The sequence below is a fragment of the Pseudomonas savastanoi genome (assembly GCF_020917325.1).
Taxonomy (GTDB): domain Bacteria; phylum Pseudomonadota; class Gammaproteobacteria; order Pseudomonadales; family Pseudomonadaceae; genus Aquipseudomonas; species Aquipseudomonas amygdali.
The window spans coordinates 748,494-863,836 of sequence record NZ_CP076652.1 but is presented as its reverse complement, the minus strand read 5'-3'; the positions used below and the strand labels follow the sequence as shown (position 1 = coordinate 863,836).

General features: G+C 59.2%; 87 protein-coding genes, 6 tRNA genes and 3 rRNA genes (2 of these 96 cut by a window edge). 41 read left to right on the top strand and 55 right to left on the bottom strand.

The window, feature by feature from the left end; all coding sequences use genetic code 11:
- Positions 1 to 313, bottom strand: the start of a protein-coding gene (locus KP808_RS03755; RefSeq protein ID WP_058400330.1) for a peptidase domain-containing ABC transporter. The gene continues 1,826 nt to the left of window position 1, outside the view; only the first 313 of its 2,139 coding nucleotides appear in the window; the start codon lies at positions 311 to 313; the stop codon falls past the left edge of the window.
- Entirely contained in the window at positions 310 to 1,566 is a 1,257-nt protein-coding gene (locus tag KP808_RS03750) for an HlyD family secretion protein (RefSeq protein ID WP_058408725.1), read from the bottom strand. Before KP808_RS03750 ends, KP808_RS03755 begins: the two co-directional genes overlap by 4 nt.
- A 249-nt stretch (positions 1,567 to 1,815) precedes the next feature.
- Between KP808_RS03750 and KP808_RS03745 the strand changes: the two genes are divergently transcribed.
- A complete protein-coding gene (locus tag KP808_RS03745) occupies positions 1,816 to 2,040 on the top strand; it encodes a hypothetical protein (RefSeq protein ID WP_005782644.1) in 225 nt (74 codons plus the stop codon).
- Between the two features lie 60 nt (positions 2,041 to 2,100).
- Here the strand turns inward: KP808_RS03745 and KP808_RS03740 are convergent, their stop codons facing one another.
- The gene (locus KP808_RS03740; RefSeq protein WP_219170924.1) at positions 2,101 to 2,601 is read right to left on the bottom strand and encodes a hypothetical protein; all 501 of its coding nucleotides are present in this window, start codon (positions 2,599 to 2,601) and stop codon (positions 2,101 to 2,103) included.
- A gap of 335 nt (positions 2,602 to 2,936) precedes the next feature.
- Here KP808_RS03740 and KP808_RS25900 point away from each other — a divergent pair, with 335 nt between their 5' ends.
- Positions 2,937 to 5,924: an autotransporter domain-containing protein gene (locus KP808_RS25900; protein WP_268257618.1), complete on the top strand. Its 2,988-nt coding sequence runs from the start codon at positions 2,937 to 2,939 to the stop codon at positions 5,922 to 5,924.
- Between the two features lie 160 nt (positions 5,925 to 6,084).
- On the opposite strand, the gene KP808_RS03725 is transcribed toward KP808_RS25900, so the two are convergent.
- The 5 genes from KP808_RS03725 to KP808_RS03705 form a co-directional block, all read right to left on the bottom strand.
- On the bottom strand, positions 6,085 to 7,707 hold the full coding sequence (locus KP808_RS03725) for an FGGY-family carbohydrate kinase (protein WP_230017468.1): 1,623 nt from the start codon (positions 7,705 to 7,707) through the stop codon (positions 6,085 to 6,087).
- 4 nt (positions 7,708 to 7,711) lie between these two features.
- Positions 7,712 to 8,440 (bottom strand): SDR family oxidoreductase, encoded by a 729-nt coding sequence (locus KP808_RS03720; protein ID WP_058400326.1) that lies wholly within the window; start codon positions 8,438 to 8,440, stop codon positions 7,712 to 7,714.
- Positions 8,441 to 8,476: 36 nt separating this feature from the next.
- On the bottom strand, positions 8,477 to 9,724 hold the full coding sequence (locus KP808_RS03715) for a sugar ABC transporter permease (protein WP_058400325.1): 1,248 nt from the start codon (positions 9,722 to 9,724) through the stop codon (positions 8,477 to 8,479).
- Positions 9,721 to 10,542 (bottom strand): ATP-binding cassette domain-containing protein, encoded by an 822-nt coding sequence (locus KP808_RS03710; protein WP_230017467.1) that lies wholly within the window; start codon positions 10,540 to 10,542, stop codon positions 9,721 to 9,723. Before KP808_RS03710 ends, KP808_RS03715 begins: the two co-directional genes overlap by 4 nt.
- A gap of 112 nt (positions 10,543 to 10,654) precedes the next feature.
- A complete protein-coding gene (locus KP808_RS03705; RefSeq protein WP_230017466.1) occupies positions 10,655 to 11,707 on the bottom strand; it encodes an ABC transporter substrate-binding protein in 1,053 nt (350 codons plus the stop codon).
- A gap of 347 nt (positions 11,708 to 12,054) precedes the next feature.
- Between KP808_RS03705 and KP808_RS03700 the strand changes: the two genes are divergently transcribed.
- Positions 12,055 to 13,116 (top strand): LacI family DNA-binding transcriptional regulator, encoded by a 1,062-nt coding sequence (locus KP808_RS03700; protein ID WP_058400323.1) that lies wholly within the window; start codon positions 12,055 to 12,057, stop codon positions 13,114 to 13,116.
- Positions 13,117 to 13,363: 247 nt separating this feature from the next.
- Here KP808_RS03700 and KP808_RS03690 read toward each other — a convergent pair whose 3' ends face one another.
- Complete coding sequence (locus tag KP808_RS03690; protein WP_122259806.1) at positions 13,364 to 13,522, bottom strand: hypothetical protein; 159 nt, start codon at positions 13,520 to 13,522, stop codon at positions 13,364 to 13,366.
- Between the two features lie 343 nt (positions 13,523 to 13,865).
- Between KP808_RS03690 and KP808_RS03685 the strand changes: the two genes are divergently transcribed.
- Positions 13,866 to 15,950 carry a calcium-binding protein gene (locus tag KP808_RS03685; protein ID WP_230017465.1) on the top strand — a complete coding sequence of 695 codons (2,085 nt, stop codon included), beginning with the start codon at positions 13,866 to 13,868 and terminating at the stop codon, positions 15,948 to 15,950.
- Between the two features lie 243 nt (positions 15,951 to 16,193).
- Here the strand turns inward: KP808_RS03685 and KP808_RS03680 are convergent.
- From KP808_RS03680 to rluD, 7 genes are all read right to left on the bottom strand, one after another.
- A tRNA-Pro gene (locus KP808_RS03680) sits at positions 16,194 to 16,270 on the bottom strand.
- 97 nt (positions 16,271 to 16,367) lie between these two features.
- A tRNA-Lys gene (locus tag KP808_RS03675) sits at positions 16,368 to 16,443 on the bottom strand.
- A gap of 5 nt (positions 16,444 to 16,448) precedes the next feature.
- A tRNA-Pro gene (locus tag KP808_RS03670) sits at positions 16,449 to 16,525 on the bottom strand.
- Positions 16,526 to 16,554: 29 nt separating this feature from the next.
- Positions 16,555 to 16,630: transfer RNA gene (locus KP808_RS03665), tRNA-Asn, on the bottom strand.
- 295 nt (positions 16,631 to 16,925) lie between these two features.
- A complete protein-coding gene (gene clpB / locus KP808_RS03660) occupies positions 16,926 to 19,490 on the bottom strand; it encodes an ATP-dependent chaperone ClpB (RefSeq protein WP_004663469.1) in 2,565 nt (854 codons plus the stop codon).
- Between the two features lie 170 nt (positions 19,491 to 19,660).
- On the bottom strand, positions 19,661 to 20,389 hold the full coding sequence (gene pgeF / locus KP808_RS03655; RefSeq protein WP_230017464.1) for a peptidoglycan editing factor PgeF: 729 nt from the start codon (positions 20,387 to 20,389) through the stop codon (positions 19,661 to 19,663).
- A complete protein-coding gene (gene rluD / locus KP808_RS03650) occupies positions 20,386 to 21,348 on the bottom strand; it encodes a 23S rRNA pseudouridine(1911/1915/1917) synthase RluD (protein ID WP_230017463.1) in 963 nt (320 codons plus the stop codon). Before rluD ends, pgeF begins: the two co-directional genes overlap by 4 nt.
- A 149-nt stretch (positions 21,349 to 21,497) precedes the next feature.
- Between rluD and KP808_RS03645 the strand changes: the two genes are divergently transcribed.
- The 7 genes from KP808_RS03645 to KP808_RS03615 all read left to right on the top strand — a co-directional run bounded on the left by KP808_RS03645 (position 21,498) and on the right by KP808_RS03615 (position 31,046).
- Positions 21,498 to 22,520, top strand: coding sequence for an outer membrane protein assembly factor BamD (locus KP808_RS03645; RefSeq protein ID WP_005733851.1), 1,023 nt, complete (start codon positions 21,498 to 21,500; stop codon positions 22,518 to 22,520).
- Positions 22,521 to 22,649: 129 nt separating this feature from the next.
- Positions 22,650 to 22,889 (top strand): PP0621 family protein, encoded by a 240-nt coding sequence (locus tag KP808_RS03640; protein WP_002551997.1) that lies wholly within the window; start codon positions 22,650 to 22,652, stop codon positions 22,887 to 22,889.
- On the top strand, positions 22,879 to 24,471 hold the full coding sequence (locus tag KP808_RS03635) for a two-component system sensor histidine kinase NtrB (RefSeq protein WP_230017462.1): 1,593 nt from the start codon (positions 22,879 to 22,881) through the stop codon (positions 24,469 to 24,471). Before KP808_RS03640 ends, KP808_RS03635 begins: the two co-directional genes overlap by 11 nt.
- Before the next feature lie 2 nt (positions 24,472 to 24,473).
- Positions 24,474 to 25,811 (top strand): sigma-54-dependent transcriptional regulator, encoded by a 1,338-nt coding sequence (locus KP808_RS03630; protein WP_230017461.1) that lies wholly within the window; start codon positions 24,474 to 24,476, stop codon positions 25,809 to 25,811.
- A gap of 340 nt (positions 25,812 to 26,151) precedes the next feature.
- A complete protein-coding gene (locus KP808_RS03625) occupies positions 26,152 to 26,769 on the top strand; it encodes a TetR/AcrR family transcriptional regulator (RefSeq protein ID WP_058408762.1) in 618 nt (205 codons plus the stop codon).
- An 81-nt stretch (positions 26,770 to 26,850) separates the two neighbouring features.
- Entirely contained in the window at positions 26,851 to 27,960 is a 1,110-nt protein-coding gene (locus KP808_RS03620) for an efflux RND transporter periplasmic adaptor subunit (RefSeq protein WP_058408735.1), read from the top strand.
- Positions 27,957 to 31,046, top strand: a complete 3,090-nt coding sequence (locus tag KP808_RS03615; protein ID WP_230017460.1) for an efflux RND transporter permease subunit — start codon at positions 27,957 to 27,959, stop codon at positions 31,044 to 31,046. Before KP808_RS03620 ends, KP808_RS03615 begins: the two co-directional genes overlap by 4 nt.
- Positions 31,047 to 31,048: 2 nt before the next feature.
- On the opposite strand, the gene thiO is transcribed toward KP808_RS03615, so the two are convergent.
- The 7 genes from thiO to KP808_RS03580 are packed head-to-tail and all read right to left on the bottom strand — an operon-like array spanning position 31,049 to position 37,984.
- Positions 31,049 to 32,161 (bottom strand): glycine oxidase ThiO, encoded by a 1,113-nt coding sequence (gene thiO / locus KP808_RS03610; protein WP_230017459.1) that lies wholly within the window; start codon positions 32,159 to 32,161, stop codon positions 31,049 to 31,051.
- A 27-nt stretch (positions 32,162 to 32,188) separates the two neighbouring features.
- A complete protein-coding gene (locus KP808_RS03605; protein ID WP_230017458.1) occupies positions 32,189 to 32,590 on the bottom strand; it encodes a type IV pilin protein in 402 nt (133 codons plus the stop codon).
- Between the two features lie 11 nt (positions 32,591 to 32,601).
- On the bottom strand, positions 32,602 to 35,799 hold the full coding sequence (locus KP808_RS03600) for a pilus assembly protein (RefSeq protein WP_230017457.1): 3,198 nt from the start codon (positions 35,797 to 35,799) through the stop codon (positions 32,602 to 32,604).
- Positions 35,786 to 36,280, bottom strand: coding sequence for a pilus assembly PilX family protein (locus tag KP808_RS03595; RefSeq protein WP_054994861.1), 495 nt, complete (start codon positions 36,278 to 36,280; stop codon positions 35,786 to 35,788). The genes KP808_RS03600 and KP808_RS03595 overlap by 14 nt, the downstream gene beginning before the upstream one ends.
- 11 nt (positions 36,281 to 36,291) lie before the next feature.
- Positions 36,292 to 36,999: a PilW family protein gene (locus tag KP808_RS03590; protein ID WP_230017456.1), complete on the bottom strand. Its 708-nt coding sequence runs from the start codon at positions 36,997 to 36,999 to the stop codon at positions 36,292 to 36,294.
- On the bottom strand, positions 36,996 to 37,511 hold the full coding sequence (gene pilV, locus KP808_RS03585; RefSeq protein WP_230017455.1) for a type IV pilus modification protein PilV: 516 nt from the start codon (positions 37,509 to 37,511) through the stop codon (positions 36,996 to 36,998). The genes KP808_RS03590 and pilV overlap by 4 nt, the downstream gene beginning before the upstream one ends.
- Positions 37,511 to 37,984, bottom strand: a complete 474-nt coding sequence (locus tag KP808_RS03580; protein WP_230017454.1) for a GspH/FimT family pseudopilin — start codon at positions 37,982 to 37,984, stop codon at positions 37,511 to 37,513. Before KP808_RS03580 ends, pilV begins: the two co-directional genes overlap by 1 nt.
- A gap of 131 nt (positions 37,985 to 38,115) precedes the next feature.
- On the opposite strand from KP808_RS03580, the gene KP808_RS03575 reads away from it, so the two are divergent.
- Positions 38,116 to 38,616 carry a GspH/FimT family pseudopilin gene (locus KP808_RS03575; protein ID WP_230017453.1) on the top strand — a complete coding sequence of 167 codons (501 nt, stop codon included), beginning with the start codon at positions 38,116 to 38,118 and terminating at the stop codon, positions 38,614 to 38,616.
- A gap of 6 nt (positions 38,617 to 38,622) precedes the next feature.
- On the opposite strand, the gene ispH is transcribed toward KP808_RS03575, so the two are convergent.
- From ispH to murJ, 6 genes are all read right to left on the bottom strand, one after another.
- Complete coding sequence (gene ispH, locus KP808_RS03570) at positions 38,623 to 39,570, bottom strand: 4-hydroxy-3-methylbut-2-enyl diphosphate reductase (RefSeq protein WP_122281637.1); 948 nt, start codon at positions 39,568 to 39,570, stop codon at positions 38,623 to 38,625.
- A gap of 57 nt (positions 39,571 to 39,627) precedes the next feature.
- A complete protein-coding gene (locus tag KP808_RS03565; protein WP_122259795.1) occupies positions 39,628 to 40,104 on the bottom strand; it encodes an FKBP-type peptidyl-prolyl cis-trans isomerase in 477 nt (158 codons plus the stop codon).
- Positions 40,097 to 40,603: a signal peptidase II gene (gene lspA / locus KP808_RS03560; protein ID WP_004667306.1), complete on the bottom strand. Its 507-nt coding sequence runs from the start codon at positions 40,601 to 40,603 to the stop codon at positions 40,097 to 40,099. Before lspA ends, KP808_RS03565 begins: the two co-directional genes overlap by 8 nt.
- Positions 40,596 to 43,427, bottom strand: coding sequence for an isoleucine--tRNA ligase (gene ileS / locus KP808_RS03555; RefSeq protein WP_230017452.1), 2,832 nt, complete (start codon positions 43,425 to 43,427; stop codon positions 40,596 to 40,598). Before ileS ends, lspA begins: the two co-directional genes overlap by 8 nt.
- 20 nt (positions 43,428 to 43,447) lie before the next feature.
- Positions 43,448 to 44,374: a bifunctional riboflavin kinase/FAD synthetase gene (ribF, locus tag KP808_RS03550; protein ID WP_230017451.1), complete on the bottom strand. Its 927-nt coding sequence runs from the start codon at positions 44,372 to 44,374 to the stop codon at positions 43,448 to 43,450.
- Positions 44,375 to 44,496: 122 nt separating this feature from the next.
- On the bottom strand, positions 44,497 to 46,035 hold the full coding sequence (gene murJ, locus KP808_RS03545; protein ID WP_219170911.1) for a murein biosynthesis integral membrane protein MurJ: 1,539 nt from the start codon (positions 46,033 to 46,035) through the stop codon (positions 44,497 to 44,499).
- A 250-nt stretch (positions 46,036 to 46,285) separates the two neighbouring features.
- Here murJ and rpsT point away from each other — a divergent pair, with 250 nt between their 5' ends.
- The gene (gene rpsT, locus KP808_RS03540; RefSeq protein ID WP_003344603.1) at positions 46,286 to 46,564 is read left to right on the top strand and encodes a 30S ribosomal protein S20; all 279 of its coding nucleotides are present in this window, start codon (positions 46,286 to 46,288) and stop codon (positions 46,562 to 46,564) included.
- A 203-nt stretch (positions 46,565 to 46,767) separates the two neighbouring features.
- Here the strand turns inward: rpsT and KP808_RS03535 are convergent, their stop codons facing one another.
- From KP808_RS03535 to rplU, 5 genes are all read right to left on the bottom strand, one after another.
- Positions 46,768 to 47,238 carry a CreA family protein gene (locus KP808_RS03535; protein ID WP_058408746.1) on the bottom strand — a complete coding sequence of 157 codons (471 nt, stop codon included), beginning with the start codon at positions 47,236 to 47,238 and terminating at the stop codon, positions 46,768 to 46,770.
- Positions 47,239 to 47,265: 27 nt separating this feature from the next.
- Entirely contained in the window at positions 47,266 to 48,384 is a 1,119-nt protein-coding gene (proB, locus tag KP808_RS03530) for a glutamate 5-kinase (RefSeq protein WP_230017450.1), read from the bottom strand.
- An 89-nt stretch (positions 48,385 to 48,473) separates the two neighbouring features.
- Positions 48,474 to 49,697, bottom strand: coding sequence for an Obg family GTPase CgtA (gene cgtA, locus KP808_RS03525; protein ID WP_002551973.1), 1,224 nt, complete (start codon positions 49,695 to 49,697; stop codon positions 48,474 to 48,476).
- Positions 49,698 to 49,913: 216 nt separating this feature from the next.
- Complete coding sequence (gene rpmA, locus KP808_RS03520; RefSeq protein ID WP_002551972.1) at positions 49,914 to 50,189, bottom strand: 50S ribosomal protein L27; 276 nt, start codon at positions 50,187 to 50,189, stop codon at positions 49,914 to 49,916.
- A 32-nt stretch (positions 50,190 to 50,221) separates the two neighbouring features.
- Positions 50,222 to 50,533 (bottom strand): 50S ribosomal protein L21, encoded by a 312-nt coding sequence (gene rplU, locus KP808_RS03515; RefSeq protein WP_002551971.1) that lies wholly within the window; start codon positions 50,531 to 50,533, stop codon positions 50,222 to 50,224.
- A gap of 239 nt (positions 50,534 to 50,772) precedes the next feature.
- Here rplU and KP808_RS03510 point away from each other — a divergent pair, with 239 nt between their 5' ends.
- Positions 50,773 to 51,741 carry a polyprenyl synthetase family protein gene (locus KP808_RS03510; RefSeq protein WP_058400303.1) on the top strand — a complete coding sequence of 323 codons (969 nt, stop codon included), beginning with the start codon at positions 50,773 to 50,775 and terminating at the stop codon, positions 51,739 to 51,741.
- An 81-nt stretch (positions 51,742 to 51,822) separates the two neighbouring features.
- Here the strand turns inward: KP808_RS03510 and KP808_RS03505 are convergent, their stop codons facing one another.
- The 5 genes from KP808_RS03505 to selD form a co-directional block, all read right to left on the bottom strand.
- Positions 51,823 to 52,719 carry a LysR family transcriptional regulator gene (locus KP808_RS03505; protein WP_058408748.1) on the bottom strand — a complete coding sequence of 299 codons (897 nt, stop codon included), beginning with the start codon at positions 52,717 to 52,719 and terminating at the stop codon, positions 51,823 to 51,825.
- 58 nt (positions 52,720 to 52,777) lie between these two features.
- Entirely contained in the window at positions 52,778 to 53,365 is a 588-nt protein-coding gene (locus tag KP808_RS03500) for an NAD(P)H-dependent oxidoreductase (protein ID WP_230017449.1), read from the bottom strand.
- Positions 53,366 to 53,563: 198 nt separating this feature from the next.
- Positions 53,564 to 54,328, bottom strand: coding sequence for a sulfite exporter TauE/SafE family protein (locus tag KP808_RS03495; RefSeq protein ID WP_230017448.1), 765 nt, complete (start codon positions 54,326 to 54,328; stop codon positions 53,564 to 53,566).
- A 33-nt stretch (positions 54,329 to 54,361) separates the two neighbouring features.
- On the bottom strand, positions 54,362 to 55,462 hold the full coding sequence (gene mnmH / locus KP808_RS03490; protein WP_230017447.1) for a tRNA 2-selenouridine(34) synthase MnmH: 1,101 nt from the start codon (positions 55,460 to 55,462) through the stop codon (positions 54,362 to 54,364).
- Positions 55,462 to 56,496, bottom strand: a complete 1,035-nt coding sequence (gene selD / locus KP808_RS03485) for a selenide, water dikinase SelD (RefSeq protein ID WP_230017446.1) — start codon at positions 56,494 to 56,496, stop codon at positions 55,462 to 55,464. Before selD ends, mnmH begins: the two co-directional genes overlap by 1 nt.
- Positions 56,497 to 56,731: 235 nt before the next feature.
- Between selD and KP808_RS03480 the strand changes: the two genes are divergently transcribed.
- Genes KP808_RS03480 through phnE form a run of 4 tightly spaced genes read left to right on the top strand, consistent with a single transcriptional unit; the run spans position 56,732 to position 59,962 of the window.
- The gene (locus tag KP808_RS03480) at positions 56,732 to 57,583 is read left to right on the top strand and encodes a putative selenate ABC transporter substrate-binding protein (RefSeq protein WP_058408752.1); all 852 of its coding nucleotides are present in this window, start codon (positions 56,732 to 56,734) and stop codon (positions 57,581 to 57,583) included.
- The gene (locus tag KP808_RS03475) at positions 57,580 to 58,377 is read left to right on the top strand and encodes a phosphonate ABC transporter ATP-binding protein (RefSeq protein WP_219170906.1); all 798 of its coding nucleotides are present in this window, start codon (positions 57,580 to 57,582) and stop codon (positions 58,375 to 58,377) included. Before KP808_RS03480 ends, KP808_RS03475 begins: the two co-directional genes overlap by 4 nt.
- A complete protein-coding gene (locus KP808_RS03470; RefSeq protein WP_230017445.1) occupies positions 58,371 to 59,198 on the top strand; it encodes a PhnE/PtxC family ABC transporter permease in 828 nt (275 codons plus the stop codon). The genes KP808_RS03475 and KP808_RS03470 overlap by 7 nt, the downstream gene beginning before the upstream one ends.
- Positions 59,195 to 59,962, top strand: a complete 768-nt coding sequence (gene phnE, locus KP808_RS03465) for a phosphonate ABC transporter, permease protein PhnE (RefSeq protein ID WP_058408755.1) — start codon at positions 59,195 to 59,197, stop codon at positions 59,960 to 59,962. Before KP808_RS03470 ends, phnE begins: the two co-directional genes overlap by 4 nt.
- A 67-nt stretch (positions 59,963 to 60,029) precedes the next feature.
- On the opposite strand, the gene ggt is transcribed toward phnE, so the two are convergent.
- From ggt to KP808_RS03450, 3 genes are all read right to left on the bottom strand, one after another.
- Positions 60,030 to 61,757: a gamma-glutamyltransferase gene (gene ggt / locus KP808_RS03460; protein WP_230017444.1), complete on the bottom strand. Its 1,728-nt coding sequence runs from the start codon at positions 61,755 to 61,757 to the stop codon at positions 60,030 to 60,032.
- 205 nt (positions 61,758 to 61,962) lie between these two features.
- Entirely contained in the window at positions 61,963 to 62,850 is an 888-nt protein-coding gene (gene mmsB, locus KP808_RS03455; RefSeq protein WP_219170902.1) for a 3-hydroxyisobutyrate dehydrogenase, read from the bottom strand.
- A 33-nt stretch (positions 62,851 to 62,883) separates the two neighbouring features.
- Positions 62,884 to 64,410: a CoA-acylating methylmalonate-semialdehyde dehydrogenase gene (locus tag KP808_RS03450; protein WP_230017443.1), complete on the bottom strand. Its 1,527-nt coding sequence runs from the start codon at positions 64,408 to 64,410 to the stop codon at positions 62,884 to 62,886.
- 158 nt (positions 64,411 to 64,568) lie between these two features.
- Here KP808_RS03450 and KP808_RS03445 point away from each other — a divergent pair, with 158 nt between their 5' ends.
- The 6 genes from KP808_RS03445 (at position 64,569) to KP808_RS03420 (ending at position 74,584) form a co-directional block, all read left to right on the top strand.
- Positions 64,569 to 65,516, top strand: coding sequence for a LysR family transcriptional regulator (locus tag KP808_RS03445; RefSeq protein ID WP_230017442.1), 948 nt, complete (start codon positions 64,569 to 64,571; stop codon positions 65,514 to 65,516).
- Positions 65,517 to 65,789: 273 nt separating this feature from the next.
- On the top strand, positions 65,790 to 67,877 hold the full coding sequence (locus tag KP808_RS03440; RefSeq protein ID WP_230017441.1) for a type VI secretion system Vgr family protein: 2,088 nt from the start codon (positions 65,790 to 65,792) through the stop codon (positions 67,875 to 67,877).
- Complete coding sequence (locus tag KP808_RS03435; RefSeq protein ID WP_058401376.1) at positions 67,874 to 68,431, top strand: DUF4123 domain-containing protein; 558 nt, start codon at positions 67,874 to 67,876, stop codon at positions 68,429 to 68,431. Before KP808_RS03440 ends, KP808_RS03435 begins: the two co-directional genes overlap by 4 nt.
- The gene (locus KP808_RS03430) at positions 68,428 to 72,213 is read left to right on the top strand and encodes a toxin VasX (protein ID WP_230017440.1); all 3,786 of its coding nucleotides are present in this window, start codon (positions 68,428 to 68,430) and stop codon (positions 72,211 to 72,213) included. The genes KP808_RS03435 and KP808_RS03430 overlap by 4 nt, the downstream gene beginning before the upstream one ends.
- Positions 72,214 to 72,376: 163 nt before the next feature.
- A complete protein-coding gene (locus KP808_RS03425; protein ID WP_230018794.1) occupies positions 72,377 to 73,258 on the top strand; it encodes a hypothetical protein in 882 nt (293 codons plus the stop codon).
- 414 nt (positions 73,259 to 73,672) lie between these two features.
- Positions 73,673 to 74,584 (top strand): hypothetical protein, encoded by a 912-nt coding sequence (locus KP808_RS03420; RefSeq protein ID WP_193601032.1) that lies wholly within the window; start codon positions 73,673 to 73,675, stop codon positions 74,582 to 74,584.
- A 343-nt stretch (positions 74,585 to 74,927) separates the two neighbouring features.
- Here the strand turns inward: KP808_RS03420 and recD are convergent, their stop codons facing one another.
- From recD to KP808_RS03370, 10 genes are all read right to left on the bottom strand, one after another.
- Complete coding sequence (gene recD / locus KP808_RS03415) at positions 74,928 to 77,021, bottom strand: exodeoxyribonuclease V subunit alpha (protein ID WP_230017439.1); 2,094 nt, start codon at positions 77,019 to 77,021, stop codon at positions 74,928 to 74,930.
- Positions 77,018 to 80,710 (bottom strand): exodeoxyribonuclease V subunit beta, encoded by a 3,693-nt coding sequence (gene recB / locus KP808_RS03410; RefSeq protein ID WP_230017438.1) that lies wholly within the window; start codon positions 80,708 to 80,710, stop codon positions 77,018 to 77,020. Before recB ends, recD begins: the two co-directional genes overlap by 4 nt.
- The gene (gene recC, locus KP808_RS03405) at positions 80,707 to 84,183 is read right to left on the bottom strand and encodes an exodeoxyribonuclease V subunit gamma (RefSeq protein ID WP_230017437.1); all 3,477 of its coding nucleotides are present in this window, start codon (positions 84,181 to 84,183) and stop codon (positions 80,707 to 80,709) included. Before recC ends, recB begins: the two co-directional genes overlap by 4 nt.
- A 194-nt stretch (positions 84,184 to 84,377) precedes the next feature.
- A 5S ribosomal RNA gene (rrf, locus tag KP808_RS03400) occupies positions 84,378 to 84,493 on the bottom strand.
- A gap of 148 nt (positions 84,494 to 84,641) precedes the next feature.
- Positions 84,642 to 87,534 (bottom strand): 23S ribosomal RNA (locus KP808_RS03395).
- A 240-nt stretch (positions 87,535 to 87,774) separates the two neighbouring features.
- Positions 87,775 to 87,850: transfer RNA gene (locus KP808_RS03390), tRNA-Ala, on the bottom strand.
- A gap of 55 nt (positions 87,851 to 87,905) precedes the next feature.
- Positions 87,906 to 87,982, bottom strand: a tRNA-Ile gene (locus KP808_RS03385).
- Positions 87,983 to 88,065: 83 nt separating this feature from the next.
- A 16S ribosomal RNA gene (locus KP808_RS03380) occupies positions 88,066 to 89,604 on the bottom strand.
- The 16S, 23S and 5S rRNA genes sit together here with 2 tRNA genes alongside, the layout of an rRNA operon.
- A gap of 591 nt (positions 89,605 to 90,195) precedes the next feature.
- The gene (locus KP808_RS03375; protein WP_230017436.1) at positions 90,196 to 91,689 is read right to left on the bottom strand and encodes a CoA-acylating methylmalonate-semialdehyde dehydrogenase; all 1,494 of its coding nucleotides are present in this window, start codon (positions 91,687 to 91,689) and stop codon (positions 90,196 to 90,198) included.
- 104 nt (positions 91,690 to 91,793) lie between these two features.
- Complete coding sequence (locus tag KP808_RS03370; RefSeq protein WP_057402433.1) at positions 91,794 to 93,140, bottom strand: aspartate aminotransferase family protein; 1,347 nt, start codon at positions 93,138 to 93,140, stop codon at positions 91,794 to 91,796.
- 111 nt (positions 93,141 to 93,251) lie between these two features.
- Between KP808_RS03370 and KP808_RS03365 the strand changes: the two genes are divergently transcribed.
- The 9 genes from KP808_RS03365 (at position 93,252) to KP808_RS03325 (ending at position 103,665) form a co-directional block, all read left to right on the top strand.
- Positions 93,252 to 94,172, top strand: coding sequence for a LysR family transcriptional regulator (locus tag KP808_RS03365; RefSeq protein ID WP_122258563.1), 921 nt, complete (start codon positions 93,252 to 93,254; stop codon positions 94,170 to 94,172).
- A gap of 186 nt (positions 94,173 to 94,358) precedes the next feature.
- Positions 94,359 to 95,756 (top strand): uracil-xanthine permease family protein, encoded by a 1,398-nt coding sequence (locus KP808_RS03360; protein WP_122258564.1) that lies wholly within the window; start codon positions 94,359 to 94,361, stop codon positions 95,754 to 95,756.
- A 95-nt stretch (positions 95,757 to 95,851) separates the two neighbouring features.
- Positions 95,852 to 96,514 carry a TetR/AcrR family transcriptional regulator gene (locus KP808_RS03355; RefSeq protein ID WP_058400845.1) on the top strand — a complete coding sequence of 221 codons (663 nt, stop codon included), beginning with the start codon at positions 95,852 to 95,854 and terminating at the stop codon, positions 96,512 to 96,514.
- 32 nt (positions 96,515 to 96,546) lie between these two features.
- Entirely contained in the window at positions 96,547 to 97,140 is a 594-nt protein-coding gene (locus KP808_RS03350; RefSeq protein ID WP_230017435.1) for an IMPACT family protein, read from the top strand.
- Between the two features lie 522 nt (positions 97,141 to 97,662).
- A complete protein-coding gene (locus KP808_RS03345) occupies positions 97,663 to 99,216 on the top strand; it encodes an ABC transporter ATP-binding protein (protein WP_230017434.1) in 1,554 nt (517 codons plus the stop codon).
- An 11-nt stretch (positions 99,217 to 99,227) separates the two neighbouring features.
- On the top strand, positions 99,228 to 100,328 hold the full coding sequence (locus KP808_RS03340; RefSeq protein WP_230017433.1) for an ABC transporter permease: 1,101 nt from the start codon (positions 99,228 to 99,230) through the stop codon (positions 100,326 to 100,328).
- The gene (locus KP808_RS03335; RefSeq protein WP_230018792.1) at positions 100,328 to 101,254 is read left to right on the top strand and encodes an ABC transporter permease; all 927 of its coding nucleotides are present in this window, start codon (positions 100,328 to 100,330) and stop codon (positions 101,252 to 101,254) included. Before KP808_RS03340 ends, KP808_RS03335 begins: the two co-directional genes overlap by 1 nt.
- A 242-nt stretch (positions 101,255 to 101,496) precedes the next feature.
- Positions 101,497 to 102,186, top strand: a complete 690-nt coding sequence (locus KP808_RS03330) for an SDR family oxidoreductase (RefSeq protein ID WP_054076616.1) — start codon at positions 101,497 to 101,499, stop codon at positions 102,184 to 102,186.
- Positions 102,187 to 102,309: 123 nt separating this feature from the next.
- Positions 102,310 to 103,665 carry an 8-oxoguanine deaminase gene (locus KP808_RS03325; RefSeq protein ID WP_230017432.1) on the top strand — a complete coding sequence of 452 codons (1,356 nt, stop codon included), beginning with the start codon at positions 102,310 to 102,312 and terminating at the stop codon, positions 103,663 to 103,665.
- Positions 103,666 to 103,761: 96 nt separating this feature from the next.
- On the opposite strand, the gene KP808_RS03320 is transcribed toward KP808_RS03325, so the two are convergent.
- Positions 103,762 to 104,859: a calcium:proton antiporter gene (locus KP808_RS03320; protein WP_057402426.1), complete on the bottom strand. Its 1,098-nt coding sequence runs from the start codon at positions 104,857 to 104,859 to the stop codon at positions 103,762 to 103,764.
- 251 nt (positions 104,860 to 105,110) lie between these two features.
- Here KP808_RS03320 and KP808_RS03315 point away from each other — a divergent pair, with 251 nt between their 5' ends.
- The 7 genes from KP808_RS03315 (at position 105,111) to KP808_RS03285 (ending at position 112,101) form a co-directional block, all read left to right on the top strand.
- Positions 105,111 to 106,031, top strand: coding sequence for a Fe(3+) dicitrate ABC transporter substrate-binding protein FecB (locus KP808_RS03315; RefSeq protein WP_230017431.1), 921 nt, complete (start codon positions 105,111 to 105,113; stop codon positions 106,029 to 106,031).
- Positions 106,032 to 107,021: an iron-dicitrate ABC transporter permease FecC gene (fecC, locus tag KP808_RS03310; protein WP_044309511.1), complete on the top strand. Its 990-nt coding sequence runs from the start codon at positions 106,032 to 106,034 to the stop codon at positions 107,019 to 107,021. It begins immediately after the preceding gene.
- Positions 107,018 to 107,986 (top strand): FecCD family ABC transporter permease, encoded by a 969-nt coding sequence (locus KP808_RS03305; RefSeq protein ID WP_230017430.1) that lies wholly within the window; start codon positions 107,018 to 107,020, stop codon positions 107,984 to 107,986. The genes fecC and KP808_RS03305 overlap by 4 nt, the downstream gene beginning before the upstream one ends.
- A 4-nt stretch (positions 107,987 to 107,990) precedes the next feature.
- Entirely contained in the window at positions 107,991 to 108,782 is a 792-nt protein-coding gene (gene fecE, locus KP808_RS03300; RefSeq protein WP_058407828.1) for a Fe(3+) dicitrate ABC transporter ATP-binding protein FecE, read from the top strand.
- Between the two features lie 151 nt (positions 108,783 to 108,933).
- Complete coding sequence (locus KP808_RS03295) at positions 108,934 to 110,028, top strand: BMP family ABC transporter substrate-binding protein (RefSeq protein ID WP_002555522.1); 1,095 nt, start codon at positions 108,934 to 108,936, stop codon at positions 110,026 to 110,028.
- Between the two features lie 75 nt (positions 110,029 to 110,103).
- Positions 110,104 to 111,069: a 2-oxoglutarate and iron-dependent oxygenase domain-containing protein gene (locus KP808_RS03290; RefSeq protein ID WP_122258570.1), complete on the top strand. Its 966-nt coding sequence runs from the start codon at positions 110,104 to 110,106 to the stop codon at positions 111,067 to 111,069.
- Between the two features lie 78 nt (positions 111,070 to 111,147).
- Positions 111,148 to 112,101 (top strand): adenosine deaminase, encoded by a 954-nt coding sequence (locus KP808_RS03285; RefSeq protein ID WP_058400856.1) that lies wholly within the window; start codon positions 111,148 to 111,150, stop codon positions 112,099 to 112,101.
- A gap of 382 nt (positions 112,102 to 112,483) precedes the next feature.
- Here the strand turns inward: KP808_RS03285 and KP808_RS03280 are convergent, their stop codons facing one another.
- Positions 112,484 to 113,176: an ArsR/SmtB family transcription factor gene (locus KP808_RS03280; protein WP_011169654.1), complete on the bottom strand. Its 693-nt coding sequence runs from the start codon at positions 113,174 to 113,176 to the stop codon at positions 112,484 to 112,486.
- A 436-nt stretch (positions 113,177 to 113,612) separates the two neighbouring features.
- Positions 113,613 to 114,536, bottom strand: a complete 924-nt coding sequence (locus KP808_RS03275; RefSeq protein ID WP_002555526.1) for a LysR family transcriptional regulator — start codon at positions 114,534 to 114,536, stop codon at positions 113,613 to 113,615.
- A gap of 112 nt (positions 114,537 to 114,648) precedes the next feature.
- Here KP808_RS03275 and KP808_RS03270 point away from each other — a divergent pair, with 112 nt between their 5' ends.
- A protein-coding gene (locus KP808_RS03270) for a zinc-binding alcohol dehydrogenase family protein (protein ID WP_058407830.1) crosses the window boundary here: on the top strand, positions 114,649 to 115,343 show its 5' portion. The gene runs 319 nt beyond the window's last position; 695 of the gene's 1,014 nt are visible here — the first part of the coding sequence; it begins with the start codon at positions 114,649 to 114,651; its stop codon lies beyond the right edge, outside the window.

Genomic DNA, 115,343 nt, shown 5'->3' with positions numbered 1-115,343 from the left:
CCTTGAGCACTACGAAATGGTTGAAGTTCCAGTGCAGCACGCAGGGCAACTGCAACTGACCGAGCGCATTCAGCTCGACCCGCAACGCACGGCTGCCCAACCCGAGCCGCGCCGCCATGTGGGTCAGTTGCTTGAGGTTGACCCCTTTCATTGAGGGCGAGAGGCGTTGCCGCAACGACAAGAGGTCACTGTGCTGGCCGTGATAACTGGCGATCATGGCCATGCACGCCAGGCCACATTCAGTGGCTTCGGCCTGGAGCACCACCGGCAGCTTTCTCCCGACACCAAAAGCGAAGGTATTTCTCAGGTTCAAAGCCGCTTTCCTATTCCGCGCAAGGGCTCCAGCATCCACTCATAGAGCGGCAGCCTTTCCTGCATGATGTCGGCGTCCAGTTGCATGCCGGAACGCAAGCGCTCGTGCATGCCCTGGCCGTCGATGGTTTGAGACGCCAGGGCAACCGTGACCCGGTAGAAAGGCCCCTGTTCACGCATCGGCTCGGAAACGTTGCCCAGGGTCATGACTTCATCGGCCGGCAACGCGGTACGCGAGATCGATGACACCCTGCCCGGTTGCAGTCCAAAGCGTTGATAGGGATAGGCCTGATAACGCAACATCACCGTGTCACCAGCGCGCACGAACCCCACAGAGCGGCTGGGCAGATACAGTTCAGCGTGGAGTTTTGCGTCGGCAGGAACAATGCTCAGTAACGGTCGCGTACTGTCGACTCGTGATCCATTGGAGACCGCGATCGCCGTGGCCTCACCCAGCGTCGGTGCGGTGATGAAAATCTCTCGTTTGGTTTCACTTTCGATCAAGCGGTCCTGATTCTCGGCCAGCCTGCGTCGCAGATCGGCAAGCTGCTTGCTCTGGTTGAACGGCAGCTCGACCAGTTCCGCCCGCAGCCTGGTGCTTTCGGCACGAACCGTCAGCAGCGAGCGATTAAGCTCTTCGCCCCGCAAGCGCATGTCCAGAACTGCATCCTGCTTTTCCTGAAGCTGGTCACGGGACACGTAGTCCTGGCGTTGCAGGTTGGCGTAGCGCTCGGCAAGGCCCTTGGTCAAAGCCAGCCGCTGACGCGTCAGGTCGATCTGCGCGAGTATTTTCTGCTGCTCGGTTTCAAGCGCCGCGACCTGACGTTTCTTGCCCTCCAGCTCCTGAAGATGCAGAGCGAGCGTCTCGTCGATTTCCTGAGCGAGGCTTTCCTGACGACGTTTGATCGACAGGCTGATCGCCCGTTGCGCGCCACCCGCCTCACCGCTTTGTGTGTCGCTGGACAAGGCCATCAGCACGGCGCCGTCTGCAACGTGTTGCCCCTCGACGATGTCGAGCCGGGTGATCACGCCAGCTTGTGGTGAGTAGATCCTGATCAGGCCGGTTTCAGGCAGCAGTACGCCGCTTGCGGCTGTACGTTTGGTGTAGGTGGCGAAGGTCAGGAACAGGCCCATGCTGATGCAAAACAGCAACGCCACCGCAGCGGCCAGCCTCATCGACAATGGACTGACCAGCAAAACCGTCCCCAACGTACTGCGCTTTTGCGCATCAAGCGCCTCAGGTCGAAAGAGCATGAATGACCATCGCTTCAATCATCAGAAATGCTCCATAAAACAGACACCGCAAACGGACCACGCATTACAGTCCTGACGACAATTAACCTCAATAGCACACATGAACTAATAGCCAAAAGACACACTAGCAAGTAGCTCATTTGTGCTATTGAGGTGTTTGTAAGCGGTGACTTTAATGGTGTTGTCTTCCGTCGTTCAACGGTACGGAAGCCCTGATCTATCAATAACCCTTTTAGAGGAAACAACGCCATGACTCAAGCAGTGAACCCACAACAGGCACATGATGCACTTCCTGCCGGACCAGCACTTCGAGTGCTGAACGAGACCGAGTTGAGCCAGGTCGGCGGCGGTATTGAATTCAGTGCATTTGGTTACACCTTCGCAGGCGGAGAGTCGTTTGCACCAGGTTTCAACTATGCGTCTATCACCAACTCGCGGGGTATTCCGGTTTATTACACAACCTGGCAGAACTGACAGCGTTATCAATACGCCTTACAGAACCCGGACACTGTCCGGGTTTTGTGCTGATGGCGTTTATTTCTGAAGTGTGAATTCGGCTTTGTCAAAAGACAGCCAGCAAGCATCATTGTCGGTCCATTTTGATTCACTGGTGCCCAACACACCTTTCACAAGAACCCTGTCGCCCTTCTTGAAGCTGCTTATTTTTTTCTTGTTGACCAACAGGTCATCGCGGGTGAGGCCCTGGCCCGTGCATTTGGGATTGGACGGATCGCTGAAGATGACCGCAATCTGATTCTGACCTACTGCCGTCCCTGTTTTGGTAATGCGTTGTACGACGCCAGGAATGATCAGTGTTCGGGCGTCCCATTTCTCTTTCGCGGTGACCTCATTGGTCTGCCAATCGCGCCATATTTCTGTCAAGGTTGTTTCTCTGGCCTCGGCCAGCCCTCTGAAATCCCCGCTCAGTACATCACCCGTTTGATCAAGGACGCCATTGGTCATTGACATGGCCTGATCAAGACCCGCACACCCAGACAATGCCAGAATCAACGGAAACAAGACTACACTTTTCATTCACACACTCCACTAACTGGCACACCAGACACCTAACGCTGCCACTCATTATTTAAATAATTAACGTCGAATAACTTCGCACGCAACCGTAGTCACGGCGCAACAGAACATCAATAGTACAGATGCACTAAGTCATCACTGGCCAACTGATTAAACCGGACATTACTGTGTGCCACTAGTACATACGCGTACGTGCCGCTAGTACATGCGTGCTATTTCCATTCAACCTTCGCCTCTCAATACTCCCGTTGTTGGCACCCCGCCGAACGGAAACGCCTAAGCCCTCAGGGCTGGCAGCCACCCCTTGTGGTCTTTATGGAGTATCTGGAGTCGCTATGAACCCCTTATTCAAACTATCCCCGCTTGCTTTTGCGGTTACTCTTGCACTGCTTCCAGATGCTCAGGCAGCGGATTACGTTCTTACCAATGGTCAGGAAACCTTTAACAGCGACCGCGTCATTGATGGCTCGATCGAGGTGCGGTCAACTGACGGCAACTCTTCCAGCCTCACCATCAACAGTGGCGCAACCGTGACCAGCGAAGGCGGCAACATTGTTGGCCAAGCCAGCAGTACCGGCGTCAACCCTGCCCAGGCCAGCGTCATAGTCGAAGGGGCCGGTTCGCGCTGGGTAGTACCGCGTACCTCATTTGTACTGGGTAACACGATCGTTGTCGGTGGGGTCGGTCAAGGCGACCTGAACGTGCGCAACGGGGGTCAGGTGTCGGTGCGGGATCTGGATCTGGGTGATGTCAACGGCGCTCGCTCCAACGCATTTTCAAACGCGCAGTTGCTGGTGAGTGGCCAGAACTCCCTGGTCGACGCGGTCAATATCGAAGCCGGTGGGGTGTTTGTCTACAGGTCGAGCATAACGGCCAATGATGGCGGCAAGATCAACAGCCAGCAGGTAGACATCGACTCCGTCGTCAATCTTTCCGGCGCCGGAACCCGCTGGGACAACAGTGGCGCGTTCAGAAACAGAAACAACCTTACTCTCGATAACGGCGCAGTACTGACCACCGACTCGCTCTTACTGGGTTCGGCCATCATCGGCCGCAGCAATCAGGTGAGTATTTCCGGACAAGGCACCCGCCTGGCAGCGCAAAGCATGACGCTCGGCACCAGTGACTCTCGCACTTACCTGACGCTGTCCGACGGTGCCGAGCTGAGTTCTACCAACGGTATTCTCATCAGCACCATCAGCAGCATCAACAACCCGACACGCGGCACGCTTGCTGTGGGCGGTCCGGTCGTGACCGACCCCAACCGTACCGATATCGATTCGACGACTGCCGGAACAGCTCAGGCGGCCGGCCGACTGGACCCGCAAACCGCCATTAATTTCGGCACCGGCAACGGGGGGCATTTGGCGTTCAACCATACCGATACTGATCTGCAGGTTGCCAACACGCTGAACGGAACGGGCCGAGTGTATGCGTTCAACGGCAATACCACCTTGAGCGGCGACCTTACCGGGCTGGCCGGCAGCGTCGTTGTGCGCGGCGGGCGACTGGTGCTGTCGGGGAACGTCGACCAGGTCAATCAGCGCGGCAATACAGCCACGACCCAAAGCCTTTCGCGGTTTAACGTAGGCAACGGCACCCTGGTGGTCAACGGTATTGCCGGGCGCACCGAGTTCGGGACGTATACCAACAGCGCACAGGTACTGGACGGCGGCGTTCTGGCCGGCGTCGGTCAGGTGGGTACTACGCAGGTAGCTTCCGGCGGTACTCTGTCGCCCGGAGAAAACGCCATAGGTGCGCTGGCCATACAAGGCGACCTCGACATGGCCGCAGGCTCACGTTACGCCGCGGACATCGCAGGCGACGGTAGAGCAGACAAGATCAACGTAAGCGGCACAGCCACCCTGCGCGGTACGCAGGTCAACGTGACTGCGCTGGATCCTGCGCAAAGCTATCAGAGCGGCAGAACTTACACCTTGCTCTCTGCTCAGGGCGGTGTGGTCGACGGTGCCGCCGCAGGCACCGCCTATGCCCAGGCGCTGACCAACTCGGCGTTCCTGAATGTCGGACTGCAGCGTACCGCCAATGATCTGAACCTCACCATCGAGCAAAAAAGCGTAGAGCCGACACCTACGCCAACCCCAACTCCAACACCGGAGCCAACTCCAACTCCTGAGCCGACACCAACACCAGAGCCTACACCTACGCCCACTCCAGAACCCGCACCAACACCAGGCATCTTTCAGACGGTCATGCTGACTCAAAACCAGTTCAATACCGCTGGCGCGCTGAGCGTACTCGAGCAAAGCGGTGAGCCGCTGCGCCTCTACAACAACCTGCTGATTCTGGATGCCGAAAGCGCTCGCAACGCAGCCGATCAACTGTCTGGCGACTACCTCGGCAGTACCTCGACAGCCCTGATCGCTAATAGCCAGGTGGTATCGGGAGTACTGGGCACTCGTATGCGTAATCTGCTGGATACGGGAACATTGCGCATGCCTGCCATGGCACTCAATCTGATGCCAAGCACACCGACCACGCAAAACGGTGCCTGGGTGCAGCCATTCGGCAACTGGACCAAGACAAGCGGCAATAACGGTGCCGGTGGTCTGCACCAAAGCACTGGCGGCCTGCTGTTCGGGGCAGATGGTAGCTTCACACCGGATTGGCGCGGTGGCGTCTACGCTGGCTACAGCCGTTCGAAGTTCGACGCCGATGACAGCGATGCTGACGGTCACAGCGACAACTATCATCTGGGCCTCTACACCGGTGGCCAGATCGATGCCCTGCGCCTCAGTGCTGACCTCGGTTACACCTGGCACAAGCTGGAGAGTGAGCGGAATGTGGCGTTTGCCGGATTCAGTGATCACTTGACCGGCAAACGCAACGCCCAGTCGCTGCAGGCAAGTGGTGAAGCGGCCTACCGCATACCGGTCGGCAGCATGGCTCTGGAGCCTTTCGCCGGTCTTTCCTACGTGCGCTACGACGCCAAAGACCTGCACGAAAAAGGCGGGCCAGCCGCACTGGACGTGTCCAGCGATAAACAGGACACCTTCTTCTCGACACTGGGTCTGCGCGCGTCGTCGAGCATCAATGTGGCGAACGTCAATACGCAGGTTTACGGCTCAGTAGGATGGCGACGCGCCTACGGTGACCTGGACCCGCGCAACGTCCAGTCTTTCGCCGGCGGGCCAAACTTCGAAGTGCAGGGCGTCGCTCAAACGCGCAACACCGCCTTGACTGAAGTGGGCGCGAAACTGCGCTTGAACAGGCAGACCGATCTGGACCTGTCCTACCAAGGGCAGTTCGGTACCGACACGCGCTTCCATTCGGTCAATGCAGGCGTGACTGTTCGCTTCTGACCGTAGTTGTAGCGCTCGGCGTTATACACAAGTCTGCTCTCGATTCTGGCCTAAGGCCGTGGGAGCAAGCTTGATCGCCAAGGGTCCAGTACAGCACCGAAAACGGGGCGTCTGGACCCTTTTTTGTTGAGCAGGCTCATCACGGACTTCAGGGTCGAACTCATTCTCGAATGAATATAGATCGCACTTCTCGTTCAGCTGCCTGAAGAACCTCGAACGCAGCGTAGCGCCTGCGATGCTGGTCTGCGAGCGCTCCCTCTACCGGTGTAAACACGCGATCCAGGCTCGCCATGCGTTCCATGACATCGAGCAGACGGAGACCCGCTTCAGCAGCAACGGCACCCAGCATGGCCGCCCCTCGCAATACCGGTTCCTCGGTGTCACTAACCGCCACCGGTACACCGGTGGCATCGGCAAGCAACTGCCGGACGAAATCGCTCTGGGCTGCACCGCCACTGGCAACGATCAGCTCGATAGGGATACCGTCACGCGCCAAGGCTTCGAGCAGTTGCCGCAGACCGTAGGCGATGCCGCAGAGGCCAGCGACGTATAAGCCGGGAAGTCCCTCTAGCTCCCGATCCAGGGTCAGCCCAGCGAGCACCGCACGGGCATCGGGATCGGCGAACGGCGAACGGTTACCGAGGAATTCGGGCACCACGTGCAGACCGTCGGCCAGGCCCAGCGCCGCGCTGCCGAGGGGCGCCACCTGGGCTTCGAGCCAGGCAAGCAGCGTCTGGCCCTGTTGCGCGGCCGTCTCGCGTGCTTCTCCCACTGCCGGATGCAGAGAGACCAGGTGATCGATGGCCGACCCCGCAGCCGACTGCCCGCCCTCGGTGAGCCAGAGCCCCGGCAGCATAGCCGAGTAATACGGGCCCCAGACGCCATCGACGTAGGCCGGCACCGGACTGGATGCCATGGAGCAGGCCGAAGTGCCGAAGATATAGGCCAGACGCTGCGTGACCGTCGTCTGCCCATCGGGGGAGGCACCGCCGAGGGAGCCGACCCCGCCAGCATGGGCGTCGATCAGCGCCGCGCCCACCGCCGTGCCCGGCAGCAGGCCAAACTCGGCTGCCGCGCTCGGGCAGAGCCCTTGGCCCAAGGGCGTACCGGGTTCGACGATGCGCGTGCCAAGCCGTACGAAACCTTCTTCTGCCAGTTCGCCAAGCCCTATGGTCTCGAAATAGGAGGGGTCCCAGCGTTGCTCGTGGGCCAGATAGGTCCACTTGCAGGTGACGGTGCAGGCCGACCTCGCCAGGTCGCCGGTGGCACGCCAGGTGAGATAGTCTGCCAGGTCGAAGAAATGCCCGGCGCGGTCGAAAGCCTGTGGCCGATGACGTTTGAGCCAGAGCAGCTTGGGCGTTTCCATCTCCGGCGACATGCGCCCCCCTACGTAGCGCAGTACCGGATGGCCAGTCGCGGTGATCTCGATCGCCTCCGCCGTGGCGCGATGATCCATCCAGACCATGACGTTGCGCTGGTCGTCGCCTGAGTCGCCGACGCCGACCGGATCGCCCGCGGCCGTTACCACCACCAGCGAGCAGGTGGCATCGAAGCCGATGCCAGCGATAGCCTCGGCCCCGACGCCAGCCTTGTCCAGCGCGCAGCGGACGCTGCTGACAATGGCCTGCCAGATCTGCTCAGCCGACTGCTCGACCCGCTGTCCGCCGCCATGCCAGATTTCAAGCGGAGCCTTGGCCGCGGCCAGCAGCCGCCCGCTGGCGTCGAACACGCCTGCCCGCGCGCTGCCAGTTCCCACATCGACACCTATGAAATGTCGGCTCATGGCATTAAAGGTCCACGCTGAAGGGCATGATGACCAGATCGCGGACCACCACGTTGTGCGGCCGGGTCAGCATGAACAGCACCGCTTCGGCGACCTCGTTGGCCTCCATCAGGGCACCCGACGCCTTGGCCTCGTCGAGCTTGGATTGCGGCCAGTCGCTGATCAACGCGGTGACCACCGGCCCGGGTGCCACCGCGCCGACGCGAATGCCATGTTTAATCAATTGCCGACGCAGGCTATGAGTAAAGGCCTGGATGGCATGCTTGGAGGCCGTGTAGATTGGCTCCCAAACCACCGGGATCAGCCCGGCGATGGAGCTGGTCAGCATGATGTCGCCGCTGCCCCGTTCGATCATGTGTGGCAGCACCGCCTGCACCGAACGGAAGGCGGCGTTGATATTCAGATTAAGCATGCGATCCCACTGATCCGGATCGCCATCCGCAACTTCGCCGCCGATGTAGGCGCCGGCGTTGGCGTGGAAGATGTCGAGCCGGCCGAAGCGCTCGAGGATCTGCGGCAGCATGGTCTTGACGCTGTCCGGATCAAGCAGGTCCACCACCACGGGAAAGGCGTTCGGGCCCAGCTCGACGCAGACCTTTTCCAGGCCTTCGCGAGAGCGGTCTATCAACGCCACCTGGGCACCGGCAGCGAGCATTTCCTTGGCGCACGCCAGGCCGATACCGGAGGCACCGCCGGTGATGGCGGCGACTTTCATGGATAGTTTCTGGTTCATGTGTTCACCTCTGTATTCGAAAGTGGGGTGTCAGCGTCACGCCCGCCCGTGGACAGCCCGCGAACGGCGCGCCAGGGCGTCGATGATGACCGCGAGCGCCAGAACGGCACCGGTGATCATGTAGCGCAGCGCCGAGGACAGATCGAGCATGGTCAGGCCGCTGGCGATAGACTGGATAACGATCACCCCAAGCAGGGCGGAGTAGGCACTGCCGCGACCGCCGAACAGGCTGGTGCCGCCAATCACCGCCGCGGCGATGGCATTGAGGTTGACGTCACCGGTCCCCGCCTGCTGACTGGCCGAGGCCAGCCGCGCCGCGGCGAGGATGCCGCCCAGCGCGGCCAGGCTGGCGCACAGCACAAAGGCCGAGGTGTAGATGCGCCGCACATTGATACCCGCGCGGCGCGCAGCTTCGCGATTGCCACCCACCGCCATCAGGCTGCGACCCCAGCGGGTCCGGGTGAAGGCATAATTCATCGCCACCACCAGCGCGACGAAGAAGGCGAAGATCCACGGCACCCCACGATCCTGGTTGAGGTAGTAGGCGACAGAACCGAGCAGGACCGTCAGGGCCAGTGATTGCAGCGCCAGCCCGACCAGCGAGGGCGACGACAGCTGCGCCTGGCGCCGCCGCGCCCGTTCCCGGTAGCCATTGACGAACCGCAACGTGCCGGTCAGACCCGCCAGCAGGTAGGCCAGAAGCGGCGGCAGGGTGTCGAGTTGGCCGAAGCTCACCAGGAAGGAGTCGTACGGCAGGTTGATGGAGCCGGCGTTACCAAGCACCTGAAGCTGCAATCCCAGCACCGTCAGCAGTCCCGCCAGAGACGCTACGAAGCTGGGCATGCCCAGGCGGGTGAACAGCAGCGAATAGAGGCTGCCGATCAGGGCACCCGCGACCAGGGCAGCAAGGATCGCCAAGCCCACCGGCCAACCCTGATTGACCCAGAGAACGCCCACCAGCGCTGACGCGAAGCCGCTGATTGAACCCACGGACAGATCGATCTCCCCCACCATCAGTACGCACACAACTCCAAGAGAAATAATGCCCACGGTAGCGGCGTCGAACAGCAGGTTGGACAGGTTGGCGCTGGAGAGAAACACCGGATTCAAAACGCCGAACGCGGTCCAGATCACCACCAGGCCGATCACTACTGGCAGCGGTCCGAGGTCTCCGGCGCGAATCCGCTCGGCCGTGGCCTTGAGGCTGGCGGCCAGGCCCACGGTCTGGTTGACGCGGCTGTCGCTCCGGTCGAGTAACGCCGCCGTTTCGTTGGTCTGGCTCATGACGGCTGCTCCTGACTGGTTTCGAGGGTGGCGGCCTGACGGCGCAGAGCGCGCCGCGAGACCGAATTGTCGTCAGCCCCGGTGATCGCGCCGATCAGCTCCTGGCTGCTCACGTCCGGGGCGAAAATACCGTTGTTGCGCCCAAGACGCAGCACGGCGATGCGATCGGCCACGGCCCGCACGTCTTCCATGTTGTGGCTGATGACCACCACCGCCAGCCCCCGGTCGCGCACCCGTTCGATGAGGTTGAGTACCTCGGCGGTCTGGGCCACGCCCAGAGCAGCGGTGGGCTCGTCGAGCAGGATGACCTTGGGTTCAAGCAGCAACGACCTTGCGATGGCCACCGTCTGCCGCTGCCCGCCGGAGAGCGCGGCGATGGGTAGCCGCACGCTGGGAATGCGCGCCGATAGTTCGCCCAGTAGCTTCCAGGTACGGACCTCCATGGTGGTCTCGTCCAGGGCCCACGGGTGCAGTTCGCGGCCAAGAAACATGTTGGCCACGACGTCGAGGTTCTCGCACAGCGCCAGGTCCTGGAACACTGTAGCGATACCCAGCGCCTGGGCCTGGGCGGGACTGGCAAGGCTCACCGCCTGCCCGCCCACCTTAAGCGAACCGGAGGTGGGCTGGTGAACGCCAGAGATGATCTTGACCAGGGTGGACTTGCCGGCGCCATTGTCACCGACCAGGGCCACCACTTCGCCGGGATACAGGTCCAGGTCGATATCGGATAGCACCGAGATCGCACCGAAGCTCTTGCAGATACCACGCAAGCTCAATACGGGCTCGCGCGGGACCGTCTGGCCGGGATGATCAGCCATGTTTGACTCCCTTGTATTGTTGTTGATGTCCAGCAGGACGTAAGAAGTCAGCGCGAGCTGAGCAAGGCGGCTGTCCGTCAATTACCGCGCTTGCCCCGCCCGCGCAATGTCATCAGGGCTTGATGCCCAGTTTCTGACAACCCGCGGCATAACGATCCGTGCACAGCTGGGCAGCGGTCTGGATCGGTTGGCCGGCCACACGTTGATCGATAATCTGCGCCTTCAAATTCTCGGCCGTGACCAGAGTCGGCACGAACAACCGCGACGGCGCGTCATACAGCGTGGTCTCAGGCTTGGGCGTCTTGCCAGCGATAAACTCGCCCGCAACATCAGCCGCCGCGCTGGCGACGATCTCGCTGGGCTTGGAGATGGTGTTGTACTGGTCGCCAGCAATGATCAGCTGTAGGCCGGCCACGGTGGCATCATTGCCGGTGATCGGCGGCACCGGACTCACCCCGGCCGCCTTGAAAGCAGCCACCGCACCGCCAGCGGTACCGTCGTTGGCAGCCACCACGCCCAGGATGCGCTTGCCAAAGCGGGTGATCTGGCCGCTGGCCCATTGCTGCGCCTTGGCGGGTGCCCACTCGGGCGTGTCGTAATCGGCGAGGATCTGATAGCCGCCTTCGGCAAGCCCGGCCATGATGCCCTTCTTGATCAGCCCCGCAGCGGCATCGGTGGGCGAGCCGCCGATCACAAGCAGGCCACCGCTCTGCGGATCGACCTTCTGCGCCTGCAGGTGCTGTACCAGCGAGGTGGCGATTGTCTTGCCAATCGCCTCGTTGTCAAAGGACACGTAGTAATCGACCGGCACCGAGGTCACCGGTCGATCGTAGGCGATGACCTTGACGCCACGGGCCTGCGCCTGACGGACCAGGGAGCCCGCCGCCTTGGAATCCACCGGATCGAGAACGATGACCTTGGCCCCCTGCGACAGCGCGGCGTTGAACTGCTGCTGCTGACGGGAGGCGTCGCCGTTGGCGTTCTGGTAAATCACTCGGCAGTCGGCACAGACCGTCTTCATCTGTCGCTGGAAGCCTGGCAGGTCGTGCTCTTCGTAACGGGTGGAACTCTGGTCGGGCATGAGGAAAGCCACCGGCGATGCCGCGGGCGGGGCCGCCTGCAGACCGGAGGCGGCCAGACTGGTGCCGACGGCAAATGCCAGCACGGTGCGGGAGAGCCGGGAGAGCTTGAAGATTCGCGCCATTTTCTTGTTATCCTTGGATAGGGCTTTGAACCGGGCTATTCGTAGACTGCGGCCCCGCCCGGTGGGTGGGGTGTGCTGCGGCTGGAGGCTCAGGATCGCTATACTCCCCTACCTGACGACACACACCCGACCGACGCCGATCACGAGATCCGACGAAAGATGGATATGGCCAGCGGCACAGCATTGCAGACCAGATTGCAATCCCATCGACGATGCTGCGTAAATTGCACAATCGATGGTGCAATAAGATTTACTCCTCGACTTCTACCACTGTCAAGTGACTTTGCGACCAATGGAAAAGCTCTGTGATGCCCCCTAGCAGCAAGAAGAAAGCGACCATCTACGATCTGTCTCAGCTTTCGGGCTCTTCCGCTTCCACCGTCAGCGCGGTGCTCAACGGCTCCTGGCGAAAACGACGGATCAAGGAGGCGACGGCGCAGCTCATCCAGTCTCTCGCTGACGAACATGGTTACAGCACCAACCTGCAGGCCCGTGGCCTGCGGCAGTCTCGTTCCGGCCTGGTCGGGCTGATGCTGCCGCTCTACGACAACCGTTTCTTTTCCGCACTGGCGCAAGGCTTCGAGGCACGCGTCCGGGCGCGTGGCCTCTGCCCGCTGGTCGTCAGCGGCTGCCGCGATCCGCAATTGGAGCTTAGTACCGTGGAGTCGCTGCTGGCCTACTCCATCGACGAGCTATTCATCGTCGGCGCTACCGATCCGGACAGCATCCACGGCGCCTGCGCGCGTGCCGGCGTGCGGCATCTCAATCTCGACCTGCCGGGTACCCTCGCCCCATCGATCACCAGTGACAACTACGCCGGCGCCTTCGAGCTGACGCAGGCAATCCTCAGCGAACTGGCGCCCATCAGCGACCTGTCATCGACGGATCTCTGCCTGTTCGGCGGCTACTCCGACTATGCCAGCCGGGAACGGATCGGCGGATTTCTGGCCGCCAAGCGAGCGCATTTCGGCGAAGCCACCAGCGACGACGTCTTCAGCGCCCCCGGCTATTCGCCAGCCATGACCCGCCAGGCCCTGACCGCTCACGTCCAATGCCATGGGCGGTTGCCGAGAGGGGTGTTCATCAACTCCACCATCAACCTGGAGGGCCTGCTCGGCGTGCTGCCGCAGCAGTCGACGGACCCTGTCGCGGACTTGGTGGTGGGCTGCTTCGACTACGACCCCTTCGCCTCTTTCCTGCCCTTCCCGGTCTACATGATGCGACAGAACGTCGAACGCATCCTTGAGCTGGCCTTTGAACTCATCGACCAACCCGAGCCAGAGGTTCGGCTGTACAAGGTCGCACCGATACTTGTACCACCACGCACGGCACTGCCCAGCTTGCTTGATGCATCCGCCCAGGACTATTGAGCTGGGCTATTTAAGCTACAGGCGCGACTGGCTAAAGCAGGCTTGAACACCTGGACATGCCTGTCAAAGGACTGCGAAAAAGCAAATAACTGCGGGGCTATCTGCTCATGGAGCCTACCGACGTCTTCAGCGAGGTGCCCTATGTTCAAAGCGGTCTCGGCTGAAAATTTATCCTTGAACAAAAAAAAGCGTCCCTGGGGACGCCTTTTCTGTTGAGCTCAATCTTCAAGTCAGGCTTATACCTGGCTCAAGCGTGCTCGTCTTGCTTGTCATCGTCGTCATGCTTGAGTGCTGGCTTCATGCCTGGCTGAGGCGCGTGTTCAGCGTTGGGCGCAATTTCTTCGCCGTGGTTCTTTTTCTCTTGCTGAACTTTTTTGTCGTGGGCGACGTTACGTGGGTCGGTCATGGGAATTCCTTGATTGGGCAGAGGATTCAAACACCCATCGACGTGATGCGTTGGCTTTGAGCGCCGGGGCAAGATTTGGAGTCAGACTGGGCGGAGGCGTTCAGTGCATTTCGCCGGCAGCACGCAACCACTCGCGCTCATCTCTGATGATCGACCCCGATCAACTAACGCTTCTAGCCGCTTGCTCAATATTGGAGCCCTGCCGCAAGTGTGCAGTTGACACGGTGTGCTGCCCGCAGAACACAAAACGTTCGCATTTATCCATCCTGCCAAGGTCAGATCCAGAGGATCCGTGCAAGCCCCTTCCCAATCCGTTCGGGTTCCATGCCTAAAGGACAATGTCATGGCGTCAATCGATAGCAAGGCCACCATCAACTACACCGTGCGAACAGGCCCGGGGACAGTGCAGGTCGACCCCTCCACGGGTGGCGATTCAAACTGGAGCATCATCCTTCAGCCTGACGGCAAAATCCTTGTCGGCGGCGAAAGCTTCCAGACTGCCATTGGCTACCCTGGCTCGCCGGGCGATGAAAGCTATGGCACGCGCGGCAGCTACACGGCGGTGCGCCTCAACAGTGACGGCAGCCTGGACAACAGCTTCGGCCAAGAGGGAATTGCCCTCGTGCCCGGCAACCTGGACCCGGAAGATTATGCTTACTACGTAATGGCGGTACAGGCCGACGGTAAAGTGCTATCGGCGCAGCCAGGGCTTGGCGGTTTGAAGGTAGAGCGCTTTAACGTGGATGGCACCCTGGATACCACATTCGGCAATGGCGGTGCCGCGGGCCTTGATGTCCCGTTCGGCACCGATGGAATGGCTATTTACGCCACAGCAGATGGCTCGGTGTACGTCAGCCTTCGCGGCACGTCCCAGGCGATCGTGTTCAAGCTGGACAGCACCGGGGCGCCGGTCGAGGATTTCGGTGTCAACGGCGCACTTGTCCTCAACCCGACCGGGTATTACGGCACCGGTAATATCGCCACCGTTGTGCAGCCCGACGGCAGCGTATTGCTCGGCAGTTGGCTGTACGTGGGCGCCGACGGCCCTCACGACCCGGGCGATCCGGTTTATGCCGTTCAGCGACTTGCAGCTGACGGCAGCCTGGATACCGCGTTTGGCGTGGACGGCGTGGTGTACTTCGATACCGCGCTGGGGCTGGATTACCGCGCTGCGATAACCGTGCAAGCCGATGGCAAGATCATCGTGGCCGGCGAGAGTAACGACAATAACGCTTTCAACGTACTGCGGCTGAATGCGGATGGCTCGTTCGACAACTCCTTTAGTGACGATGGCAAGCTGACAATCCAGGTACCCCAAGGCGCGTCGAACTATGCCCACTCGGCAATCGTTCAGCCCGATGGCAAAATCCTTATCGCCGGAGACGTGATCACCCGTCTGAACGCCGATGGCAGCCTGGACACCACCTTCGGCAGCCAGGACGGCCAATACCACGTGGACGGATCCAGCCAGGCCAATCACCTGATTGGCAACGACACGGCCGAGATTATCCGCGGCCTGGGCGGAGACGATGTGCTGCAAGGCGGGGGTGGCCGTGACGTGCTGGCAGGCGGGACGGGCGCAGATATTTTCCGCTTCACCCAGATCAGCGACAGCTATCGTACCGCTACCGAAACAGGCAGCGACCGGATTCTGGACTTCGACGCCGCTCAGGACCGTGTCGATCTGATTGCGTTGGGCTTTACCGGCATTGGCGATGGCCACAATGGTACGCTGGCCATCCAGGCCAACGCCGAGGGCACTCGCACATACCTGAAAAGCTTCGATGCCGATGCCAACGGACAGCGCTTCGAACTGGCGTTTGAAGGCAACCTGACGGGGCAGTTGAACAGCAACAACCTGGTGTTCACAGCCCCCACCGTCGAAGGAACGGCTGGCAAGGACGTAATCACGGGGAGCGCAATGTCGGAAGTCATTTATGGCCTTGCCGGCAATGACCGTATCGACGGCGGCAGAGGCTCGGATGTGATCATCGGAGGCGCGGGCGCCGACCTGCTGATCGGCGGCGACGACCCGAACCTTTCGGTCTATGGCCGTAATGGCATCAATGACGCTGACGTATTCCGCTACACGGCAGCCACTGACAGCTACCGCACGGACAGCCAGAGCTTCGTGGACCTGATTGTCCGGTTCGCAGACAACAACGACAAGATCGATGTGTCGGCGCTGGGTTACACAGGATTCGGTGACGGTACCGGCACTACGCTGAAGATGGCCTATAACACGGATCTGGACCGCACCTACCTCAAGGATGTGGAACCTGACGCTCAGGGCCATCGGTTTGAGATTGCCCTCACCGGCGACTGGACCCAGGATCTGGGCAACAACGATATGATTTTTGCGCCAACCGCGGAAGTGTCGCTGGTGGGTGTGGCTAGCGCGGCCACCCAATCAACAGACATGGTGTAAACCAGGCATAACTAATGCGGGATCGTGGGAAGCCGGGGTTCGCCTTGAGTCAGTTGTGCGTAGCCAGACAGCGTGCAAGCAGTCTTACAGGTGGGGTCATGCGTACGAAGTACTGATCGCTTGACGGGTGTTGCAGCTATAAACCCCAAACAAAAAAGGCGTCCCGAAGGACGCCTTTTTTGTTGAGCTCAAAACAACTGTTTTTGAGCTCTGATCTTCAACCCTGATACAGCTGGGCGAAAATGGTCGGGGTAAGGGGATTCGAACTCCTGACATCCTGCTCCCAAAGCAGGCGCGCTACCGGACTGCGCTATACCCCGATGATGCTAAAAAACACCTCCGAGGAGGCGTTTTCTATTTGGGTGACGCTTGTGGCATCACTCCCTAAGATCCAGCCAGATACAAACTGACCAAAAATGGTGGGTCGTGTGGGATTCGAACCTACGACCAATTGGTTAAAAGCCAACTGCTCTACCAACTGAGCTAACGACCCAAATATGGTCGGGGTAAGGGGATTCGAACTCCTGACATCCTGCTCCCAAAGCAGGCGCGCTACCGGACTGCGCTATACCCCGACTGAAACTGCATTGAACCTTGCGAAATCTGGCTCCACGACCTGGACTCGAACCAGGGACCCAGTGATTAACAGTCACTTGCTCTACCAACTGAGCTATCGCGGAACTATCGATTTCAGATTCAACTTTACAACCTGTTGCCTTGAAACCATCGTGCTGTTAACTCGTTGATTTCAATCTCATCGACCTTTGCGCTTCGTTTGTATCGTTGCGTTCACGTCTCTGAGGCGCGCTATTCTACAATTTTAAAAACACCTGTCAACCCTATAAATTGCTTTTTAAGACAATGATTTGCGATTTTTTCCCAGATCCCCTTTCAGGCCCGATTTTACTGCTGGCAGCATCCTCAGAAAAAAGGCCCTCGGCGAGAGGGCCCTCTATATAGAGCTGGCGAGCGCTATCAGGCAAACACGATCTCGTCGTCGACCACCTTGCCGGTGATGGTGGTACCGGGCATGAAGCTGCCCGAGAGGATCATCTGTGCCAGCGGGTTCTCGATCCAGCGCTGGATCGCCCGCTTCAGCGGCCGTGCTCCATAGACCGGGTCGTAACCGACGGCAATCAGCTTGTCCAGCGCCTCGGGGCTCAGGGTCAGCGCCAGCTCGCGCTCAGCCAGACGCTTGCGCAGGCGGCCCAGCTGAATATCGGTGATACCGGCGATCTGGTCACGCGCCAGCGGTTCGAAGATCACCACTTCGTCGATCCGGTTCACAAATTCCGGGCGGAAGTGCGTACCGACCGCATCCATCACCGCAGCACGTTGCGCTTCACGATCACCGACCAGTTCCTGGATCTGCGCCGAGCCCAGGTTGGAGGTCATGACGATCACGGTATTGCGGAAGTCCACCGTCCGCCCGTGGCTGTCAGTCAGGCGTCCGTCTTCAAGCACCTGCAACAGGATGTTGAACACGTCGGAATGCGCCTTCTCGACCTCGTCGAGCAGGATCAGCGAATACGGTTTGCGACGCACGGCTTCGGTCAGGTAGCCGCCCTCTTCGTAACCGACATAGCCCGGTGGTGCGCCGATCAGACGAGCCACGGAATGTTTCTCCATGAACTCGGACATATCGATACGCACCATCGCCTCTTCGGTATCGAACAGGAATTCGGCCAGCGCTTTGCAGAGTTCGGTCTTACCCACACCGGTCGGGCCAAGGAACATGAACGAACCGCTTGGACGATTCGGGTCGGAAAGCCCAGCACGCGAGCGACGTACGGCATTGGAGACCGCGACCACCGCTTCTTCCTGACCGATTACCCGGTTGTGCAGCAGGGTTTCCATGCGCAACAGCTTCTCGCGCTCGCCTTCCAGCATTTTCGACACTGGAATACCGGTCCACTTTGACACGACTTCGGCAATTTCTTCCTCGGTCACTTTGCTACGCAGCAATTGGTTCTCGGGTTTGCCGTGCTGATCGACCATTTGCAGGCTGCGTTCCAGGTCCGGAATGATCCCGTACTGCAACTCGGCCATGCGGTTCAGGTCGCCACGACGACGCGCCGCTTCCAGTTCCTGACGGGACTGCTCTATTTTCTGCTGGATCTGCGCAGAACCCGTTACTTCAGCTTTTTCCGAGGTCCAGATTTCTTCGAGATCGGCGTATTCCTTCTCAAGGCGCACCACTTCTTCCTGGAGTTTTTCCAAGCGCTTGATAGCCGCCTCGTCCTTTTCCTTCTTGAGTGCCTGAGCTTCCACTTTCAGCTGGATCAGGCGACGCTCAAGACGATCAAGCACTTCAGGCTTGGAGTCGATCTCCATACGAATGCGGCTGGCCGCTTCGTCGATCAGGTCGATGGCCTTGTCGGGCAACTGGCGGTCAGTGATATAGCGATGGCTCAGTTTGGCCGCGGCGATGATCGCACCGTCAGTAATGGCGACCTTGTGGTGCACTTCATAGCGCTCTTTCAGGCCACGCAGAATTGCGATGGTGTCTTCTTCGCTCGGTTCGTCGACCAGCACTTTCTGGAAACGACGCTCAAGCGCAGCGTCCTTCTCTATATATTGGCGGTACTCGTTGAGCGTGGTGGCACCGACACAATGCAGCTCGCCGCGAGCCAGCGCAGGCTTGAGCATATTGCCAGCGTCCATCGAGCCTTCGCCTTTGCCGGCGCCGACCATGGTGTGCAGTTCGTCGATGAACAGGATGATCTGGCCTTCCTGCTTGGACAGTTCGTTGAGCAGCGACTTCAGGCGCTCCTCGAACTCGCCACGGTACTTGGCACCGGCAATCAATGCGCCCATGTCCAGCGACAGCAAGCGTTTGCCGCGCAGGCCATCTGGCACTTCGCCGTTGATGATGCGTTGCGCCAGGCCTTCGGCGATAGCAGTTTTACCCACGCCAGGCTCACCGATCAGCACCGGGTTGTTCTTGGTACGGCGTTGCAGGACCTGAATGGTGCGACGAATCTCGTCATCGCGGCCGATCACCGGGTCGAGCTTGCCCTCTTCGGCACGCTTGGTCAGGTCAACGGTGTACTTGTCCAACGCCTGACGCGACTCTTCGACGTTAGGGTCATTCACGGCACCTTCGCCGCGCAGGTTGTTGATGGCGTTTTCCAGAGCTTTCTTGCTGACGCCCTGCCCCAGCAACAATTTGCCGAGCTTGCTGTTCTCGTCCATTGCCGCGAGCAGCACCAGCTCGCTGGAAATGAATTGATCGCCTTTCTGCTGCGCCAGACGGTCGGCCTGATTAAGCAGGCGCGCCAGATCCTGCGACATGTTGACGTCGCCAGTGGGGTTCTGGATTTTTGGCAGTCGGTCCAGCTCTGCGCTCAGCTCCTTGCGCAAGCTGTTGATGTCGAAGCCTACCTGCAACAGCAGAGGCTTGATGGAACCGCCCTGCTGCTCAAGCAGCGCCTGCATCAAGTGCGCAGGTTCGATGGCGGGATGGTCGAGGCCAACGGCCAGCGACTGGGAATCGGATAACGCTAACTGTAATTTACTGGTCAATCTGTCGATACGCATTAGTCACCTTCCTTTAATGCAGGCCGGAGCAATGAACACACCTATAAAGAAAACCTGCTGAATAGCCAGTTAGATGCGGACGATTCTGCGCGTTTCAAGCGGGCCGTGGTTGATACAGATCAGACGTCTGTTCAGGCAAGCCTAGCTGGCCCGCGCAAAAGAGCCTGTAATCAGGCGTGATCAATCCAGATCAGCGAGGCGAAGCGGCCGGTGCGAGCGCCACGGCGGTAGGAAAAGAAGCGAGAGTCGGTAAAAGTGTCCAGGCCGCCGCCATACACCGCATGAATGCCCTGCGCAGCGAGTCGCAGCCGGGCAAGACTGTAGATGTCGGCCATGAAACGATCAGGGTTCGAACTGGCGACAAATGCATCGGCTGTCTGCGGATGGCTGTGGATAAAGGCTTCACGCACCTCGGGGCCGACTTCGAAAGACGGCTGGCCGATAGCCGGACCAAGCCAGACCATGATGTCTTCGGGAGCACTCTGCAGGCTGTCGGCCGTCGCTTCCAGCACCCCGGCCGCCAGTCCACGCCAGCCGGCATGCGCTGCTGCTACCCGCGTGCCGTCACGACGACAGAACAGCGCGGGCAGACAATCGGCGGTCATGATGGTGCAGGCGACGCCAGGCGTGCTCGTCCAGCTGGCATCGGCCTCGACGACGCGGGATGGATCGGCAGGCACGACGTCTACGCCATGCACCTGCTTCAACCAGGCGGGCTCAACGTTGAGACGGGAGGTCAGGCGCAGGCGATTGCTCGCCACGGCCTGCGGGCTGTCATCGACGTGATCGCCCAGATTGAGGCTGTCGAACGGGGCCAGGCTGACCCCACCCGAGCGAGTAGTAACGCACGACTTGATCCGAGCTGGCGCAGGCCAGTCAGGTGTCAGCCAGTCATTCACCCGATGAACGCCTCGCGATCCTGCTTGAGCAGCGACAGCAACCAGACGAAATCATCCGGCAGTGGCGATTCCCAGCTCATGCGCTTGCCGGTGATCGGATGATCCAGCTCCAGGAAGCGGGCATGCAGAGCCTGCCGCGGGAACGTCTTGAGCGAGTCGACCATGGTCACGCTGGCGGCTGGCGGAATGCGGAAACGACCACCATAGGCCGGGTCGCCGACCAACGGGTAGTTGATATGCGCCATGTGCACGCGGATCTGGTGCGTACGGCCGGTTTCCAGCTTGACGCGCACATGCGTGTGCGAACGGAAGCGCTCCAGCACGCGGTAATGACTGACCGCCTGCTTGCCGCCTTCCATCACCGCCATGCGCTGGCGCTGCTGGCCGTGACGACCGATCGGTGCGTCGATCTTGCCGCCTGCGGTCACCACGCCGATCACGATGCACTCGTAGATACGGCTGACACTGCGACTCTGCAACTGGGTAACCAGTTGGGTCTGTGCCTGAATGGTCTTGGCGACCACCATCAGACCAGTGGTGTCCTTGTCCAGGCGATGCACGATGCCGGCACGCGGAACATTGATGATGTCCGGCACATGGTGCAGCAAGGCATTGAGCAGCGTGCCGTCGGCATGACCGGCAGCCGGATGCACCACCAGACCCGCAGGCTTGTTGATGACGAGGATCTGGTCGTCTTCATAGATGATGTCGAGCTCGATGTCCTGAGCAACCCATTCACCCTGGGCCTCCTGCTCGGCAATCAGCTCGAGAACAGCGCCACCATGCACGATGTCGCGGGGGCGCAATACGCCTCCGTCCACAGTCAGGCGGCCGTCCTTGATCCAGGCGGAAAGGCGCGAGCGCGAGTGCTCAGCGAATAATTGTGCGGCGACTTGATCGAGGCGTTGACCGCCCAATTCGGACGGCACCTCTGCGCGGAGTTCTATATTTTCGGACATGACCAGACTAGGTGGCGGCTAGCCTTTGGTTTCGGCAGCGCGCTTGTGGTTAAATACGGCGTCTTTTGTCCCGCTGGTATCGCGGGGCGCTCATCATAACAGGACGGCCCCGCCCAAGACAGCAGGCCGTTATAGGGACGCAAGCCGCCATGCAAGTGAAACACCTGCTGCTGATCGCCATCCTCGCATTGACTGCGGCCTGTTCGTCGAAGGAAGTCATCGACGAAAACCTCAGCGAAGTCGAGCTGTACCAGCAGGCGCAGGCCGACCTGGGAAATAACAGCTATAACAGTGCTACGGAGAAACTCAAGGCGCTGGAATCACGCTATCCGTTCGGTCGCTACGCTGATCAGGCCCAGCTCGAGTTGATCTACTCGAACTACAAGAACGGTGAACCCGAAGCAGCCAAATCCGCTGCCGAGCGTTTCATCCGCCTGCATCCACAGCACCCGAACGTCGATTACGCGTATTACATGAAGGGCCTGACCTCCTTCGATCAGGATGTCGGCCTGCTGGCGCGCTTCCTGCCGCTGGACCAGACCAAACGTGACCCGGGTGCTGCCCGCGACTCGTTCAACGAGTTCGCTCAGTTGACCAGCCGCTTCCCGAACAGCCGTTATTCGCCGGATGCCAAGCAGCGCATGATCTACCTGCGCAACCTGCTGGCCTCCTACGAAATTCACGTGGCCGACTACTACCTGACCCGTCAGGCCTATGTCGCCGCCGCCAACCGTGGCCGCTATGTCGTGGAAAACTTCCAGGAGACGCCATCGGTAGGTGACGGTCTGGCCGTGATGGTCGAGTCCTATCAGCGTCTGCACCTCGACGACCTGGCAGCCACCAGCCTTGAAGTGCTCAAGACCAACTACCCGAACCACCCGCAGTTGGCTGACGGCAAGTTCACCCCGCGTCAGGCCGAAGCTGACAACCGCTCGTGGCTGTCGAAAGCGACCCTTGGCCTGATCGACGGTAGCGCACCGCTGCCACCGGGCCAGACCCGTGCCGATCAGGACATCAAGAAGCAGTATCAAGACGCCAAGGACGCCATTCCGAAAGAGCTGTTGCCGGAAAATCAGGCAGAGCTGGACGAGCAGGCGGAAAAAGATGCCGAAGCGAAAGGCACCAAGAGCCGTTCGTGGTTCAGCTACATGACCCTGGGTCTGTTCGACTGATCTTCACGGCGTTAAGAAAGAGGCCTTCGGGCCTCTTTTTTTATGCAGCACATTTATGCAACGCAGCCACTGTGCGCCTGACTGTACCTTGGCTACACTGCGCCATCGTCAATCACTAAGCTGGTAGTCATGGTTCGCTTACTCATGTGGGCCGCGTTGATCGCGGCGGTGATCTGGTTCGTCAAGCGCCTGATCAATCCCCCCAAGCCGAAATCCCGTGCCGAGCCGCCTGAAATAGCGGCCACCCCGATGGTGCGCTGCGCACACTGCGGCGTTCATCTGCCTCAGGATCGCGCGCTGAGCCAGGCACAGCAATGGTATTGCAGCGAGGCACACCGCCTGGAAGGCCCTGCGGCACGTGACCGCTGACACGCCCTCGCTTGCCAGCCCACAGGCGCAACGGATCCTGCGGCTTTACCACCTTTATCGACTGACCATCGGCGTCGTACTGGTCCTGCTGATTTCCAGCAGCCTGGAAACCGAACTGTTGCAACTGGCCAATCCGAACCTGTTCCGTTCGGGTTGCTGGCTGTATCTAGTGTTCAATATTCTGGTCGTCGTGCTGCTGGAGCGTCCCAGCCGTCAGGCGCAGCTGTTCAGTCTGGCAATGACTGACGCAATCATGCTCTCTGCGCTGTTCTACGCGGCGGGTGGCCCTTCCAGCGGCATAGGCAATCTGTTGATTGCTTCCGTAGCAATCAGCAATGTATTGCTGCGGGGCCGTATCGGTTTGCTGATCGCCGCCGTTTCTGCCATCGGCATCATCTACCTGACGTTCTATATCAGCTTCGGTACACCGTCGGTTTCCAACGACTACGTGCAGGCCGGCTCTCTGGGTGCCCTGTGCTTCGCCGCCGCACTGCTGGTGCAAGCGCTGACAGCGCGCATGCAGGTCAGCGAAGTGCTGGCCGAACAGCGTGCAGCGGATGTCGACAGCCTTGAAGAACTCAACGCGCTGATCCTGCAACGCATGCGTACCGGCATTCTGGTACTGGATGCCAACCGTCAGGTGCTGCTGGCCAATCAAGGTGCCCTTACCCTACTGGGCCACGAGCGACTGGTCGGCCAGGTTATCGACGCTTACTCGCCGCAGTTGGTGGAACGCCTGCGTCAGTGGCTCGTCAACCCGATCATGGTGCCGCGCAGCGTCACGACTTCACCCATCGGGCCGGTGCTGCAACCGAGCTTTGCCGCACTCAATCGTGGCGATCAGCGCCAGACGCTGATCTTTCTTGAAGACCTGTCGCAGATTGCCCATCAGGCGCAGCAGCTCAAGCTCGCCGCGCTGGGACGCTTGACCGCCGGGATTGCCCACGAGATACGCAACCCGCTGGGCGCAGTCAGCCATGCCGCACAGTTACTCAACGAATCTGAAGAACTCAGTGCAGCGGACCGACGCCTGGGACAGATCATTCATGACCAGTCGGGACGTATTGATCGGGTCATCGAAAATGTTCTGCAACTGTCACGCCGGCGTGAGTCGCAACCCGAATTGCTGGACCTGAAAACCTGGCTGGAAAACTTTGTTGCCGAGCTTCGCAGTGCCGCCACTGCCGGACAGTCGGTTCATGTTGAAATCAGCCCCGGAACGCTGACAACCCGCATGGATTCCGGGCAACTGACCCAGATCATGACCAACCTGCTACAGAACGGCCTGCGCTACAGCGGCAGAAATCATTCGTCAGCGCAGGTCTGGCTGAAGCTGCATCATGACCAACAAAGCGACTTGCCGATTCTTGAAGTGCAGGACGACGGGCCGGGGGTCAGCGAGCAACATTTGGCCAAGCTGTTCGAGCCGTTTTTCACCACGGAAAGCAAAGGCACCGGTCTTGGTCTATATCTGTCACGCGAGCTGTGCGAAAGCAATCAGGCGCACCTGGAATACGTCCCGCGGCAAGGTGGCGGCAGTTGTCTGCGCATAACCTTCGCCCACCCGTTCAAAACGAGCTGAGCATGAGCCAACGGCAAAAAATCCTGATAGTCGATGACGAGCCGGATATCCGCGAACTGCTGGAGATCACTCTGGGGCGCATGAAACTCGATACCCGATGCGCCCGCAATGTTGCCGAGGCCCACGACTGGCTGGCCCGCGAGCCGTTCGACATGTGCCTGACCGACATGCGTCTGCCCGACGGCAATGGCCTTGAGCTGGTCCAGCATATCCAGCACGGCTACCCCCATTTGCCGGTGGCGATGATCACTGCCCACGGCAACCTGGACACCGCGATTAACGCGCTCAAGGCCGGGGCTTTCGATTTTGTGACCAAGCCGGTTGACCTCGGCAGGCTGCGCGAACTGGTCAATAGTGCGCTGAGCCTGCCTTGCGCCCAGCCAGCACGCAGCATCGACAGCCGCCTGCTGGGCGACTCGCTAGCGATGCGTACCTTGCGCAACCAGATCGGCAAGCTGGCCCGCAGCCAGGCGCCGATCTACATCAGCGGCGAATCGGGCAGTGGCAAGGAGCTTGTAGCGCGGCTGATCCACGAGCAGGGCCCGCGCATCGACAAACCGTTCATACCGGTGAATTGCGGGGCCATTCCTTCCGAGCTGATGGAAAGCGAATTCTTTGGCCATCGCAAAGGCAGTTTCAGCGGCGCCCACGAAGACAAGCCTGGTCTGTTTCAGGCGGCACATACCGGGACGCTGTTTCTCGACGAGGTGGCCGACCTGCCGCTGGCCATGCAGGTAAAACTGTTGCGAGCCATCCAGGAAAAGTCCATCCGCAGTGTAGGCAGCCAGCAAGAACAGATCGTGGACGTACGCATTCTGTGCGCAACGCACAAGAACCTGAACGCAGAGGTTGCGGCAGGTCGTTTCCGTCAGGATCTGTATTACCGGTTGAACGTGATCGAAGTGCGCGTACCCTCATTGCGCGAGCGGCGCGAGGACATCGATCAACTGGCAGCCAGTGTTCTCCGAAGACTTGCCGGCAATGGCACGCAACCGGTGGCGCGCCTGAATGCGCAGGCGCTGGAGACGCTGAAGAGCTACCGATTTCCCGGTAACGTGCGCGAACTGGAAAACATGCTGGAGCGCGCCTACACGCTCTGTGAAAACGATGAAATCCACGCCAGCGATCTGCGCCTGGCAGAGTCCGCCAGCCCCCAGGAACCCAACAGCCCTAGCCTGGCCGACATCGACAACCTTGAAGATTACCTGGAAAGCATCGAGCGCAAGCTGATTCTGCAGGCCCTGGAAGAAACCCGCTGGAACCGTACCGCAGCGGCAGAAAGGCTCAGCTTGTCCTTCAGATCGCTGCGTTATCGGCTGAAGAAACTGGGGCTGGATTGAGCGCTCCGTACGGCACAGCCTGACCGACTATCGTGCGACGCTTCGCGTCGGCATGCCATTTCTGGACGCTCTGCGTCCTATCCTGAATAGGCGGCGCAGCGCAGATTTGTGACGCGGAGCGTCACCCCAGGCATTCCCACGCTGGAGCGTGAGGAACGATAAGTGTCTGGGCAACGATAATCTCCACTATCGTGCGACGCTTCGCGTCGGCATGCGTTTCTGGACGCTCTGCGTCCTATCCCGGTTGGATGTCGCATGCGTTGAGAGCGTAATGGTCGTGACCAATTCCCAACAATGTCACTTATTGTCCACTTACTCCAATGTCAGTAAGCTCCGCCTCATGAGCAAAAACATCAGCAATCCCGCAGCAGGCCGTGGTCCGGTGGACCATGAGATTCGTGATCAGATCGTGATTGCGGCCACCGAACATTTCAGCCAGTACGGTTACGGCAAGACCACCGTGTCCGATCTCGCCAGGGCTATCGGTTTTTCCAAGGCGTACATCTACAAATTCTTCGAGTCCAAACAGGCCATCGGCGAGATGATCTGCGCCCACTGCCTGAGTGAAATCGAGGCCGAAGTCAGCGCTGCAATCAGCCAAACTGACAAGCCACCGGAAAAGCTGCGACGCATGTTCAAATCAGTCGTTGAGGCCAGCATTCGCCTGTTTTCGCAGGACCGCAAGCTGTACGAAATCGCCACATCGGCAGCTACCGAACGCTGGCAGGCGACGCTGGTTTACGAGGAACACCTCAAGGCCACTCTCCGGGACATTCTGCAGGAAGGCCGACAGACCGGCGACTTCGAGCGCAAGACGCCTCTTGATGAAACGGTCATGGCGATCTATCTGATCATGCGCCCCTACATCAACCCGCTGCTGCTGCAATACAGCTTCGAGCACACCGACGAAGGGCCGAGTCAGTTATCCAGCCTGGTGCTGCGCAGCCTGTCGCCTTAACAAAACAACAGTTGTGACTATTGACTAAATTGGTCACTGGAATCAAAGTGCAGACACTGATCACTGCACATTGAGATTCCCATGCTCCGGCACCGATTCGTTTTGCTTGCTCTCGCCAGTGTTTTGCCGGCTGTCCTGACCGGCTGCAACGAAAAAACGCCAGCGGACCCGCGCACAGAAGCGCCACTGGTACGTGTTGCGAGCCTCCAGGAGGCCGGCCTGGAGCCCCGTTCCTTCACCGGAACCGTGGCGGCGCGGGTGCAAAGCGACCTTGGTTTTCGGGTGTCCGGCAAGGTGCTGGAGCGGTTTGTCGATACCGGGCAGGCCGTCAAGCGCGGTCAACCGTTGATGCGTATCGACCCAGCCGACCTGAAGCTCGCTGCCAACGCCCAACGCGAAGCAGTGAATGCGGCCAGAGCCCAGGCAAAGCAGGCCGCAGACGAAGAGATACGTTACCGAAGCCTGCGCAGCAGTGGCGCCATTTCAGCGTCAAGCTACGACCAGATCAAGTCGACGGCTGATTCGGCCAAAGCTCGACTCAGTGCAGCCGAAGCGCAGGCAGAAGTTGCTCTCAATGCAACTCGCTACGCAGACCTTGTGGCGGATGCCGACGGCATTGTCATGGAAACCCTCGTTGAGCCCGGTCAGGTCGTCAGTGCAGGGCAAGCCGTGGTACGCGTGGCCCACGCCGGACCGCGTGAAGCGGTTATTCAACTTCCGGAAAACCTGCGCCCCCGTATCGGCTCTATCGCCCAGGCCACGCTGTTCGGCAATCAGGACATCAGCGCCACGACACGCTTGCGACAGCTGTCGGACGTTGCGGACCGTCAGACCCGCACCTTTGAAGCACGCTGGATACTGGAAGGCGAGATGGCAAATGCCCCGCTGGGCACCACCATCACCGTGAAAATCCCCAGTGCAGATAGCGCCGGGCAAAGCACGTTGCGGGTGCCAATCGGCGCGCTGTATGACGCAGGCAAGGGACCGGGCATCTGGGTCATTCAAGGGGAACCAGCACAGGTTTACTGGACGCCAGTAGTGGTTCAGCAGCTTGATGACGAGCAAGCCAGCATCAGTACGCAGCTCAAGCCAGGCACACGAATAGTCGCACTTGGCGCGCACCTTCTGCACGAAGGCCAGCAAGTAAGAGTGACCGCTCAAGCGGCTTTGGCACAGAGCGCGCGCCCATGAGTAATGACCGTTTCAATCTGTCAGCGCTGGCCGTCCGCGAGCGCTCGATTACCCTGTTCCTCGTTTGCCTGATTTCGCTGGCCGGGATCATTGCCTTTTTCAAACTGGGCCGGGCCGAAGACCCGGCATTTACCGTCAAGGTAATGACCGTGGTGTCCGTCTGGCCGGGAGCAACCGCCCAGGAGATGCAGGATCAGGTGGCGGAGAAGATTGAAAAGCGCCTTCAGGAGCTGCGCTGGTACGACCGCGCTGAAACCTACACCAGACCGGGCATGGCATTCACCACCCTGACTCTGCTCGACAGCACGCCGCCGTCGCAAGTGCCGGATGAGTTTTACCAGGCGCGCAAGAAAATCGGTGACGAGGCCATGACGCTTCCGTCCGGGGTTATCGGGCCGATGGTCAACGACGAGTATTCGGACGTCACCTTCGCGCTGTTCGCACTGAAGGCCAAAGGCGAGCCGCAGCGCGTACTGGCGCGTGACGCCGAATCGCTGCGCCAGCGCTTGCTGCATGTGCCGGGAGTGAAGAAGGTCAATATCGTGGGTGAGCAGCCCGAACGAGTCTACGTCGAGTTCTCTCACGAGCGACTGGCAACGCTGGGAATAAGCCCTCAGACGGTATTCGCCGCGCTGAATGACCAGAACGCGCTGACTGCCGCGGGCTCGGTCGAAACCCGAGGACCGCAGGTATTTATCAGGCTCGACGGCGCTTTCGATGAGCTGCAGAAAATCCGCGACACACCTGTTGTGGCACAGGGCCGGACATTGAAGCTGGCGGACATTGCCACAGTAAAGCGCGGTTACGAAGATCCGGCGACGTTCATGATTCGCAACGGCGGCGAGCCTGCGCTGCTGCTGGGGATCGTCATGCGCGATGGCTGGAACGGGCTGGACCTGGGAACGGCACTGGACCAGGAAGTGGGCAAGATCAACGCCGAACTGCCACTGGGCATGAGCCTGAGCAAGGTTACGGATCAGGCCGTCAATATCAGTTCGGCGGTCGATGAGTTCATGATCAAGTTCTTCGTCGCACTGCTGGTGGTCATGCTGGTCTGTTTTATCAGCATGGGCTGGCGTGTCGGTGTGGTGGTTGCTGCCGCCGTCCCGCTGACCCTGGCGGTGGTCTTCGTAATCATGGCCATGAGCGGCAAGAATTTCGACCGGATCACACTGGGCTCGCTGATCCTGGCACTCGGGCTGCTGGTAGATGATGCGATCATCGCCATCGAAATGATGGTGGTGAAGATGGAAGAAGGATACGACCGCGTCGCTGCCTCTGCCTATGCCTGGAGCCACACCGCCGCGCCGATGTTATCCGGCACGCTGGTCACCGCTGTCGGCTTCATGCCTAACGGCTTCGCGCGCTCCACGGCAGGCGAATACACCAGCAATATGTTCTGGATCGTCGGTATCGCGCTGATTGCCTCGTGGGTGGTCGCCGTGTTTTTCACCCCGTATCTGGGCGTGAAACTGTTGCCTGAGGTGAAGCAGGTCGAAGGCGGACACGCAACGCTTTACGACACGCCGCGCTACAACCGCTTCCGTCGGATTCTGGCGCGCGTCATTGCAGGCAAATGGCTGGTAGCAGGCTCGGTCATCGGGCTCTTTGTGCTGGCCGTGATTGGCATGGGACTGGTCAAGAAACAGTTCTTTCCAGTGTCCGATCGTCCTGAAGTATTGATCGAACTGCAGATGCCTTATGGCACCTCGATCTCTCAAACCAGTGCGGCCGCTGCAAAAGTGGAAAGCTGGCTGGCCGAGCAGTCGGAAGCCGGGATCGTTACCGCCTACATTGGTCAGGGTGCACCACGCTTCTACATGGCGATGGGGCCGGAATTGCCTGACCCGTCATTCGCCAAGATCGTAGTGCGCACTGACAGCCAGGAACAGCGTGAAGCGCTGAAACACCGATTGCGCCAGGCTATTTCCGAGGGGCTGGCTGCAGAGGCACAGGTAAGGGTCACGCAACTGGTCTTCGGCCCCTATTCGCCCTACCCCGTCGCCTACCGTATTGCCGGACGCGACCCGGAAACACTGCGCAGCATTGCGGCGCAGGTGCAACAGGTTCTGAACGCCAGCCCGATGATGCGCACCGTCAATACCGACTGGGGCACACGTACTCCGGCGCTGCATTTCACTTTGCAACAGGACCGTATGCAGGCCATGGGGCTGAGTTCCAGCCAGGTCGCTCAGCAACTGCAGTTTCTCCTGACAGGTCTGCCCGTCACGGCAGTGCGCGAGGATATTCGCACCGTGCAGGTCGTCGCCCGCTCGGCTGGCGAAACCCGACTTGATCCGGCGAAGATAATGGACTTCACCCTCACCGGCGTCGATGGGCAACGTGTTCCGCTGTCGCAGATTGGTACCGTTGATGTGCGCATGGAGGAACCGCTGATGCGACGACGCGACCGCACGCCGACCATCACTGTGCGGGGCGACATCGCCGACGGCCTGCAACCACCGGATGTGTCGACAGCCATAACCCGGCAATTACAGCCGATCATCGACAAGCTGCCCAGCGGTTACCGGGTCGAGCAGGCAGGTTCAATCGAGGAGTCCGGCAAGGCCATGACAGCGATGTTGCCACTGTTTCCGATCATGCTGGCAGTCACGCTGATCATCCTGATTCTTCAGGTGCGTTCGATATCCGCCATGGTCATGGTCTTCCTGACCAGTCCGCTGGGGCTAATCGGTGTGGTGCCTACGCTGATCCTCTTTCAGCAGCCATTCGGCATCAATGCGCTGGTCGGGCTGATCGCACTGTCCGGCATTCTGATGCGCAACACGCTGATTCTGATCGGCCAGATACACCACAACGAACAGGCGGGGCTCGACCCGTTTCAAGCGGTGGTCGAGGCCACCGTACAACGTGCGCGCCCCGTGATACTGACAGCGCTGGCCGCCATTCTGGCCTTTATCCCGCTCACCCATTCGGTGTTCTGGGGCACACTCGCCTACACGCTGATCGGCGGCACCTTTGCGGGTACGGTGCTGACCCTGGTGTTTTTGCCGGCCATGTACTCGATCTGGTTCAGGATCAGGCCGGATGGCAGCGGGCGACGCCTGGAGACACAGCCTGCCTGAGTTCAGTCAGTCGGAAAATGCAAACGCCCTGAAGGTGTATAGGGCGCCGGATCAATGATCGGCTTGCGGCCCAGCAGCAAGTCGGTGAGTAGCTGACACGAGGCAGGCGCCAGCACCAGGCCGTTGCGGTAATGACCGCAGTTGAGCCACAGGCCATCAAACCCGGCCAGCGGCCCGATGAACGGAATGCCCTCGGGCGAGCCGGGACGCAGGCCTGCCCATTGAGCGACAGGCTCAGCGTTGGTCAGCTCCGGAAGCAATTCGATGGCCGACGCTTTGAGGCTTTCCAGCGCGGCATGCGTGGTGGTCTTGTCGAACCCTTCATGTTCCAGGGTGCTGCCGATGAGTATGTGGCCGTCACGGCGCGGGATCGCGTAGCGCCCTTTGGCCAGCACCATGCTGGAGAGGAAGTCCGACGCACACTTGTAGAGAATCATCTGGCCTTTTACCGGCTCGACCGGCAGGTCCAGACCAAGGGTCTTGAGCAGTTCACCGCTCCACGCGCCCGCCGCCAGAATCACCCGATCCCCGGTTACATCGCCTGAAGGTGTGCTCACGCCTGAAACCCTGCTGCCCTCGCGCACAAAACCGCTGACTTCACACTGCTCGCGAATCTCGACATTGGGCATCGCCAGCAAGGCAGCCTTGAGCGATTTGACCAGCCGGGGGTTGCGCACGTTGGCCACGTCGGCCATGTAGATGGCCCGCGAATAGCCCTCCCCCAGAACCGGTACGGCATCATTCACCGCCGAGATATCGACACTGGTCAATGAGCGTTTCTCGCGCACCGCCCATTCAAGCGCGGCTTGTTCGTCGTCAAGGTCGAGCCAGTACAGGCCTGTCTTGTGAACTTCGGGGTCGATGCCGGTCTGTGCGAGCAAGCACTCGGCGAGATGCGGGTAGAAGTCCTGCGACCAGTGCGCCAACGCGGTGACTGCCGGACTGTAGCGCCACGGGTAAAGCGGCGAAACAATTCCGCCGCCCGCCCAGGAAGACTCCTGGCCAACGCCCGAACGATCCAGCAACACGACGCTGACCTGCTCGGAGGCGAGATTGAAGGCGGTCAGCAGACCTATGACGCCACCGCCTACAATGACTGTTTTTTGCTTGGACATCTTGGTCTCGGGACAAGGAAAACGGTTTTAGCGGCCCCAGCAATCTTTGGTGGTCACGCCCGAGGTAGCGCCAGTGTTGCTGCGCGCACCAGTGCTGGTGATCACGAAACTGCCGCACTTGTCACCGGCCATCAGCGTGCCTGGGGTTGGGGCTGCTGTCAGCGTGAAGTCGGTGGCGTTGAGGACCGAATTAATCGTGTAGTACGCATTGCTGGCAACCACACCCTTGTAATCGGCATAAGTTCCCTTTTGCGAATAGAAGCGCTCCAGCGCCTGGGTCTGCTCTGACAGCAGGCTGGCAATCGCCGACCGCTGGGTACGCTTCACGTACTCGGTGTAGCTGGGATACGCGATGGCCGCCAGAATACCGACAATCGCCACGACGATCATGAGTTCGATCAACGTAAAGCCCCTGGATGTCGCTCGCATGTCTAGTTTCCCTATTGGATTTGTCGCCACATGATGCGTTGGAAGACGTTGGCACTGCCGCCCTTCTCATTAAGCTTGGTGGGCTCGCCGCCGCTGGAGTCAATCACGTACTTGTTATCGTTGGCCCCATTGGTACCGGCAACGATAGAAGCCACTACCGGGATACCGGTACCGATACCGAGACCGCCAATGATCAAATCCGAAGAGTTGATATCGCCGTCATTGTTGGTATCCAGTACCTGGTAATTAAGCATGCTGCCAGTCGCGGCGTTCAGCTCGAACAAGCGCCCGGTCCCGGTGCTTTCGCAAGGGTCGGTAGAGTTGACGGCTGCCGTGGTGAAGATGATACGACCGCGAGAGGTTTGTGCCGGATAGATAATCCGCTCGCCGACATAGGGGGCCGTGGTTGCCAACGGCAGGTACCAGCCTTTCTTGGTGCCCCAATCCACATCATTGGAAGTCGTGGTGTAATACGTATTGCCACTTCCGACTACCGTCCCGTTAATGGCCTGGGGCTGCAGATTGGCCTCAACGATGTTGCCTGAACCGTTGTCGCCATCCCAGATGGCATAGAAATCCTGCAACGAGCTGGTCTGCTTGTCCGCAGTTTCGCTGAATTTCCCGGTACCGAAATACACGATCTTGCCGTTGAGTGGATGGTCCAGCAACAAGGGCTGGACGGTAATCGACTGACTGGCGCCTTGAGGTGCAGTGAACAGGGGTGAGCCATTGAAAGCGACTTTCCAGCTGGATGCTGCGGCCCCGCTCATGTCGAACTTCCACAGGCGGCCCTTGAGATCGCCCGCATAGGCTGCTTGAACGACATTCTGCGAATTGACCCGAAGTTTCACCGAAGACAACCCGTTATCCGTTTCGCTGCCAGTGACCGGAGTCGGAATTTCGGCAATGAACTGTCCGGTGTTGGCGTTGAGTACATACAGAGACGCCCTCCCGGTAAAACTGCCGTAACCGTTGCCCACAACAACGATCCCGGTGCCATCGGCCATACGTGCTACATCCGGCTTGGAGTAGGTGTATCCAAGGTTGTTGAACTTGTTGTTGGTGTCTGAAGTGTCGGGAGCCTTGACCTCCCACAATGCCCCGATGCTGTCTGCCGAACCTTCGAAAAGCTTGATCGCAAAAAAAGCCTTGCCGCCAGCGCCCAGCCCGGAATACGCCACCGTGCGCCATACACTCCCTGCGGATGCCTGCGTATCGAAGACTGCAATCTGACCATCCACCGTGAAACGGTGAACGCCGGAACCGTAGGAAGAGGATGAAATGGTCGCCAATGAACTCAGAGACGTGGACGGCATATACGCGTATTTACGCGCACCGGAGCTGGCGTCGATCACATTGAAGAAGCCATCGTTGGCGTTGGCCAGCAGACTGGAACTCATGTTGCTGGACTTGGCAGACAGGTAAGTGGTGTACGTGGTGTCTCCGAGCAGGTCAGAAGCCGTTTTCTCTGTCGGCAGCCCTGCGCCCAGTGATGAATTGACGATATCGCCCAGGAGCACGGTACGGGTACGAAGCTTGGCATTGGCCGTGCCCTTGGCCCAGGCAATAACTTCCGCGCCGGTCACTCCGGTCGGCAATGTTGCCGTGAAAGCATCACGCTGAGCCTGCGTGAAATTCAGAAAATCCAGAGTGATTTTCGTCGGCGTCGCCGCTGTGCTCCATGACTCGAACACAGGCGCCTGGGTGCTGCTGGTGATCGTGGTATCGGTGGTCCAGACAGGGGCGCTCAGCGCTCCTGTCGTAGCGTCCAGATTGTAAGCCTTGATCGTGCCATGCCAGTCCGTCGGGTCATAAAGCGTCTGGTAGAAGCGGCTGCCCGCCTGAAGGGTAGACGAGTTTGCCACGCCACCGCCGCCCGAACCGGCCTTGGCATAGATATCGCTCAATGCGAGGTTCAAGGCGTTGTTCAAACCGGCGCTGTCATTGGTCTGGAAATACTTGCCGTGCCCATGATTATTGTCAGCAGCGTCTATCAGCATCTGGTTGGCGGCTGTGAAACCAATGGTGTAGGTAGTCATGTTCTGTTGAGAGAAGCCGTCTGTGTCCCAACTTTTCTTGGTCAGGTCAGTGGCAGGTGTACTGCTCGCTCTTCGCATGTCGATGTCATAGGCGAACTTGGCGAGGTCGTCCAGATAAAGCGTATCGCCCTCACCATCACCATTAAGATTGGCCCCGTCATTGGCCGCATTCAAGTCCCAATTGGGCAGTGAGCGTGAGGTATTGAGTACATCCTCCGGATCGTTGGTCGGGAACGTCCGATCGTATGTCGGCAAGCCGTCAGTGATCACCACGCCAAAGTTTTTCTGGCACCGGTACTGTATAGGGCTGGTGTAGGTCGTCGGTGCCCCGCTATAACCGTAATACGGGGTCATGCCCCGAAAGTAGCGGGTTATCTCATAATACGTTTCGGCCAACGGCGTATTGGAGTCGCCTCGCAGTGCATTGATGGCCGCATTGAGGGCAGTGACATTATCGTTTGCATCAGCCTGGCTGACACCGCCGTTGTTGTAAGGGTTACTGGCGACAGGGGACAGGTCTGCAACAGGTCTGGAAATCTTCCCTCCACGCCCGGGATCAGCGTTGGTCGGCGGGTTGAACCCGGCCAGACCGATTCTCAGGGATTTGTTGTTGGCAACGAGGTTCAATGAAACGTTGCGCGCGACATTGATACGGTAATCGTTGGGAATGATGTTATTGACGGTGAAGTCTTTGGTAGTTGTGTTGGCGGCCCGCGTCAGGTCAACCAGATAAGAGAGGTAATCTGCAGTGTAGCGAGTGGTGCTTTCGTTGCTGGCCGGATCGGGCAACTTCAGGCAGTAACCCACGTTGTCACGCGCAACGTAGGTGTAATCGCTTCTGCACGTGTAGGGCCCGGCAGAGTCCAGAGAGAGCGTATCGTCGCCCTGAATGGAGACGCCTCTGCAGTTAAAAAGACCGCATGACCCTGGCTGCGCATAGATAATCGACGGACGATTGGTCACCGTCGGATCAAACCCGGCGGCCCAAATGATGTTGTACATGCTCCCGGAGTTATCCACCAGCAGCATGAGGTTGGGCGGCACGGCCGACGCACTTAGCAACGGTACTTGGGCTGGCGTGAACGCATACACAGGCGTAAGGGCATAAAAAGCCAAAAGCGCACCGCCGAGATACTTCAGGCTGCGACGTAGTTTCTCAGCAATTGGCATAAATACTCTCCAGCACAGTGCGCGACGTGCCTTGAATAGCGACTGATGTCACACGGTACAACGTTACCGTACCGGTGCAGGTGGGAGGACGTCTGATAGGTGTCGCCGTGGTCCCCAGATTCTGTACACCGTAAAAACCGCCACCTGCTGCTGCCAGCCAGCTCACCCCGGACGCCCCCACTCCCGCAGCGGTCAGCGTGGCTGATTCAGCGGGTGGGGCGCAGTTTGTACACTTGGCCAGCGTGTACCCGGCCACCTTGATCGAAGACTCACCCAGCCTTAGCGCAGCTTCGGACCTTTGAAAGGTCTGATTGCGCAGCGTCACGCTACCCGACATTTTCTCCTGCAACGTTGCGTTCTGCATGGAAGAAATACCCAGCAGTGTCAGCAGCAGCAGAAACACCAGACTGACCAGCAGCACCATACCGCGCTGCCTGGCAGGAAAAGTGTTTTGCAACTTGAAACACAGGGTTCTGTTCATGCCGGGCCCGTTCAAAAGCGATTACGCAGGTAAGCAACGACGTTGTATTGCTGATTCTTGACGATGCCGTTCTGGCCGTCCTGCATTGTCAGGCTGATACGCACGCTGCGTATGTCAGGCGCATTGGCCGCGGTGATAACCGAGGTGTAGGACATCGGATTACCTGCCATGCCAAAGGAAACGGAAAAGTCAGCGACGTTTTGCAACAGCGGCTGCGGCGTAGTCGAGTTCCCGGGCCTGATCGTCAGGTCGGTGCCGCTGAAGGCGTAAATCCACTGGCGAATTGGAAACGCCGTTTGCCCGGTACCAGGTGTTCTTGCGCCGGAATAAAGCTGAGTCGTTGTCTGGCAGTCGGAAATGATTGTCCAGGTCGGAGTACTGCCAGCCGTCCCCACGTCCGCAGTCACCAGCGTCAGCGTTTTGCTCGCGTTATCCCATAGAATCGGAGTGGTGAGTGCAGTGGGCCACGCGATTGCCGGAGAAACAGGCGTGACGTTTTTATAATCCAGGCAGCCGTACATCCCGGACATCCTGATTTCCTGAATCAGCTTGCTCAGTATGAAGCGCGCATCTTCCTGCATGCGTGCGGCGGCGTTCTGGCTCTGATAAGTGCCTCTTGAGGCCGAGAATATCTGGATGATGCCCAGACTGACCACCAGCCCCAGCACCAGCGCCACCATGATTTCTATCAGCCCGAAGCCTTTGGAGAACGTCCTCATGGGTTGACCCCTACACGCGAGGTCAAAACAAACACTTGCCCGGCTGCCGTTGCCGCTGTGTTGCTAATGGCGTTATCGCTAGCCCCCGTGGCACGTGCGTCACTCCAGCCGATGGTGATAGTGACAGCGGGGGCATTGCTGACGTCTATGCTGCCCGTGCCGCTCGCGCCTGCGAACGTGGTTATGTTGTTACTGAAGTCATACAGATCCTGATCCCGGGCTTTGTTCAAATTGGCAACTGGTGCCGCTGCCAGATTCGCCAAGGCATAGGTCGCCAGTACGTTGGTCGAGCCGTTGGCACTGGCATTGCCATCAACATTGGCGCGAATACGATCCATCATGTCATAGGCAATGAAGCTGGCCTGGCTTCTCAGGGTCGAACTGTCGGTGTACTTGAGGGCGTTCAGTTGGATGGCGGCGGCCCCCAGCAGGCCAATCGCCAGGATCAGTACCGAGACCAGTACCTCGATCAAGGTCATACCGGTCTGGCGATATCGGGTTTCACCAGCCATTAGCAGCCTCCACCCAAGGTGATACGACCGGTCAGACAGACCTTTATGGTTTTGCTAATGGTGCCTCGGGTGTAAGTCATGGTCACCGCCGCAGCCGGGGCAATGAGCGCGCCCAGGTTGTTGAAATCAATTGCTGTGGCATTGTTATCGGCCACCAGCGTGGCGCCGCTGCTCATGGCCGCTATTTTTCGCAGCGCAGTGGGCGTCGTCTGAGTATCGGAAACCAGATACACCTGCAATTCGTTGGTCCACGCCGTCCCGCTGGTCGGCGCTATACGCACCGCCACTCCCCGGTTTATCGCCTCAAGTCGCGCATAGTTGAGCGCCCGCTGCAAATCGCTGAGCTCGGTGTCGGCCTTGTTGCTCTGAATGGAACTGGTGAAACTCGGTATAGCGATAGCCGCAATGATGCCCACCAGGGACACAGTGACTAACAATTCGATGAGGCTGAATCCCTTGGCTATATGACGCATTGAGTGTCTCCTAGACGTTACGACTATAAGGCAGCAATGCCGCAGGAAAATCCATAGCGGGACGTACGGTTGTTTTGTGACGACGAACGCCCGCAGGGTTCTGAAACCGAGGTTTCCAGGGAGGAAAGCATATGAGGCATGCAGGGTTCACACTGATCGAATTATTGATCGTCGTTGCACTGATCGGCATTCTGGCCAACGTTGCAACACCTTCTTTCAAGCAACTGATCGAATCCAGTCGCGGGCTCGCCGCCGCTCAGGAACTGGCCAGCGGTATCCGTTCGGCAAGAGTCGCCGCTATAACGCGCAACCAGATTGTGACGATTCATGCCATTGAAGATGACTGGAGCAACGGCTGGCGGATCATACTCGACCTGGACGGCAAAGGCCCCGACGAAAACGATACGCTGCTTGTAGAGCGCGCCAATGGCGGAATGACCCGCGTGGTCGGCAACCAGAAAGTGACGGAGCGACTGAGTTTCAACGGTCTGGGCAACTTGCGCAACAGAACCAACGGCACGCTGCATGTGTGCCTCAACGACCAGCCGGTCAGCAACTATCGCGTGATTGTTGCGCCGACTGGACGGGTCAGGATAGAGGACACGAAGCGTGATGTTGCGTTGTGCGGGTAGGCAGCCTCAGAGCAGCGACTTGACGCGCAATTCCTTGGGCATGGAGAAGGTGATGTTCTCCTCGCGGCCGGCAAGCTCATCCGCACCGGTCGCGCCCCAGGCCTGCAATTGCTGGATCACGCCGCGCACCAGCACTTCGGGGGCCGAGGCGCCCGCAGTGATGCCGATACGCTCTACACCGTCGAACCAGCCTTGTTGCATGTCCTCGGCACCGTCGATGAGGTACGCCGGAGTCGCCATGCGCTCGGCCAGCTCGCGCAGGCGGTTGGAGTTGGAGCTGTTCGGGCTGCCCACTACCAACACCACGTCACACTCGTCGGCCAGTTGCTTGACCGCATCCTGACGGTTTTGCGTGGCGTAGCAGATGTCGTCCTTGCGCGGCCCGCCAATGGCCGGGAAGCGCTTGCGCAAGGCGTCGATCACCCGGCTGGTGTCATCCATCGACAAGGTGGTCTGGGTCACGAACGCCAGGGAATCGGGGTTGCGCACCTGCAGGCTGGCAACGTCCGCTTCGTCTTCGACCAGATAGATCGCGCCGCCATTGCTGGCGTCGTACTGGCCCATGGTGCCTTCGACTTCCGGGTGACCGGCGTGGCCGATCAGGATGCACTCGCGGCCGTCACGGCTGTAACGGGCAACCTCGATATGCACCTTGGTCACCAGCGGACAGGTGGCATCGAATACTTTCAGGCCACGGCCAGCTGCTTCGGTGCGCACCGCCTGGGAAACACCGTGGGCGCTGAAGATGACAATGACGTCATCCGGCACCTGGTCCAGCTCTTCGACGAAGATCGCACCGCGAGAGCGCAGGTCTTCGACGACAAATTTGTTGTGAACGACTTCATGGCGCACATAAATCGGCGGACCAAACACTTCCAGAGCGCGATTGACGATTTCGATCGCGCGGTCCACTCCGGCACAAAAGCCGCGGGGGTTGGCGAGTTTGATTTGCATGCTGTGCCTCATGGTTGGTACGGGCAGCCCGGCCTGGGCCGGGCTTGATGGCGAAGGTCAGGAAGCCAGAATCGCCTTCACTTCGAAGATTTCCACTTCAAAGCTCAGAGTCTTGCCTGCCAGCGGGTGATTGAAGTCAATGGTGACCTGATCATCATCGAATGCTTTCACCACGCCGGGCAACTCGGTATTGGCGGCGTCATTGAAGATCACCAGCAACCCTTCGGACAGTTCCATTCCCACAAACTGCGAGCGTGGCATGATCTGCACGTTTTGTGGGTTGGGCTGACCAAAGGCGTTTTCCGGCAGAATCTCGACGGTCTTTCGGTCACCCGCCTTGAAGCCGAAAATCGCCATTTCGAAACCGGGCAACAGGTTGCCGTCACCAACCTTGAACGTGGCCGGGGCCTTTTCGAAGGTGCTGTCGACGGTATCGCCGTTTTCCAGACGCAGGGCGAAGTGCAAGGTGACCTGCGTATTCTGACCGATGCGCAGCTCGCCAGACGAGTCTTGAGTCGACGACTGCTCAGTCATTGACGGTTTCTCCGGTTTTCTTGCTCTTGAACATATCCAGCGCCAGCATGATTGCGCCGACAGTGATCGCGCTGTCGGCGACGTTGAACGCCGGAAAGTACCAGCGGTTCTGCCAGTGGACCAGAATGAAGTCGATCACATGGCCCAGCACGATACGGTCGTAAAGGTTGCCCAGCGCGCCGCCGAGTACCAGCGCCAATGCAACAGCCAGCCATGTATCGTCGCGCCCCAGACGCTTGAGCCAGACGACCAGCACGGCACTGACCACAATGGCGATCAGGGCAAACAACCAGCGCTGCCATCCGGCACCGTCTGCCAGAAAACTGAAGGCAGCACCGGTGTTGTAGGCCAGGGTCCAGCTGAAGAAGTCCGGAATCACAATGATCTGTTGATACAGGCTCAAGGCGTTCTCGAAGTAATACTTGCTGGCCTGGTCAATGACCAGAACCAGCACGCTCAACCACAGCCAGGCCAGACGGCCAAACGAGGTGTCAGGCATAGTGACGCACCTCGCCTGCACCGCTGATGTTGTCTACACAACGGCCGCAGATTTCTGGATGCTCAGGGTTTACACCCACATCCTCGCGGTGGTGCCAGCAACGGGCACACTTGGCATGGCTGGACTTGAGCACCTTGAGCTTCAGACCCGCGACCTCGGTGACCACCGCATCAGCCGGAGCCGACACAAGCGGAGCAACGCTGGCCGTCGAGGTGATCAGCACGAAGCGCAGTTCGTTGCTCAGCTTCGACAGGTCGGCGACCAGCGAATCTTCAGCGTACAGGGTCACTTCGGCCTGCAGGTTGCCGCCAATCGCCTTGGCCGCGCGCAGGTTTTCCATTTCCTTGTTGACCGAGGTTTTCACCGCCATGATCCGCTCCCAGTAGGCGCGGTCCATTTCGAAGTCGGCAGGCATTTCAGTCAGGCCTTCATACCAGGTGTTGAGCATCACCGATTCGTTGCGCTCGCCCGGCAGGAACTGCCACAACTCGTCTGCAGTGAACGCCAGGATCGGCGCGATCCAGCGCACCAGCGCTTCGGAGATGTGGAACAGTGCGGTCTGGCAGGAACGACGCGCGGTGCTGTCGGCAGCCGTGGTGTACTGACGATCCTTGATGATGTCGAGGTAGAAACCACCCAGCTCCTGCACGCAGAAGTTGTGGATCTTCGAGTACACGTTCCAGAAGCGGTATTCGCCGTAATGCTCTTGCAGCTCGCGTTGCAGCAGCAGCGTGCGGTCCACGGCCCAACGGTCCAGCGCGAGCATTTCTTCAGCCGGCAGGATGTCGGTTGCCGGGTTGAAGCCCGACAGGTTGGAGAGCAGGAAGCGCGCAGTGTTGCGGATACGACGGTAAGCATCGGCGCTGCGCTGCAGGATCTGGTCGGAAACCGCCATTTCGCCCGAATAGTCAGTCGCCGATACCCACAGGCGCATGATGTCCGCACCCAGCGAGTCGTTGACCTTCTGCGGTGCCACTACGTTGTTCAGCGACTTGGACATCTTGCGGCCGTTCTCGTCGACCACAAACCCGTGGGTCAGCAGCTCGCGATATGGTGCGTGGTCGTCCAGCATGCAACCGGTCAGCAGCGACGAATGGAACCAGCCACGGTGCTGGTCGGAGCCTTCGAGATACAGATCGGCACGTGGACCGCTTTCATGGCCCATCGGATGCGAACCGCGCAATACGTGCCAGTGCGTGGTGCCCGAGTCGAACCAGACGTCCAGGGTGTCGGAGATCTTGTCGTACTTGGCAGCCTCGTCACCCAGCAGCTCGCTGGCGTCCAGCTTGAACCAGGCTTCGATACCCTCTTTCTCGACGCGCAGAGCCACTTCTTCCATCAGCTCGACGGTGCGTGGGTGCAGGTCGCCGCTTTCCTTGTGCAGGAAGAACGGAATCGGCACGCCCCAGTTGCGCTGACGCGAGATGCACCAGTCAGGACGGTTAGCGATCATCGAGTGCAGGCGCGCCTGGCCCCAGGCCGGAACGAACTCAGTGTCTTCGATGGCCTTGACCGCACGCTTGCGCAGGGTCTCGCCGCTCTCAGGCTGCTTGTCCATGCCCACGAACCACTGAGCAGTGGCGCGGTAGATCAGTGGCGACTTGTGGCGCCAGCAGTGCATGTAGCTGTGGCTGATGGTTTCGGTGTCCATCAGGCTGCCGACTTCGACCAGCTTGTCGATGATGTTCTGGTTGGCCTTGAAGATGAACTGGCCACCGAAGAACTCCAGCGATTCGACATATACGCCGTTGCTCTGCACCGGACTGATGATGTCGTCGTTGCTAAGGCCGTACTGCTTGCAGATATTGAAGTCGTCTACGCCATAGGCAGGCGAGGAGTGAACGATACCGGTGCCGGCACCCAGCTCGACATAGTCAGCCAGATAGACTGGCGACAGGCGGTCGTAGAACGGGTGGCGGAAGTTGATCAGCTCCAGCGCCTGGCCGGTGGTGGTCGCGATGACCGTGCCTTCCAGCTTGTAACGGGCCAGACAGCTTTCGACCAGTTCGGAAGCCAGCACCAGCAGTTTGTCGCCGACATCGACCAGCGCGTATTCGAATTCAGGGTGGACGTTCAGCGCCTGGTTGGCAGGGATGGTCCACGGTGTGGTGGTCCAGATCACGATGGAGGCAGGTTTGCCCAGCGAAGGCACGCCGAACGCGGCTGCCAGTTTCGCTTCATCGGCGATCGGGAACGCCACGTCGATGGTCGAGGACTTTTTGTCCTGATACTCGACTTCGGCTTCAGCCAGTGCCGAGCCGCAATCGAAACACCAGTTGACCGGCTTGAGGCCTTTGAAGACGAAACCGCCCTTGACCATCTCGGCCAGCGCGCGGATTTCCCCGGCTTCGTTGGCGAAGTTCATGGTCAGGTACGGATTGCTCCAGTCACCCAACACACCCAGGCGGATGAACTCGGATTTCTGGCCTTCGATCTGCTCGGACGCATAGGCGCGGCACAGCTCACGCGTACGGTCTGCGGAGAGGTTCTTGCCGTGAGTCACTTCAACCTTGTGCTCGATCGGCAGACCGTGGCAGTCCCAGCCCGGCACATACGGGGCATCGAAGCCCGCCAGGGTCTTGGAACGCAGGATCATGTCCTTGAGAATCTTGTTGACCGCATGACCGATGTGAATATTGCCGTTGGCGTACGGAGGACCGTCGTGCAGGACGAACTTGGGACGATCCTTGCCAATCTCGCGCAGCTTCTGGTACAGGCCAATGCTGTCCCAGCGCTGCAGAGTTTGCGGCTCGCGCTGGGGCAGGCCGGCCTTCATAGGGAAGGCGGTGTCCGGAAGATTTAGCGTGGCTTTATAGTCAGTCATTTCAGGCTCTTGTTTAGCGGTTAGCCATGCCAATGGGCACGGGCGGCGGCGACGTCCGCATTGATCGCCGTCTTGAGCGCCTCCAGTGAGGCGAAACGCTGCTCATCACGCAGCTTGTGGTGGAAAGCCACCGTCAAACGCCGGTCGTAAAGGTCGCCGGCAAAATCCAGAAGGTGCACTTCAAGGTGGGCACTGCCATCACCCGCTACTGTCGGGCGCACGCCGATGTTGGCGACCCCCGGCCAGGTTTTGCCGTCGATGTCCGTGCTGACCAGGTAAACCCCGCTCAACGGCACACGACGACGCTTGAGTTGCACATTGGCGGTGGGCGTACCCAATTGACGCGCCAGCTTCTGACCATGCAATACCCGTCCAGTGATCGGGAACGGACGACCAAGCATGCGCTCGGCCAGGGCAAAATCCGACGCAGCCAAGGCCTTGCGTACCTTGGTACTGCTGACCCGGATGCCATCTATTTCAACGGTCTGCGCCGCCTCTACAGTAAATCCATACGTCGTGCCGGCCTGTTGCAGGAAGTCGAAATCGCCGACCCGGTCAAAACCGAAGCGAAAATCGTCGCCCACTTCGAGGTGCTGAACGCCGAGGCCGTCGATCAGCACGGTTTCGACGAAACTCGCCGCACTCAGCTTGCACAGTCGCTGATTGAAGGACAGGCAAAGTACCCGGTCAACGCCTTCGGCACTCAGCAGCTCGAGCTTGTCACGCAGGCGGGCCAGACGTGCCGGAGCGGTCTCGGGTGCAAAGAACTCACGCGGCTGCGGCTCGAAAATCACCACACAGCTGGGCACACCCAATTCGACGGCACGCTCGCGCAGACGCGCCAGGATAGCCTGGTGGCCGCGGTGAACGCCGTCGAAATTGCCAATCGTGGCGACGCAGCCCCGATGTTCGGGGCGCAGGTTGTGAAGGCCTCTAACCAGCTGCATAACGCACTTCTTGCTCATAAAGTGGCCGATTATAACCACACACGGCCGTGGGCGACAGGCAACACACCAAGACCGGATGAAGGTTCTTGGCGTGCCCCCGGAAAACAACGATCAAACGGGGCCTACATAATGGCCTTGCGGGCGAAATCCCTCAGGCGAAAGCCCAGCAACAGAAGCATGGCGAAGTAAGTCACGACACCCGCCGCAACCAGCGCACCCAGACGCAGAAAACGCTCCAGCATGTGACCTTCATCCCACGCCGGCATGACGTGCATGAGCCCGAGCAGCACAGCCGACATCGCCGCAACAGCGACCACCAGTTTCAATAAAAACACCGTCCAGCCAGGTTGCGGCTGAAAGAGATCCTGTTTGCGCAACTGCCAGAACAGCAACCCGGCGTTGATACACGCCCCCACACTGATGGCCAGCGCCAGACCGGCATGCTGCAAGGGCACGATGAAGGCCAGATTGAGCAACTGGGTCACTATGAGGGTGAAGATCGCGATTTTCACCGGGGTGCGAATATTTTGTTGCGCATAAAAGCCGGGGGCCAGCACTTTGATCAGGATGATCCCCAGCAAGCCGACTGAATAGGCAACCAGAGCACGTTGGGTCATGGCCGAATCAAGCGCATCGAATCTACCATACTGGAACAACGAAACGGTCAACGGCTCGGCGAGCAACCCCAGCGCCAATGTGCAAGGCAGGACCAGCACGAAACACAGTCGCAGGCCCCAGTCGAGAATCCGCGAATATTCCTGACGATCGCGCTGCGCGTAGGTTTTCGACAGGATCGGCAGCAGGATTGTACCCAGCGCCACACCCAGCACGCCGGAGGGTAATTCCATCAGACGGTCGGCGTAGTACATCCATGACACCGAACCGGCGACAAGGAACGAGGCAAATATCGTGTTGATGATCAGAGAAATCTGACTGACAGAAACGCCAAGGATGGCAGGCAGCATCTGCTTCATTACCCGCCATACCCCGGTGTCGCGCAGATTCAGACGCGGCAGCACCAGCATGCCGATCTTTTTCAGGTGCGGCAGTTGGTAAAGCAGTTGCAGCAGCCCCCCCACCAGAACCGCCCAGCCCAGCGCCATGACCGGCGGATCGAAATACGGCGTCAGGAACAGCGCGAAGAAAATCATGCTGACGTTGAGCAACGTGGGCACGAACGCCGGCACCGAGAAGCGGTTCCAGGTGTTGAGGATCGCGCCGGCCATCGATGACAGGGAGATCAGCAATATATAAGGAAAGGTCACCCGCAGCAGGTCCGAGGTGAGCGCGAATTTCTCCGGGGTGTCGACAAAGCCGGGTGCAGTAGCCCAGATCACCCAGGGCGCAAAGATCACCCCGAGCAGCGTGACCAGGGCCAGCGCCAGGGTCAGCAACCCGGTGACGTAGGCGACAAAGGTGCGAGTCGCCTCGTCCCCTTGCTGGCTCTTGTATTCCGCCAGAATAGGCACGAACGCCTGGGAAAAAGCGCCCTCTGCGAAAATCCGGCGCAGTAGATTGGGCAGTTTGAAGGCAATAAAGAACGCATCCGTGGCCATTCCGGCTCCGAAAGTGCGCGCGATGATGGTGTCGCGAACAAAGCCCAGAACCCGGGAAACCATGGTGATAGAGCTTACGGCGGCGAGTGACTTGAGTAGATTCATTGAAAGAGTTGTGCGCCTTGGCAAAGGATGGGCGATTAAGCCAGCCATTTATGCGATACTTCGCGCCGCAAAAACGCCCGAAGCAAAGGCCGCGAGTTTACAGGTCACAGGCCGGAAATAAATCCTCCGGTCAAATGTAGCAACCACTCAGCGGAACACCTTAACTGCCCTTGACAAGACTTCAACTCATCGGCATGATTCGCGGCCTATTTTGTTTGCTATTTCACAAAGTCTTTCGAGGAGCTCGACGGTGGCCAACACACCTTCCGCCAAAAAACGTGCAAAACAGGCTGAGAAGCGTCGCAGCCACAACGCCAGCCTGCGTTCCATGGTTCGTACCTACATCAAGAATGTAGTTAAAGCCATCGACGCAAAAGACGCAGAAAAAGCGCAAGCCGCTTATGTTCTAGCTGTTCCTGTTATCGACCGTATGGCCGATAAAGGCATCATCCACAAGAACAAGGCTGCTCGCCATAAAGGTCGTCTGAACGGTCACATCAAGGCTCTGAGCCTTGCTGCTGCAGCCTAAGCGACCCGCTTGTTAAAAAACCGACCTCAGGGTCGGTTTTTTATTGCCTGCTGGAAAGTAGCCGGTCAACGGAAACCTGTGACGCAGAGCGTCACGACAGGCATTTTCCCACGCTGGAGCGTGAGGAACGATAATTCAACTATCGTGCGACGCTCCGCATCGGCATGCCGTTCTGGACGCTCTGCGTCCACCCCTGCGCCACATCAAGGCGCGGGCGCGGTTGTCCATGGCAGGATCGGGATTGCGGTCACGGCATTCTGCGGGCTGCCTTCGATGACCCGGTCGCTGTAGACCAGGTACACCAGCGCGTTGCGCTTCTTGTCGAAGAACCGCACCACCTGCATGGTCTTGAAGACCAGCGAGGTACGCTCCTTGAACACCTCGTCGCCGTCCTTGAGGGTTTCCTTGAAGCGTATAGGCCCGACCTGACGACAGGCGATAGACGCCTCGGCACGGTCCTCGGCCAATCCCAGACCACCCCTCACGCCACCGGTCTTGGCGCGTGACAGGTAGCACGTCACGCCGTCGACCTTGGGATCGTCAAACGCCTCGACCACAATGCGGTCGTTTGGCCCGACCATCTTGAACACCGTCGACACCTGACCGATCTCCTCGGCCGAGGCCAACACCGGCATCAGCAACGCAGCTGCCAATAAACCTTTCATGAAGCGCATCAAATAGTCCTTTTTTGCAGCCTCGAGTCAGACGAGGATCAGGTTGTCCCGATGAATCAGCTCGGGCTCGGCCATATAGCCCAGCTCGCGCACGATGGATTCGGAAGAGTGACCAATGATTTTCTGGGCTTCGATGGCACTGTAGTTGCTCAGCCCACGAGCGATTTCGCGACCGTCCGGGGCGACGCAGACGACCATCTCGCCACGCCGAAAGCTGCCCTGGACCAGCTTGACACCCACCGGCAGCAGGCTTTTCTGATCCTTGGCCAGCGCCGCAACAGCGCCATCGTCCAGCACCAGCGTGCCGCGAGTTTGCAGGTGCCCTGCCAACCATTGCTTGCGCGCCGCGAGCATGCCGCGCTCAGGAGACAGCAATGTACCCAAACGCTCGCCACCCTTGAGCCGCGCCAGCACACGCTCGATACGCCCACCGACAATGACAGTATGCGCACCGGAACGCGCCGCCAGTCGCGCAGCACGCAACTTGGTCTGCATACCGCCGCGCCCCAGTGCGCCGCCTGTACCACCAGCAACCGCATCCAGCGCAGGGTCATCGGCGCGCGCTTCGTAAATGAGTTGCGCATCCGGGTTGTTGCGCGGATCAGCGTCGAACATGCCGTCGCGGTCAGTCAGGATGACCAGCAGATCGGCCTCGACCAGATTGGCAACCAGCGCCGCCAGCGTATCGTTGTCGCCGAAACGGATTTCGTCAGTGACCACTGTGTCGTTTTCGTTGATGACCGGGACAACCCCAAGCTCGACCAGCGTGCGCAGGGTGCTGCGGGCATTGAGGTAGCGCTTGCGGTCTGACAGGTCATCGTGGGTCAGCAGAATTTGCGCGGTATGCCGGCCATGCTCGGCAAAGCTCGACTCCCACGCTTGCACCAAGCCCATCTGACCGATGGCCGCAGCAGCCTGAAGCTCATGCATGGCACTGGGTCGGGCCGTCCAGCCAAGACGGCTCATACCGGCAGCCACCGCCCCGGAAGACACCAGCACCAGCTCGACACCCACCTCATGCAGCGCCACCATCTGCTCCACCCAAACACCCATGGCGTTGCGATCCAGGCCCTTGCCATCCGCGGTCAGCAAGGCACTGCCAATCTTCACAACCCAGCGCTGGGCGCCCGTCACTTTGCTGCGCATCTTCTTCCAACCTTAGCCAGAGATTTTCAAATTCGGGATACAAAAACGCCGCTGACAATCGTAGCGGCGTTCAAGTTTACTTCAAGCGATCAGTCACGGACGTAAATGATTTCCGGACCATCTTCATCGTCCACGTCTTCTTCATCCCAGTCATCGTCACCGATGTCATGCACGCTCTTCACGCCGCTGCGACGCAGTGCACGCTGATCGTCCAGCGCCTGCAACTGGGCACGGGCCTCGTCTTCGATGCGCTGATCCAGCTCGGCCAGCTCTTCAGCGTAGCCAGGCTCCTCGGCGATACGCTGGCTGCGCTCTTCGAGGTAACGCATGATGTCGCGGGTCAACTGCTCGGTACCTTCTTTGGCAATCGCAGAGATCACGTAAACAGGGCCAGTCCACTCCAGGCGATCAACGATCTCCTGCTTGCGCGCTTCCTGCTCTTCTTCAAGGATCTGGTCGCACTTGTTCAGCACCAGCCAGCGATCACGCTCGGCCAGCGACGGGCTGAATTTTTCCAGCTCGTTGACGATCACTTCGGCGGCATCCGGAGCACTGCTTTCATCCAGCGGTGCCATATCGACGAGGTGCAGCAGCAGGCGGGTACGCGCCAGATGCTTGAGGAAGCGAATCCCCAGACCAGCACCATCGGATGCACCCTCGATCAGGCCTGGAATGTCAGCCACCACAAAGCTCTTCCAGCGATCAACACTGACCACGCCCAGGTTTGGCACCAGCGTGGTAAATGGATAGTCGGCGACTTTTGGCTTGGCGGCGGATACCGAACGAATGAAGGTGCTCTTGCCAGCGTTTGGCAAGCCCAGCAAACCAACGTCAGCCAGCACTTTCAGCTCAAGCTTGAGATCACGCTGATCACCTGGCTTGCCCGGCGTGGTCTGACGCGGAGCGCGGTTGGTACTGGATTTGAATCGGGTGTTACCCAGACCGTGCCAGCCGCCCTGGGCAACCATCAGGCGCTGACCGTCCTTGGTCAGGTCACCAATGATTTCCTGAGTAGTGGCGTCGATGATGGTGGTCCCGACCGGTACACGCAGCACCAGCTCTTCACCCTTGCGACCCGTGCAGTCTGCGCTGCCGCCATTGGAGCCGCGCTCAGCGTCGAAGTGACGGGTATAACGGTAGTCGACCAGCGTATTAAGGTTGACGTCGGCGACCATGAAGATCGAGCCGCCATCACCACCATCACCGCCGTTCGGACCACCGTTTTCAATGAATTTCTCGCGACGGAAGCTCATGCAACCGTTGCCGCCGTCACCGGCTTTTACTCGAATGGATACTTCATCTACAAATTTCATAACGCACGCCTCCCGCCACAGGGACGAGCAGAACCACATAAATTACATAAGACTCTTGCAAAAATGAGCGTTGCGATACCGATCAGAAACCAGCGACCCCAAGGGTCAACATCACAACAGCCCGCACAAACAGTTTTGCAAGAGACTCACCTGCCTCTCTACCTCTACAAACAAAAAAGCCCCGTCGCAAGACAGGGCTTTTAAGCAACTGCGTGATTACGCTGCGGAGACTTCAGTCTTCGGAACGATGCTCACGTAGCGGCGACCGAAGGCGCCCTTGACCTGAAACTTGATCACGCCTTCCACTTTCGCGAACAGGGTGTGATCTTTACCCATGCCAACGCCGTAGCCAGCGTGGAATTGGGTACCGCGCTGACGCACGATGATGTTGCCAGGAATGATAGCCTGGCCGCCATACATCTTCACGCCAAGGCGTTTGGCTTCTGAGTCGCGCCCGTTACGGGTACTACCACCAGCTTTTTTGTGTGCCATGAGTCAATTCTCCAAATGAGGATTAGGCTGAATTAAGCCTGAATACCTGTGATTTTGATCTCGGTGTACCACTGGCGGTGGCCCATACGCTTCATGTGGTGCTTACGACGACGGAACTTGATGATACGAACCTTATCGTGACGACCTTGCGAAACCACTTCAGCCACAACGGTAGCGCCAGCAACAACTGGAGCACCGATGTTGACGTCGTCGCCATTGCCAACCAGCAGAACGCGGTCGAAAGTGACGGATTCGCCAGTAGCGATTTCCAGTTTTTCAATTTTCAGGTATTCACCTGGGGCGACTTTGTACTGCTTGCCACCGGTAACAATTACTGCGTACATGGTATTTCTCCGAAAATCCTGCTCACCCAGCTCTTTATAAGAAGAGTATCGGCTGGCATGGCTGCATGGGGCTGGAACGGCCCGTTTGCATTGCGTAAGGCAGGTGCTGCCCAGGAAAGTTAGGGTGCGCGATTGTACGCAAGGCGTTCGTGTGTTGCAAGAGGCGGGTCGTCATACCTTGACACGCTCTACCCCGCGACCTAGCATGCGGCGCAACCTATCCGGAGCACGTGTCGCTGATGCAACCCCAAGCCTTCTATCGCGCGGTGGCGGACGACTTTAGTGCCGTTGACCTTATCATCAAAAAGCAACTGACGTCGCGCGTACCGCTGGTCTCGAAAATCGGTGATTACATTACGTCGGCAGGCGGCAAGCGTCTGCGTCCGTTGCTGGTACTGCTGTGTGGCAAGGCGCTGGGCCGCGAAGGCGATGACCTTCGCCTGCTGGCCGCCACCATCGAATTCCTCCACACCGCAACCCTGCTGCATGACGACGTCGTCGACATGTCCGGCATGCGTCGCGGTCGATCCACCGCCAACGCGCTGTGGGGCAATGCGCCCAGCGTGCTGGTCGGCGACTTCCTGTATTCGCGCTCGTTCGAAATGATGGTCGAACTGGGCTCGATGGAAGTCATGAGAATCCTGTCCAAGGCGACCCGTATCATTGCCGAAGGCGAAGTGCTGCAGTTGTCGAAGATTCGCGACGCCAGCACCACTGAAGAAACCTACATGGAAGTGATTCGCGGCAAGACAGCCATGCTGTTCGAAGCCTCGACTCACAGTGCCGCAGCCCTGTGCAACGCATCAGAGGTACAGAGCGAAGCGCTGCGCACCTTCGGCGACCACCTGGGCGTGGCTTTCCAGCTGGTCGATGACCTGCTGGACTACCGTGGCGATGCCGAAACCCTGGGCAAGAACGTCGGCGACGACCTCGCCGAAGGCAAGCCTACCCTGCCGCTGATCTACACCATGCGTGAAGGCAGCCCGGAGCAGGCCGCACTGGTTCGTCAGGCGATCCAGAAAGGTGGTCTGGAAGACCTGGAAAGCATTCGCAATGCCGTGGAAAGCGCCGGAGCGCTGGACTACACCGCACAACTGGCCCGTGACTATGCCGCCCGCGCGATTGCCTGTCTGGACGCCCTGCCGCCCAGCGAGTACCGGGATGCACTGGTCGAGCTGAGCGAGTTTGCGGTCGCCCGCACACACTGACAGCCATCGCAGCCGAAAAGCCCGTCCGGCGTGACGGGCTTTTTATTACCTGCGCACAACGCCCACCGCGCTCAAGCACCTTCAGTGTATGTAGCCAGCAAGCTTCTCCTGCATGAAATCCAGAAAACACTGAATCCTCAGCGCCAGTCGCGAATTGCGGTAGTACACGGCATGAATCGGCTGGCGATAGCCACTGTTGGCGCCTTTCAACAGACAGACCAGCCGCCCCTCGCGCAGGTCATCACGGGTCATGAAGTCGGAAAGACAGGCGATGCCCACGCCCTCCAGGACCAGATGGCGCAAGGTGTCACCGCTGGATGCCGAGATGGCAGGCTTGATGGACAGGCGATCGCCTTCAGCGTGGCGCAACGGCCATTGATTAAGAAATTCTACGTGTGTGAAACCCACCAATACGTGCTGCGCCAGTTCTTCTGCGGTTTTCGGGGTGCCGTGGCGTTGCAGGTAGGCCGGGCTGGCAACGATATTCAGCGGGCAACTGCCCAGCGAGCGGGCATGCAGGGTCGAGTCAGGCAGCGCGCCGATTCGAATGGCGATATCGGTGCTCTGCTCAAGCAGGTCGATGAACCAGTCATCGCTGTTGAGCTCCAGTTCGATGTCCGGGTAGCGCTGACGAAACTCCGCCACATGCGGCACGATGCAATGCAGCATGAACGGTGACGCGGCATTGACACGCAAACGGCCGGCGGGCGTCTGCCGGGAGGAAGAGAGCCTTTCTTCCAGGCTTTCCATCTGCTCAAGGATGTGACGCGCACGCTCCAGAAAGAACTTGCCCTCCTCGGTCAAGTCCATGCGCCGCGTGGTGCGGTTGATCAGCGTGGTTTCAAGCTTGGCTTCCAGACGCGACAGGGTACGGCTGACACCGGAGGGCGTCTGGCCCATTTTCTCTGCCGCTGCGGAAATCGAACCGCTTTCGATAACCGAGACAAACACCTGTAACTCATCGGATCGGGCTTTCATTGTTGTCCCCTGCTCAACACTCAGGGGATATTAACGCTGTTCAGTGCAAAGGTTGCGCTCACTGCGCAGCAAACACCTTGGCCAGATGAGCCTGGTAACGCTGCACATCCGCTTCGATATTGGGCATTTTCATCACGTCCACTGCCAGAAACGTCGGCAGCCCGGTCATACCCAGAAACTCGTTGGCCTTGTGAAACGGGAAGTACACCGCGTCGACACCCTTGGCCTCGAAGAAATCAGAAGCGTCATCGAAGGCTTTCTGTGGCGCATTCCAGGTCGCGGAAATCATGTATTGCTTGCCCTGCAGCAAGCCACCGCTGCCATACGTCTGCGACGCATCCGAACGGGTGCGGCCGTCATTGGCGTACAGGCTGCCGTGCCCTTCAGTGAACACTTCATCAATGTATTTTTTCACTGTCCACGGCGCACCCATCCACCAGCCAGGCATCTGCCAGACGATGGCATCAGCCCAGAGAAACTTCTGCACTTCCTCGGCCACGTTGTAACCGCCGTCGATGAAGGTTTCCTTCACATCAAAACCGGCGCGGTCCATGAACGCTACGCCTGCCTCGTGCAGGGTCGCGTTGTAGCGACCATCGGAGTGCGCGAACTGCTTGCCGCCGTTGAGGAACAATACTTTTTTCATGGCTGATCTCTCGCTACCCGACCCCGCCCGTTTTGAGGCTGAGATAGAGGTGATTAATGGATGAGCCGAGAGTAAAGAGATGCGCGCCTGTGAGTAAGACAGCGAAGGGCAAAATACTCTTGCCTCACAGTCACGAATGGCGCGATGACTATTGAGCGAAATGCGTGAGCGGATGAAGACAGGTTTACCCCATCAGGCTCAACCTTTTATCAACAGGTGCAGCCCCAAAAGGCCCATGCCGATGAAGAACACGCGCTTGAACAGCACCGCACTGACTCGCTGGCGCAGCCATTGCCCCAGCAGCATGCCCAACAGGGCCGGAATCAGCGCCAGCGTGGATGCGCCCAGTTCCGCGCCGCCCAGCGTGCCGTTCCACGACAGACCCGCCGCCAGCGCCAGCGTCGAGACGGTGAAGGACAACCCCAGCGCCTGGACCAACTGGTCGCGCTCAAGCCCCAGCGCCTGCAGATAAGGCACCACGGGAATCACGAATACCCCAGTGGCCGAAGCGATAACCCCGGTGATCAAACCGCACAGCGGGCCCAACCAGCGCTCGGCAGCGGCAGCAACCCTGAAGGTCGGCAAAAACAGCCCGCTCAGTGCGTAGAGAAACAACGCGCCACCCAACGCGCGGGTCATTGAATGACCGCCACTCATGCCCAGCCAGAACGCCCCGGCCAGAGTGCCGATGAAAATCATGCTCAGCATCGGCCATAGCCGCTTCAGCAAAGGCCGCAGATTGCCACCCGTCGCCAGTTGCCAGACATTGGTGAACGTCGACGGGATGATCAGTAGCGCCGCAGCCTGCGCCGGCAGCATGGCCAGTCCCAGCAACCCCATTGCCACCGTGGGCAAGCCCAGGCCGATGACACCCTTGACCGTTCCGGCCAGCAGAAAGGTGCCGATCACCAGAGCCGAAAGGCCCCAGCCCAGCGTTTGATAGAAATCGAGAATCGAGTGCATGGCGTCCCTTGCCAGATGGATAGAGGTCGAGGCTTAACCTTTTACTGAGCGCTCGCGCAGGTAGGCCAGCACTTGCGCTTGATCACCTGCGAATTCGATACGCGCCGCCTTGTGTTCGCGCTGGTAAGCGTACATCGGGTCGTAGTACTCGCCGAGCAGCCCTTCGATCCAGCCTCGGTGCAGATCAACCGCACCGCTACGATGCTGTTCTTCCAGCGCCGCCTGCATAAGGCCCGACAGGCGTTGGTGACGCTCGCCGCCGAGGCGTTTGTGAATGTTGTTCAGGCTTTGCAACAGGCGCTCGGCAAACAAGCCAAAGCCCTGCTCTTCGCCATTGACGGTTATGAACTCTGCACAGAGGTTGATCACGTAATCATCGAGAATCCGCTCGACGCGATTCTCGAAGCTGTCTTCCAGCCAGACCATCGGGCAGCCCTGCATTGTTTGATGCAGCTCCAGCGGCACGTTGCAACTGCCGACCAGACGGCTTTCATCTTCCACGACGAATTGTTCGATACCGGCTGCACGCTTCTTGAGCAGGTCGATGGCCAGCCGGTTCTCGAAGTCGATCTGCGCCGGTTGCCCGGTGGCACGCTTGCCGAAGCTGGAGCCGCGGTGGTTGGCGATGGCTTCCAGGTCCAGGCTGTTGCGCAGTTGCGTCAACACTTCGGTCTTGCCCGTGCCGGTCATTCCGCCGAGCACGACGATCTCGCATTCGCTCACCGCCTCGTGCAGGGTATCCAGCAGGAACGTGCGCATCGCCTTGTAACCGCCAAGAACCCGTGGGTAGTCGACCCCGGCATCCTTCAGCCAGCGCTGTACCGTCTGCGAGCGCAGCCCGCCGCGAAAGCAATACAGGTAGCCATCCGGATTGGCCTTGGCGAACTCGACCCACGCATTGACGCGTTCATCCTTGACCTGACCACAGACCAATTGATGCCCAAGCTGGATAGCGGCGTCCTGGCCGTGTTGCTTGTAGCAGGTGCCGACCTTCTGCCGCTCGATGTCATTCATCAGCGGCAGGTTGATCACACCAGGAAAAGCCCCCTTGGAAAACTCCACCGGAGCACGAGCGTCCATCATCGGCACGTCGTTGAGAAACAACGCGCGGTAGTCGCTGCTGTTGTCGGCCATCAGAACACCTCGACGGCGTGGGTCTGTCGCTCGTGCAGGGTGCCGATAGGGTTGAGCAGCAGACCCAGTTCGGCGGCCACGATCAGAAACTCGGCTTCACCTTCAGGGCTGACCGCGACCAGCAAACCGCCGCTGGTCTGCGGATCACACAGCAGGTCACGCTGGGCGTCGGTCAGTGTGCCGATCCTGTCGCCGTAACTTTCAAAATTGCGCAACGTGCCGCCCGGCACACAGCCCTCGGCAATGTAATACTCGACGCCGGGCAGGCGCGGTACAGCGGCGTAATCCAGACGAGCGGTCAAGCCTGCACCATCAGCCATTTCAACCAGATGCCCGAGCAGACCGAAGCCCGTGACATCGGTCATTGCCAGCACCCCGGCCAGCTTGCCGAAGCGACTGCCCGGCTTGTTCAAGGTGCACATCCAGTCGCGCGCCAGACCGATGTCTTCATCACGCAACTTCGACTTTTTCTCGGCAGTAGTGAGGATGCCAATGCCCAACGGCTTGGTCAGGTACAAGGTGCATCCCGCCAAGGCAGTGTCGTTGCGTTTCATGTGCTTTTTCTGCACCACACCAGTTACAGCCAGACCGAAGATCGGCTCCGGTGCATCGATGGAGTGCCCGCCAGCCAGCGGAATACCGGCAGCGTCGCAGACGGCACGACCACCGCGAATGACTTCACGCGCCACTTCTGGCGGGAGGATATTGACCGGCCAGCCGAGGATGGCGATGGCCATCAGCGGATCGCCGCCCATCGCATAGATATCACTAATGGCATTGGTCGCGGCGATACGGCCGAAGTCGAACGGGTCATCGACGATTGGCATGAAGAAGTCAGTGGTCGAGACCACGCCGCGCTCGTCATCCAGTGCATACACCGCCGCGTCATCGCGCGAGGCATTGCCGACCCAGAGCTTGGGGTCGAGGTTCTGAGCGCCGCTGCCAGCGAGGATCACGTCCAGCACCTTGGGGGAAATCTTGCAGCCACACCCTGCTCCGTGACTGTACTGGGTCAGGCGGATTGGCTCGTTCATCGCGACACTCTCGGTTACCGGGAAACAGGCTGCGGAGTCTAGGGGCTGTTCCCTTATCAGCGCAAACCGCATCGCCCACCGGTTGTGCCTCGGGGCCAAGAACCTGCTGAACTGGCCTTTCTCGCCATGCCTCTTATAATCCCCGCGCATCACCACCGAATTCTGTGAAGCGCCGCCTGCTGATGCACGCGGGCTTTGCCTTATCCTTCTTCCGCTATTGAACCGGAGAACCTCCATGCTCAAGCGTACCCTGGCGCTCGCCGCCGGCCTTGCCCTGTCCTTCTCCGCGCTGACCAGCCATGCGGCCGACACCCTTCGCGTCTCGGCCATTCCCGATGAAGCGCCCACCGAACTGCTACGCAAGTTCAAGCCGCTGGGTGCCTATCTGGAACAACGCCTGGGCATGAAAGTCGAGTTCGTTCCGGTCGCCGATTACCCGGCAGTGGTCGAGGCGCTGGCCACTGACCGGCTCGACATGGCCTGGCTGGGCGGCTTCACCTTCGTTCAGGTCAACCTCAAGACCGGTAACGCCGTGCCGCTGGTACAGCGTGAGCAGGACGCCAAGTTCACCAGCAAATTCATCACCTCCGATCCGAGTGTGAAAACCCTGGCGGACCTCAAGGGCAAGACGTTTGCCTTTGGCTCGGTGTCGTCCACTTCCGGCAGCCTGATGCCGCGTTATTTCATGCTCAAGGAAAACATCAAGCCGGAAACGTTCTTCAGCCGCGTCGCCTACTCCGGCGCGCATGACGCGACCGCTGCCTGGGTTCAAGCGGGCAAGGTCGATGCAGGCGTGCTCAACGCCAGCGTCTGGGACAAACTGGTCGCCAGCGGCAAGGTCGACACCAACAAGGTTCACGTCTTCCAGACCACACCGGCTTATTTCGACTACAACTGGACCGTGCGCGGCAGCCTCGACCCGGCGCTGGCGGCGAAGATCAAACAGGCCTTCCTTGACCTTGACCCGGCCAACCCGGAGCAGAAGGCAATCCTTGATCTTCAGGCTGCCAGCCGCTTCATCGAGACCAAACCAGAGAACTACAAAGGCATCGAAGAAGCCGCTCGCGCTGCCGACCTGCTGAAATGACCCTGCGTCTGTCCGGCATCGAACTGCGCCACAGCGACGGCACGCTGGCGTTGCGCGACCTGGACCTGAGCATTGATCGCGGCGAGCGGGTGGCGATCATCGGGCCGTCGGGTGCGGGCAAGACAACGCTGCTCAATCTGCTGGCCAGCGCGTTGCCGCCCAGTGCCGGACAACTGGAAGTGCTGGGGGCTGATCCCTGGCAGCTCTCCAGCAAACGCCGCCAGCGACTGCGCAGCCGCATTGCGCTGGTCCATCAGGCACCGCCGTTACCCGCGCGCCAGCGGGTCATCACTGCGGTGTCGGCGGGCAAGCTTGGTCAATGGGGGCTGGGTAAAAGCCTGCTGAATCTGCTGCACCCACTGGACGTTCCCGGCACCCGCGAAGTGCTGGCACGTCTGGACCTCGCAGACAAATTGTTCGAGCGCTGCCAGCAGTTGTCTGGCGGGCAGCTGCAACGCGTCGGCATTGCCCGTGCCTTGTATCAGGCACCTGAACTGCTGCTGGCCGACGAGCCGGTTTCGGCGATGGACCCGCGTCTGGCCGATCACACCCTGGCGCTACTGTGTCAGCACGCCATCGAGCACCACGTGACGCTGGTCGCCAGCCTGCATGCGGTGGAACTGGCGCTGGCGCACTTTCCGCGAATCATCGGGGTGCGCGACGGGCAAATTCACTTCGATCTCGCCGCTAATGAGGTCGACCGGCAGCATCTCGACACCCTGTATGCCAATGAACAACTGAGCCCTCAGCCCGCCCCGGATGTGGCTGAAACACTCTGGACACCGCGATGCTGAGTCGGGATCAGCGCGACCCGGCGGCAACGCCACGCCTATTGCTGACGCTGCTGGCTGTCGCACTGCTCTGGCCAGGCATTCGGCTGGCCGAACTGAACCCGTTTGTATTGCTGCAAGCCGATAACGCCAGGACGATGGGCAACTTTCTCGCCGGGTTCTGGCCTGTGGCGCACTCTGCGGAATTCCTCGGGCTGTTGCTGGAGGCGACATTGCAAACCCTGGCTATCGCCACGGCTGGCATCGCCCTTGCTCTGCTGCTGGCCGTTCCGGCAAGCCTGCTCGCCAGCAAGGCGCTGTCCCTGTCGGCCGCCTCACGCGGCGGGCGTCCCGGCTGGCTCGGCCAATGCCTGCGCTGGCCGGTGCGCGGCATATTGATCTTCCTGCGCAGCGTGCCGGAAATCGTCTGGGCGCTGCTGTTCGTGCGCGCGGTCGGCCTGGGTCCGACGGCGGGCGTGCTGGCCATCACCATCACTTACGCAGGCATGCTCGGTAAGGTGTACGCGGAGATTTTCGAATCAGTGGACCAACGCCCGGCCCACGCCCTGCTCCAGGCCGGCAGCGGACGGCTGACCGCGCTGGCTTACGGCATCCTGCCCAACGCGGCCGCCGAATTGACGTCCTACACTGTGTACCGCTGGGAGTGCGCCGTGCGCGCTTCGGTGGTCATGGGTTTCGTCGGCGCAGGCGGACTGGGTCAGCAGATCGACCTGTCGATGCGCATGTTCGCCGGTGACGAAGTGGCGAGCATGCTGCTGACCTTCCTGCTGCTGGTGCTGCTCGCCGACCAGCTCAGCCGCTTGCTGCGCAGGCAGTTCACATGAAGCGCGCAGGCAATCTGCTGCTGGTGCTGACGATGATTGCGGCAGTGATCGCATCGTTTGTGTACCTCGGCCTCGACCTGTTCACCCTGGGCAGTCACGACAACCTGACGCAGATGGGCCGTTACGCATTGCGCTTCATGAGCCCGGACCTCAGCAGTGAGCATTTGCAGGCAATCGGCCAGGGCGCTCTGGAAACGCTGGCCATGTCGGCACTTGGCACGTTGCTGGCTGCCATCGCAGGTTTGTTGCTGGCATTGCCCGCTGCCGGTCGCCTGGGCTGGCCGTTGCGCAGCGTGAGTCGTCTGCTGCTCAATGCACTGCGTGCCATTCCGGAACTGGTGTGGGCCGTATTGATGGTGCTCGCTGCAGGCCTGGGACCCAACGCGGGCACTCTGGCGCTTGCACTGCACACCACTGGCGTGCTCGGCAGACTGTTTGCCGAAGCGCTGGAAAACACCGCGCCCGAGCCCGCCGCTGCCATTCGTCTGCAAGGCGGTAGCGCCTGGCAGGCATTCGGCTATGGCACCCTGCCCAACCTGTGGCCGCAGTTGCTGGCCTACACGCTGTACCGCTGGGAAAACAACATTCGCATGGCCAGCGTGCTGGGTTTTGTCGGCGCGGGCGGGCTGGGGCAGATGCTGTACGTCAGCCTCAGCCTGTTTCAGGAAGCGCAGGCCAGTACCGTGATTCTGGCGATGCTGATTCTGGTGTTCGCCGTTGACGCGTTGAGCAGCTGGAGCAGACAGCGCTGGGTGCGTAACTGAGCAGACCTCAGAAAGCAAAACGCCACGACCCTGAAGCTCAGGGCCGCGGCGTGATCAGCAGCGTGACTCAGTAGCCCAGCGACAACCCGGTGTTGCGACGCGGGTCGTTGGCACCGTAGAAGCGGTTGTTACCGATCGGTTTGCCGCCCAGCGAAGGCGCGCCGACCAGAATCGCCGCCACATGATTGAGTGGCTGCGGACCGGCAAACTTGTGGCCCCAGCTCTCAAGAATCTTCAGTGTGTCGGGGCTGACCGCGAAGGTATCGATGTTGGTTGCCTCAGGCTGCCATTGCTGATGGAAACGCGGCGCGTCCACAGCTTCCTGAATGTTCATACCGTAGTCGATGACGTTGAGCATGGTCAGCAACGTCGCGGTAATGATGCGACTGCCGCCTGGCGTGCCGACAACCATCACGGCCTTGCCGTCCTTGGTGACGATGGTCGGGCTCATCGAAGACAGCGGCGTCTTGCCCGGGGCGATGGCGTTGGCTTCGCCCTGCACCAGACCGTACATGTTGGGTACGCCGACCTTGACGGTGAAGTCATCCATTTCGTCGTTGAGAATCACACCGGTCTTGCTGGCCATGACGCCCGCGCCGAACCAGTTGTTCAGGGTGTAGGTCACCGATACCGCATTGCCCCATTTATCGACAATCGAATAATGGGTGGTGTTGCTGCCTTCATGGGGCGCGACGCCCGGTTTTATCTTGTTTGAGTCACCGGCTTTTTGCGGCTCGATGGCCTCACGCAGCTTGGCCGCGTACTTGACGTCCAGCAGGTGCTCGACCGGATTCTTGACGAAATCCGGGTCGCCCAGATAGCTGTTGCGGTCTACGTACGCATGACGCATGGCTTCGATCTGATAATGCATACCCTGCGCCGAGCGGAAGCCCAGCTCTTTCATCGGGTAGCCTTCGAGGATGTTGAGAATCTGGCAGATGACCACACCACCGGAACTTGGAGGTGGCGCTGACACGACGTGGTAGCCACGGTAGTCGCATTCGACCGGAGCCAGCTCGCGGGTCTTGTAATGGTCAAGGTCGGCCTGGGTGATGATGCCCTTGCCAGCCTGGCTTGAATCGACCAGCGCCTTGGCGACCCAGCCTTTGTAGAAACCATCGCTGCCCTTGTCGGAGATTTCTTTAAGGGTCTTGGCCAGGTCTTTCTGCACCAGTTTCTGACCGACCTGCATCGGCTCGCCCTTGTCGAGGAAGATCGACCCGGAGTCGGCCATGTCTGCCTTGAACACATCCGTGGCGCTCGACAGCATGTCGACGTCGCCCTGGCCCAGCACAAAACCTTCCTCGGCCAGCTTGATCGCCGGGGCGATGACTTCTTCGCGTTTGCGGGTGCCATACTTGCTCAGAGCCATTTCCATGCCGGACACGGTGCCCGGCACGCCGACAGCCAGATGGCCCTTGGCACTAAGATCAGGGATGACCTTGCCGTCCTTGTCCAGGTACATATCGGCGGTGGCCGCCAACGGTGCCTTTTCACGGAAGTCGAGGAAAGTCTTGCGCCCGTCGGCCAGCTGAATGGTCATGAAACCACCGCCGCCGAGGTTGCCGGCAGCGGGATAGACCACCGCCAGCGCGTAGCCGACCGCTACGGCCGCATCGACCGCATTGCCGCCAGCCTTGAGTACATCGACACCCACGTGGGTAGCCAGGTGCTGAGCCGTCACGACCATGTCGTTTTCGGCAGCGACCGGGGCTTGTGACGCGGCGAATGTGGGGGAATACGCGACAATCAGTGCCGTCGCGATCAACGATCTGGCGAGGGGTTCGAACTTCATGGTCGATCTCTTCTTTTTCTGGGTCAGGGACGTTTGATGAGTGAAGCGCCAGCCTCCGGGCGAGGATGCGGCGCTTCTCGTCGAAGCGTACCGAGCATCCCTGCGCTGATCTGACGAGGTCCAAAGTAGCCGGTTCTGCCGCGTTTTCCTAATGTAAAAACCGGATACACAGCAACGCCCCACTGATTCCCGACACGGGTGACGCCTAGGATTTCGGGCGATACCCCTCAATGATCGCCGAGAAATCCTTGCCGCCATCACCGCGCAGGCTCATGGCCTGGTACAGCTGTTGCGCCACTGCGCCGAGGATGACCGGCTGATGCGCAGCGCGCGCGGCCTCGGTTGCAAGGCCCAGGTCCTTGAGCATCAACTCGGCGCCAAAGCCACCGCTGTAACCGCGCGACGCGGGAGCGGTTTCGACGATGCCGGGCCACGGGTTGTAGGCCTCAGAACTCCAGCAACGACCGGTCGAGGTATTGATGATGCCGGCCAGCACTTGGGTATCGATACCCAGTGCATTGCCCAGCGCCATGGACTCGGCCACGCCGATCATGGAAATCGCCAGCAGCATGTTGTTGCAGATCTTGGCAATCTGGCCGGTGCCCACGTCACCACAATGCACGATGTTGCGGCCCATCTGCTCCAGCACCGGTTTGAGCACGGCAAAGTGCTCGACAGAACCACCGACCATGAAGGTCAACGTCCCGGCCTGCGCGCCACCGGTGCCGCCCGACACCGGCGCGTCGCCCAACACCACGCCTTGCTGTGCGGCGACAGCGGCGATGTCACGGATGGTCTGCGGGTCGATGGTGCTGCAATCAACCGCCGGAACGCCGGGTGAGATGCCTTTCAGCACGCCGTCGTCGTTCAGGTACACACTACGCACATGCGCCGCAGCAGGCAGCATGGTGATGACCAGCTCGCTGCCTTCGGCGGCCTGCCGGGGTGAGTCGCTGACCTGTGCGCCCAGTCCGGCGAATTCAGCCAGTACGCTCTTGTTGAGGTCGAATACCTGCAAGCTGTGTCCGGCCTTGATCAGGTTGCGGGCCATGGGCGCGCCCATGTTGCCCAGACCGATAAATGCGATGTTCATTATTGTTCTCCTGGTCTGGCTGAGAGGCTGTGCTCAACGCAAATTGATCGTGGTATTCACGCCGTCGTTCACGCTGTCGTCATCGAACCAGCGGCTGGTAACGGTCTTGGTCTGAGTGTAGAACTGCACCACCTGTTTGCCATACGGTCCCAGGTCACCCAGTTTGGAACCTCGCGAGCCGGTGAAGCTGAAAAACGGCACCGGTACCGGAATCGGAATATTGATCCCGACCTGCCCGACATCGATCTCGCTTTGAAACTTGCGCGCCGCCGCGCCGCTCTGGGTGAACAAGCCAGTGCCGTTGCCGAACGGGTTGGCGTTGACCAGCGCGATAGCCTCATCGAGGGTATCGACCTCCAGCACAACCAGCACCGGTCCGAAAATTTCCTGGGTGTAGATCTGCATGTCGGTGGTGACACCCGAGAACAGCGTCGGCCCTATGAAATTGCCGCCCTCGTAACCCGGCACCGAAACCTCGCGACCGTCCAGTTCCAGCGTCGCGCCTTCACGCACACCGCTCTCGATGAGGTCCAGAATGCGTTGTTTGGCCCGTCGTGAAATCACCGGCCCGATGTCAGTGCCCGGCTCCTTACCGGCATTGACCTTGAGAGTCTGCGCCCGTGCCTTTAGGTCGGGCAGCCACTGTCTAGACGCGCCGACCAGCACCACCACAGAGGTCGCCATGCACCGCTGACCCGCCGCACCGAAACCCGCGCCCACCAGCGCGTTCAGCGTTTGCTCACGGTTGGCATCGGGTAGCACCACGGCATGATTCTTCGCCCCCATCATTGCCTGCACCCGCTTGCCATGCCGACCGGCCAGATCGTAGACATGCGTGCCGACAGCGGTCGAACCGACAAAGGAAACAGCCTTGATGTCCTTGTGAGTGCAGATCGCGTCCACCACGTCCTTGCCGCCATGCACCACATTCAGCACGCCGGCCGGCACTCCGGCCTCAATCGCCAATTCAACCAGCAACAGCGTCGACAGCGGGTCCTGCTCAGAAGGTTTGAGGACAAAGGTATTGCCACAGGCAATCGCCATCGGAAACATCCACAGCGGAATCATCGCCGGGAAGTTGAACGGCGTGATCCCCGCGCAGACGCCGATGGGCTGGCGCAAGGTGTAGGTGTCCACGCCACTGGCAACGTTTTCGGCAAACTCGCCCATTTGCAGCGTGCCGATCGAACACGCATGCTCGACCACCTCAAGGCCGCGAAAAATATCGCCCTCGGCATCGGCCAGGGTCTTGCCTTGCTCGGCACTCAATACCGCCGCAATGCGTTTGGAGTGTTCGCGGATCAGCGCCTGCAATTTGAGCATGATGCGCATACGCACACCGACAGGCGTTTCGCGCCAGGTGCGATAGGCCGCGTGAGCCGCAGCGACAGCAGCGTCCACTTCACTGGCAGTGGCAAATGGCACCTGAGCGAGGATTTCCTGAGTCGCAGGGTTGACGATGTCTTGCCATTCGCTGCTTTGCGAGTCAGTCCACTCGCCGTTGATCAGCAGCTTTACGCGAGCAACGGTGGTTGTGGTGTCGTTCAACGAGGCGTTCATTTCAGCGGTTCTCCCTCCAGCAAACCACGCATCCAGCGCATGTACAGATGGATCGCCGTGGTCTCCCGGCAGTCTTGTTTTTGAGTTGGTCAGGGGGCGTGCTTTGGAGTATAGATGTGCAAACTTCTAACAAGAATGCAGATAAAAGCAGGGTCAACATGCAAAAAAACATCACCTCCCTAGGGCTGTTGAACTGGGATGACCTGAAGTTTTTCCTCGAAGTGGCACGCACCCGTAAAGTCAGCAGCGCAGCCCGGCGCCTGGCCGTTGACTACACCACCGTGTCGCGACGCATCAACTCGCTGGAAACCTCGCTGGGCACACTGCTGTTCGAAAAGTCGCGCAACAACGGCTTCATCATGACCGCCGAAGGTCAGCGCCTGCTGGGCTATGCCGAGTCCATCGAAAGCACACTGCACATGGCCTGCGAACAGGTTTCCGGGTCCAGCGTCGCGTTATCCGGGCATATCCGCATGGGCTGCACCGAAGGCTTCGGCAGCTTTTTCATCACCCCGCAACTGAGCCACTTTCTCGACAGCTACCCGAGTATTTCGCTGGATATCCTGCCGCTGCCGCACTTCATCAGCCTGTCGAAACGCGAGGCAGACATCGTCATCGCCCTGGAGCGCCCGGAACACGGCCCCTATGTGTGTTGCAAACTCTGCGATTACAGCCTGCGCCTGTACGCGACCCAGACGTATCTGGACAACCACCCGGCCATCGAGCAAAAAGCCGATCTGAGCGAGCACGTCTTCATCAGCTACGTCGACGATCTGGCGTTCAGCTCCGAGCTGCTGTACCTGAGCAACCTGCTGCCCAACGCCCAGGCACAACTGCGCAGCACCAGCGTCATCGCCCAATACACCGCCGCACTACAAGGCCGCGCACTGGCGATCCTGCCGTGCTTTCTGGCCGCCCAGGACCCGCGACTGCTGCCGGTGCTGGCGGAAGAAGTGAACATCACTCGTCAATTCTGGATGTATTGCCGCGAGGATTTGAGGAAGCTCAAGCGGATTACGTTGCTGTGGGATTACATTCGGGAGGTGACGGAGTTGAATAAGGGGTTTTTGTTGGGGGAGAAGGCGGAGTTACGGTTTTCGAGATGATGCGCAAGAAGTTGCCTGGTCATGCCGTGTAACAGACGCACTGAATAGCTGAGGAGCAAGCTTCACGTACGTTTCGAGGCGCTGCGCAACATCGCGAAAAAGCGCGCAAGATGATGCGCAGATTTTGCTGCTTTTTTTGCTCCACGCACCTAAAACCCATCCTAAACTTCGCCAACCTACTGATTCATATATAAAAATATTATATGGCACCTTTCTTGTTATCTCTCACGCTATTCAGCGGGCGAATTCGTCCGTTACCGCGGAGAGTTTCGGATGTTCGCACCTGCCAGTCAGCCTCGTTTCAGCCTGAGCATCGATAGCCACAACGGCATTGATCATGGTTTTCAGGTAATCGCGTTTACCGGCCATGAGGCCATCAACAAGCCCTTCTGCTTTACGCTTGAGCTGGTCAGCGAGCGCATGTCGCTCGACCTTGAAGACCTGCTGAATCGTCCTGCATTTCTGCAGTTCGCGCCAGATACTGGCGGCATTCATGGCTTGATTGATCAGGTATCCCAAGGCGACTCCGGCACACGCCTCACGCACTACTCGATCACCCTGCGCCCGCATCTGGCCCGGCTCAGGCATCGCACCAATCAGCGTATTTTCCAGAATCGCACCGTGCGGCAGATCATTGCGCAGGTACTGAAAGAACATCACCTGCTGACCAATGACTACCGCTTCAAACTCGGCACCACATACGCCAAACGGGAATACTGCGTGCAGTACAACGAGTCGGATCTGCATTTCGTCCAGAGACTGTGTGAAGAGGAAGGTCTGCACTATCACTTCGAACACAGCCCCACAGCGCACCAACTGGTGTTTGGCGATAACCAGATGGTATTTCCTAAACTCGATTCGGTGATCTATCGCCGGGACAATGGCCTGGTGGCCGATAAGCCGGTCATAAAGCGTTTCAAGCTGCGCCTGGAAACCCGCGTCAACCGCACCACTCGACGCGATTACCACTTTGAAAAACCCCTTCTGAAGATGGAAGGTTCGGCGGATATCACTACGCAGCCTGATCTTGAGGACTATGACTACCCCGGCGGTTTCACCCACCGTGATCAGGGTCTGCAACGGGCGAATCGAGCCCTTGAACGCCACCGCCATGATTACCGGCTGGGCGAAGGTCAAAGCGATCAGCCTCGCTTGGTCAGCGGTCATTTTCTGCCATTGGATGGACACCCCAACGAGGACTGGAATGATCGGTGGTTGCTCACTGAGGTGCGTCACGAGGGTCGCCAGCCTCAGGTTCTTGAAGAGTCCGCACATAAAATTCAGAGCCCTGACAACTTTCAACAGGGCTATCGCAATACCTTTTTCGCTACTCCCTGGCAGGCCTTGTATCGCCCGCCTCTGCATCATCCCAAACCGAGAATATTCGGCAGTCAGACTGCAGTGGTTACTGGCCCGAAAGATCAGGAAATTCACTGCGACCGGCATGGCCGGGTCAAGGTGCAGTTTCATTGGGATCGTGAAGGCAGCGGCGATGACAAGAGCAGTTGCTGGCTGCGCGTGTCGTCCAGTTGGGCTGGTAATCGCTACGGTGGCATGACCATTCCGCGGGTCGGCATGGAAGTGCTGGTGACGTTTCTGGAGGGCGACCCTGACCAGCCATTGATCAGCGGTTGCCTGTACCACGCCGAACACATCCCGCCCTACGACTTGCCTGCGCATCAGACGCGCAGCGTGTTCAGAACTCTGAGCAGCCCCGGCGGCAATGGCTCCAACGAACTGCGCATCGAAGACCGGGCTGGTCAGGAGCATATCTACATCCATGCACAGCGCGATTGGGACCAAAACATCGAGCACGAGCAGAAAATAAGAGTCGGTCATGAGCGACATGACCGGGTCGAGGGCAACAGCTACAGCGAGTTCAAAGCTGAAGAGCATTGCACTGTCGATGGCAACCGGCTGACCGAAGTCAAAGCGGACGATCACCTGACGGTGGGTGGAACACAGCACATCAGGGCGGGCAATGGGTTACTGGCATACGCCGGGCAGGAAATTCACCTCAAGGCCGGTAACAACGTGGTAATTGAGGCGGGGCTGGAGATCACGGTCAAGGCCGGTGTTTCCTTTCTCAAGATCGACGCCAGCGGTGTGACCATTACCGGGCCTCAGATAAAACTCAACTCGGGGGGCAAGCCAACCTTGGGCACCGGCGCATCGCCCGCTTTGCCCGGGCTTGTGAAACAGGCAGATGACGATGGGCCGGGGCAGTTGCTGACGCAGCGCCTGGGTGAGCCAGGCCCGATAGTAGAGCTATGCCAGAAACCCAGGAACGGAACGCCCATGGACTGCCCGCTTGCCGATTGCGGCTGTCGCAGGGCGTTGCTGTCGAGAGGTCGGGCATGAACGTTTACGTGCTGCTGGAGCGCACCGACTCGCTGCTGGAACAACTCTACCAACGGCTGCCCGATCCAGCGCTCACCGTGTTATTCGACAAGACCGAGCTGGCCGTCTACCGGGAGAAAAGTCCGCTTCTTTTGAACACATCAGGCAGCAATACCCTCGTCGAGGCAATGCATGAAAAACCAGAACGCTGGCCCGGCCTGATCATCGAAAGCCCCTTTCCCGTCGACGTGTTGCTCGGCCATCTCCGGCACATTCTGTTTGTCAGGTTCGACGGACAACGCCGAGGCGTGCTGCGCTACTCACATCCTGTCACTGCCAGCTATTTCTTTACGGCAGAGCCCCCTCAATCCAGCGCCCAGTGGTTCGGCCCTATTTCCAGACTGGGCTGGTACGGCGGCACCTGGGAGGACCTTGCACAAGGCAAGCAGCGCTGGTTCGACGTTCGCAATCCACACGCACCTGATTGGCAACCGCCACAACCTCAAGTGACGTTCGGTTTAAACCAGCGGCAAGAAGACGCGTTGCGGCGCCAGAAGAAGGAGTTCTTACAATGACCACCGGCAGACTGAGCGATGGCCCTTCCTGCGAAATGGACAAACTGATCGTCCAGATAGTGGGTAAGGATCATTCGGAACAGCAGCAGGTTTTGCTGGTCGGCTCTGATGGAAATCGACTCTATCAAGCCAAATCGGAAAGACTGGTAAACGAGCTGTTCAGCAGCACACTGAAAGTCTGGGATCACATCGACGGCGGGCGTCTTGATCTGCAAATCGCGACCCTTGAAGGCGAGCCGATTCGCCTGCCGTTGCTCAGTGGCACGAAAGTCACGCCGCGACAGGCCGATGCGCAGTTCAATCAGATCGTTCCGGTGCTGCCATTCATTGCCTTGCCCGGTTCCAAGACAGTGGACGACATGGGCACACCGGTGCTGGCTCGCGCGGGTTATGTGTATGTGTTTTATCAGGAGAAGCTGTGGCGCGAGCTGGAGATCCACGTCAGCGAAACCGGCAACACGTATCACGACATCGACGTGGCCCGATATCGTCAGCAAAGCGGGTTTCTAGCAGGCGAGCGCAAGGCCACTGGCCAGGCGCTTGAGGACATCTGGCTGCCGGCACTCTGGAACAACCGGCACGTGCAGACGCTACAGTTGTGTTTCTCGGAAATACAGCTCAGCGCGGCACGCCTTGAGCGTCTGGAAAAAGACGCGGCTTCAAGAAATCAGCGCTGCAACAGCCCAGACCTGAGCGGGTCGAAAATGCGCTTCAAGGACCTGTACAAGGGCAAGCCCGATGGCAAGGCGATGCTCGATGCGTTTTCCGGCTTTGATGCCAAAAACCCTGTCGCCCAGGCACTCATCGCCCCGATCAAGGCGACCCGGCTGAATCTGCAATACAACGCGTTTCCGGTCAGCCTGGCTGCACCGCAGCGCGCCCGCCAGCCCGGTTATGAAAGGCTGCTCGATCATCCGGCGCGGTATCTGTGTGATCTGTCGGGGCAGTTTCCGGTCGAGTCCTTCAGAGAAGCCAAGGCATTTCTCGCTCATGCTGGCAGAGGTGTTGCTGTGCAGGATGTCAGGCGCCTGGAGCTGACAGCGATGGCCGACGCGCTGCTCGCCAGTTTGCCGATCGAAGCGGATGCCGAGCCCGTCGATGCGGGCGTGCTCTGGGAAGCGCAGGCCGGTGTCGTCGATGTGTTGGATAAAGCGCGGCAGCGGCAGGTCTGCGGCGTGCTGCTGGACGATGCCTGCTATCGACTGCGTCATCTGCGGCAACGTGTCGATACGTGCCAGCAACTGTTCGCGCTGTGCGCCCGACACGCCGTTCTTCACCCACACCATGCCAGCGCGTTGCTGGTGCAACAACTGGTGGTGCCGCGCAGTATTCGCGGTCAGGAAAACCCGCTGCATGCGGCGATGGCCAAGCTGCATGAGCCGGGCAGACGAGCGATCAACCAATGCACTGCCACGGTCCAGCGCGCGGTGGTCTGGCGGCACATGCTCAGTGCTCAGGACGCGCTGGTCGCCAGCCTTAAACAAAGCGCCACGGAGCAAATGCTGGCGGATCACCTGAGCCTGGAAGGTTTCGACTACGTGGCGGCGATGTATGAGTTGAGTCGGACGCTGGCGACCCTGGCGCTGCTGCCGTCCAACGTCGATCCGCTGGCACCCGGTGGCGACATGGTGGATGCGGTCACGGGGGTTGGGCTATGGGATCAGGCCGTGAGCCTTGGGCAGAAGTTTTTGAACCAGATCGCCAGCGATGACACGTCGCCCCTGCACCTCATGCTCTGGCCCGAATGCGATCTACAGACCGCTTGCGCGCCTTATGTCGTGCCGGTTACAGATGACGAGAACAAAGGCGACGGCCGTTTTCGCGCCACCGAACTGGCCCGTTTCGAGACTCAGCCAGCGCCTGACCCCATCGCCCAAGTCACACTGGACGCCACCACCCTCGCTAACTTGCTGGCGGGCGAAAGCCTGCAGAACTTCTTCCTGATCAACAACGGCAAAGCCACAACAGCGGCGCTGGTCGGGATCTTTGAAAACCTGCAAAGCGCCGCAGATGGCGCTGCGAACGCCGTCGCCAAAGCCAGCCAGACTCTTGCGTCAGCCAAAGGTAATGCAAACAGCGCCAATGCCAACGTCCGGGCGGCAAACGACCGACTGGCCCAGATGCAAGAACGCCTCGGCACCAGCGCCGACAAGATCAATGTCAATCGCCAAGGCCGGGGCGTTCAACAACTGCGCAGCATGATGCCCGAGCATTTCGGTGCGGCCTTCCTGATCCGCCGTAATCAGGTCACGCCGCAACACTACGTATTCGGCCTGGAAGACCTGCCCGGCAGAGAGTCGCTGCCAAAAACACGTTACGGCGAATACCTGAGACCCGACGGAACGCCATTTGGCGACATCGCCCAACCGCATCCCTCTTTTACCCGCCTGCCCAAGGGCGACCATCTGGTGCTGGTGATCCCCCGCGGCCACAAGACCGCGCAGGTGGTCGGCGACATGAACCGAATGCTTAAAAAAGCTCGTGAGGCGGCTGGTGCGGTGGGTGACGCGGAACGGGGTCATATTCGGGCGAAGAGCGGGCTGAGTGAGGCCATTGAGGGGCTGGATGCGGAGAAGAACAAGGCGGCTTATCGGGTGCTGGGGTCGACACCGTTTTGTCTGGCGGTGCTGATGTTGGAGGTTTGGAATGTGAGTTCGGAGGTGTCTGCTTGGGAGCAGACGGTTAGGGAGAAAGGAACATCAAGAACGGGTATCGCTATCTTGGGTGCCGGTCTAGATCTCGTGATAGCACTAGAAGCACTAGCAATCAAACTGGCAGGCCAGCAATCAACAATTTCCGCAGCCAGGATAACCTTGTTTACTATTTCATCGAAAAAAGCCGCTATTTTCTTCGGCGAGGCACTGGCCAGAAAAATCACTGAAAAAATCACTGGTCGACTTATAGGATTTTTCGTTTCTAGCTGGATTCTGTCCACCGTCAATATGATTGATGCATGGCAAGCTTGGCAGTGGAACGATGGTGCTATGTACGGTTATCTTCTGCTATCCATGGGGGGGCTAGCGGGCTCGCTAGGAACGTTATTCGGGGCGGCAACAAAGTTGCTTGGACTTACTGCACTGGGTTGGACCGCATTGCTGTTGATCACAGTGGGCGTGGGTTTGGTGATCTTGATGAGTTCAGCTCCGTTGGAGTCTTGGTTAGCAAATGGCCCATTTGGCGAGTCTCATTCAATCGACCGTTTTTTACAAGACCCGGCAGAGGCGTTTTATCGGCTGACGAGCTTGCTTGCCGGCATCAGCATTTCCATCGAAAAAAATCCGGTTTACGAACAGCACGCTACATTTAATACTCGCGCCGATATACCTCACGCCATCCGTAGCGCAGACACGATCATTCGCCTGCAAAGCCGATTGCCGGGCCTTATAGGTCGTCTCGACAGTCTCAGTATTCAAGCCGAGTGTCGGCAGTGCCGTATCACTGAAAGAACCAATAACCAGGGCGTTCCTTATCGAGTAGAACGTGAGATAGGTGACCGACCTGAAATGCCAAAGGCACAACGCCTGCACCCTGATGCACTGGAGCTTTTTTTTACAACGCTCAGCAATCAGATATCTTCCACAGGCAACCGCAGACATTATTACAAATGGGCGGTAAGGGCCCAATTCATGCTGACGCGCGGAGGAGAGGAATATTATTTCCCCGCCCCAGGAGTCAAGGATCCTACACAGCACAAGCAAAACTGGACAAAGCCTAACTTTGAAAAAATCAATCAACCGTTCTGGGCTGATGAAGTTACCCATGAGGGTTCGTCTAGTGATTAATTCCAAAAATAAAACCCTCTACGGCGAAAGAGCCTATTTATCAACCGGCATACCTGATCAGCCAGCACAATCTGAGTATAGTATCGAGGAGTTACGCTTACCTTGGGGGTATACACAAGCCGTAGCACCAGACAGTATTCTGGGTGATCCGACGCCAACCGAGATGCGTTTCTGGGAAGATTTCAAACAAAAAAAACAGGAAAAAATAAACAACCACTCTTACCTGAAAGCTCCGTTTTACGGTGTAAACCTTCATCAAAAATATGATCAAGAGTGTATGCGTTTTGCACAACTAGCTGCGTACTCTAAATTTTGGATTTACATAAACTTCGGAGGGAAATGGATTTTTCTGATATTTACACCTTTTTATGCACTGATCTCGCTGGCAATGCATATAGCCTCAAAAAACTCTTACACGAAAGTTGATTTCTTTGAGGCTTTCATTGGTGGTAGTTACTTTATTTCACTCCCATTTCTATTCTGCTGGCTCATCGGCCATATCGTAATCAATCACTTTCCCCGCCTCTGGTTCCGCCCCCCAAAAGGCCCACTCTGGGAGCTTAACCGCAGAACCGGTCTCGTCACGATCTTCGGCTACAAACGCCATCGAAAAGAAGGGGTGATCGACGAGTTCATCGCGCCGTTCTACGAGTTCGATGCCTACATGACCACCACGCATGATCGTCATGGCTGCTATCACGGCCTGCTGCTTCAGCATCGCTACGAAGAGCAGTGCATCAACTTTCACGCATTACTCGGCCCTGACGATTTCCAGCAACGCCCCTGCGCACTCTGGGACTTCCTGCAAAACTACATGGACACCAGCGGCCCGATTCCGGATATCCCGTTGTTTGAACCGTACCGGCACCTGGACCCGGTCACCGCAAGTTACGATCAACAGCGCGGCCGCAACCCTCGTTACTGGATCGACATGGATAACGACACGTTCAAGGCCGAGGTCGATGCCATGTGGCAGCGGGTTTATGCGATCGATACGTTTAGCCGCCCTAACCTTATGGCGCGGTATGTGGATTATGGCTCATGACTGGTGGCGTCCGGTCTGCGACGGAGCAGTGTTCCAGGTCGGGCGCATGCAAAACCTCAACTTCATTCACACCTGATAATGCGCAAGGCTGCAGATTTGTGACGCAGAGCGTCACGGGATGCATGCCAACGCGGAGCATTGGCACGAGAGTCAGTTGGATGTGCGTACAAAAAGATTCCAATCAATGCAGTCAAGATTGGGCAACACTCAACCTCAGGAAAGTCGACCAACCATTCTGGACCGATGACGAAGCTCATAAGGCATTTGCCAATGGCTGAATCGAGCGGCCGCTCCTACTACGGGTGTCTGGCCTACCGACCTGGCAATATTCCCGAGCAGGCATCATTGCGCACGGAGCCATATCACTCTTGCTCGGCCCGACTCCCTTGGGGGAAAACTCAACAGACGACATCAATGAAACTCCTTGAGGAATCCACCCCAGAAAAAATGAGGATCTGGGAGCAAGTAGCGAAAGAAAAAGAGGAAAACAAAAAAGCTGGAACCCATGTGCTGGCATTCCATGAAGAAGTCAAACTTCACAATAAGTGTGACCACGAGCATTTCAGATTTGCGCCTCTTCCACGCTGGTCACGGTTTTGGCTGATCTCATTACAACTCGGGAAAGGAGGATTCATCGTGCTTTCCCCTTTCATAGTGTTAGCACACCTGTCTCTAATCTCGGTATCCCATAAACCATGGCAGACGGTGACCGTCGACCTACTTTTAGCGGCCTACCCGTTGTATCTAGGTAGCCCTTTACTGCTTTGGCTAATAGGCCACATTGTCATTTACCATTTCCCTCTCGTTTGGTTCCGCCCGCCAATAGGCCCACTCTGGGAGCTAAACCGTAGAACCGGTCTGGTCACCATCTTCGGCTACAAACGCCATCGAAAAGAAGGGGTGATCGACGAGTTCGTCGCGCCGTTCTACGAGTTCGATGCCTACATGACCACCACGCATGATCGTCATGGCTGCTATCACGGCCTGATGCTCCAGCATCGCTACGAAGAGCAGTCCATCAACTTTCACGCACTGCTCAGCCCTGACGATTTCCAGCAACGCCCCTGTGCACTTTGGGACTTCCTGCAAAACTACATGGACACCAGCGGCCCGATTCCGGACATCCCGTTGTTTGAACCGTACCGGCACCTGGATCCGGTCACTGCCAGCTACGATCAGCAGCGCGGCCGCGACCCTCGCTACTGGATCGACATGGATGACGCCACGTTCAAGGCCGAGGTCGATGCCATGTGGCAGCGGGTTTATGCAATTGACACGTTTAGCCGACCGAATCTCATGGCGCGGTATGTGGATTATGGTTCATGAGATTTCATGTCGGATCTGTGACGCGGAGCGTTGCGGGATGCGTGCCAACGCGCTCAGAGTGACTCGACTCCCGTTTCAAACACCCCAGCACTCATCGTTACACATAGGCTCTGAAACGCCCGAAAAACCAGGCTTCTGCCCGGAGGGTGTGGGAGATTCCGGAGGTTACGATGGCTGAGAAGCGGCCCTGAAATCGGTGACCTCTATTTACGTCGGATGTAACGTATGCACTGGGTTTGCTGCCGGTTCCCGGCAGATCGCGAACAAGTTCGCTCCTACGCCCTGCGGGCAGAAGCCAGCTTTTCGGGGTCTTGACGACTTGTGGATTCGGGCGCTGACATGCTCAAAGCCCCAACATCAGCCCACTCAACCGTTTGACCTTGCGGCGCAGGGCTTCTTCGAAGATGCCCTGGCGTGGTTCGATCAGGCTGAACCAGTGTTTGGCGCGGGTGATGCCGGTGTAGATGAGTTCTTTGGTCAGTACCGGGTTAAGCGCTTCGGGCAGGATCAGGGCGGTGTGGGCGAATTCCGAGCCCTGGGATTTGTGTACGGTCATGGCGTACACGGTTTCTACCTCATTGAGGCGGCTAGGCAGGACGAAGCGCACGCCATCGCTGCCGTCGTTGCGCGGGAACGCGACACGTAGCACTTGCTTGCCGTCGCCGTCACGCTCGGGCAGGCGCAAGGTGATGCCGATGTCGCCGTTCATCAGGCCGAGGCCATAGTCGTTGTGGGTCATCAGCACCGGGCGACCTTCGTACCATTGCTGTTCGCTTTCGATCAGCTTCGCGCTGAACAACGCGTGAGTGATGCGCTGGTTCAGGCCCTCCACGCCCCACGGGCCTTTGCGCACAGCGCACAGCAATTGAAAGGCGTCGAAGGCGCTGAGTACCAAGCGCGCCCATCGCGTCCAGCACTGGTCGTCGAGAGCCGAATCATCGGCGGGACGCCCGGCGGCGAGTACGTTCAGGTAATGGCGATAACCCTGCGGGCCTTGCTCGCCTCTGCCAAGCCCGTCGAGGACCAGGCGTTCGAACTTGAGGTCCTGCTCGCCCTTGAGGGCCAGGGCGAACAGGTCGTCGTGACTGCCCGCCGCAAGTAGCGCGCGGGCCTGTTGGTCCTGCTGCTGGTTGACCAGTCGGGCCAGCTGGCCGATACCGCTGCCTTGGCCAAAACGACGCGAGTGGCGCAGCATCACCACTTGCTGGGCCAACGGATGGTGCTGCGCATCGCCTTGGCGCAAGGCGCCTTTGCTGAGGTCTTCGCCGCTGACGGCTTCAAGCCAGGCCTGAGTTTCAGGGCTGTAAAAACCTTCTTCAGCGTCGCGACACAAATCGCCCAGAACGGCACCCGCCTCAACGGAGGCCAGTTGGTCCTTGTCGCCGAGCAGCACCATGCGCGCATGCGGCGGTAATGCGTCGAGCAGATTGGCCATCATTTCCAGGTCGATCATGGATGCTTCATCAACCACCAGCACGTCCAGTGGCAGTAAGTTGCCTGCGTGATGGCGGAAGTGCCGGGTACCGGGGCGACTGCCAAGCAGGCGGTGGACGGTGGTGACTTCGCTGGGGATTTTCTGCCGTACGTCGTCGCTGACGTCCAGGCTCTGCACCTGCTGGCTGATGGACTCGGTAAGTCGGGCAGCCGCCTTGCCGGTAGGTGCCGCCAGACGGATGCGCAGCGGTTGGCCGCTCTGCACCGCCGGGGCCTGCAATAACGCCAGCAAGCGCACCACGGTTGTGGTCTTGCCGGTGCCAGGGCCGCCGGTAATGATGCTGAAGCCCTTGCGGGTCGCCAGCGCGCAGGCAAGTTTCTGCCAGTCGATAATGGCTTGAGGTGCTGAGTTCGCAGGCCCGAACAGGGCATTCAGGCGCTGCGGCAGATCCTCCGGTGGCGCTTCGCTCTGCGCCAGGCGCTGACGCAAGGCTGCGGCGATACGCCGTTCATAGGTCCAGTAGCGGCGAAGGTATAAACGTCGCTCGGCCAGCACCAATGGTTTTTGCAGCGCCTCGATACTTGAATCGCCCACCTCGGCAACCAGCATGCTGTCTGCAAGCGCCTGGCACCAGGCGGCGCCATCCAGTGCTGCCAGCAGTTGCGAGGGCAGCAGCATTGTCCCGCCTTGCTGATCGCCCTCGGGTGGCAATGACAGGGCGAAGTCCGGTTCTTTCAGGGTTTCGTACAGATCAAGGCAAACATGGCCGTGGCCGAGTTGATGACTGGTCAGCGCTGCAGCGACCAGCACCAGCGGATCGGCCTGCGGATCGAGGTCGCTGAGAAACGCGACAAATGCTTTGTCCAGCGCACGCAACCAGCCGCGCTCGACCCAACGCTCCAGCAGGATCAACAGATCGCCGACGCGTGTCAGCGGGCTCAATTCAGCGAGGCTGATGTCGTCCAGCGCGGTGGGCAACAGATCGTCAAACGAGCGGCTCATGCCAATGCTCCCGACAGGTCATGCGCTAACGGTTTGCCCTGAAACAAAAGGTCCAGGCTCTCGATAAGTTCGCGTGGCGGACGGACGAAATACGCACCTTGAGAGGCCGAGCGGCTGCCGCGCAGGAACAGATACAGCGCGCCGCCCATGTGCTGGTCGTAATCATAGTCGGCCATCCGTGCCTTGAGCTGACGATGCAACGCCAGCAAGTACAGGACGTATTGCAGGTCATAGCGGTTGTCGAGAATGGCCGCTTCCATCGCCGGTTCGGTGTATGCAGTGTCGTCGGTGCCCAGCCAGTTGGATTTGTAGTCAGCCACGTAATAACGGCCTTCGTGTTCGAACGTCAGGTCGATAAAGCCTTTGAACATGCCGTTGAGCGAGACCGTTTCGGTCGCAGCACGCGGCGCGTTGTTGTGGGTGAAGCGGCGCACAAGAGCGTCCATCTGCGCCACATTGACGTTGTTGCTAGCGAACCAGAATTCCATCTCTATGCGGTACTGATTGGGCTGGTCCAGCTCACCCAGCGCGACCGGCGTGGCATCCGGCGACAGACGCAACGGCATGTTCAGCATGTGCTGCAGCCAATCGCTCAGGGTATTGATCCAGCCCGCCCAACCGCGCCGATTGCAGCGCCGGGCAACGGCGTCCTGCAGTTTGTCCGGCGCGTGAGCGGTCACCGCAAAACCTTCGTTGCCAGCCCACTCGAGCAGCCCGTGCAGAAAGGTGCCGGGGTTGGGGCCACGCGGAAAGCGGTGGATATCGCCGCCACTGGTCAAAATGTCACGCGGAGCTTCAGGGTCCAGGCGCTCGTCGTCGAACAGCTTCTGTGCCTGGGGGCTGTCAGGCGATTCATCGGCACCGGCAGTTACAGTGTCGCCGATACGCAGGGCGCTGTAGGAGGCGATCCACCAGTTCTCGGCAGCGCGACGTTTGGGTACGAGCAGCTTGACCAGCGCGGCTTCGTTGCGCGGCGCGCTGAAGCGTTCGTCAGTGGGCTCGGGAACAGGCTGCAAGGCAATCGCATCGCAGCCTTGCGCGAGATCACGCAGCCAGACTTTCAGCTCTGCCGACTCGGCCAGCGCCACACCGCCCCCCAGTAAATAACCCAACGCAGAACGGTGCAGCATCGAGTTGCTGGCATTGCCGCGTTTGAGGTCGGCAACGCCCAGCCAGCAAGCGTGTTCGGAACGGGTCAGCGCCACGTATAGCAAGCGCAGGTCTTCGGCCAGACGTTCGTCATCGGCTTGCTGAATCAGCGCTTCGGTGGGCTGCAGGCTGATCTGCGATTTGCCGTCGGCGTCATGAAACTGCAGTGGCAGGCGACTGCCGTCCACAGGTTTCGAGGAGCAAATGAATGGCAGGAACACCAGCGGATATTGCAGGCCCTTGGACTTGTGGATGGTCACCACCTTGACCAGTTGCTCGTCGCTTTCCAGGCGCAGGATCTGTTCTTCGCCAGCCTGACCGGACAGCGCCAGGTGGTCGCCCAGATGCCGAATCAGCGCCTGTTCGCCGTCCAGTTCGGCGGCGGCCTGCTGCAGCAGTTCAGACAAGTGCAACAGGTTGGTCAGTACTCGCTCACCGTCGGTGCGCGTCATCAATGTCTGCGGCAGGGCGAAGTCATGCAGCAGGCGGCGCAGCATTGGCAGGACGCCCTGGCTGCGCCACACGGCACGATAGCCACGAAACTGCATAACACGCCGTTCCCACGCCAGTTCGTCCTGATTCAGACGCTCCAGCTCGGCCAGCGGCAGGTCCAGCGTGATACACGCCAGCGCGGCACGCAGCGTACGTTCGGAATCGGGCTCGGCACAGGCTTTGAGCCAGGACAGCAGGTCGTGGGCTTCCTGAGCGGCGAACACTGAATCCTTGTCCGACAGATAAACGCTGCGCACGCCACGCGCGGTGAGTTGCTGACGCACCGCCTGCGCTTCCTTGCCATCTCGGACCAGAATCGCAATGTCGGCCGGACGCAGCCCGCGCAGCGGTTTATCAAGCATGGCGAAACCGGCACGGCCCTGTTGACCGGCGTTGAGCAGGCGCACGATCTCGCTGGCGCAACTGGCCGCCAACTGTTGGCGATAAATAACCCCGGACACCGGCTGTTCGCTTTCCAGATGCCAGACCGTCAGTGCAGTCAGTGGCGCGCCGTCGACTTCCAGGATCTCTTTGCGACCCTGGGCCAGCGCATCGGAGAACGGTACCTGATTGCCTTGATCATCACGAAACAGGAACGCTCCGCGACCTTGCGGACGTTGCTCTGCGCGCGTGAAGACATGGTTGACCGACGCGACCATTGCATGGCTGGAGCGGTAGTTGGTGTCCAGCGTGTGCCAACGGCCGTCGGTGGCCTGCCGGGCGCGCAGGTAGGTGTAGATATCGGCACCGCGAAACGCATAGATCGCCTGCTTCGGGTCGCCGATCAGGAACAGCCCGGTCTGCTCGTCGTTGCCCTCAAGGCGATAGATGCTGTCGAAGATCCGATACTGCACCGGGTCGGTATCCTGAAACTCATCGATCAACGCTACTGGAAACTGCTCACGAATCAGGGTGGCCAGACGTTCGCCGCCAGCACTGTGCAGGGCGGCATCGAGCCTGAGCAACATGTCGTCAAACCCCATCTCGGCGCGACGCCGCTTCTCTTCTTCAAAGCGGGCACTTACCCACTGCGCCGCATGCTGCAACACCGCGGCATCCGGCTTGGGCAGACTGTCCAGCGCAGCTTTCAGCTGTGCCATGGCCTCGAAAGCGGGGTGTGAAGGCGGATCACTTTTCCAGGCTTCGGCAACACCCTCCGGGGTCAGGCGCGTGAAACCGGTTCCCAGGTCCAGCGTTTCCTGTGTGTCGTCAGCGGCCCATGCGGCAAGCTTTTCAAACCAGGGCTTGAAGTAGCGCTCCTGCATCTTGCGGCCATCGACCACTTTGCGGGCTACGGCGTCCTGACAGAGCGCATACAGCTCTTCAGCCCAGGCGGCCCAAGGCGCTTTCAGGGCAGCAAGCACTTCTCGACGCTCCTGCAATGACGCCTCGATCAGTTCGGCGGGCTCTTGAGTGAGCGGGCTGCGATCACGACCAAACAAACCTCGCACACGCGGCAACAACGCCGCCGGACCGCTCAGGTTTTCCCGCACCCAGGTCAACGGGTCGCCGCTCATGGGGTAGCAGAAGCGGCGCCAGTAGTCGCGCAGCACTTCACCGAGCAAATCGCTGTGGTCGGTTTCCAGGGTCTGGGTGAACAGGCTGCCGCTGTCGAATGCGTGTTCGCGCAACATGCGCTGGCACCAGCTGTGAATGGTCGAGACGGCGGCTTCGTCCATCCACTGTGCGGCGATGTCCAGACGGCTGGCACAGGCAGGCCACTGCTCGTCCTCGAACTGCTCACGCAACTCGGCAATCAAACCGTCAGGTGCTGCAATCTCGTCACGAAAGAACCGTGCTGCTTCCGCCAGCCGGGTACGAATCCTGTCACGCAGCTCCTTGGTAGCGGCGTCGGTGAAGGTCACCACAAGGATCTGCGGCGGCAGCAATTCACGACCAAAGCCTGACTGTTCGGTGCCGTGGCCAAGCACCAGACGCAAGTACAGGGCGGAGATGGTGAAGGTCTTGCCGGTCCCGGCGCTGGCCTCGATCAGTTGACTGCCGCGTAGTGGAAAACGCAGCGCCAGAGGAAGGGATTGTTCGTTCATGCGCCACCCTCCCCGCCAGACAACGACTGCCAGGGTGCATCGTAAACCGGTTTGTAGAGCGTCTCGCACCAGCCTGCAAACTCTTCACTGTCGACCAGCGCGTCAAAGTCCGGAAACTGTCGGGCCAGCGCGGTGCTTTCGCGGCGCTCACCATCAGTGGTCTGCCCGTCACCCTCGTAGGCCTTGCGGGCTGCTGCTTCGGCTTTGTCGGCAGGCTGGCCCAGCCAGGCAAATGCGGTTTTGACGGCGACTGGCAAAGGCTCTTGCATGCCGCGTAGCCAAGCCATCAGCAAGTGATTCAGGGTGGTTATGGCCGCGTCCTTGTCCAACGGATCGAGCATGAGGGTTTCGTCACTGGCCACCAGTGCCGTGTGCAACGGCAGCTCACAGGCGCAGGCCACCAGGTGATTGACCCACGGCCGAATCAGCCGGTGCCATTTGCGCGTCTTTTTCGAGCCGATGCTGTTGGGAATCGCCGTGACCAGCAACAGCTCACCACCAGCGTTACGGTGCAGTCCGCCAAGCCAGCCATCGATACTCACACTGCCATGGCTGAAGCTGATCGGTAATGCGCTGCTCAACGTTTCGGGCCAGAGGGTCAACAGATCGTGGTAACGCTTGAGAACGTCTGGCAACGGCTCGATCAGTTCGTCCTGCATCAAGGTGCCAAATCCCGCGAGCGGCAGCAGGCCACTGGCTTGAAGTTTCAGTGCCTGGGCTTTCAGGGCGACATCCATATCGTCAGGGGAAGCCATCGCTGCGCTGAGCAGGCTTTCACTGAGGCCGTAACGCTCAAGCGCATCGAGCACGAATGGTTCCTCATCGGCGAGCGGCGCTTCGGCGACTTCGAAATAGATCTTCAGGCGCTGGCTGAAGAAATGCTTCACCGGGTTTCTCAGGAAATCCTGTAACTGTGCAATGGACAGGGGTTCTTCCTGCTCATGGGGGGAAAGCGCTTGAGGTACGGGCACCTGAAGGTCGGTTTCATGCAGCAGGCGCCACTCGCGGGCGAAGCTGAAATACCCAGTGCCTGCATGGAAGTAATTGGCACTGAAAGGCTGCAGAGGGTGATCCACAGTCAGCGCGTTCAGCAAACGCTCACCATCGTCCTGCTTGCCGTCCGGTTCGGTCTCGCCAGCCAGCTTCCAGCCACTGGCCAGGTGATCGCGCAATTGGCCAATCAGCACCGATGCAGGACGCTCGCTGTTGTCCCGAATGCTGTGGCCAACCCAGCTGATATAGAGCTGGTCCCTGGCCGATAACAGCGCTTCCAGCAACAGGTAGCGATCGTCTTCACGCCGGGAACGGTCGCCGGGGCGGTAATCGCTGCCCATCAGGTCGAAATCCAGCGGCGGTTGCGCGCGCGGGTAATCGCCGTCATTCATGCCCAGCAGGCAGACCACTTTGAACGGAATGGCACGCATGGGCATCAGCGTGCAGAAGTTGACCGAGCCTGCCAGAAAGCGTTGGGACAGACGCCCCTGATCAAGCCCGGCCAGCCAGGCCTCACGCACAACGGTCAACGGCAGCTCATCGGTCAGCCCTACCGCGTCACAGGTTTCCAGCCAGCTTTCGCGCAGTGTTTCAAGTTGAGCGAGCAGGTAGTCATCGTGTTCGCTGTCGGCGAGGAAGAACAACTGCAACAGCGATTGCAGACGCGTTCCCCACGCGTACGGAGTTGCGGATGTCGATAATTCCGTATGAGCCACCTGAAGCGCGTCAATCAGCGCTACCAGTGGGCCGATCAATGCGGCATCAAGCCCGCCAATCTCATCGTACGGCTCGATGCCGTCGTAAGCCGCACCTGCTCCCACGGCGTAACCCAGCAGCATACGACGCAGGCCGAAATGCCAGCTGTTCTGCTCCAGCGCATCCGGCAACCCCAGACCTGCACGCTGCTGTGCGTTGAGGCCCCAGCGAATGCCGGCACCCTCTATCCAGCGGTGCAGCGTTGGCAGATCGCGCTCCTGAATCCTGAAGCGCGCGCGCAAGGCGGGAACGTCGAGCAGGTCAAGGATTTCGCTGACCGGAAAGCGGCTGTCCGGGAGTTTGAGGAGGTGTTCAACGGCAATCAGCAAGGGTTCGCGGCCACGTTGCCCCTGGTCGGCCAGCGTAAAGGGAATGAAGCGACGATCTTCGCGTTCGATTTGCCCGAATACCGCTCGTATGTGCGGGGCGTAGCTGTCGATATCCGGGACCATGACAATCACATGACGCGGGCGCAGACCAGGGTCTTTGCTGAACCGTGCCAATAGCTGGTCGTGCAGCACTTCCACTTCGCGCTGCGCACTGTGCGCAACATGGAAACGGACCGAGCGATCTTCCAACGGATCGACTGCCGGCCAGAGCTCACGGGTTTCATCCAGCGGGCGCAGCTCGAGAATATCGTCCTGCAACTGGTTCAGCAGATTGGTGGGCTCGACTTCACTGAACAGATCAATCCGCTCGTCCTTGAATGAAGAGCGGTAGCTGCGCGGATCATCATGGCTGTCCAGCAAATTGATGTAATCGCGCCCCTGCTTGCCCCAGGCAGCGAGCAGCGGATGAGCATGCTGATGCAGCGCTTGCGGGTCGAGGACCATCGGCATTCCGGTCTTGCGCGCCTGGCGTTTGTACTGGTGACGCAGCAGGTCTTTGTCGGCAACGATATCAGCCCAGTGATGGCGACACGGGTTGTGAACGCAGAGCAGAACCTGGCTGAACTTCGCCAGACCCGCCAACGCCTCAAGCGCTTGTGCAGGCAGTGACGAAATGCCAAAAACGATGACGCGTGCCGGCAAACCCGGAGGCGCTTCGGTCATGGTGCCGATGCGCTCGATGAAACGCTGATGCACGCCCGCGCGGCTCTGCGACATCCCTTCAGCCCCGACGTCGTCCAGCAACGCACGCCACAGTTCGGCCTGCCAGCAATTGGCAGCTGACAATGGTCTGGACTGACCTCGTACGTCGCGCAATTGATGACGGCCAGCGGCCCAGTCTTCCAGCCAGTCGGCGCGGTAAACCTGATATTGGTCGAACAGATCTGACAGGCGCTCGGACAATTGATAGCGCTTGCGTAGATCAGTGTCGTCGGTCAGGAAACGCTGCAGGGGCTCAAAGTGCGGCTGATTGATGAGTTCAGGGAGCAAGCGCATCAAGCGCCAGGTCAGCGGGGTCTTGTCGAGCAAGGAAGTCGAGGGGATTTCATCGCTTCCGAGAACCATGCGGTACAGCGTCCACATGAAGCTACCGGGCAATTGGACGTCTATGGCTGCGGCAATGCCACAGCCGCCGCTATCTTCATCCTGAGCGTCCTCGGCCAAGGCCAGTTTCAACCACTGCGCAATGCCGTTGCTCTGCACCAGAGCAATCTCGTTTTCCAGGGGGGCCAATGGATAACGTCGCATCCACGACACAACCAGGCTGCGCAGCTCATCCGGGCGGTTGCCTTGGACCACCATGAAACCTGCACTCAGAGAGGTTGTAACGGACATGCTTGCTTCCTTGACCGGTGCGTAGAACCTGATGCCGAACCATAAGGGCAAGCGCGCTGGATTGCCATAAGCATGTTCGTCTGAATGACTGCCGGAGAGGTGGGATTATGAGTTCAGGAGAATGCAGAGGTTTGTGGAACCCCAGACAAACAAAAACCCTCAACGCGTAAGCGATGAGGGTTTCTGGAATTTAATCTTGACGATGACCTACTCTCACATGGGGAAACCCCACACTACCATCGGCGATACATCGTTTCACTACTGAGTTCGGGATGGGATCAGGTGGTTCCAATGTTCTATGGTCGTCAAGAAATTCGGGTACCGAATCGTGCCGTGCGGCGCGCTTCAGCAAATCGGGTATGTGATAGCTCGGTGCGGTTGTGACGCAAACTTTCGGTTCGTGTCGTCTTCACAGTCACCGCAATCTGGTCGTTCGACTCAAATTGCTTGGGTGTTATATGGTCAAGCCTCACGGGCAATTAGTATTGGTTAGCTCAACGCCTCACAGCGCTTACACACCCAACCTATCAACGTCGTAGTCTTCGACGGCCCTTTAGGGAACTCAAGGTTCCAGTGAGATCTCATCTTGAGGCAAGTTTCCCGCTTAGATGCTTTCAGCGGTTATCTTTTCCGAACATAGCTACCCGGCAATGCCACTGGCGTGACAACCGGAACACCAGAGGTTCGTCCACTCCGGTCCTCTCGTACTAGGAGCAGCCCCTCTCAAATCTCAAACGTCCACGGCAGATAGGGACCGAACTGTCTCACGACGTTCTAAACCCAGCTCGCGTACCACTTTAAATGGCGAACAGCCATACCCTTGGGACCGGCTTCAGCCCCAGGATGTGATGAGCCGACATCGAGGTGCCAAACACCGCCGTCGATATGAACTCTTGGGCGGTATCAGCCTGTTATCCCCGGAGTACCTTTTATCCGTTGAGCGATGGCCCTTCCATACAGAACCACCGGATCACTAAGACCTACTTTCGTACCTGCTCGACGTGTCTGTCTCGCAGTCAAGCGCGCTTTTGCCTTTATACTCTACGACCGATTTCCGACCGGTCTGAGCGCACCTTCGTACTCCTCCGTTACTCTTTAGGAGGAGACCGCCCCAGTCAAACTACCCACCATACACTGTCCTCGATCCGGATAACGGACCTGAGTTAGAACCTCAAAGTTGCCAGGGTGGTATTTCAAGGTTGGCTCCACGCAGACTGGCGTCCACGCTTCAAAGCCTCCCACCTATCCTACACAAGCAAATTCAAAGTCCAGTGCAAAGCTATAGTAAAGGTTCACGGGGTCTTTCCGTCTAGCCGCGGATACACTGCATCTTCACAGCGATTTCAATTTCACTGAGTCTCGGGTGGAGACAGCGCCGCCATCGTTACGCCATTCGTGCAGGTCGGAACTTACCCGACAAGGAATTTCGCTACCTTAGGACCGTTATAGTTACGGCCGCCGTTTACCGGGGCTTCGATCAAGAGCTTCGCTTGCGCTAACCCCATCAATTAACCTTCCGGCACCGGGCAGGCGTCACACCCTATACGTCCACTTTCGTGTTTGCAGAGTGCTGTGTTTTTAATAAACAGTCGCAGCGGCCTGGTATCTTCGACCGGCGTGGGCTTACGCAGTAAATGCTTCACCCTCACCGGCGCACCTTCTCCCGAAGTTACGGTGCCATTTTGCCTAGTTCCTTCACCCGAGTTCTCTCAAGCGCCTTGGTATTCTCTACCCAACCACCTGTGTCGGTTTGGGGTACGGTTCCTGGTTACCTGAAGCTTAGAAGCTTTTCTTGGAAGCATGGCATCAACCACTTCGTGTTCTAAAGAACACTCGTCATCAGCTCTCGGCCTTGAGATCCCGGATTTACCTAAGATCTCAGCCTACCACCTTAAACCTGGACAACCAACGCCAGGCTGGCCTAGCCTTCTCCGTCCCTCCATCGCAATAACCAGAAGTACAGGAATATTAACCTGTTTTCCATCGACTACGCTTTTCAGCCTCGCCTTAGGGACCGACTAACCCTGCGTCGATTAACGTTGCGCAGGAAACCTTGGTCTTTCGGCGTGGGTGTTTTTCACACCCATTGTCGTTACTCATGTCAGCATTCGCACTTCTGATACCTCCAGCAAGCTTCTCAACTCACCTTCACAGGCTTACAGAACGCTCCTCTACCGCATCATCAAAAGATGATACCCGTAGCTTCGGTGCATGGTTTGAGCCCCGTTACATCTTCCGCGCAGGCCGACTCGACTAGTGAGCTATTACGCTTTCTTTAAAGGGTGGCTGCTTCTAAGCCAACCTCCTAGCTGTCTAAGCCTTCCCACATCGTTTCCCACTTAACCATGACTTTGGGACCTTAGCTGACGGTCTGGGTTGTTTCCCTTTTCACGACGGACGTTAGCACCCGCCGTGTGTCTCCCATGCTCGGCACTTGTAGGTATTCGGAGTTTGCATCGGTTTGGTAAGTCGGGATGACCCCCTAGCCGAAACAGTGCTCTACCCCCTACAGTGATACATGAGGCGCTACCTAAATAGCTTTCGAGGAGAACCAGCTATCTCCGAGCTTGATTAGCCTTTCACTCCGATCCACAGGTCATCCGCTAACTTTTCAACGGTAGTCGGTTCGGTCCTCCAGTTAGTGTTACCCAACCTTCAACCTGCCCATGGATAGATCGCCCGGTTTCGGGTCTATTCCCAGCGACTAGACGCCCTATTAAGACTCGCTTTCGCTACGCCTCCCCTATTCGGTTAAGCTCGCCACTGAAAATAAGTCGCTGACCCATTATACAAAAGGTACGCAGTCACCCAACAAAGTGGGCTCCCACTGCTTGTACGCATACGGTTTCAGGATCTATTTCACTCCGCTCTCCGCGGTTCTTTTCGCCTTTCCCTCACGGTACTGGTTCACTATCGGTCAGTCAGTAGTATTTAGCCTTGGAGGATGGTCCCCCCATATTCAGACAAGGTTTCTCGTGCCCCGTCCTACTCGATTTCATTGCAAAGGGATTTTCGCGTACAGGGCTATCACCCACTATGGCCGTCCTTTCCAGAACGTTCCGCTAATCTCAATACAACTTAAGGGCTGGTCCCCGTTCGCTCGCCACTACTAAGGGAATCTCGGTTGATTTCTTTTCCTCAGGGTACTTAGATGTTTCAGTTCCCCTGGTTCGCCTCTTGCACCTATGTATTCAGTACAAGATAACCATCTTATGATGGCTGGGTTCCCCCATTCAGACATCTCCGGATCACAGTCTGTTTGCCGACTCCCCGAAGCTTTTCGCAGGCTACCACGTCTTTCATCGCCTCTGACTGCCAAGGCATCCACCGTATGCGCTTCTTCACTTGACCATATAACCCCAAGCAATCTGGTTATACTGTGAAGACGACATTCGCCGAAAGTTTGCATTTCACAAACTTTACCTTAGCCCGGACACACACCAGTGAAAGAGGTGCCCGGTCTATTTCTTTCTATCACATACCCAAATTTTTAAAGAACGATCTAATCAAAGACTAGAAATCAACATTCATGCATTGATCATCAGGATCAATGGAATGCTCATTTCTAAGCTTTCAAACAGAAGCAGTAAGTGGTGGAGCCAAGCGGGATCGAACCGCTGACCTCCTGCGTGCAAGGCAGGCGCTCTCCCAGCTGAGCTATGGCCCCGTATTTCTACATACCGTGGAGGCGTCTACTCTGACCAGCTATCTCACCAGTAAACTGGTGGGTCTGGGCAGATTCGAACTGCCGACCTCACCCTTATCAGGGGTGCGCTCTAACCAACTGAGCTACAGACCCGAACTCGGGCGCTGCTTCTAATCGTCTTCTTCAATGAATCAAGCAATTCGTGTGGGTGCTTATGGTGCAGCTGAGTCGTCGATTAAGGAGGTGATCCAGCCGCAGGTTCCCCTACGGCTACCTTGTTACGACTTCACCCCAGTCATGAATCACACCGTGGTAACCGTCCCCCCGAAGGTTAGACTAGCTACTTCTGGTGCAACCCACTCCCATGGTGTGACGGGCGGTGTGTACAAGGCCCGGGAACGTATTCACCGCGACATTCTGATTCGCGATTACTAGCGATTCCGACTTCACGCAGTCGAGTTGCAGACTGCGATCCGGACTACGATCGGTTTTGTGAGATTAGCTCCACCTCGCGGCTTGGCAACCCTCTGTACCGACCATTGTAGCACGTGTGTAGCCCAGGCCGTAAGGGCCATGATGACTTGACGTCATCCCCACCTTCCTCCGGTTTGTCACCGGCAGTCTCCTTAGAGTGCCCACCATAACGTGCTGGTAACTAAGGACAAGGGTTGCGCTCGTTACGGGACTTAACCCAACATCTCACGACACGAGCTGACGACAGCCATGCAGCACCTGTCTCAATGCTCCCGAAGGCACCAATCCATCTCTGGAAAGTTCATTGGATGTCAAGGCCTGGTAAGGTTCTTCGCGTTGCTTCGAATTAAACCACATGCTCCACCGCTTGTGCGGGCCCCCGTCAATTCATTTGAGTTTTAACCTTGCGGCCGTACTCCCCAGGCGGTCAACTTAATGCGTTAGCTGCGCCACTAAGAGCTCAAGGCTCCCAACGGCTAGTTGACATCGTTTACGGCGTGGACTACCAGGGTATCTAATCCTGTTTGCTCCCCACGCTTTCGCACCTCAGTGTCAGTATCAGTCCAGGTGGTCGCCTTCGCCACTGGTGTTCCTTCCTATATCTACGCATTTCACCGCTACACAGGAAATTCCACCACCCTCTACCATACTCTAGCTTGCCAGTTTTGGATGCAGTTCCCAGGTTGAGCCCGGGGATTTCACATTCAACTTAACAAACCACCTACGCGCGCTTTACGCCCAGTAATTCCGATTAACGCTTGCACCCTCTGTATTACCGCGGCTGCTGGCACAGAGTTAGCCGGTGCTTATTCTGTCGGTAACGTCAAAACAGTCACGTATTAGGTAACTGCCCTTCCTCCCAACTTAAAGTGCTTTACAATCCGAAGACCTTCTTCACACACGCGGCATGGCTGGATCAGGCTTTCGCCCATTGTCCAATATTCCCCACTGCTGCCTCCCGTAGGAGTCTGGACCGTGTCTCAGTTCCAGTGTGACTGATCATCCTCTCAGACCAGTTACGGATCGTCGCCTTGGTGAGCCATTACCTCACCAACTAGCTAATCCGACCTAGGCTCATCTGATAGCGCAAGGCCCGAAGGTCCCCTGCTTTCTCCCGTAGGACGTATGCGGTATTAGCGTCCGTTTCCGAGCGTTATCCCCCACTACCAGGCAGATTCCTAGGCATTACTCACCCGTCCGCCGCTCGCCACCAGGTACAAGTACCCGTGCTGCCGCTCGACTTGCATGTGTTAGGCCTGCCGCCAGCGTTCAATCTGAGCCATGATCAAACTCTTCAGTTCAAACATCTAACTGGGTTTTGAGAAAACCCTAAACTTGGCTCAGCAATCGTTGGTTACATCTTTGATTTCTCGCGGAGTAACTTGGGTTGCTGATAATCTGTTGACTTCAGTCTGACACCACAAGCACCCACACGAATTGCTTGATTTAGTTGTTAAAGAGCGGGTGGTTAAGATCTTTCGTCTCAACCGAGGCGCGCATTCTACAGCGTCTCTTGTATCTGTCAAGCGGTTATTTTAAGAAGTTTTCAAAGTTTCCTTTGCAACTTCAACCACTTGCGCTTCGATCAACTCTGCAGTTGCTCATCAGCGGGAAGCGAATTCTACAGCGTTACAACCGCGTGTCAAACTCTTTTTTCTCACCGCTGTCGATCACTGCTGACTCGACCTCCTTCCTCGCTGGCTCTTCACTCCAAACCCTTGTAAACTATTGATCTACAAGGCTTTTTCGTTTCCGTCTGCGCCGGAAGTGGGGCGAATTATAGACAGATCACAGAGGGCGTCAACCGTTAATTTCAAAAATCTGCAATTCGACTGCTGAGCCCCAACAAATGCGGGAGATCCTCTTTATAGACGATCTCCCGCCACGGGAATTTACAAGCTGGGAAATGCGAATTGCGACGCTTCATGGCTCGCACGTTGCGGCCAGCGCTGGGTAATCGCCTTGCGACGTGTATAGAAGCGCACACCATCGGGACCGTACGCATGCAAGTCGCCGAACAGGGAACGCTTCCAGCCGCCAAAGCTGTGATAGGCAACCGGTACCGGCAGCGGAACGTTGACCCCGACCATTCCCACTTCAATCTCGTCGCAGAACAACCGCGCAGCTTCGCCATCACGGGTAAAGATGCAGGTGCCGTTGCCGTATTCGTGGTCGTTGATCAGTTGCATGGCTTGCTCAAGGCTATCCACACGCACGATGCACAGCACCGGCCCGAAGATCTCTTCTTTATAGATGCGCATTTGCGGCGTGACACGATCAAACAGACAGCCGCCCATGAAGAAGCCCTGTTCATGCCCGGCAACCTGGAGATTGCGACCGTCCACCACCAGGGTAGCGCCCGACTGCACACCATCCTCTATATAGCCGCCGACCTTGTCGCGATGCTGACCGGTAACCAGTGGCCCCATATCCAGGCCGCAAGTCGTACCTGCGCCGATTTTCAGGCTCTGAATTTGCGGAACCAGTTTGGCCACCAACGCATCGGCGATCTGATCCCCGACGCACACCGCAACCGAAATAGCCATGCAACGCTCGCCGCAGGATCCGTAGGCAGCGCCCATCAAGGCACTCACTGCGTTGTCCAGGTCGGCATCCGGCATCAGTACCGCATGATTCTTCGCACCACCAAGAGCCTGAACCCGCTTGCCACGCGCTGCGCCCTCTTTATAGATGTACTCGGCAATCGGTGTGGAACCGACAAAGCTCAGCGCCTTGACCTCCGGCGCTTCGATCAGCGCATCGACGGCAATCTTGTCACCGTGAACCACATTGAGCACCCCCTTCGGCAGCCCCGCTTCATGCAGCAGCTCGGCAATCAACAATGTGGAGCTGGGATCGCGCTCCGAAGGTTTGAGGATGAAGCAGTTGCCACACGCAATGGCCAGCGGGTACATCCACAGCGGCACCATGGCCGGGAAGTTGAACGGAGTGATGCCGGCAACGATACCCAGCGGCTGAAAGTCAGACCACGCATCGATGTTCGGCCCGACGTTGCGGCTGTATTCACCCTTGAGCACTTCAGGCGCAGCGCAGGCGTACTCCACGTTTTCAATACCGCGCTTCAGCTCGCCCGCCGCATCTTCCAGGGTCTTGCCGTGCTCTTCACTGATCAACTGAGCAATGCGCGCTTCGTTCTGCTCCAGCAATTGCTTGAAGCGGAACATCACCTGAGCGCGCTTGGCTGGCGGTGTATTACGCCAGGCCGGAAACGCAGCCTTGGCCGAATCGATCGCCTTCTGGACCGTGTCCCGAGTGGCAAGCGCTACCGTGTGGATAACCTGGCCGGTCGACGGGTTGAACACATCTGCGGTGCGGCCATCTTCAGAAATGAACTCGCCGTGGATCAGGTGTTGAATGCTGCTCATGGAAAACTCCGGATAATTGCATCGGGCGCGAATGACTTCGCGGCCCATGCGACAAAAGCACCTGTGTAAAAGTACCTATATAAGAAGAGAGCCTGTCAGCGTGATCAGTCGATCAGGTTCAGCGTTTCGCCAACGGCATCGAACAACCGGTCCAGGTCCTGCGCCTGACTGTTGAAAGTCGGGCCAAACTGCAAGGTGTCACCGCCAAAACGCACATAGAACCCGGCTTTCCACAGTTTCATGCCTGCCTCGAAAGGCCGCACGATGGCATCGCCGTCACGAGGTGCGATCTGGATGGCGCCTGCCAGGCCGTAGTTGCGGATATCCACCACGTTTTTCGCGCCCTTGATACCGTGCAGCACGCTTTCAAAATGCGGAGCGATTTCTGCTGCCTGCTGTACCAGGTTTTCACGTTGCAACAACTCCAGCGCCGCGAGCCCGGCCGCGCAAGCCACCGGATGTGCCGAATAGGTGTAGCCGTGGGGGAATTCGACGGCGTATTCCGGCGTTGGCTGATTCATGAAGGTCTGATAGATCTCGCTGCTGGCGATCACTGCACCCATGGGGATCGCGCCATTGGTGATCTGCTTGGCGATACACATCAGATCAGGCGTGACACCGAAACTGTCCGCGCCGAACATCGAGCCTGTACGGCCGAAGCCGGTAATGACTTCGTCGAATATCAGCAGGATATTGTGCTGATCACAAATCTCGCGCAGACGCTTGAGATAGCCTTGCGGCGGAACGATCACGCCGGCAGAGCCCGCCATGGGTTCGACGATTACCGCCGCGATGTTCGACGCATCGTGCAGTTCGATCAGCTTGAGCATCTCGTCGGCCAGCGCAATACCGCCTGCTTCGGGCATCCCCTTCGAATAGGCGTTGCTGGCCAGCAGCGTGTGCGGCAGATGGTCGACATCCATCAACTGGCCGAACATCTTGCGGTTGCCATTCACCCCGCCCAGGCTGGTGCCTGCCACGTTCACGCCGTGATAGCCACGCGCGCGCCCGATCATCTTGGTCTTGGTTGCCTGCCCTTTCAGCCGCCAGTAGGCGCGCACCATCTTCACTGCCGTGTCCGCGCATTCGGAACCGGAGTTGGTATAAAAGACGTGATTGAGATTGCCCGGCGTCAGTTCGGTAATCTTTTCCGCCAACTGGAACGACAGCGGATGCCCGAACTGAAAGCCCGGCGAGTAATCCAGAATGCCCAGTTGCCGGGAAACGGCTTCCTGAATTTCCTTGCGAGTATGCCCGGCCCCGCATGTCCATAGCCCGGAAAGCCCATCGTAGATCTTGCGGCCCTTGTCGTCTGTCAGATAGCTGCCATGCGCAGCCACGACCATGCGCGGATCACGCTGGAAATTTCGATTTGCGGTGTAAGGCATCCAGTGGGCATCAAGCTTCAACTGACTGGTTACAGACACATCAGACGCTTCGAACATATTCATGGGGGCAAGCCTCGCAGGCGCTAAACGAACGGTCATTGCAGCCAAGGTGTCACGCGGCTAAAGTTCATAAAACCCGATTTTCATGATCTTTGGTTTGGTAGAGACTAAACAATGAGTGTCCGTCGCCCCGATCCGCTGTCGCAGGTGAGCGATTTTGATATCCGCCTGCTGCGTATTTTCAAAAGTGTCGTTGAGGCAGGCGGTTTTTCTGCGGCTGAAAGCGTGCTCGGCATTGGCCGGTCGGCGATCAGCCAGCAAATGAGCGATCTGGAACAGCGTCTCGGCTTGCGGCTTTGCCAGCGAGGGCGGGCCGGTTTTTCGCTGACTGACGAAGGGCGTGAGGTTTATCAATCGTCATTGCAACTGCTCAGCGCGCTGGAAAGTTTCAGGACAGAGGTCAACGGCCTGCATCAGAACCTGCGCGGCGAGCTGAACATCGGCCTGACCGACAACCTGGTCACCCTCCCCCACATGCGCATCACCCACGCGCTGGCCCGCCTGAAAGAACGTGGCCCGGGCGTGTACATCAATATCCGCATGATTGCCCCCGCCGAAGTCGAGCGAGGCGTACTGGACGGCGGCCTGCATGTCGGTGTCGTGCCACAGGCCAGCGCCCTGCCCGGCCTTGAATATCACCCGTTGTACAGTGAGCGTTCGCTGCTTTATTGCGCGGTGGGCCACCCGCTCTTCTACGCAGACAACTCAACGCTGGATGATGAACGCCTCGCCCAGCAGGAAGCCATTGCCCCGACCTTTCGCCTGCCGAACGATATTCAGGAGCATTATCAGGCACTGACCTGCACCGCCAGCGCTTCAGACCGCGAGGGCATCGCGTTCCTGATTCTGACTGGACGCTACATTGGCTATCTGCCAGATCATTACGCCAACGCCTGGGTGCAGGAAGGTCGACTGCGCGCGCTGAAACCGGATTCGAAGTTCTACGACCTCAACCTGGTGACCGTCACCCGAAAAGGCCGACGCCCTCATTTGGTGCTGGAGAGCTTTCTGGAAACGCTTGCCGCTACCCGATGACACATTCCTGCCAGAGGCCCTTCCAGTCAGCCAGCGCCGCACAGCGCCTCGAAAACGCTATCAGGCTGATATTTATTGAAATAGTTGGACTCAAATAAAAATAACCTGAGCAACTGGACAGTTTTTTGCAGTAATCCTCGACAACGACACGCCAGTACATGGCAGTTCCCCGTCCGAGACCTTGCCATGCAGCCTGAAACACTCGACAACGATGACCTGATTTACGGCCTGAATGATCGCCCAAGACCTTTAACGGCCATATTGGCAGCGTTCCAGCATGTCCTCGCCAGCTTCGTCGGGATCATCACCCCGCCGTTGATCATCGGATCGACGCTCGGCCTGACCCAATACCTGCCGTATCTGATCAGCATGGCCCTGATGGTGTCGGGCACAGGTACTTTCATTCAGGCGCGCCGCCCATTTGGTATCGGCGCAGGCATGATCTGCCTGCAAGGAACCAGCTTCGCCTTCCTGGGCGCGGTGTTGTCCGCGGGTTTTCTGGTCAAGCAGCGCGGCGGCAGCCCGGAGGACATCATGGCGATGATCTTCGGCGTGTGCTTTTTCGGCGCGCTGGTGCAGATCGTGCTCAGTCGCTGTATTGGCCAGTTGCGACGTGTTATCACGCCGCTGGTGACCGGCATTGTCATCACGCTGATTGGCATAAGCCTGATCAAGGTAGGTGTGACAGACCTGGGCGGCGGCTTCAACGCACCTGACTTTGGCGCGCCGTTGAACCTGGCGCTGGGTGCCTTCGTTCTGGCAGTGATCATCGTACTTAATCGTTCGAATACGCCCTGGGTGCGCTTGTCGGCGATCATCATCGGCCTGGCGGTCGGCAGTCTCGCCGCCTGGTTCAGCGGCAAGCTGATTCCACAGCCGATCCACGACCTGCCCTTGATCAGCGTGCCGGTGCCGTTCCGTTTTGGTTTCAGCTTTGACTGGACCGCTTTCCTGCCGGTCGCGCTGATTTATCTGATCAGCAGTATCGAAACGGTCGGCGACCTGACGGCCAACTGCATGCTCGCGCGCCAGCCCATCAGCGGCCCGAGTTACCTGGCGCGCCTCAAGGGCGGTGTACTGGGTGATGGCGTGAGCTGCATGATCGCCGCAACGTTCAGTGCATTCCCCAACACCACCTTTGCGCAGAACAACGGTGTGATTCAGTTGACCGGCGTTGCCAGTCGCTATGTCGGGCTGTACATCGGCGCGGTGCTGTTCGTGCTCGGGCTATTTCCGCACATTGGTGCCATCGTCCAGCAGATCCCCAAGCCGGTGCTCGGCGGCGCAACGCTGGTGATGTTCGGCAGCGTCGCGGCAGCCGGTGTGCGCATTCTGGCCCAGTCTCCGCTGGACCGACGCAGCATGCTGATCATCGCCACGTCACTGGGTGTCGGCCTGGGTATCGCAGCGCAGCCTGCGCTGCTGCATCAGATGCCCAAACTGGTACAGAACCTGTTCGATTCGGCCATCACCAGCGGCGGCATCACGGCCATTGTCATGTGCCTGCTGATTCCGGAAGGAAAAGTCGCCGCTCCCCAAAGTGATGCTACAACGGAACCCAAACCCCTTGAACAACCACGATAGGTTTCCATAGCCGCACTTGCGCCGGTGCTTGCGAGATAGTCGCCGGTGCGTTATCTGTTCATTAGTTGTGCCCTACGACCTGTCCGGAATTGCCCATGACCCTTGAAGTCCCCGCACACAGCGCTCACGTCACCAAGCCCGCAAGCCGTATTCGTCAAAAGAACGAAGAAGCGATCATCCAGGCAGCCGAAGATGAATTTGCCCGCCACGGCTTCAAGGGCACCAGCATGAACACCATTGCGCTGAAAGCCGGGCTGCCCAAAGCCAACCTGCATTACTACTTCACCAACAAGCTGGGCCTGTATGTCGCGGTACTGAGCAACATCATTGATTTGTGGGACAGCACGTTCAACCACCTGAGCGTCGACGATGATCCAGCAGAGGCACTGGCCCGCTACATTCGCGCCAAGATGGAGTTTTCGCGCCGCCAGCCACAGGCTTCGCGGATTTTCGCCATGGAGATCATCAGCGGTGGCGAATGCATGAGCGAGTATTTCAGCCAGGACTACCGCCTGTGGTTCCAGGGCCGGGCAGCGGTTTTTCAAGCCTGGATCGATGCCGGCAAGATGGACCCGGTCGACCCGGTACACCTGATTTTCCTGCTGTGGGGCAGCACCCAGCACTACGCCGATTTCGCCTCGCAGATCTGCCGCGTCACCGGTCGCTCCCGCCTGACCCGCCAGGACATGGATCAGGCCAGCAACAATCTGATCCGGATCATCCTCAAAGGTTGTGGGCTCACCCCGCCAGCCTTGTAGAATCGGCGCCTTGACGTCAGCTGGACACACGCATGCCTTTTACCCTGGTCGGCCCTTGCGAGTTTCGTGAAGAAATCCGCAAGAGCCGCTTCATCACCCTCGCCGCCCCCATCGCCAGCCCGGCCGACGCCCAGGCGTTCATCGAGCAGCACAGTGACCTCAACGCCACTCACAATTGCTGGGCCTGGAAGCTGGGTGGGCAGTATCGCAGCAACGATGACGGGGAGCCTGGCGGCACTGCGGGCAGGCCGATCCTGGCAGCCATCGAGGCGCAGGAGTTCGATCAAATCGTGGTGCTGGTGATCCGCTGGTACGGCGGCATCCAACTGGGCACTGGCGGCCTGGCTCGCGCCTATGGCGGTGGTGCCAACAAGTGCTTGCAGCAAGCCGAGCGTCTGCCGCTGATTCAGCGTTCGTCATTCCATCTCGAATGCAGCTTCAGTGAACTGGCGCTGGTCAAGTTGCGTCTCGCGGAAGTCAACGGCCTGCTGGAGAGTGAAAACTTCACTGCCACTGGCGTGCAGATGGCAATCGCGATAGGCCCCGAGCATGCCGACACGCTGCAACGGCAACTGGCCGATCTGAGCCGCGGCAGAATCGTTTTGCACAAGACCACAACGGAGTAGGCAACGCGACAGCAATTGCCCACATCTACTGTGCATCCGGCTGTGGATAAGCTGAGCACACTCCACTGCGGGCCTTGTCGGGCTTGCGTTTCAGACGAATGATCGTTTTTTGAGCAATCGCCTGTCGTGGATCCATAAACGATGCAAAAACAGTCTGTTAGCGCTCCTTAGCACCTTTGGACGCTAACCACCGGCGTATTATTCTCTCCTGGCCCGCTTGCACACAGTATCTGTGGAAGAACCTGTGGATAACAGGTGCAAGGGTCGCGCATCCACATAACGCTCCTCGCTTGACGCCTGCTGTACATTTTTTACTCAAATCAAAGAGCCACATTTGCCCCTTGCTCCGTCAGCGCGCCCCGAACTGGTGCCGAAATGATCGCGTCAGGTTGTCACTGCACGGTCATGAATAGCGAAAACGCCTTACTCAGCCTTGATTGAACGCATAGGGCCGGAATCCTGACTCCTTGGCCAGGATTTTGCTTTATCCACACGCGACTCACTTCTGCCTTCGAGCCTTTCATGTCAAACCACGCGATACCTGCGCGTCTACAACTGCGCCACATCACTAAACGGTATCCCGGCTGCCTGGCCAACGACGCTGTCGACCTGACGATTCAGCCCGGCGAAATTCATGCCCTGCTGGGAGAGAACGGCGCCGGTAAAAGCACGCTGATGAAGATCATCTATGGCGTGACGCAACCCGACGCAGGGTCGATCATCTGGCAAGGCCAGGCGCAGACCATGCGCAATCCGGCACAGGCCAGAAGCCTGGGGATCGGCATGGTGTTCCAGCATTTCTCGCTGTTCGAAACCCTCAGCGTCGCGCAAAACATCGCATTGGCGATGGGCGCGGCGGCGGGCACGCCGAAACAACTGGAACCACGCATTCGCGAAGTTTCGCAACGCTACGGCATGGCAGTGGAGCCCCAGCGCCTGGTCCACAGCCTGTCGATTGGCGAGCGGCAGAAAGTCGAAATCATTCGCTGCCTGATGCAGGACATTCGTCTGTTGATCCTCGACGAGCCCACCTCTGTGCTCACACCCCAGGAAGCCGAAGAGCTGTTCGTGACCCTCAGGCATCTGGCCGCAGAAGGCTGCAGCATTCTGTTTATCAGTCACAAGCTGGGCGAGGTTCGTGCCTTGTGTCACAGCGCAACCGTCCTGCGCAACGGTAAGGTATCCGGGCACTGTATCCCGGCTGAATGCTCCGATCTGGAGCTGGCGCGCTTGATGGTCGGTGATGCCGAAGGCTTGACCGCGCACTACGACAAAGTCAGCGGCAGCGAAGCCTTTCTGCGCGTCGACAAGCTGTCCTGGCACAACCCGGACCCGTTCGGTTGCTCACTGAAAGACCTGAGCCTGGAAGTACGCAGCGGCGAAATCGTCGGCATTGCGGGCGTTGCCGGCAATGGTCAGGATGAATTGCTGGCGCTGCTGAGTGGCGAACAGACACTGCCTCATGCCCAGGCGACGACCCTGCGCTTCCAAGACACCCCGGTCGGCGACCTGCGCCCCGACGCCCGCCGCAAGCGTGGGCTGGCGTTCGTTCCGGCAGAGCGTCTGGGGCATGGCGCAGTGCCGGAACTGAGCCTGGCCGACAACGCTCTGCTAACCGCTTTCCAGCAAGGACTGGTGAGCAACGGCTTGATCCAGCGCGGCAAGGTTCGCGCACTGGCCGACGAAATCATCCGTCGCTTTGCGGTCAAGACGCCGGACGCACAGGCCGCGGCGCGCAGCCTCTCGGGCGGCAACCTGCAGAAATTCATTCTCGGTCGGGAAATCCTGCAAAACCCCAAACTGCTGATTGCTGCGCACCCGACCTGGGGCGTGGATGTCGGTGCTGCCGCAGCGATTCACCGGGCATTGATTACCTTGCGTGACGCGGGGGCGGCCATTCTGGTGATTTCCGAAGACCTGGACGAGTTGTTCCAGATCAGCGACCGACTCGCCGCCCTGAGCGGCGGCCAGCTTTCCGACCTGATCCCCACTGAACAGACCAGCACCGTGCAAATCGGCGGCTGGATGGCGGGACAGTTCGATCATTCTCACACCCAGGCCCATACGGCGGGTTAACGGAGCAAAACATGCTGCTTTCTCTGGAACCGCGCGGCCAGCAATCGCGCGCCATGTTGTGGTGTTCCCCTTTACTGGCTGCCGTCCTGACACTGGTCTGCGGCTCGCTGCTGTTCATCGGCCTGGGGCTCAACCCTTGGGTGACGCTGCACACCTTGCTGATCGCACCGGTCAGCGACTGGTATGGCCTGTCGGAATTGATGGTCAAAACCTTGCCGATTCTGCTCTGCGCGCTGGGCCTGGCGGTCGCGTATCAAGCGCGCATCTGGAACATCGGCGCGGAAGGCCAGTTGCTGCTCGGCGCGCTGGCAGGCAGTGCCGTGGCGGTGAATATCATCGAGATGGAAAGTCGCTGGGCCTTGGTCATGGTGCTGCTGGCCGGCACCCTGGCAGGCGCGGCCTGGGCGGGCGTGACCGCCTGGCTGCGCACGCACTTCAACGCCAATGAAATCCTCACCAGCATCATGCTCAACTACATCGCCCTCAACTTGTTGCTGTACTTCGTGCACGGGCCGCTCAAAGACCCGGCCGGCATGAACTTCCCGGAGTCCGCGACTTTTGGCGAGGCCAGCCGTCTGCCGCTGCTGATGGAAGATGGCCGCGCGCACATCGGCGTGTACTTCGCGCTGCTGGCACTGGTCGCAGTCTGGGTATTGCTGCAGCGCAGCTTTGTCGGTTTCCAGATCAAGGTGCTCGGGCTCGACAAGCGTGCTGCCGGTTTTGTCGGCTTTCGCGAGAAGCGACTGGTATGGCTGGCACTGTTGATCAGTGGCGCACTGGCCGGTCTGGCGGGCGTGTCGGAAGTGACCGGACCGATCGGCCAACTGGTGCCGCAGGTCTCGCCGGGTTACGGCTATGCCGCGATCACCGTGGCTTTTCTCGGACGCCTCAACCCCATTGGCATTCTGTTCTCCAGCCTGCTGATCGCCTTGCTGTACCTGGGTGGTGAAAGCGCACAAATGACCTTGAACCTGCCCTTGGCAATCACGCAATTATTTCAGGGGATGATGCTGTTCTTCCTGCTGGCCTGTGATGTGCTGATTCTCTATCGCCCACGTTTGAAACTGCACTGGGCCAAGCGCCAGATGACAGCCGTCACAGGAGCCGCATGATGGATATCGACCTGCTGAGCAACATTTTCTACGCCATGGTTCGCTGCGGAACCCCCTTGCTGCTGGTGGCGCTGGGCGAACTTATCTGCGAAAAAAGCGGCGTCATCAACCTGGGTCAGGAAGGCATGATGCTGTTTGGCGCAGTGATCGGTTTCATCGTCGCCCTGAGCACCGGCAACCTCTGGCTGGGTGTGCTGCTGGCGATGCTTGCAGGCATGCTGCTGTCGGCACTGTTTGCCCTGGTGGCACTGGTGTTCAACGCCAATCAGGTCGCGACCGGGCTGGCGCTGACCATCTTCGGTGTCGGCCTCTCCAGCTTCGTCGGCGCCGCCTGGGTCGGCAAGCCATTGAGCGGTTTCGAACCGGTGGCCATCCCGCTGCTGAGTGACATTCCGCTGATCGGCCGCATGCTGTTTGCCCAGGACCTGCTGGTCTACCTGTCCTTCGCCTTGTTCGCTTTGGTCGCCTGGGCGCTGCTGAAAAGCCGCGTCGGGCTGATCATTCAGGCCGTCGGCGAAAACCCTGACGCCGCCAGCGCCATGGGCTTGCCGGTGTTGCGTGTGCGCACGTTGGCCGTGCTGTTCGGCGGCGCAATGGCTGGGCTGGCCGGGGCCTACCTGTCGCTGGCCTACACACCGATGTGGGCAGAAAACATGAGCGCCGGACGCGGCTGGATAGCATTGGCGCTGGTGGTGTTCGCCAGCTGGCGCGTGTGGCGTCTGCTGCTCGGTGCCTATCTGTTCGGCCTCGCCAGCATCCTGCACCTGGTCGCGCAAGGCATCGGCCTGGCCATCCCGTCCAACCTGCTGGCGATGCTGCCCTACCTCGCCACCATCATCGTCCTCGTCCTGCTCTCCCGCGACGCCCTGCGCACCCGGCTGTATGCGCCGGTATCGCTGGGCCAGCCATGGCGGGCGGGTCATTGAGGAGCTAGCGGCGCAGATGCTTGACGCAGAGCGTCATGAACGGCATTCCCACGCTGGAGCGTGCGGAACGATAATCCCGACTATCGCGCCAATGCTCAGCGTCAGACATCTACCTTGAACGTTTCCGGCTCATGGAGATTCCAACACTGCATAGGCAGTAGTACGCTGCGGGGTCGAAACTTTCGAGAGGCCTTGCTGGCACTGCCATGGAGTCTGTCTCTCAATTTGCCAAGGAATCATTCATGACCACTACCAAGAAAACCGCCCTCATTATCGGTGCTTCGCGTGGCCTCGGGCTCGGGCTGGTACAGCGCCTGACCGAACAGGGCTGGCAGGTCACCGCCACGGTGCGTGATCCGCAGAACGCCGAAAACCTCAAAGCGGTGGAAGGCGTGCGCATCGAAGCGGTGGATCTGGACGAAACAGCCTCGCTTGAAGTGCTGGTCCAGAAGCTGCGTGGCGAGGTGTTCGACGTGCTGTTCGTCAATGCCGGGATTACCGGTGCGCAACACCAGAGCGCGGCAAAGTCGACCGCCGCCGAGCTTGGGCAGTTGTTCCTGACCAACGCTGTAGCGCCGATTCGTCTGGCCGAGCGCTTCGTTGAGCAAATCCGTCCCGGCACGGGCGTCCTGGCGTTCATGAGTTCGTGGCTGGGCAGCGTCACTTGCCCGGACGGCGCAAACCTTGCGCTGTACAAGGCCAGCAAGGCTGCACTCAATTCGATGACCAATACCTTTGTCACCGAGCTGGGCGAGAACCGTCCTACCGTGCTGTCGATGCATCCGGGTTGGGTGAAGACCGACATGGGCGGCGAAAATGCCGCCATCGACGTCATGACCAGCACCACCGGGCTTGTCGAACAGCTCAATGCCTACGCAGGCAAGGGCGGCCATCACTTCATCGACTACCAGGGCAAGACGATTGCCTGGTAATCGGCTGCTCGACTAGAATCGCCGTCCTTCGCTGGGGCGCACCTGACCCCGGCGACCCTGGATCAGCAGACAGGGCAACACTGAGCTGGCTAACCTGAACCTGTCTTTCAGAGGAGCCGGCCCATGCCTGCGATCCGTATCTGGTTGAAAAATCCCCTTGCCGTGTTCACTGCCAATGACCTGGACGCCCGTGGCGGTCTGGTGATCGAAGGCGGCATCATCACTGAAGTGCTGGCCGTCGGGCAGCTCCCGTCAAAGCCCTGCACACAAACATTCGATGCCCGCGAGCATGTGCTGCTGCCGGGGCTGATCAACACGCATCATCACTTCTACCAAACCCTCACGCGGGCCTGGGCACCAGTGGTCAATCAGCCGTTGTTCCCTTGGCTGAAAACCCTGTACCCGGTATGGGCGCGCCTGACGCCGGAGAAGCTCGCGGTCGCCAGCAAGGTGGCGCTGGCCGAGTTGCTGCTGTCCGGGTGCACAACCGCTGCTGACCACCACTATCTGTTTCCCGACGGGCTGGAACACGCCATCGATGTTCAGGTGCAAAGCGTTCGCGAGCTGGGTATGCGCGCAATGTTGACGCGTGGTTCGATGAGCCTTGGTGAAGCCGACGGAGGTTTGCCGCCACAGCAAACCGTGCAGCAGGGCGAGGTGATTCTGGCCGACAGTCAGCGCCTGATCGAGACCTATCACGAGCGCGGCGATGGTGCGCAGATCCAGATCGCGCTGGCACCCTGCTCGCCGTTTTCGGTCACGCCGCAGATCATGTCCGAGAGTGCGGCCATGGCCGAAAGACTCGACGTACGCCTGCACACGCATCTGGCTGAAACCCTCGACGAAGAGGACTTCTGCCTGCAACGCTTCGGCCTGCGCACCGTAGATTATCTGGACAGCGTCGGCTGGCTCGGCCCGCGCACCTGGCTGGCCCACGGCATTCATTTCAACCCCGACGAGATTGCCCGCCTCGGCGCTGCGGGCACCGGCGTCTGTCACTGCCCAAGCTCGAACATGCGCCTGGCTTCTGGCATCTGCCCGACGCTGGAGCTGATCGCTGCCGGCGCGCCGCTGGGACTCGGGGTCGATGGTTCGGCGTCCAACGATGCATCGAACATGATCCTCGAAACCCGCCAGGCGCTTTACCTGCAGCGCCTGCGCTACGGCGCCGAGAAAATCACCCCGCAACTTGTGCTGGGCTGGGCCACCAAGGGGTCAGCGCAATTACTGGGACGTACCGATATCGGTGAGCTGGCGGTGGGTAAACAGGCCGATCTGGCGCTGTTCAAGCTGGACGAACTGCGCTTTTCCGGCAGCCATGATCCGCTGTCAGCGCTGCTGCTGTGCGGCGCGGACCGTGCCGATCGGGTGATGATCGCAGGACAATGGCGAGTGATCGACGGCCAGGTCGAAGGCCTGGACATCAAGCAGTTGATTGCCGATCACAGCCAGGCCGCGCGGGAGTTGATTCAGGGCTGAGTGTGCGCAGCGATAATCTCAACTATCGTGCGACGCTCCGCGTCGGCATGCCGTTGAGGACGCTCTGCGTCTCTTGTGACGCAGAGCGTGGGAGCACTAAAGCCCTAGACACGACAGCATGATGAACGTCGCGAACAGCACGAAGTGGGTCATGCCTTCGATGGCGTTGGTTTCGCCGTCGTTGAGGTTGATGGCGGACACCAGCAGGGTGATGAAGATCATCACGGTCTGCACCGGCGTCATGGCCATCTGGAACGGCTGGCCGCTGTATAGCGCCATCGCTTCCATGACCGGAACCGTCAGAATCACGGTGGACAACGATGCGCCCAAAGCGATGTTGACCACCGACTGCATGCGGTTGGCGAGTGCCGCACGCAGAGCGGTCAGAATCTCCGGCGCTGCGGAAATAGCGGCCACCAGAATGGCGGTCATCACTGGCGGTGCACCCGTCCCTTCCAGACCCAGGTCGACCGTCTTGGACATCACTTCAGCGAGCGCACCGATCACCACCACGCCGGTGACCAGTGTGGCAATCGAGCGGGTCAGGTTGACCGGTTCTGCATGCTGCTCAGCCTGATCCGAGCCCTGGCGTTTTTTCTTTTCCGGGTAGCTGTAGCTGAAAAAGTAGCTGTGCGGGCCGACCTGCATGCGCAGGAACAGCGTGTAGAGCAGAATCATCGCGCCAATGGTGAACGCCGAATAGATCTTCCAGTCGCCTTTGGGGATGAACTCGGGCACCACCATCGACACTCCCATGGCGGTGAGGATCATCACGCTGTAGGTGCGCGCCGAGTCATCGTTATAGGACTGCTCGCCATGCTTGATGCCGCCCATCAGCGCCGCAAGGCCAAGGATGCCGTTGATGTCGAGCATGACCGCCGAGTAAATCGTGTCCCGCACCAGCGTCGGCGATGGCTCGTTGCTCATCATGATCGCCAGAATCACCACTTCGACCAGCACCGCCGAGAGCGTGAGGATCATCGTGCCGTAGGGATCACCGACCTTTTCCGCGAGCATCTCGGCGTGATGCGCGACGCGCATCGAGGCGCAGACGATGAAGCCGACCAGCGCCAACCCTGAAACCAGTGCGACGACCTGTCCGTTGCCCAGCAGCACATGCTCCAGCGGATAGGCGACAAACATGGCAATGATTGCCAGCAGTAGAAACTTTTCTTGCTTGAGCAAAGCGCCCATTACTTTCTCCAAACCCTTGCGACAGATCGCCGCGGATAGTCATGAACGTGTCTGTCATTGAAGCCGTTCAGAGTGCGGTGTGTGACAAAAGGTTTCAACAAATGACCCGAATGAGAACTGCACCCACACGTAAATGACTTTTGATCCCGTCGTCACGATGTGAAATAGTGCCCGCCGTTTTTTCAACAACAGCGCCCGCCGTTTTCTACGCGACCTCTCTGGCGCGTCTGTTTAGTACAAGGACCTTCGCCATGCGTGCTTTTCGACTTCCGCATCTGCTGGCTTGCGGCCTGCTGACCCTGATGGCCAGCGCAGCCCAGGCCGCGCCTATCGACATCGATGACGGTCAACACAAAGTCCACCTGCCCGACGCCCCCAAACGCGTTGTGGTGCTGGAGTTCTCGTTTCTCGACGGTCTGGCGTCAGTCGGCGTAACGCCCGTCGGTGCCGCGGACGATGGCGATGCCAACCGGGTACTGCCCAAAGTGCGCAAGGCCGTCGGCGAATGGCAGTCCGTGGGGCTGCGCTCGCAACCCAATATAGAAGTGATCGCGCGGCTCAAGCCGGACCTGATCATTGCCGACCTCGGCCGCCATCAGGCGCTTTACAACGATCTGGCCAGTCTGGCACCGACATTGATGCTGCCGTCGCGCGGCGAGGATTATCAGGGCAGTCTGAAATCTGCCGAGCTGATCGGCGTGGCGCTGGGCAAAGGCCCAGAGATGCAGGCGCGGATCGCGGAGAACCGCCAGCACCTGAAGACCGTCGCCGAGCAGATTCCGGCCAACACCAACGTGCTGTTCGGCGTCGCCCGCGAAGACAGCTTCTCGGTACATGGCCCGCACTCTTATGCGGGCAGCGTGTTGCAGGCGATCGGTCTGAAGGTCCCGGAAGTACGCAAAGACGCCGCGCCCACCGAATTCGTCAGCCTGGAGCAGTTGCTGGCATTGGACCCGAACTGGTTGCTGGTCGGTCATTATCGTCGCCCGAGCATCGTCGACAGCTGGAGCAAGCAGCCGCTGTGGCAGGTGCTTGGCGCAGTACGTAACAAGCAGGTGGCTGAAGTGGATGGCGACAGCTGGGCGCGCAATCGCGGGATCATGGCGTCCGAGCAGATCGCCGACGATGCGCTTGCCGTGCTCAAGGGCGGCAAGGCCGTGCTGAACCCGTAAATGCGTCGCTGGCTGATGGCAGGCGTGATCACCGCAACCTGCCTGGGACTGTTCTGGGTGTCGCTGTTCGCCCTGTCGTCGTTCAGCATTCGTCAGGTGGATGCCTGGAACGGACTGATCACGCAGGGTCGCGAGGGCGGCAACATCGCTTACATCGTTGCGCAACTGCGCGTGCCACGCGCCTTGTGCGCTGCGCTGGTCGGTGCCTGCCTCGGCGTGGCCGGGGCCTTGATGCAGGGCATCACGCGCAACCGTCTGGCCTCGCCCTCATTGTTTGGCGTTACGGCGGGCGCAGCGTTGGGGCTGGCGCTGTTTTCCACAGGCCTGGTCGCTCTGCCCTTCCCCGGTGGTGCCCTGCTGATGACCTGCCTCGGTGGTGCGCTGGCGTGGATCACCGTGTTCAGTCTTGGCGGTGCATGGTCACCCGCCACGGCTCAGGGCCGACTGGTGCTGGCGGGTGTAGCCGTCGCCGCGCTGTGCGCAGCCTTGACCCGTCTCACCGTAATTCTTGTCGAAGCGCAGGCGCAAAGTGTCCTCAACTGGCTGGCCGGATCGCTGGCCAATGTCGGCGCGGCGCAATTGCAGTTGCTCTGGCCGTGCACGCTGATCGGCGTGGTGCTGGCGATTGCCTGTGCGCCGCGCTTGAACCTGATCAACCTCGGCGAAGACGCTGCCCGTTCACTGGGCGTACGCATCGGTGCCTTGCGCCTGCTGGTGTTCGTGGTCAGCCTGCTGCTGGTCGGCGCCAGCGTCTGTGCGGTGGGGCCGATAGCGTTTGTCGGCCTGATCGCGCCGAACATTGCTCGCCAATGGCTGGGCAATGACTACCGCTGGTTGATCCCGATCAGCGCCGGACTGGGCGCGGCTATCGTGCTGGCTTCCGATCTGATCAGCCGCGCAGTGGCGTTCCCGGTGGAAACGCCGGCCGGCGTGGTCACTGCGTTGATTGGCGCGCCGTTCTTTCTGTTTCTGGCGAGGCGTGCGCTATGAACCAGCCCCGTCCAAGGCTGTTGTTGCTGATTTTGTTGCTGGCACTGGCCCTGCTGCTGAGCCTCAGCGCGGGCACCGTGTGGCTGACGCCCGGCGCAGTGCTTGATCATCTGATCGCCCACGACAGCAAGGACTTCGAGGTCTGGAATCACCGTCTGCCACGCGGTTTGATCGCAATCATGACCGGCTGCGCCTTCGGCCTGGCGGGCGCCATTGTTCAAGGCGTGATCCGCAACCCGCTGGCCTCGCCGGAAATTCTTGGCGTGACCCAGGGCGCAGGGCTGGCGTTGACCATCGCGATTATCGGCCTGCCGCAATTGCCGGTGTCCGCGCTGCCGTTTGTGGCGTGTCTGGGCGGTGCGGCGGGGGCATTGCTGCTGGCGTTGTACAACACCGGCGTGCAGTTTTCCGGGGTGCGTTTCGCGCTCTCCGGAGTGGCGATTGCGGTGACGCTGTCGAGCATCACCGAATTCCTGATTCTGTCCAACCCGCTGGATATCAATACCGCCCTGCTGGCCCTGACCGGCAGTTTGTGGAGCCGTAACTGGCACCATGTGTGGCTGGCCTCGCCGCTTCTGCTGTTGATCCCGCTCAGCTTGCTGCTGGCCAAACCGCTGAACCTGATCGGCCTGGGCGATGAAGCCGCACAAAGCCTGGGCACCGGCCTCAAACGTACGCGCTGGCTGGCGATGGGCAGTGCCGTGCTGTTGACCAGCCTGGGCGTGGGCATCATCGGACCGGTGAGTTTTGTCGGGCTGGTCGCGCCACACATGGCCCGCCGTCTGGTCGGTGGTCATCATCAATACCTGCTGCCCGCCTCCATGGTATTGGGCGCGTTATTGCTGGTGCTGGCCGATACGCTGGGGCGCACATTGATCGCCCCCAGCGAGATCCCCGCCGGTATTCTCACGGCGGTGATCGGCGCTCCGTATTTCCTCTGGCTGCTGGCCCGATTCAAAGGTTGATCCCATGAGTATTCTGAAGGCGCAGCAACTCGACATCGGCTACGGCGCAACGCGGATCGTGCAAGACCTGTCATTCAGCCCGCCGCCAGCCCAGGTCACCGCGCTGATCGGCCCCAACGGTTGCGGCAAATCCACACTGCTCAAGGCGTTTGCACGGATTCTCACCCCGCAATCGGGCAGCCTGAGTCTCGACGGCAAAGCCTACAGCCAGCTCTCCGCCAAAGAGCTGGCCCGCAAGGTGGCTTTTTTGCCGCAAGTGCTGCCCATTCCGGAAGGCGTCAGTGTGCGTCAACTGGTGGCTTACGGTCGCAGCCCGCACAACAGCATGTGGGGACGCTTGAGCGGCGCCGATCAGCACAGTGTCGAGCAGGCCCTGCAACGCATGGAATTGCAAACCCTGGCCGAACGGCCGTTGTCCGACCTTTCCGGCGGGCAGCGCCAGCGAGCGTGGCTGGCGATGATCCTCGCGCAGGACGCCGCCATCGTCCTGCTCGACGAGCCCACCACGTATCTGGACATCAGCCATCAGGTCGAACTGCTGGACCTGATGCGCGAACTCAGCGCCGAAGGCAAAACCGTGATTACCGTGCTGCACGACATCAATCAGGCCTGTCGCTATGCCGACCATCTGGCGGTCATGCAGGGTGGACGTCTGGTGACCTGCGGCGCGCCGGGCGAGGTGCTGACAGCCGAGCTGGTCTGCCAGGTGTTCGATGTGCAGGTGCAGATCATGCGCGAACCCGTGGCCGGTACGCCGATGTGCATCGTCGAGCGCAGCACGCGCTGCACCAGTTAGCGGCGTAGCCTGCCGCGTCTGCACCTTCCCGCTGCATGGTGAAACAGGCAGGCAAGCGGCAAAGCGCGCCAGCATCGTAAGTTGTCCTGTTGGTCAGTTATTTGCATTGTCGGGGTATGCACTCCAACAAGACCGCAAGGAGCTAGACCCGATGCACCTGACCAACCCACGTCGTCCTCTGAAAAAACTGCTGTGTGCCATGGCCGCCGTTGTCGGCATTGGCTCCAGCCTGCTCGCCTCGGCAGCCGATCCGCTGAAAGTCGGATTCGTCTACATCGGCCCCATCGGCGACCACGGCTGGACCTATCAGCATGAACAGGGCCGCCAGGCGATGGTCAAGGCGCTGGGTGACAAGGTCACCAGCAGCTACGTGGAAAACGTGCCGGAAGGCGCGGACGCCGAACGGGTTATCCGCAACATGGCCAAGGGCGGCTATGACCTGATCTTCAGTACCTCGTTCGGTTACATGAACCCGACTCTGAAAGTCGCCAAGCAATTCCCCAAAGTAAAATTCGAGCACGCGACCGGCTACAAGCAGGACAAGAACATGGGCACGTATCTGGCCCGCACCTATGAAGGTCGTTACGTGAGCGGTTACATCGCCGCGAAAATGACCAAGACCAAGAAAATCGGGTATGTCGCCTCATTCCCGATCCCTGAAGTGCTGCGTGACATCGACGCCATCCAGCTGGCGCTGAACAAATACAACCCGGGCACCGAGATCAAAGTGGTGTGGGTCAACTCCTGGTTCGATCCGGGCAAGGAAGCCGATGCTGCCAACGCACTCATCGATCAGGGCGTTGACGTGGTCTTCCAGCACACCGACAGCCCTGCGCCGATCCAGACCGCCGAGCGTCGTGGCGTGTATGCCGTCGGCTACGCTTCGGACATGGCGCACTTCGGGCCGAAAGCGGTACTGGCTTCCATCGTCAACAATTGGGGCCCGCATTACATTCAGGCCGCCGAAGGCGCAATCGCAGGCACCTGGAAACCACAGGATTACTGGGGCGGCCTGAAAGAGGGTACGGTCGAGTTGCCGATCAGCGACGTGGTACCTGCTGATGTGAAGGCTGAGGCGCAGAAGATCATCGCCAGCATCGAAAGCGGCGAATTCCATCCGTTCACCGGGCCGATCAAGGACCAGAACGGCACCGTGAAAATTGCTGACGGCGTGGTTGCAACCAACGCCGAGCTGGCGTCGATGAACTATTACGTTGAAGGGATCAAGGCCGAACTGCCTAAATAAACGCCTGGCGTCGCGTGTCCGCTTCGGCGGGCACGCTCATCGACAGCGAATACCACATGATTTCCAGGACCGTTAATGGACCAGCTTCCCGTCATCGACATAGCCCCGCTCTACGGCACCGACCTTGAAGCCTGGCAGGATGTCGCCCGGCAGATCGACAGTGCCTGTCGGCAATGGGGCTTCTTTTACATCAAGGGCCATCCGATCAGCGCGCAACGCATCGAGCAGGTGCAATCGGCAGCCAAAGACTTTTTCGCCCGTCCGGCAGCCGAAAAGCTCATCATCGACATCACGCAAAGCACCCATCATCGCGGCTATGGTGCCATCGCCACCGAGCAACTGGACCCCAGCCTGCCGAGCGACCTGAAGGAAACCTTCGACATGGGCCTGCATCTGGATGCCAGCCATCCCGACGTGCTGGCTGGCAAACCACTGCGCGGGCCCAATCGGCACCCGGACATTCCCGGTTGGGAAAGCCTGATGGAGCAGCATTACCTGGACATGCAGGCATTGGCGCAAACCCTGCTGCGCGCCATGACCCTGGCGCTGGGCATCGAACGCGATTTCTTCGATCAGCGCTTCAAGGACCCGGTCAGCGTGCTGCGCATGATTCATTACCCACCGCGTGATACGGCGACCTCTGCCGAGCAACAAGGCGCAGGCGCGCATACCGACTATGGCTGCATCACCCTGTTGTATCAGGACACGGCGGGCGGCTTGCAGGTGCGCGACGTGCGGGGCGAATGGATCGACGCACCGCCAATTGACGGCACGTTCGTGGTCAACCTCGGCGACATGATGGCGCGCTGGAGCAACGACCGTTATCTGTCCACGCCGCACCGGGTTATCAGCCCGCTTGGCGTCGACCGCTACTCGATGCCGTTTTTCGCCGAACCGCATCCCGACACGCGCATCGAATGTTTGCCCGGTTGCCAGAGCGAAAGCCAGCCCGCGCGCTATCCTGTCACCACCTGTGCCGAGTTTCTGCTGTCGCGCTTTGCTGATACCTATGCTTACCGCCGCGATCAGGAGGCAAGTTGAACGTTCGGTCAGGTTTTACCCTGCGCAGCGACGTGCATCTGTAGAATGCCCGCGATCTGCACCTGATGAGAAAAGAATATGTACGACTGGTTGAACGCACTGCCCAAGGCAGAACTGCACTTGCACCTCGAAGGCTCGCTGGAACCCGAGTTGCTGTTCGCCCTGGCAGAGCGCAACAAAATTGCCCTGCCGTGGAATGACGTCGAAACCCTGCGCAAGGCCTATGCCTTCAACAACCTGCAGGAATTCCTTGATCTGTATTACCGCGGTGCGGACGTTTTGCGCACAGAGCAGGACTTCTACGACCTGACCTGGGCTTACCTGCTGCGCTGCAAGGAACAGAACGTTATCCACACTGAACCGTTCTTCGATCCGCAAACCCACACTGACCGCGGCATCCCGTTTGAAGTGGTGCTGGCCGGGATTACCGGTGCGCTGAAAGACGGCAAGTCGAAGCTGGGTGTCGACAGCGGCCTGATCCTGAGTTTCCTGCGTCACCTGTCCCAGGAAGACGCCGAAAAAACCCTCGATCAGGCGCTGCCGTTCCGTGATGCGTTCGTCGCCGTGGGTCTCGACAGTTCCGAGATGGGCCACCCGCCGAGCAAGTTCCAGCGCGTATTTGATCGTGCCCGCAGCGAGGGCTTCCTGACCGTCGCCCACGCCGGGGAAGAAGGCCCGCCGGAATACATCTGGGAAGCACTGGACCTGCTGAAAATCCAGCGCATCGACCACGGTGTACGCGCCATCGAAGACGAACGACTGATGCAGCGCATCATCGACGAACAAATCCCGCTGACCGTCTGCCCGCTGTCCAACACCAAGCTCTGCGTGTTCGACGACATGGCCCAGCACAACATCCTCGACATGCTCGAGCGCGGCGTGAAAGTCACCGTCAACTCGGACGACCCGGCCTACTTCGGTGGCTACGTGACCGAGAACTTCCATGCGCTGTACACGCATCTGGGCATGACCGAAGATCAGGCAAAACGTCTGGCACAAAACAGCCTGGATGCACGCCTGGTCAAGCCCTAAAGAGGGGTTGAGCGAGTTACATCCATCGCTGCTCATGCTCTGCGTCGCAGAGGACGCAGAGCGTCCGGAACTGCATACCAACGCGGAGCATTGGCACGATAGTGGTGTGACAGGCGCATCCATCGTTCCTCGCGCTCCGCGTGGGAATGCCTTTCGCGACGCTCGGCGTCGCAAGAGGACGCGGAGCGTCCGGAACTGCATACCAACGCGGAGCATTGGCACGATAGTGGTGTGACAGGCGCATCCATCGTTCCTCACGCTCCGCGTGGGAATGCCTTTCGCGACGCTCGGCGTCGCAAGAGGACGCAGAGCGTCCGGAACTGCATGCCAACGCGGAGCGGTGGCACGATAGTGGCAGAGCGAGCCACACCTGTGGTTCCCGTCAGGCCGCCGCCGCGATCTTGCTGATTTCCCGCTGCCCACTGGAGGAGACCTGCAAGGTGCTGGGCTCGTCGGTGGTGCGCAGCCAGCCCATTTGGAAGAATAGCTGCAGCAGCCCTGCCCCCAGCGCGCCGCCAAGGTGCGGGTTGCGATCATTCCATTTCGGGCAGGCACATACCGTTTCACGCTTGCGCTGTGCCAGCGCCGGTATGTAAATACCCCGCTCGGCAAAACTGGCCACGCCCTTGCTCGTGACCTCGACGCGCTTCTCTTGCTGTTCTATCCAGCCCGCTTCCAGAAGGCGCTGATAAAGCTCAGCGGCCATTTCACCGCCCAGATGATCGGAGCAGATTCTTGCACGGCGCAGCGGCAGCGGCGGCATAGGCTGAGCAAACCTGCGGCTGATCTGCTCGGCGCTGGCCAGCGAAGCACAGGCCAGAGCTTCGACAGCGGCCCCCACTTCCGGAGCGGCGAGGCGAAAGAAACGCTTGCGACCCCGCGCCTCCTGTTTCAACAGACCGCCGCTGGTCAGACGCGCCAGGTGCGCGCCGGCAGAAGAGGTCGAGAGTCCCGCCAAAATCGCCAACTCATCGGCAGGACGAGCAGTACCATCCATCAGTGCCCAGATCATTGCGCTGCGCTTGGGGTCGGCCAGCAGTGTTGCGATCTGGCTGATGCAAGGTCCGTATTCCATGTGTTCACTCCCTGTTGAAACATTCATCTATCGTGATGACTGGGTGAAAGCAATCACGCCTCGGTAGAGTTGAACGTGGTTCTTATATGAAATGACAAGTATAAACTCTATGCCCTTCGGCCCCAGTGGGCGAAAAACGATTCGTACAAACTGTTGTTGTACAACATCTCGAAAAATCGAACGTTTCTTTCTCGCCCCATCGGCAGGAAGATCTTCCTGCCTTAACGGCGAACCCCCTCTAGCAAAGGGGTTTCAACCATCACTTCAAAAAGACATTGAAAAAACAAGCGTAATACCCATGACAAAAACGCCAAAACCACTCAACAACAGTCAGTTTCAACTTCGCCTGAGAGTTGAAACTTTGCACCGTTGAAACACTTTAAAATATTATATTTTCCGACACTTCCGAAGGCTATTTCCTACCCGGACGTGGCTATTAAAACAAACCAACGGGTGACGGACCTACAGCCTGTTGCTTACAACGTGACCTGAGCATTTCCAGCAACAGAATGACCGGCTTGCTGAGCTGCGCCCGGTGCGCGCATAACAGGTTCAGCGGCGCTCGCTCGCCGATCAAATCTGGCATCAATACTTTCAGGTGCCCGGCCCGTACATCTGCGGCGACGTCCAGCCAGGATTTGTACGCCACACCTTCGCCCGCTACTGCCCAGCGGCGCACTACATCTGCGTCGTCACTGAACCGGTTGCCGCTGACCGTCAGGCTGATTTCGCGCTTGCCGTCATTCAGCGTCCAGCGGTCATGCACGCGGTCCCCGAGCATGAACAACAGGCAATTATGCTGCGCCAGTTGCTCAACCTGCTGCGGTTCGCCATGACGTTGCAGATAACTCGGCGCGGCACACAACACCCGCCGGTTGTCAGGCAACACCGGCAATGCGACCAGGCTTGAATCCTCCGGCTCGCCGTAACGCAGCGCCACATCGACCGGCTGGCGGAACAGGTCGGCAATACGATCACCCAACAATAGGCGCACGGTCAGTTGCGGGTGTTGCTGCTGAAATTCGTCGAGCCAGGGCAACAGCACGTTACGTCCCAGATCCGACGGTGCCGAGAGTTGCAACACGCCCTCACAACGGTCCTGGCTGCTGGCCAGCAGTCGCCGCCCCTCTTCCAGACTGCCCAGTGCGGCGCGGGCATACTCCAGAAACCCCTCGCCTTCGGCGGTCAGACGCAGGCTACGGGTCGAACGTGCCAGCAAGCGCGCACCCAATTGCCGTTCAATGCGTTTGAGCGCCGCGCTGGCAACCGCCGCAGACATGTCCATCACCCGCGCCGCAGCAGAAAGACTGCCCAGGTCCGCTGCACGGACGAACAACTGCAAGTCGTCAAAACGCAACATCAATGCCTCGTATTATCAAAATAAAATTGAAAGAGCCTGCCGTTTTAGCGGGTTTTATCTTTACTGGAAATAGCCAATGATCTCTTCATCATTTTTCCTGAAGAGGCCCGTCATGAAAGCAATCGCGTATTACCACTCGCTGCCGATCAGCGAAGCACTGTCATTGCAGGACATCGAACTGCCTGAACCGGTGGCTGGCGCTCGTGATCTGCTGGTCGAGGTCAAGGCCATCTCCGTCAACCCGGTGGACACCAAAATCCGCCAGAACGTCCAGCCCGAGGACGGCGCTCCGAAGGTACTGGGCTGGGATGTGGCAGGCGTCGTGAAAGCGGTGGGTAGCCAGGTCACGCTGTTCAAGCCGGGTGACAAAGTGTTCTATGCCGGCTCCCTGACCCGGCCGGGTGGCAACAGCGAACTGCATGTGGTCGACGAGCGTATTGTCGGGCATATGCCGAAAACCCTGAGCTTTGCCCATGCGGCGGCGTTGCCGTTGACGGCGATCACTGCCTGGGAGCTGTTGTTCGAGCGCCTGCAGATCGCTCAGCAAAAAGGCGAAGGCTCGCACAGCCTGCTGATCGTCGGTGCAGCGGGCGGTGTAGGTTCGATCCTTACCCAGTTGGCACGTCAGCTGACTTCCCTGAAAGTCATCGGCACCGCTTCCCGGCCCGAGACCGAAAGCTGGGTACGCGAACTGGGCGCACACGAGGTGCTGGACCACAGCAAACCGTTGAGCGAAGAACTGAAACGCGTCGGCCTGAATCAGGTGACCCATGTGGCCAGCCTGACCCAGACCGAACAGCATCTGGA

What these genes read in the sequence shown, in the direction of transcription:
- KP808_RS03750 (WP_058408725.1), bottom strand. Translation starts at nt 1,566, where the DNA reads ATGCTCTTTCGACCTGAGGCGCTTGATGCGCAAAAGCGCAGTACGTTG.
- KP808_RS03745 (WP_005782644.1), top strand. Translation starts at nt 1,816, where the DNA reads ATGACTCAAGCAGTGAACCCACAACAGGCACATGATGCACTTCCTGCC.
- KP808_RS03740 (WP_219170924.1), bottom strand. Translation starts at nt 2,601, where the DNA reads ATGAAAAGTGTAGTCTTGTTTCCGTTGATTCTGGCATTGTCTGGGTGT.
- KP808_RS25900 (WP_268257618.1), top strand. Translation starts at nt 2,937, where the DNA reads ATGAACCCCTTATTCAAACTATCCCCGCTTGCTTTTGCGGTTACTCTT.
- KP808_RS03725 (WP_230017468.1), bottom strand. Translation starts at nt 7,707, where the DNA reads ATGAGCCGACATTTCATAGGTGTCGATGTGGGAACTGGCAGCGCGCGG.
- KP808_RS03720 (WP_058400326.1), bottom strand. Translation starts at nt 8,440, where the DNA reads ATGAACCAGAAACTATCCATGAAAGTCGCCGCCATCACCGGCGGTGCC.
- KP808_RS03715 (WP_058400325.1), bottom strand. Translation starts at nt 9,724, where the DNA reads ATGAGCCAGACCAACGAAACGGCGGCGTTACTCGACCGGAGCGACAGC.
- KP808_RS03710 (WP_230017467.1), bottom strand. Translation starts at nt 10,542, where the DNA reads ATGGCTGATCATCCCGGCCAGACGGTCCCGCGCGAGCCCGTATTGAGC.
- KP808_RS03700 (WP_058400323.1), top strand. Translation starts at nt 12,055, where the DNA reads ATGCCCCCTAGCAGCAAGAAGAAAGCGACCATCTACGATCTGTCTCAG.
- KP808_RS03690 (WP_122259806.1), bottom strand. Translation starts at nt 13,522, where the DNA reads ATGACCGACCCACGTAACGTCGCCCACGACAAAAAAGTTCAGCAAGAG.
- KP808_RS03685 (WP_230017465.1), top strand. Translation starts at nt 13,866, where the DNA reads ATGGCGTCAATCGATAGCAAGGCCACCATCAACTACACCGTGCGAACA.
- clpB (WP_004663469.1), bottom strand. Translation starts at nt 19,490, where the DNA reads ATGCGTATCGACAGATTGACCAGTAAATTACAGTTAGCGTTATCCGAT.
- rluD (WP_230017463.1), bottom strand. Translation starts at nt 21,348, where the DNA reads ATGTCCGAAAATATAGAACTCCGCGCAGAGGTGCCGTCCGAATTGGGC.
- KP808_RS03645 (WP_005733851.1), top strand. Translation starts at nt 21,498, where the DNA reads ATGCAAGTGAAACACCTGCTGCTGATCGCCATCCTCGCATTGACTGCG.
- KP808_RS03640 (WP_002551997.1), top strand. Translation starts at nt 22,650, where the DNA reads ATGGTTCGCTTACTCATGTGGGCCGCGTTGATCGCGGCGGTGATCTGG.
- KP808_RS03630 (WP_230017461.1), top strand. Translation starts at nt 24,474, where the DNA reads ATGAGCCAACGGCAAAAAATCCTGATAGTCGATGACGAGCCGGATATC.
- KP808_RS03625 (WP_058408762.1), top strand. Translation starts at nt 26,152, where the DNA reads ATGAGCAAAAACATCAGCAATCCCGCAGCAGGCCGTGGTCCGGTGGAC.
- KP808_RS03620 (WP_058408735.1), top strand. Translation starts at nt 26,851, where the DNA reads ATGCTCCGGCACCGATTCGTTTTGCTTGCTCTCGCCAGTGTTTTGCCG.
- KP808_RS03615 (WP_230017460.1), top strand. Translation starts at nt 27,957, where the DNA reads ATGAGTAATGACCGTTTCAATCTGTCAGCGCTGGCCGTCCGCGAGCGC.
- thiO (WP_230017459.1), bottom strand. Translation starts at nt 32,161, where the DNA reads ATGTCCAAGCAAAAAACAGTCATTGTAGGCGGTGGCGTCATAGGTCTG.
- KP808_RS03605 (WP_230017458.1), bottom strand. Translation starts at nt 32,590, where the DNA reads ATGCGAGCGACATCCAGGGGCTTTACGTTGATCGAACTCATGATCGTC.
- KP808_RS03600 (WP_230017457.1), bottom strand. Translation starts at nt 35,799, where the DNA reads ATGCCAATTGCTGAGAAACTACGTCGCAGCCTGAAGTATCTCGGCGGT.
- KP808_RS03595 (WP_054994861.1), bottom strand. Translation starts at nt 36,280, where the DNA reads ATGAACAGAACCCTGTGTTTCAAGTTGCAAAACACTTTTCCTGCCAGG.
- KP808_RS03590 (WP_230017456.1), bottom strand. Translation starts at nt 36,999, where the DNA reads ATGAGGACGTTCTCCAAAGGCTTCGGGCTGATAGAAATCATGGTGGCG.
- pilV (WP_230017455.1), bottom strand. Translation starts at nt 37,511, where the DNA reads ATGGCTGGTGAAACCCGATATCGCCAGACCGGTATGACCTTGATCGAG.
- KP808_RS03580 (WP_230017454.1), bottom strand. Translation starts at nt 37,984, where the DNA reads ATGCGTCATATAGCCAAGGGATTCAGCCTCATCGAATTGTTAGTCACT.
- KP808_RS03575 (WP_230017453.1), top strand. Translation starts at nt 38,116, where the DNA reads ATGAGGCATGCAGGGTTCACACTGATCGAATTATTGATCGTCGTTGCA.
- ispH (WP_122281637.1), bottom strand. Translation starts at nt 39,570, where the DNA reads ATGCAAATCAAACTCGCCAACCCCCGCGGCTTTTGTGCCGGAGTGGAC.
- KP808_RS03565 (WP_122259795.1), bottom strand. Translation starts at nt 40,104, where the DNA reads ATGACTGAGCAGTCGTCGACTCAAGACTCGTCTGGCGAGCTGCGCATC.
- lspA (WP_004667306.1), bottom strand. Translation starts at nt 40,603, where the DNA reads ATGCCTGACACCTCGTTTGGCCGTCTGGCCTGGCTGTGGTTGAGCGTG.
- ileS (WP_230017452.1), bottom strand. Translation starts at nt 43,427, where the DNA reads ATGACTGACTATAAAGCCACGCTAAATCTTCCGGACACCGCCTTCCCT.
- ribF (WP_230017451.1), bottom strand. Translation starts at nt 44,374, where the DNA reads ATGCAGCTGGTTAGAGGCCTTCACAACCTGCGCCCCGAACATCGGGGC.
- murJ (WP_219170911.1), bottom strand. Translation starts at nt 46,035, where the DNA reads ATGAATCTACTCAAGTCACTCGCCGCCGTAAGCTCTATCACCATGGTT.
- KP808_RS03535 (WP_058408746.1), bottom strand. Translation starts at nt 47,238, where the DNA reads ATGCGCTTCATGAAAGGTTTATTGGCAGCTGCGTTGCTGATGCCGGTG.
- proB (WP_230017450.1), bottom strand. Translation starts at nt 48,384, where the DNA reads ATGCGCAGCAAAGTGACGGGCGCCCAGCGCTGGGTTGTGAAGATTGGC.
- cgtA (WP_002551973.1), bottom strand. Translation starts at nt 49,697, where the DNA reads ATGAAATTTGTAGATGAAGTATCCATTCGAGTAAAAGCCGGTGACGGC.
- rpmA (WP_002551972.1), bottom strand. Translation starts at nt 50,189, where the DNA reads ATGGCACACAAAAAAGCTGGTGGTAGTACCCGTAACGGGCGCGACTCA.
- rplU (WP_002551971.1), bottom strand. Translation starts at nt 50,533, where the DNA reads ATGTACGCAGTAATTGTTACCGGTGGCAAGCAGTACAAAGTCGCCCCA.
- KP808_RS03510 (WP_058400303.1), top strand. Translation starts at nt 50,773, where the DNA reads ATGCAACCCCAAGCCTTCTATCGCGCGGTGGCGGACGACTTTAGTGCC.
- KP808_RS03505 (WP_058408748.1), bottom strand. Translation starts at nt 52,719, where the DNA reads ATGAAAGCCCGATCCGATGAGTTACAGGTGTTTGTCTCGGTTATCGAA.
- KP808_RS03500 (WP_230017449.1), bottom strand. Translation starts at nt 53,365, where the DNA reads ATGAAAAAAGTATTGTTCCTCAACGGCGGCAAGCAGTTCGCGCACTCC.
- KP808_RS03495 (WP_230017448.1), bottom strand. Translation starts at nt 54,328, where the DNA reads ATGCACTCGATTCTCGATTTCTATCAAACGCTGGGCTGGGGCCTTTCG.
- mnmH (WP_230017447.1), bottom strand. Translation starts at nt 55,462, where the DNA reads ATGGCCGACAACAGCAGCGACTACCGCGCGTTGTTTCTCAACGACGTG.
- selD (WP_230017446.1), bottom strand. Translation starts at nt 56,496, where the DNA reads ATGAACGAGCCAATCCGCCTGACCCAGTACAGTCACGGAGCAGGGTGT.
- KP808_RS03480 (WP_058408752.1), top strand. Translation starts at nt 56,732, where the DNA reads ATGCTCAAGCGTACCCTGGCGCTCGCCGCCGGCCTTGCCCTGTCCTTC.
- KP808_RS03475 (WP_219170906.1), top strand. Translation starts at nt 57,580, where the DNA reads ATGACCCTGCGTCTGTCCGGCATCGAACTGCGCCACAGCGACGGCACG.
- KP808_RS03470 (WP_230017445.1), top strand. Translation starts at nt 58,371, where the DNA reads ATGCTGAGTCGGGATCAGCGCGACCCGGCGGCAACGCCACGCCTATTG.
- phnE (WP_058408755.1), top strand. Translation starts at nt 59,195, where the DNA reads ATGAAGCGCGCAGGCAATCTGCTGCTGGTGCTGACGATGATTGCGGCA.
- ggt (WP_230017444.1), bottom strand. Translation starts at nt 61,757, where the DNA reads ATGAAGTTCGAACCCCTCGCCAGATCGTTGATCGCGACGGCACTGATT.
- mmsB (WP_219170902.1), bottom strand. Translation starts at nt 62,850, where the DNA reads ATGAACATCGCATTTATCGGTCTGGGCAACATGGGCGCGCCCATGGCC.
- KP808_RS03450 (WP_230017443.1), bottom strand. Translation starts at nt 64,410, where the DNA reads ATGAACGCCTCGTTGAACGACACCACAACCACCGTTGCTCGCGTAAAG.
- KP808_RS03445 (WP_230017442.1), top strand. Translation starts at nt 64,569, where the DNA reads ATGCAAAAAAACATCACCTCCCTAGGGCTGTTGAACTGGGATGACCTG.
- KP808_RS03440 (WP_230017441.1), top strand. Translation starts at nt 65,790, where the DNA reads ATGTTCGCACCTGCCAGTCAGCCTCGTTTCAGCCTGAGCATCGATAGC.
- KP808_RS03435 (WP_058401376.1), top strand. Translation starts at nt 67,874, where the DNA reads ATGAACGTTTACGTGCTGCTGGAGCGCACCGACTCGCTGCTGGAACAA.
- KP808_RS03430 (WP_230017440.1), top strand. Translation starts at nt 68,428, where the DNA reads ATGACCACCGGCAGACTGAGCGATGGCCCTTCCTGCGAAATGGACAAA.
- KP808_RS03425 (WP_230018794.1), top strand. Translation starts at nt 72,377, where the DNA reads ATGCGTTTCTGGGAAGATTTCAAACAAAAAAAACAGGAAAAAATAAAC.
- KP808_RS03420 (WP_193601032.1), top strand. Translation starts at nt 73,673, where the DNA reads ATGAAACTCCTTGAGGAATCCACCCCAGAAAAAATGAGGATCTGGGAG.
- recD (WP_230017439.1), bottom strand. Translation starts at nt 77,021, where the DNA reads ATGAGCCGCTCGTTTGACGATCTGTTGCCCACCGCGCTGGACGACATC.
- recB (WP_230017438.1), bottom strand. Translation starts at nt 80,710, where the DNA reads ATGAACGAACAATCCCTTCCTCTGGCGCTGCGTTTTCCACTACGCGGC.
- recC (WP_230017437.1), bottom strand. Translation starts at nt 84,183, where the DNA reads ATGTCCGTTACAACCTCTCTGAGTGCAGGTTTCATGGTGGTCCAAGGC.
- KP808_RS03375 (WP_230017436.1), bottom strand. Translation starts at nt 91,689, where the DNA reads ATGAGCAGCATTCAACACCTGATCCACGGCGAGTTCATTTCTGAAGAT.
- KP808_RS03370 (WP_057402433.1), bottom strand. Translation starts at nt 93,140, where the DNA reads ATGAATATGTTCGAAGCGTCTGATGTGTCTGTAACCAGTCAGTTGAAG.
- KP808_RS03365 (WP_122258563.1), top strand. Translation starts at nt 93,252, where the DNA reads ATGAGTGTCCGTCGCCCCGATCCGCTGTCGCAGGTGAGCGATTTTGAT.
- KP808_RS03360 (WP_122258564.1), top strand. Translation starts at nt 94,359, where the DNA reads ATGCAGCCTGAAACACTCGACAACGATGACCTGATTTACGGCCTGAAT.
- KP808_RS03355 (WP_058400845.1), top strand. Translation starts at nt 95,852, where the DNA reads ATGACCCTTGAAGTCCCCGCACACAGCGCTCACGTCACCAAGCCCGCA.
- KP808_RS03350 (WP_230017435.1), top strand. Translation starts at nt 96,547, where the DNA reads ATGCCTTTTACCCTGGTCGGCCCTTGCGAGTTTCGTGAAGAAATCCGC.
- KP808_RS03345 (WP_230017434.1), top strand. Translation starts at nt 97,663, where the DNA reads ATGTCAAACCACGCGATACCTGCGCGTCTACAACTGCGCCACATCACT.
- KP808_RS03340 (WP_230017433.1), top strand. Translation starts at nt 99,228, where the DNA reads ATGCTGCTTTCTCTGGAACCGCGCGGCCAGCAATCGCGCGCCATGTTG.
- KP808_RS03335 (WP_230018792.1), top strand. Translation starts at nt 100,328, where the DNA reads ATGGATATCGACCTGCTGAGCAACATTTTCTACGCCATGGTTCGCTGC.
- KP808_RS03330 (WP_054076616.1), top strand. Translation starts at nt 101,497, where the DNA reads ATGACCACTACCAAGAAAACCGCCCTCATTATCGGTGCTTCGCGTGGC.
- KP808_RS03325 (WP_230017432.1), top strand. Translation starts at nt 102,310, where the DNA reads ATGCCTGCGATCCGTATCTGGTTGAAAAATCCCCTTGCCGTGTTCACT.
- KP808_RS03320 (WP_057402426.1), bottom strand. Translation starts at nt 104,859, where the DNA reads ATGGGCGCTTTGCTCAAGCAAGAAAAGTTTCTACTGCTGGCAATCATT.
- KP808_RS03315 (WP_230017431.1), top strand. Translation starts at nt 105,111, where the DNA reads ATGCGTGCTTTTCGACTTCCGCATCTGCTGGCTTGCGGCCTGCTGACC.
- fecC (WP_044309511.1), top strand. Translation starts at nt 106,032, where the DNA reads ATGCGTCGCTGGCTGATGGCAGGCGTGATCACCGCAACCTGCCTGGGA.
- KP808_RS03305 (WP_230017430.1), top strand. Translation starts at nt 107,018, where the DNA reads ATGAACCAGCCCCGTCCAAGGCTGTTGTTGCTGATTTTGTTGCTGGCA.
- fecE (WP_058407828.1), top strand. Translation starts at nt 107,991, where the DNA reads ATGAGTATTCTGAAGGCGCAGCAACTCGACATCGGCTACGGCGCAACG.
- KP808_RS03295 (WP_002555522.1), top strand. Translation starts at nt 108,934, where the DNA reads ATGCACCTGACCAACCCACGTCGTCCTCTGAAAAAACTGCTGTGTGCC.
- KP808_RS03290 (WP_122258570.1), top strand. Translation starts at nt 110,104, where the DNA reads ATGGACCAGCTTCCCGTCATCGACATAGCCCCGCTCTACGGCACCGAC.
- KP808_RS03285 (WP_058400856.1), top strand. Translation starts at nt 111,148, where the DNA reads ATGTACGACTGGTTGAACGCACTGCCCAAGGCAGAACTGCACTTGCAC.
- KP808_RS03280 (WP_011169654.1), bottom strand. Translation starts at nt 113,176, where the DNA reads ATGGAATACGGACCTTGCATCAGCCAGATCGCAACACTGCTGGCCGAC.
- KP808_RS03275 (WP_002555526.1), bottom strand. Translation starts at nt 114,536, where the DNA reads ATGTTGCGTTTTGACGACTTGCAGTTGTTCGTCCGTGCAGCGGACCTG.